General features: G+C 63.5%; 111 protein-coding genes, 2 tRNA genes and 2 riboswitches (2 of these 115 running past the window's edge). Of the genes, 67 read left to right on the top strand and 46 right to left on the bottom strand.

The window, feature by feature from the left end; genetic code table 11:
* The 5 genes from NKI41_RS04925 to NKI41_RS04905 form a co-directional block, all read left to right on the top strand.
* Nucleotides 1–2,963, top strand: the 3' portion of a protein-coding gene (locus NKI41_RS04925) for an efflux RND transporter permease subunit (RefSeq protein WP_352681728.1). 196 nt of this gene lie to the left of the window's left edge; only the last 2,963 of its 3,159 coding nucleotides appear in the window; its start codon lies beyond the left edge, outside the window; it ends in the stop codon at nucleotides 2,961–2,963.
* 56 nt (nucleotides 2,964–3,019) lie between these two features.
* The gene (gene nthA, locus NKI41_RS04920; RefSeq protein WP_352501008.1) at nucleotides 3,020–3,625 is read left to right on the top strand and encodes a nitrile hydratase subunit alpha; all 606 of its coding nucleotides are present in this window, start codon (nucleotides 3,020–3,022) and stop codon (nucleotides 3,623–3,625) included.
* Complete coding sequence (nthB, locus tag NKI41_RS04915) at nucleotides 3,622–4,281, top strand: nitrile hydratase subunit beta (protein WP_352681726.1); 660 nt, start codon at nucleotides 3,622–3,624, stop codon at nucleotides 4,279–4,281. Before nthA ends, nthB begins: the two co-directional genes overlap by 4 nt.
* Before the next feature lie 19 nt (nucleotides 4,282–4,300).
* Nucleotides 4,301–4,633, top strand: coding sequence for a nitrile hydratase accessory protein (locus NKI41_RS04910; RefSeq protein WP_156937343.1), 333 nt, complete (start codon nucleotides 4,301–4,303; stop codon nucleotides 4,631–4,633).
* A 148-nt stretch (nucleotides 4,634–4,781) separates the two neighbouring features.
* Nucleotides 4,782–5,909, top strand: coding sequence for an ATP-dependent DNA helicase (locus tag NKI41_RS04905; protein ID WP_023720791.1), 1,128 nt, complete (start codon nucleotides 4,782–4,784; stop codon nucleotides 5,907–5,909).
* A gap of 19 nt (nucleotides 5,910–5,928) precedes the next feature.
* On the opposite strand, the gene NKI41_RS04900 is transcribed toward NKI41_RS04905, so the two are convergent.
* Nucleotides 5,929–6,333, bottom strand: coding sequence for a SpoIIAA family protein (locus tag NKI41_RS04900; protein ID WP_352450052.1), 405 nt, complete (start codon nucleotides 6,331–6,333; stop codon nucleotides 5,929–5,931).
* Between the two features lie 115 nt (nucleotides 6,334–6,448).
* Here NKI41_RS04900 and NKI41_RS04895 point away from each other — a divergent pair, with 115 nt between their 5' ends.
* The 3 genes from NKI41_RS04895 (at nucleotide 6,449) to NKI41_RS04885 (ending at nucleotide 11,277) form a co-directional block, all read left to right on the top strand.
* Nucleotides 6,449–7,189, top strand: coding sequence for a pyridoxine 5'-phosphate synthase (locus tag NKI41_RS04895; RefSeq protein ID WP_352681724.1), 741 nt, complete (start codon nucleotides 6,449–6,451; stop codon nucleotides 7,187–7,189).
* Nucleotides 7,190–7,285: 96 nt separating this feature from the next.
* Nucleotides 7,286–9,199 (top strand): potassium transporter Kup, encoded by a 1,914-nt coding sequence (locus tag NKI41_RS04890; protein ID WP_352539580.1) that lies wholly within the window; start codon nucleotides 7,286–7,288, stop codon nucleotides 9,197–9,199.
* A gap of 158 nt (nucleotides 9,200–9,357) precedes the next feature.
* The gene (locus NKI41_RS04885) at nucleotides 9,358–11,277 is read left to right on the top strand and encodes a potassium transporter Kup (protein ID WP_352450049.1); all 1,920 of its coding nucleotides are present in this window, start codon (nucleotides 9,358–9,360) and stop codon (nucleotides 11,275–11,277) included.
* A 43-nt stretch (nucleotides 11,278–11,320) separates the two neighbouring features.
* Here NKI41_RS04885 and NKI41_RS04880 read toward each other — a convergent pair whose 3' ends face one another.
* Nucleotides 11,321–12,211, bottom strand: coding sequence for an SDR family oxidoreductase (locus NKI41_RS04880; protein ID WP_352681723.1), 891 nt, complete (start codon nucleotides 12,209–12,211; stop codon nucleotides 11,321–11,323).
* Nucleotides 12,212–12,347: 136 nt separating this feature from the next.
* Here NKI41_RS04880 and NKI41_RS04875 point away from each other — a divergent pair, with 136 nt between their 5' ends.
* Both NKI41_RS04875 and NKI41_RS04870 read left to right on the top strand, forming a co-directional pair.
* Nucleotides 12,348–12,758: a winged helix-turn-helix transcriptional regulator gene (locus NKI41_RS04875; protein ID WP_352466906.1), complete on the top strand. Its 411-nt coding sequence runs from the start codon at nucleotides 12,348–12,350 to the stop codon at nucleotides 12,756–12,758.
* A 74-nt stretch (nucleotides 12,759–12,832) separates the two neighbouring features.
* Nucleotides 12,833–14,071, top strand: coding sequence for an FAD-dependent oxidoreductase (locus NKI41_RS04870; protein WP_352681721.1), 1,239 nt, complete (start codon nucleotides 12,833–12,835; stop codon nucleotides 14,069–14,071).
* Here NKI41_RS04870 and NKI41_RS04865 read toward each other — a convergent pair.
* Nucleotides 14,019–14,744 (bottom strand): glutathione S-transferase family protein, encoded by a 726-nt coding sequence (locus NKI41_RS04865; protein ID WP_352681720.1) that lies wholly within the window; start codon nucleotides 14,742–14,744, stop codon nucleotides 14,019–14,021. The genes NKI41_RS04870 and NKI41_RS04865 overlap by 53 nt on opposite strands.
* Before the next feature lies 1 nt (nucleotide 14,745).
* Nucleotides 14,746–15,051, bottom strand: a complete 306-nt coding sequence (locus NKI41_RS04860; RefSeq protein ID WP_352681719.1) for a Rieske (2Fe-2S) protein — start codon at nucleotides 15,049–15,051, stop codon at nucleotides 14,746–14,748.
* Nucleotides 15,052–15,151: 100 nt separating this feature from the next.
* Between NKI41_RS04860 and NKI41_RS04855 the strand changes: the two genes are divergently transcribed.
* The gene (locus tag NKI41_RS04855; protein ID WP_352539585.1) at nucleotides 15,152–15,604 is read left to right on the top strand and encodes a MarR family winged helix-turn-helix transcriptional regulator; all 453 of its coding nucleotides are present in this window, start codon (nucleotides 15,152–15,154) and stop codon (nucleotides 15,602–15,604) included.
* A gap of 38 nt (nucleotides 15,605–15,642) precedes the next feature.
* Here NKI41_RS04855 and NKI41_RS04850 read toward each other — a convergent pair whose 3' ends face one another.
* Entirely contained in the window at nucleotides 15,643–16,071 is a 429-nt protein-coding gene (locus NKI41_RS04850) for an anthrone oxygenase family protein (protein WP_352681718.1), read from the bottom strand.
* Between the two features lie 155 nt (nucleotides 16,072–16,226).
* Here NKI41_RS04850 and NKI41_RS04845 point away from each other — a divergent pair, with 155 nt between their 5' ends.
* The 5 genes from NKI41_RS04845 to NKI41_RS04825 all read left to right on the top strand — a co-directional run bounded on the left by NKI41_RS04845 (nucleotide 16,227) and on the right by NKI41_RS04825 (nucleotide 20,790).
* Nucleotides 16,227–16,880, top strand: a complete 654-nt coding sequence (locus NKI41_RS04845) for a TetR/AcrR family transcriptional regulator (RefSeq protein WP_352681717.1) — start codon at nucleotides 16,227–16,229, stop codon at nucleotides 16,878–16,880.
* A gap of 23 nt (nucleotides 16,881–16,903) precedes the next feature.
* The gene (gene ilvC / locus NKI41_RS04840) at nucleotides 16,904–17,923 is read left to right on the top strand and encodes a ketol-acid reductoisomerase (RefSeq protein WP_023676662.1); all 1,020 of its coding nucleotides are present in this window, start codon (nucleotides 16,904–16,906) and stop codon (nucleotides 17,921–17,923) included.
* A gap of 257 nt (nucleotides 17,924–18,180) precedes the next feature.
* The gene (locus NKI41_RS04835) at nucleotides 18,181–19,158 is read left to right on the top strand and encodes a DUF3592 domain-containing protein (protein ID WP_352681715.1); all 978 of its coding nucleotides are present in this window, start codon (nucleotides 18,181–18,183) and stop codon (nucleotides 19,156–19,158) included.
* Between the two features lie 494 nt (nucleotides 19,159–19,652).
* Nucleotides 19,653–20,174: a hypothetical protein gene (locus tag NKI41_RS04830; RefSeq protein WP_352470203.1), complete on the top strand. Its 522-nt coding sequence runs from the start codon at nucleotides 19,653–19,655 to the stop codon at nucleotides 20,172–20,174.
* The gene (locus NKI41_RS04825) at nucleotides 20,167–20,790 is read left to right on the top strand and encodes a hypothetical protein (RefSeq protein WP_352681713.1); all 624 of its coding nucleotides are present in this window, start codon (nucleotides 20,167–20,169) and stop codon (nucleotides 20,788–20,790) included. Before NKI41_RS04830 ends, NKI41_RS04825 begins: the two co-directional genes overlap by 8 nt.
* A 10-nt stretch (nucleotides 20,791–20,800) precedes the next feature.
* Here NKI41_RS04825 and NKI41_RS04820 read toward each other — a convergent pair whose 3' ends face one another.
* The 3 genes from NKI41_RS04820 to NKI41_RS04810 all read right to left on the bottom strand — a co-directional run bounded on the left by NKI41_RS04820 (nucleotide 20,801) and on the right by NKI41_RS04810 (nucleotide 22,032).
* Nucleotides 20,801–21,085: a PilZ domain-containing protein gene (locus NKI41_RS04820; RefSeq protein WP_352470452.1), complete on the bottom strand. Its 285-nt coding sequence runs from the start codon at nucleotides 21,083–21,085 to the stop codon at nucleotides 20,801–20,803.
* A gap of 175 nt (nucleotides 21,086–21,260) precedes the next feature.
* Nucleotides 21,261–21,845, bottom strand: coding sequence for a BA14K family protein (locus tag NKI41_RS04815; protein WP_352539591.1), 585 nt, complete (start codon nucleotides 21,843–21,845; stop codon nucleotides 21,261–21,263).
* A gap of 49 nt (nucleotides 21,846–21,894) precedes the next feature.
* The gene (locus tag NKI41_RS04810; RefSeq protein WP_352470206.1) at nucleotides 21,895–22,032 is read right to left on the bottom strand and encodes a hypothetical protein; all 138 of its coding nucleotides are present in this window, start codon (nucleotides 22,030–22,032) and stop codon (nucleotides 21,895–21,897) included.
* On the opposite strand from NKI41_RS04810, the gene NKI41_RS04805 reads away from it, so the two are divergent.
* A complete protein-coding gene (locus tag NKI41_RS04805; RefSeq protein ID WP_352539592.1) occupies nucleotides 22,031–23,143 on the top strand; it encodes an endonuclease/exonuclease/phosphatase family protein in 1,113 nt (370 codons plus the stop codon). The genes NKI41_RS04810 and NKI41_RS04805 overlap by 2 nt on opposite strands.
* Before the next feature lie 7 nt (nucleotides 23,144–23,150).
* The gene (locus NKI41_RS04800) at nucleotides 23,151–23,879 is read left to right on the top strand and encodes a hypothetical protein (RefSeq protein ID WP_352539593.1); all 729 of its coding nucleotides are present in this window, start codon (nucleotides 23,151–23,153) and stop codon (nucleotides 23,877–23,879) included.
* Here the strand turns inward: NKI41_RS04800 and NKI41_RS04795 are convergent.
* The 4 genes from NKI41_RS04795 to NKI41_RS04780 all read right to left on the bottom strand — a co-directional run bounded on the left by NKI41_RS04795 (nucleotide 23,876) and on the right by NKI41_RS04780 (nucleotide 27,458).
* A complete protein-coding gene (locus NKI41_RS04795; protein WP_023720771.1) occupies nucleotides 23,876–24,118 on the bottom strand; it encodes a hypothetical protein in 243 nt (80 codons plus the stop codon). The genes NKI41_RS04800 and NKI41_RS04795 overlap by 4 nt on opposite strands.
* A gap of 114 nt (nucleotides 24,119–24,232) precedes the next feature.
* Nucleotides 24,233–25,450, bottom strand: coding sequence for an ABC transporter permease (locus tag NKI41_RS04790; RefSeq protein WP_352681711.1), 1,218 nt, complete (start codon nucleotides 25,448–25,450; stop codon nucleotides 24,233–24,235).
* Between the two features lie 2 nt (nucleotides 25,451–25,452).
* Entirely contained in the window at nucleotides 25,453–26,163 is a 711-nt protein-coding gene (locus NKI41_RS04785; protein ID WP_352681709.1) for an ABC transporter ATP-binding protein, read from the bottom strand.
* A gap of 2 nt (nucleotides 26,164–26,165) precedes the next feature.
* On the bottom strand, nucleotides 26,166–27,458 hold the full coding sequence (locus NKI41_RS04780; RefSeq protein WP_352681707.1) for an efflux RND transporter periplasmic adaptor subunit: 1,293 nt from the start codon (nucleotides 27,456–27,458) through the stop codon (nucleotides 26,166–26,168).
* Nucleotides 27,459–27,569: 111 nt separating this feature from the next.
* Here NKI41_RS04780 and NKI41_RS04775 point away from each other — a divergent pair, with 111 nt between their 5' ends.
* Both NKI41_RS04775 and NKI41_RS04770 read left to right on the top strand, forming a co-directional pair.
* Nucleotides 27,570–28,475 (top strand): PhzF family phenazine biosynthesis protein, encoded by a 906-nt coding sequence (locus NKI41_RS04775; RefSeq protein ID WP_352681705.1) that lies wholly within the window; start codon nucleotides 27,570–27,572, stop codon nucleotides 28,473–28,475.
* 105 nt (nucleotides 28,476–28,580) lie between these two features.
* Nucleotides 28,581–28,656, top strand: a tRNA-Lys gene (locus NKI41_RS04770).
* 101 nt (nucleotides 28,657–28,757) lie between these two features.
* Here NKI41_RS04770 and NKI41_RS04765 read toward each other — a convergent pair.
* The 9 genes from NKI41_RS04765 to cbiE form a co-directional block, all read right to left on the bottom strand.
* Complete coding sequence (locus tag NKI41_RS04765; protein ID WP_352681703.1) at nucleotides 28,758–29,009, bottom strand: hypothetical protein; 252 nt, start codon at nucleotides 29,007–29,009, stop codon at nucleotides 28,758–28,760.
* A 70-nt stretch (nucleotides 29,010–29,079) separates the two neighbouring features.
* A complete protein-coding gene (locus NKI41_RS04760) occupies nucleotides 29,080–29,499 on the bottom strand; it encodes a hypothetical protein (RefSeq protein ID WP_352681701.1) in 420 nt (139 codons plus the stop codon).
* 26 nt (nucleotides 29,500–29,525) lie between these two features.
* Nucleotides 29,526–30,536 carry a nicotinate-nucleotide--dimethylbenzimidazole phosphoribosyltransferase gene (gene cobT, locus NKI41_RS04755; protein ID WP_352681699.1) on the bottom strand — a complete coding sequence of 337 codons (1,011 nt, stop codon included), beginning with the start codon at nucleotides 30,534–30,536 and terminating at the stop codon, nucleotides 29,526–29,528.
* Nucleotides 30,537–30,560: 24 nt separating this feature from the next.
* Complete coding sequence (cobS, locus tag NKI41_RS04750; protein ID WP_352681697.1) at nucleotides 30,561–31,322, bottom strand: adenosylcobinamide-GDP ribazoletransferase; 762 nt, start codon at nucleotides 31,320–31,322, stop codon at nucleotides 30,561–30,563.
* A complete protein-coding gene (locus NKI41_RS04745) occupies nucleotides 31,319–32,632 on the bottom strand; it encodes a cobyrinic acid a,c-diamide synthase CobB (RefSeq protein ID WP_352681695.1) in 1,314 nt (437 codons plus the stop codon). Before NKI41_RS04745 ends, cobS begins: the two co-directional genes overlap by 4 nt.
* Nucleotides 32,629–33,435 carry a uroporphyrinogen-III C-methyltransferase gene (gene cobA / locus NKI41_RS04740; protein ID WP_352539602.1) on the bottom strand — a complete coding sequence of 269 codons (807 nt, stop codon included), beginning with the start codon at nucleotides 33,433–33,435 and terminating at the stop codon, nucleotides 32,629–32,631. The genes NKI41_RS04745 and cobA overlap by 4 nt, the downstream gene beginning before the upstream one ends.
* Entirely contained in the window at nucleotides 33,432–34,196 is a 765-nt protein-coding gene (cobM, locus tag NKI41_RS04735; protein ID WP_352539603.1) for a precorrin-4 C(11)-methyltransferase, read from the bottom strand. The genes cobA and cobM overlap by 4 nt, the downstream gene beginning before the upstream one ends.
* Entirely contained in the window at nucleotides 34,193–34,573 is a 381-nt protein-coding gene (locus NKI41_RS04730) for a cobalamin biosynthesis protein (RefSeq protein WP_352539604.1), read from the bottom strand. Before NKI41_RS04730 ends, cobM begins: the two co-directional genes overlap by 4 nt.
* Nucleotides 34,570–35,811, bottom strand: a complete 1,242-nt coding sequence (cbiE, locus tag NKI41_RS04725) for a precorrin-6y C5,15-methyltransferase (decarboxylating) subunit CbiE (protein ID WP_352681692.1) — start codon at nucleotides 35,809–35,811, stop codon at nucleotides 34,570–34,572. The genes NKI41_RS04730 and cbiE overlap by 4 nt, the downstream gene beginning before the upstream one ends.
* Here cbiE and NKI41_RS04720 point away from each other — a divergent pair.
* Complete coding sequence (locus NKI41_RS04720; protein ID WP_352681690.1) at nucleotides 35,810–36,595, top strand: cobalt-precorrin-6A reductase; 786 nt, start codon at nucleotides 35,810–35,812, stop codon at nucleotides 36,593–36,595. The genes cbiE and NKI41_RS04720 overlap by 2 nt on opposite strands.
* Here NKI41_RS04720 and NKI41_RS04715 read toward each other — a convergent pair.
* The 8 genes from NKI41_RS04715 to NKI41_RS04680 form a co-directional block, all read right to left on the bottom strand.
* Nucleotides 36,559–37,323 (bottom strand): precorrin-3B C(17)-methyltransferase, encoded by a 765-nt coding sequence (locus NKI41_RS04715; RefSeq protein WP_352681688.1) that lies wholly within the window; start codon nucleotides 37,321–37,323, stop codon nucleotides 36,559–36,561. The two genes, NKI41_RS04720 and NKI41_RS04715, sit on opposite strands and share 37 nt — an antisense overlap.
* Entirely contained in the window at nucleotides 37,320–38,078 is a 759-nt protein-coding gene (locus NKI41_RS04710) for a precorrin-2 C(20)-methyltransferase (protein ID WP_352681686.1), read from the bottom strand. Before NKI41_RS04710 ends, NKI41_RS04715 begins: the two co-directional genes overlap by 4 nt.
* Nucleotides 38,075–38,722 carry a precorrin-8X methylmutase gene (locus NKI41_RS04705; protein WP_502895661.1) on the bottom strand — a complete coding sequence of 216 codons (648 nt, stop codon included), beginning with the start codon at nucleotides 38,720–38,722 and terminating at the stop codon, nucleotides 38,075–38,077. The genes NKI41_RS04710 and NKI41_RS04705 overlap by 4 nt, the downstream gene beginning before the upstream one ends.
* Nucleotides 38,719–40,188, bottom strand: coding sequence for a precorrin-3B synthase (cobG, locus tag NKI41_RS04700; protein WP_352681682.1), 1,470 nt, complete (start codon nucleotides 40,186–40,188; stop codon nucleotides 38,719–38,721). Before cobG ends, NKI41_RS04705 begins: the two co-directional genes overlap by 4 nt.
* Nucleotides 40,185–43,844, bottom strand: a complete 3,660-nt coding sequence (locus tag NKI41_RS04695; RefSeq protein WP_352681680.1) for a cobaltochelatase subunit CobN — start codon at nucleotides 43,842–43,844, stop codon at nucleotides 40,185–40,187. The genes cobG and NKI41_RS04695 overlap by 4 nt, the downstream gene beginning before the upstream one ends.
* Before the next feature lie 18 nt (nucleotides 43,845–43,862).
* A complete protein-coding gene (gene cobW / locus NKI41_RS04690) occupies nucleotides 43,863–44,903 on the bottom strand; it encodes a cobalamin biosynthesis protein CobW (protein ID WP_352539612.1) in 1,041 nt (346 codons plus the stop codon).
* Nucleotides 44,900–45,334 (bottom strand): DUF1636 family protein, encoded by a 435-nt coding sequence (locus NKI41_RS04685; protein WP_352458247.1) that lies wholly within the window; start codon nucleotides 45,332–45,334, stop codon nucleotides 44,900–44,902. Before NKI41_RS04685 ends, cobW begins: the two co-directional genes overlap by 4 nt.
* 38 nt (nucleotides 45,335–45,372) lie before the next feature.
* A riboswitch (cobalamin riboswitch) is annotated at nucleotides 45,373–45,576 on the bottom strand.
* Between the two features lie 29 nt (nucleotides 45,577–45,605).
* The gene (locus tag NKI41_RS04680; RefSeq protein WP_352470229.1) at nucleotides 45,606–46,805 is read right to left on the bottom strand and encodes a winged helix-turn-helix domain-containing protein; all 1,200 of its coding nucleotides are present in this window, start codon (nucleotides 46,803–46,805) and stop codon (nucleotides 45,606–45,608) included.
* Between the two features lie 335 nt (nucleotides 46,806–47,140).
* On the opposite strand from NKI41_RS04680, the gene NKI41_RS04675 reads away from it, so the two are divergent.
* From NKI41_RS04675 to NKI41_RS04560, 24 genes are all read left to right on the top strand, one after another.
* The gene (locus NKI41_RS04675; RefSeq protein ID WP_023798850.1) at nucleotides 47,141–47,506 is read left to right on the top strand and encodes an NADH-quinone oxidoreductase subunit A; all 366 of its coding nucleotides are present in this window, start codon (nucleotides 47,141–47,143) and stop codon (nucleotides 47,504–47,506) included.
* The gene (locus NKI41_RS04670) at nucleotides 47,497–48,078 is read left to right on the top strand and encodes a NuoB/complex I 20 kDa subunit family protein (RefSeq protein WP_023670824.1); all 582 of its coding nucleotides are present in this window, start codon (nucleotides 47,497–47,499) and stop codon (nucleotides 48,076–48,078) included. Before NKI41_RS04675 ends, NKI41_RS04670 begins: the two co-directional genes overlap by 10 nt.
* A gap of 5 nt (nucleotides 48,079–48,083) precedes the next feature.
* The gene (locus NKI41_RS04665) at nucleotides 48,084–48,686 is read left to right on the top strand and encodes an NADH-quinone oxidoreductase subunit C (protein ID WP_352470230.1); all 603 of its coding nucleotides are present in this window, start codon (nucleotides 48,084–48,086) and stop codon (nucleotides 48,684–48,686) included.
* A complete protein-coding gene (locus tag NKI41_RS04660; protein WP_352470231.1) occupies nucleotides 48,683–49,240 on the top strand; it encodes a DUF2059 domain-containing protein in 558 nt (185 codons plus the stop codon). Before NKI41_RS04665 ends, NKI41_RS04660 begins: the two co-directional genes overlap by 4 nt.
* A gap of 50 nt (nucleotides 49,241–49,290) precedes the next feature.
* A complete protein-coding gene (locus NKI41_RS04655; RefSeq protein WP_023720747.1) occupies nucleotides 49,291–50,481 on the top strand; it encodes an NADH-quinone oxidoreductase subunit D in 1,191 nt (396 codons plus the stop codon).
* Between the two features lie 2 nt (nucleotides 50,482–50,483).
* The gene (locus NKI41_RS04650) at nucleotides 50,484–50,852 is read left to right on the top strand and encodes a hypothetical protein (RefSeq protein ID WP_352681678.1); all 369 of its coding nucleotides are present in this window, start codon (nucleotides 50,484–50,486) and stop codon (nucleotides 50,850–50,852) included.
* A 22-nt stretch (nucleotides 50,853–50,874) separates the two neighbouring features.
* Entirely contained in the window at nucleotides 50,875–51,927 is a 1,053-nt protein-coding gene (gene nuoE, locus NKI41_RS04645; RefSeq protein WP_352470233.1) for an NADH-quinone oxidoreductase subunit NuoE, read from the top strand.
* 10 nt (nucleotides 51,928–51,937) lie between these two features.
* Complete coding sequence (gene nuoF, locus NKI41_RS04640; RefSeq protein WP_023676626.1) at nucleotides 51,938–53,242, top strand: NADH-quinone oxidoreductase subunit NuoF; 1,305 nt, start codon at nucleotides 51,938–51,940, stop codon at nucleotides 53,240–53,242.
* Between the two features lie 80 nt (nucleotides 53,243–53,322).
* Nucleotides 53,323–54,018: a helix-hairpin-helix domain-containing protein gene (locus NKI41_RS04635; protein ID WP_352458243.1), complete on the top strand. Its 696-nt coding sequence runs from the start codon at nucleotides 53,323–53,325 to the stop codon at nucleotides 54,016–54,018.
* Between the two features lie 74 nt (nucleotides 54,019–54,092).
* Nucleotides 54,093–56,174, top strand: a complete 2,082-nt coding sequence (gene nuoG / locus NKI41_RS04630) for an NADH-quinone oxidoreductase subunit NuoG (RefSeq protein WP_352681676.1) — start codon at nucleotides 54,093–54,095, stop codon at nucleotides 56,172–56,174.
* 2 nt (nucleotides 56,175–56,176) lie between these two features.
* The gene (gene nuoH, locus NKI41_RS04625) at nucleotides 56,177–57,220 is read left to right on the top strand and encodes an NADH-quinone oxidoreductase subunit NuoH (protein ID WP_352681674.1); all 1,044 of its coding nucleotides are present in this window, start codon (nucleotides 56,177–56,179) and stop codon (nucleotides 57,218–57,220) included.
* Nucleotides 57,221–57,416: 196 nt separating this feature from the next.
* Nucleotides 57,417–57,908, top strand: a complete 492-nt coding sequence (gene nuoI / locus NKI41_RS04620) for an NADH-quinone oxidoreductase subunit NuoI (RefSeq protein ID WP_023676622.1) — start codon at nucleotides 57,417–57,419, stop codon at nucleotides 57,906–57,908.
* Between the two features lie 118 nt (nucleotides 57,909–58,026).
* Nucleotides 58,027–58,647 (top strand): NADH-quinone oxidoreductase subunit J, encoded by a 621-nt coding sequence (locus NKI41_RS04615; RefSeq protein ID WP_023676621.1) that lies wholly within the window; start codon nucleotides 58,027–58,029, stop codon nucleotides 58,645–58,647.
* A gap of 1 nt (nucleotide 58,648) precedes the next feature.
* Nucleotides 58,649–58,957 carry an NADH-quinone oxidoreductase subunit NuoK gene (nuoK, locus tag NKI41_RS04610; RefSeq protein ID WP_023676620.1) on the top strand — a complete coding sequence of 103 codons (309 nt, stop codon included), beginning with the start codon at nucleotides 58,649–58,651 and terminating at the stop codon, nucleotides 58,955–58,957.
* 10 nt (nucleotides 58,958–58,967) lie between these two features.
* Complete coding sequence (nuoL, locus tag NKI41_RS04605; RefSeq protein ID WP_352681672.1) at nucleotides 58,968–60,941, top strand: NADH-quinone oxidoreductase subunit L; 1,974 nt, start codon at nucleotides 58,968–58,970, stop codon at nucleotides 60,939–60,941.
* Complete coding sequence (locus tag NKI41_RS04600) at nucleotides 60,941–62,446, top strand: NADH-quinone oxidoreductase subunit M (protein WP_352681670.1); 1,506 nt, start codon at nucleotides 60,941–60,943, stop codon at nucleotides 62,444–62,446. The genes nuoL and NKI41_RS04600 overlap by 1 nt, the downstream gene beginning before the upstream one ends.
* A gap of 17 nt (nucleotides 62,447–62,463) precedes the next feature.
* Nucleotides 62,464–63,900, top strand: a complete 1,437-nt coding sequence (nuoN, locus tag NKI41_RS04595) for an NADH-quinone oxidoreductase subunit NuoN (protein ID WP_352470239.1) — start codon at nucleotides 62,464–62,466, stop codon at nucleotides 63,898–63,900.
* Nucleotides 63,901–63,904: 4 nt separating this feature from the next.
* Entirely contained in the window at nucleotides 63,905–64,726 is an 822-nt protein-coding gene (locus NKI41_RS04590; protein WP_352681668.1) for a biotin--[acetyl-CoA-carboxylase] ligase, read from the top strand.
* A 118-nt stretch (nucleotides 64,727–64,844) separates the two neighbouring features.
* On the top strand, nucleotides 64,845–66,515 hold the full coding sequence (locus NKI41_RS04585) for a ribonuclease J (RefSeq protein WP_352681666.1): 1,671 nt from the start codon (nucleotides 64,845–64,847) through the stop codon (nucleotides 66,513–66,515).
* Between the two features lie 141 nt (nucleotides 66,516–66,656).
* Nucleotides 66,657–67,061: a methylmalonyl-CoA epimerase gene (gene mce / locus NKI41_RS04580; protein WP_352450005.1), complete on the top strand. Its 405-nt coding sequence runs from the start codon at nucleotides 66,657–66,659 to the stop codon at nucleotides 67,059–67,061.
* Nucleotides 67,058–67,342, top strand: coding sequence for a DUF1467 family protein (locus tag NKI41_RS04575; protein WP_352470241.1), 285 nt, complete (start codon nucleotides 67,058–67,060; stop codon nucleotides 67,340–67,342). Before mce ends, NKI41_RS04575 begins: the two co-directional genes overlap by 4 nt.
* Nucleotides 67,343–67,902: 560 nt before the next feature.
* Nucleotides 67,903–69,231 (top strand): proline--tRNA ligase, encoded by a 1,329-nt coding sequence (gene proS / locus NKI41_RS04570; RefSeq protein ID WP_352470242.1) that lies wholly within the window; start codon nucleotides 67,903–67,905, stop codon nucleotides 69,229–69,231.
* Nucleotides 69,228–70,514 (top strand): lipoprotein-releasing ABC transporter permease subunit, encoded by a 1,287-nt coding sequence (locus tag NKI41_RS04565; RefSeq protein WP_352470243.1) that lies wholly within the window; start codon nucleotides 69,228–69,230, stop codon nucleotides 70,512–70,514. Before proS ends, NKI41_RS04565 begins: the two co-directional genes overlap by 4 nt.
* Nucleotides 70,511–71,194, top strand: a complete 684-nt coding sequence (locus NKI41_RS04560) for an ABC transporter ATP-binding protein (protein ID WP_254818120.1) — start codon at nucleotides 70,511–70,513, stop codon at nucleotides 71,192–71,194. Before NKI41_RS04565 ends, NKI41_RS04560 begins: the two co-directional genes overlap by 4 nt.
* Nucleotides 71,195–71,578: 384 nt before the next feature.
* On the opposite strand, the gene lipB is transcribed toward NKI41_RS04560, so the two are convergent.
* Nucleotides 71,579–72,322, bottom strand: coding sequence for a lipoyl(octanoyl) transferase LipB (lipB, locus tag NKI41_RS04555; RefSeq protein WP_352450002.1), 744 nt, complete (start codon nucleotides 72,320–72,322; stop codon nucleotides 71,579–71,581).
* A gap of 175 nt (nucleotides 72,323–72,497) precedes the next feature.
* Between lipB and NKI41_RS04550 the strand changes: the two genes are divergently transcribed.
* Nucleotides 72,498–72,582: transfer RNA gene (locus NKI41_RS04550), tRNA-Leu, on the top strand.
* A 454-nt stretch (nucleotides 72,583–73,036) separates the two neighbouring features.
* On the top strand, nucleotides 73,037–74,104 hold the full coding sequence (locus NKI41_RS04545; RefSeq protein WP_352470245.1) for a cyclic nucleotide-gated potassium channel: 1,068 nt from the start codon (nucleotides 73,037–73,039) through the stop codon (nucleotides 74,102–74,104).
* Between the two features lie 345 nt (nucleotides 74,105–74,449).
* Here the strand turns inward: NKI41_RS04545 and NKI41_RS04540 are convergent, their stop codons facing one another.
* Nucleotides 74,450–75,361, bottom strand: a complete 912-nt coding sequence (locus NKI41_RS04540) for a phosphatase PAP2 family protein (RefSeq protein WP_352681873.1) — start codon at nucleotides 75,359–75,361, stop codon at nucleotides 74,450–74,452.
* 345 nt (nucleotides 75,362–75,706) lie between these two features.
* Between NKI41_RS04540 and NKI41_RS04535 the strand changes: the two genes are divergently transcribed.
* From NKI41_RS04535 to NKI41_RS04520, 4 genes are all read left to right on the top strand, one after another.
* Complete coding sequence (locus tag NKI41_RS04535; protein ID WP_023676569.1) at nucleotides 75,707–76,024, top strand: ArsR/SmtB family transcription factor; 318 nt, start codon at nucleotides 75,707–75,709, stop codon at nucleotides 76,022–76,024.
* Complete coding sequence (locus NKI41_RS04530) at nucleotides 76,021–76,503, top strand: SRPBCC family protein (protein ID WP_352681663.1); 483 nt, start codon at nucleotides 76,021–76,023, stop codon at nucleotides 76,501–76,503. Before NKI41_RS04535 ends, NKI41_RS04530 begins: the two co-directional genes overlap by 4 nt.
* A gap of 350 nt (nucleotides 76,504–76,853) precedes the next feature.
* Nucleotides 76,854–78,251 carry a magnesium transporter gene (mgtE, locus tag NKI41_RS04525; RefSeq protein ID WP_502894205.1) on the top strand — a complete coding sequence of 466 codons (1,398 nt, stop codon included), beginning with the start codon at nucleotides 76,854–76,856 and terminating at the stop codon, nucleotides 78,249–78,251.
* A gap of 139 nt (nucleotides 78,252–78,390) precedes the next feature.
* Nucleotides 78,391–78,777 carry a MerR family transcriptional regulator gene (locus tag NKI41_RS04520; RefSeq protein ID WP_023676566.1) on the top strand — a complete coding sequence of 129 codons (387 nt, stop codon included), beginning with the start codon at nucleotides 78,391–78,393 and terminating at the stop codon, nucleotides 78,775–78,777.
* 18 nt (nucleotides 78,778–78,795) lie between these two features.
* Here NKI41_RS04520 and NKI41_RS04515 read toward each other — a convergent pair whose 3' ends face one another.
* From NKI41_RS04515 to NKI41_RS04505, 3 genes are all read right to left on the bottom strand, one after another.
* On the bottom strand, nucleotides 78,796–79,302 hold the full coding sequence (locus NKI41_RS04515; protein WP_352470249.1) for a methyltransferase family protein: 507 nt from the start codon (nucleotides 79,300–79,302) through the stop codon (nucleotides 78,796–78,798).
* 16 nt (nucleotides 79,303–79,318) lie between these two features.
* A complete protein-coding gene (locus NKI41_RS04510) occupies nucleotides 79,319–80,317 on the bottom strand; it encodes a heparan-alpha-glucosaminide N-acetyltransferase (RefSeq protein ID WP_352681661.1) in 999 nt (332 codons plus the stop codon).
* Between the two features lie 218 nt (nucleotides 80,318–80,535).
* Nucleotides 80,536–80,928, bottom strand: a complete 393-nt coding sequence (locus tag NKI41_RS04505; RefSeq protein WP_352470251.1) for an SRPBCC family protein — start codon at nucleotides 80,926–80,928, stop codon at nucleotides 80,536–80,538.
* 123 nt (nucleotides 80,929–81,051) lie between these two features.
* A riboswitch (cobalamin riboswitch) is annotated at nucleotides 81,052–81,249 on the top strand.
* Nucleotides 81,250–81,285: 36 nt separating this feature from the next.
* Here NKI41_RS04505 and NKI41_RS04500 point away from each other — a divergent pair.
* The 5 genes from NKI41_RS04500 (at nucleotide 81,286) to NKI41_RS04480 (ending at nucleotide 84,209) form a co-directional block, all read left to right on the top strand.
* Nucleotides 81,286–81,465, top strand: coding sequence for a CbtB domain-containing protein (locus tag NKI41_RS04500; protein ID WP_023676561.1), 180 nt, complete (start codon nucleotides 81,286–81,288; stop codon nucleotides 81,463–81,465).
* 15 nt (nucleotides 81,466–81,480) lie between these two features.
* Nucleotides 81,481–82,263 carry a CbtA family protein gene (locus NKI41_RS04495; RefSeq protein ID WP_352470252.1) on the top strand — a complete coding sequence of 261 codons (783 nt, stop codon included), beginning with the start codon at nucleotides 81,481–81,483 and terminating at the stop codon, nucleotides 82,261–82,263.
* The gene (cobU, locus tag NKI41_RS04490; RefSeq protein WP_352681658.1) at nucleotides 82,256–82,777 is read left to right on the top strand and encodes a bifunctional adenosylcobinamide kinase/adenosylcobinamide-phosphate guanylyltransferase; all 522 of its coding nucleotides are present in this window, start codon (nucleotides 82,256–82,258) and stop codon (nucleotides 82,775–82,777) included. Before NKI41_RS04495 ends, cobU begins: the two co-directional genes overlap by 8 nt.
* Before the next feature lies 1 nt (nucleotide 82,778).
* Complete coding sequence (gene cobO, locus NKI41_RS04485) at nucleotides 82,779–83,396, top strand: cob(I)yrinic acid a,c-diamide adenosyltransferase (RefSeq protein WP_352681657.1); 618 nt, start codon at nucleotides 82,779–82,781, stop codon at nucleotides 83,394–83,396.
* A 498-nt stretch (nucleotides 83,397–83,894) separates the two neighbouring features.
* On the top strand, nucleotides 83,895–84,209 hold the full coding sequence (locus NKI41_RS04480) for a hypothetical protein (protein ID WP_352470255.1): 315 nt from the start codon (nucleotides 83,895–83,897) through the stop codon (nucleotides 84,207–84,209).
* Nucleotides 84,210–84,236: 27 nt separating this feature from the next.
* On the opposite strand, the gene cbiB is transcribed toward NKI41_RS04480, so the two are convergent.
* A complete protein-coding gene (gene cbiB / locus NKI41_RS04475) occupies nucleotides 84,237–85,208 on the bottom strand; it encodes an adenosylcobinamide-phosphate synthase CbiB (RefSeq protein ID WP_352681655.1) in 972 nt (323 codons plus the stop codon).
* On the opposite strand from cbiB, the gene cobD reads away from it, so the two are divergent.
* The 3 genes from cobD to NKI41_RS04460 all read left to right on the top strand — a co-directional run bounded on the left by cobD (nucleotide 85,207) and on the right by NKI41_RS04460 (nucleotide 88,039).
* Nucleotides 85,207–86,265 (top strand): threonine-phosphate decarboxylase CobD, encoded by a 1,059-nt coding sequence (cobD, locus tag NKI41_RS04470; protein ID WP_352681653.1) that lies wholly within the window; start codon nucleotides 85,207–85,209, stop codon nucleotides 86,263–86,265. The two genes, cbiB and cobD, sit on opposite strands and share 2 nt — an antisense overlap.
* Nucleotides 86,262–86,765 (top strand): tyrosine phosphatase family protein, encoded by a 504-nt coding sequence (locus tag NKI41_RS04465; protein ID WP_352681651.1) that lies wholly within the window; start codon nucleotides 86,262–86,264, stop codon nucleotides 86,763–86,765. The genes cobD and NKI41_RS04465 overlap by 4 nt, the downstream gene beginning before the upstream one ends.
* A 62-nt stretch (nucleotides 86,766–86,827) precedes the next feature.
* Nucleotides 86,828–88,039, top strand: coding sequence for a serine hydrolase domain-containing protein (locus tag NKI41_RS04460; protein WP_352681649.1), 1,212 nt, complete (start codon nucleotides 86,828–86,830; stop codon nucleotides 88,037–88,039).
* A 62-nt stretch (nucleotides 88,040–88,101) separates the two neighbouring features.
* On the opposite strand, the gene NKI41_RS04455 is transcribed toward NKI41_RS04460, so the two are convergent.
* Complete coding sequence (locus tag NKI41_RS04455) at nucleotides 88,102–88,905, bottom strand: creatininase family protein (protein WP_352681647.1); 804 nt, start codon at nucleotides 88,903–88,905, stop codon at nucleotides 88,102–88,104.
* A 57-nt stretch (nucleotides 88,906–88,962) separates the two neighbouring features.
* The gene (locus NKI41_RS04450; protein WP_352681645.1) at nucleotides 88,963–89,346 is read right to left on the bottom strand and encodes a RidA family protein; all 384 of its coding nucleotides are present in this window, start codon (nucleotides 89,344–89,346) and stop codon (nucleotides 88,963–88,965) included.
* A 375-nt stretch (nucleotides 89,347–89,721) separates the two neighbouring features.
* Between NKI41_RS04450 and NKI41_RS04445 the strand changes: the two genes are divergently transcribed.
* The 6 genes from NKI41_RS04445 (at nucleotide 89,722) to NKI41_RS04420 (ending at nucleotide 96,157) form a co-directional block, all read left to right on the top strand.
* Entirely contained in the window at nucleotides 89,722–90,726 is a 1,005-nt protein-coding gene (locus NKI41_RS04445; protein WP_352681643.1) for an ABC transporter substrate-binding protein, read from the top strand.
* A 3-nt stretch (nucleotides 90,727–90,729) separates the two neighbouring features.
* Entirely contained in the window at nucleotides 90,730–91,572 is an 843-nt protein-coding gene (locus NKI41_RS04440; protein ID WP_352681641.1) for an ABC transporter ATP-binding protein, read from the top strand.
* Nucleotides 91,559–92,410, top strand: coding sequence for an ABC transporter permease (locus NKI41_RS04435; protein ID WP_352681639.1), 852 nt, complete (start codon nucleotides 91,559–91,561; stop codon nucleotides 92,408–92,410). Before NKI41_RS04440 ends, NKI41_RS04435 begins: the two co-directional genes overlap by 14 nt.
* Before the next feature lie 241 nt (nucleotides 92,411–92,651).
* Nucleotides 92,652–93,953: a cytosine deaminase gene (locus tag NKI41_RS04430; RefSeq protein ID WP_352681871.1), complete on the top strand. Its 1,302-nt coding sequence runs from the start codon at nucleotides 92,652–92,654 to the stop codon at nucleotides 93,951–93,953.
* Complete coding sequence (locus NKI41_RS04425) at nucleotides 93,953–95,350, top strand: FAD-binding oxidoreductase (RefSeq protein WP_352681869.1); 1,398 nt, start codon at nucleotides 93,953–93,955, stop codon at nucleotides 95,348–95,350. Before NKI41_RS04430 ends, NKI41_RS04425 begins: the two co-directional genes overlap by 1 nt.
* A gap of 225 nt (nucleotides 95,351–95,575) precedes the next feature.
* Complete coding sequence (locus tag NKI41_RS04420) at nucleotides 95,576–96,157, top strand: NAD(P)H-dependent oxidoreductase (protein WP_352681637.1); 582 nt, start codon at nucleotides 95,576–95,578, stop codon at nucleotides 96,155–96,157.
* Nucleotides 96,158–96,163: 6 nt separating this feature from the next.
* On the opposite strand, the gene NKI41_RS04415 is transcribed toward NKI41_RS04420, so the two are convergent.
* The 5 genes from NKI41_RS04415 to NKI41_RS04395 all read right to left on the bottom strand — a co-directional run bounded on the left by NKI41_RS04415 (nucleotide 96,164) and on the right by NKI41_RS04395 (nucleotide 103,836).
* Nucleotides 96,164–98,638: a GcvT family protein gene (locus NKI41_RS04415; RefSeq protein WP_352681635.1), complete on the bottom strand. Its 2,475-nt coding sequence runs from the start codon at nucleotides 98,636–98,638 to the stop codon at nucleotides 96,164–96,166.
* Nucleotides 98,635–99,816 (bottom strand): pyridoxal phosphate-dependent aminotransferase, encoded by a 1,182-nt coding sequence (locus tag NKI41_RS04410; RefSeq protein WP_352539644.1) that lies wholly within the window; start codon nucleotides 99,814–99,816, stop codon nucleotides 98,635–98,637. Before NKI41_RS04410 ends, NKI41_RS04415 begins: the two co-directional genes overlap by 4 nt.
* Nucleotides 99,816–100,715 carry a homocysteine S-methyltransferase family protein gene (locus NKI41_RS04405; protein WP_352681633.1) on the bottom strand — a complete coding sequence of 300 codons (900 nt, stop codon included), beginning with the start codon at nucleotides 100,713–100,715 and terminating at the stop codon, nucleotides 99,816–99,818. Before NKI41_RS04405 ends, NKI41_RS04410 begins: the two co-directional genes overlap by 1 nt.
* Complete coding sequence (locus tag NKI41_RS04400; RefSeq protein WP_352681631.1) at nucleotides 100,712–103,165, bottom strand: GcvT family protein; 2,454 nt, start codon at nucleotides 103,163–103,165, stop codon at nucleotides 100,712–100,714. Before NKI41_RS04400 ends, NKI41_RS04405 begins: the two co-directional genes overlap by 4 nt.
* 77 nt (nucleotides 103,166–103,242) lie before the next feature.
* Nucleotides 103,243–103,836, bottom strand: coding sequence for a helix-turn-helix domain-containing protein (locus NKI41_RS04395; RefSeq protein WP_352470272.1), 594 nt, complete (start codon nucleotides 103,834–103,836; stop codon nucleotides 103,243–103,245).
* 266 nt (nucleotides 103,837–104,102) lie between these two features.
* Between NKI41_RS04395 and NKI41_RS04390 the strand changes: the two genes are divergently transcribed.
* Nucleotides 104,103–104,801, top strand: coding sequence for a nitroreductase (locus NKI41_RS04390; RefSeq protein ID WP_352452121.1), 699 nt, complete (start codon nucleotides 104,103–104,105; stop codon nucleotides 104,799–104,801).
* Nucleotides 104,802–104,820: 19 nt separating this feature from the next.
* Here NKI41_RS04390 and NKI41_RS04385 read toward each other — a convergent pair whose 3' ends face one another.
* From NKI41_RS04385 to NKI41_RS04370, 4 genes are all read right to left on the bottom strand, one after another.
* A complete protein-coding gene (locus tag NKI41_RS04385; protein ID WP_352470273.1) occupies nucleotides 104,821–105,408 on the bottom strand; it encodes a sarcosine oxidase subunit gamma in 588 nt (195 codons plus the stop codon).
* Nucleotides 105,401–108,397: a sarcosine oxidase subunit alpha gene (locus tag NKI41_RS04380; protein ID WP_352681629.1), complete on the bottom strand. Its 2,997-nt coding sequence runs from the start codon at nucleotides 108,395–108,397 to the stop codon at nucleotides 105,401–105,403. Before NKI41_RS04380 ends, NKI41_RS04385 begins: the two co-directional genes overlap by 8 nt.
* The gene (locus NKI41_RS04375; protein ID WP_023676536.1) at nucleotides 108,394–108,690 is read right to left on the bottom strand and encodes a sarcosine oxidase subunit delta; all 297 of its coding nucleotides are present in this window, start codon (nucleotides 108,688–108,690) and stop codon (nucleotides 108,394–108,396) included. The genes NKI41_RS04380 and NKI41_RS04375 overlap by 4 nt, the downstream gene beginning before the upstream one ends.
* A gap of 70 nt (nucleotides 108,691–108,760) precedes the next feature.
* Nucleotides 108,761–110,020, bottom strand: coding sequence for a sarcosine oxidase subunit beta (locus NKI41_RS04370; RefSeq protein WP_352470276.1), 1,260 nt, complete (start codon nucleotides 110,018–110,020; stop codon nucleotides 108,761–108,763).
* Nucleotides 110,021–110,273: 253 nt separating this feature from the next.
* Here NKI41_RS04370 and NKI41_RS04365 point away from each other — a divergent pair, with 253 nt between their 5' ends.
* Nucleotides 110,274–110,334 carry the 5' portion of a mechanosensitive ion channel family protein gene (locus NKI41_RS04365; RefSeq protein ID WP_352681627.1) on the top strand. It continues 2,429 nt past the right edge of the window, so only the first 61 of its 2,490 coding nucleotides appear in the window; its start codon is at nucleotides 110,274–110,276; the stop codon falls past the right edge of the window.

Here is a 110,334-nt window from a genome sequence, read left to right as displayed (position 1 = left end):
TGATCAAGCAGTTTGCCACTATCGCTGGCATCGATTCGATCTCGACGACCAACTCGCTCGGCTCGACCTCGATCGCCATTCAGTTCGTACTCAACCGCGACATCGATGCAGCCGCCGCCGACGTGCAGGCAGCGATCGCACGTACGCAACGACAATTGCCGCCGGAGATGACCAGCCCGCCGAGCTACCGCAAGGTCAATCCAGCCGACGCGCCGATCCTGCTGATGTCGCTGGTCAGCGACACAATTCCGCTGACTGATCTCGACGCGTTTGCCGAGAATGTGATTTCGCCGTCGCTGTCGACGATTGACGGCGTTGCGCAGGTGTCGATCTACGGGCAGCAGAAATATGCCGTGCGCGTCCAGATCGATCCGACGGCGCTCGCCGCACGCGGCATCTCGATCGACCAGCTGCAGACGGCCATTGCCTCGGCCAACAGCAACACGCCGCTCGGCGTGCTCAAGAACAACAAACAGCAGCTGACGATCACCGCGAACACGCAGCTGACCGATGCGGCGGGATTCTCCAACATCATCATCGCCACCAAGAACGGCCATCCGGTGCGGCTCGGTGAGGTGACCCGCGTCATCGATTCGGTCGAGACCACGACGACGGCAAGCTGGTATGACGGCACCCGCGCCATCATTATGGCGGTGCAGCGCCAGCCGGATGCCAATACCGTCGACGTCGTCGACCGCGTCAAGGCGATGCTGCCTTCCTTCGACGATCAGATGCCGGCAGCGGCGAGCATCCAGTTGCTAAACGACCGCTCGACATCGGTCCGCGAGGCGGTCGATGACGTGCAGTTCACGCTCCTGCTCACCATCGCGCTGGTGGTGATGGTGATCTTCCTGTTCCTGCGCCGGGTGACGGCGACGATCATCCCGGCGGTGGCGGTACCGATTTCGCTCATCGCCACGCTGGGCGTGATGTACCTGTTCGGCTTTTCCATCGACAACGTCTCATTGATGGGGCTGACGCTGGCGGTCGGTCTTGTCGTCGACGATGCAATCGTCATGCTCGAAAACATTTTCCGCCATATGGAGGAGGACGGGCTCTCTGCCCTCGAGGCGTCGCTCAAGGGCGCCCGCGAAATCGGCTTCACCATCATCTCGATCTCGATCTCGCTGGTCGCCGTGTTCATTCCGGTGCTTTTGATGGGCGGCGTGATCGGGCGCATCTTCAACGAATTCGCGGTGGTGGTGACGGTCGCCATCCTGGCGTCGATGTTCGTCTCGCTGACGCTGACGCCGATGCTGTGCTCGCGGCTGTTGTCATTATCGAAAGCCGAGCAGAAAGCAGCGCACGGTGAAGGCCATAGACAAAACGTCTTCATGCGGGGTTATGACAGGCTGCTGACATTCTGCCTGCGCCACAATTTCCTTGTCTTCCTTGTCTTCCTCGTGACCGCCGGGCTGTCGGTATGGCTGATCCAGATTTCGCCGAAGGGCTTCTTCCCGCAGGAGGATATCGGCCAGGTCTCGGTGACGACCATCGCGCGCCAGGACATTTCGTTTGACGCGATGGTGAAGCTGCAGGGGCAAGTGGCGGATGTCTTCACCCATTCGCCCTACGTCGCGCATGTCGGCTGGTCGGCGGGCAGTGGAAACAATGCGCTCAACCAGGGCCAGCTGTTTGTGCAGCTGAAAGACAAGGACCACCGACCGAACATCGACAAGGTGCTTTCGGATCTACGGCGCCAGCTTGCCAATGTGCCCGGCATCGAAACCTACATGCAACCGGTGCAGAACCTGCGGCTCGGCGCGCGTTCTTCGGCGAGTGCCTACCAGCTTGCCGTGCAGGGCCTCGATACCGGCCTCACGAACGTCTGGGCGCAAAGGCTGACGGACGCGATGGCTGCCGATCATGCCGCCTTCACCGACGTCACCAATGACCTGCAGAACAACGCGCTACAGGCGACGCTGGTGATCGACCGCGACAAGGCGGCGAACCTCGGCGTCGATACCGACACGCTGCGCTCCAGTCTCTATGGCGGTTTCGGCACCCAGCAGGTGTCGACCATCTTCGGCTCGGCCGACAGCTACGACGTGATCATGGAACTCGATCCGAAGATCGAGTGGTCGCCCGAGCGGATGCTGGCCATCAAGGTGAGAACGGCGAGCGGCAGCCTGGTGCCGCTCGGTGCGTTCGCCCGCGTCGATCGGACCGCCGGTGCTTTGACCGTCAACCAGCTCGGCCAGCTTCCGGCTGTGACCATCTCCTACAATCTGCCGCAAGGCGTGGCCCTCGGCGACAGCGTGAGCCACATCAACGCGCTGAAGGACAAGATCGGCATGCCGCCGACGATCTCGACCGCCTTCTCGGGCACGGCCAAGACGTTCCAGGATTCGCTTTCCAACCAGGGGCTGCTGATCGGCGGCGCGATCCTGACCATCTATATCGTTCTCGGCATGCTCTATGAGAGCTTCATCCACCCGCTCACCATCCTGACCGGGCTTCCGTCGGCGGTGCTCGGCGCGCTGGTGGCACTGCGGCTGGCGGGGATGGATCTGTCGGTGATCGCGGTGATCGGCATCCTGATGCTGATCGGCATCGTCAAGAAGAACGGCATCATGATGATCGACGTGGCGCTGGAACTCAGGCGCGAGGGGATGTCGCCCGTCGAATCCATCCACAAGGCCTGCCTGATGCGCTTCCGGCCGATCATGATGACCACGCTTGCCGCGCTGATGGGTACCATCCCGATCGCGCTCGGCACCGGTGCCAGCGCGGAACTGCGCCAGCCTCTCGGCGTGGCCGTGGTCGGCGGTCTTGTCGCCTCGCAGGCACTGACGCTGTTCGTCACGCCCGTCATTTACGTCTACATGGAGCATTTTTCCGGCTGGCTGGTCAGGCTGTGGGCACGGCGCCGGGGCGAGCCGAGCCCGGTCGAAGCGGTCGACCAGCCGTCACTGTTCGACGAGGAGGAAGAACCGGTGCCGCAAAAGGCGGCAGCCGAATAGCGCTGGCCCAAGCCGTGGTGCTTGCGGCCGGAGGTCCGCGATCGTAATTTGACGCCATGCCGCACAATCACGACCACGACAACGAGCTTGATCCCTTTGCGGCGCGGGTGCGCGCGCTGGAGACGATTCTCACCCGCAAAGGCCTGATCGATCCGGCGGCGATCGATGTTATCGTCGACACCTATGAGACTAAGATCGGGCCGCGCAACGGCGCAAAGGTGGTGGCGAAGGCCTGGGTTGATCCCGGGTTTGCCGCATGGCTGAAGCGTGATGCGACGGCGGCAATCGAATCGCTTGGCTACACCGGCCGGCAAGGCGAGCACATGCAGGCGGTGTTCAACACGGCCGACACGCACAACCTCGTCGTCTGCACGCTATGCTCCTGCTATCCGTGGTCGGTGCTCGGCCTGCCGCCGGTCTGGTACAAGGCGCCGCCCTACCGTTCGCGCGCAGTGATCGATCCGCGCGGCGTGCTCGAGGAATTCGGTCTGACCTTGCCGGCGAGGACGACAATCCGGGTGTGGGATTCGACCGCCGAGCTGCGCTATCTGGTGGTGCCGATGCGCCCCCGGGGTACGGAGGGCTGGGATGAGGCAAGGCTCGCCGATCTGGTGACGCGCGATGCCATGATCGGCACGGCGTTGGTGCGGGAACCGGCATGAACGGGCCGCAGGATCTCGGCGGCCAGATGGGTTTCGGGCCGGTCGCGCCCGAACCTGACGAACCCTATTTCCATGCCGATTGGGAAAGGCGGGCGCTGGGCGTGACGTTGTGCGCCGGCGCCATGGGCGCCTGGACCATCGACGAGAGCCGGCACGCGCGGGAATCGCTGCATCCAGCGGATTATTATGCCTCCAGCTACTACCAGATATGGATCAAGGCGCTGGAGGTGCTGCTCAAACGCCATGGTTTGGTCAGCGACCGGGACCTGACTACGGGCGACGCAGTCGACCCGGCAGCGACACCCAAACGGGTGCTGAAGGCTAAGGACGTTCCGGCGGTGCTGGCCAAGGGCGGGCACTGCGATCGGCCTGTCGCCGCGCCTGCGCGGTTCAAGGCGGGCGACCCCGTGCGAACCAAGAACTTTCATCCGACCGGCCACACCAGACTGCCGCGCTATGCACGCGGCAAGCGAGGCGTCGTCGAGGCTGTGCGCGACGGCTTTGTCTTTCCCGACACCAATGCGCACGGCCAGGGCGAAAACCCGCAATGGGTCTATACGGTGGCCTTCACCGGCGGCGAAATCTGGGGCGAGGGCGCCGATCCGACACTTGTCGTGTCGATCGACGCCTGGGAGAGCTACCTTGAGCCGGCGTGAGACGGGCTCAGTTGCCGCCATGCTGCCCGCCGGTGTCGAGGCGCCTGTGTTTGCCGAGCCGTGGCAAGCAGAGGCCTTTGCCATGACGGTAGCACTGCACGACAACGGGCTGTTTTCGTGGAGCGAATGGGCGGATGCTTTGTCGGCAGAGGTGAAGCGGCCGGGCGCCGCGCGCGACGGTCACGATTACTACGAGCACTGGCTGGCAGCGCTGGAAAAGCTGCTTTTGGCCAAGGGCGTTGCCGGAAAGCGCGACGTCGATGCGCTCGCCGCTGCCTGGGAACGCGCCGCGCACGCAACACCGCATGGCAAGCCGATCCAGCTGGAGAACGATCCACAGCGGGCCGGGTAAGCTGCGGTCGCCTGGCCTTGTTCTCTTTACGTTCCTGTTCGTCACTGATAGCCTGACCCTGTCGCAGCGGCGTGATTGCCGGCGATGAAAATTTGCCGGTGACGGCAGTCACCTTGTCTTTCCCTCGCGAATCCGGTCTGTCGCGCTGATGGAATTCTCTCCTCAACAAGACGAGGCGCTGAAGGCGGTGGCCGGCTGGCTGAAAGCCGGCAAGCCGCAGCTGTTCCGGCTGTTCGGCTATGCCGGCACCGGTAAGACGACGCTGGCGCGCTATTTCGCCGAGCATGTCGACGGCCAGGTACAGTTCGCCGCGTTTACCGGTAAGGCGGCGCAGGTGCTGCGTTCCAAGGGCGCGGTCAATGCCCGCACCATCCATTCGCTGATCTACCGGCCGAAGGGCGAGGAATCGGTAGCGGACGAGGTGACCGGCAAGACATCGATGTCGCCGACATTTTCGCTCAACCGGCAGAGCCCGATCTCGCGAGCCAAGCTCGTCGTCATCGACGAATGCTCGATGGTCGACGAGCAACTCGGCCGTGACCTGATGAGCTTCGGCACGCCGATCCTGGTGCTCGGCGATCCCGGCCAGTTGCCGCCAATCTCCGGCGGCGGCTTCTTCACCGACCATGAGCCGGACATTCTGCTCACCGAAATCCATCGCCAGGCGCGAGACAACCCGATCATCCGGTTGGCGCTTGACGTGCGCGAGGGCCGCGAGTTCATGCGCGGCGACTATGGCGCGGCGCAGGTGATCGGCAAGGAAGACGTCACCCAGGAATTGGTGCTGAAAGCGGACCAGGTGCTGGTCGGCACCAACCGCACGCGCCGCCGTTACAACCAGCGGCTGCGCGAGCTGAAGGGGTTCAACGCCGATTATCCGCAAGCCGGCGACAAGCTGGTCTGTCTGCGCAACGATCCGGCCAAGGGACTGCTCAACGGCTCGTTGTGGAAGGTGATGACCTCGTCGCGCGAGACGGTCAAGCCTGGCATCAATCTGCTGGTTTCGCCGGAGGAAGACGACCCGGATCGCGGCGTCGCCAAGATCAAGCTGCTCAAGGCGGCATTCGAAGATCCGGACGCCGACATTCCCTGGCAGCAGAAGAAACGTTTCGACGATTTCGACTATGGCTATGCACTGACCGTGCACAAGGCGCAAGGGTCGCAATGGAACGAGATCGTGCTTTTCGACGAAAGCTGGGCATTCAAGGAAACTCGCCAGCGTTGGCTCTATACCGCTATCACGCGCGCGGCCGAACGGTTGACGATCGTCCGATAGGGCTGTCAGGTCCGTCGTATCAGCGCTGGGCGATCGGTCTGGCGTCAAGCCATTCCCAGGCGGCGGCTTCGTCCTTGGCCTCGAAATGCCGGAGTTCGATAGGCAAAGAGGCAGGCAAAAAGGCTCTTGCCTCCGGTATCCAGTTCGGCTCACCGATCGCCGCGCAGCGGCCGATATGCTCCACGGCATGAGCTATGCCCTGTTCGATCGTCTCGTCCGATACGTCGGCCCAGTCGACACCCTCATGGTCGATCAGGCGCACCAGCACGTCGATCTTCGGATGCAGCGCATAGGCCGCCTCCAGCAATCCGAACAGGTTTTCGGCGTCAGCCGCTGCGACATGGCCGACGACATCGATGGCGAAGAGGTCTTCGCGATCGGTGTCGATGCGGCGAACCGCCGGCACGGCCTCGAGAAAATTCAACAGGGAACTCCTTGCGCTCGATTTCCTTCGCAAACCTTGGAACACCTGAAACCCTCTGTCTGTTCCCATTAAAGGCGGTATAGATGCGCGCCAAGATCAGCCTGGAGCCGTGCAAATGCCTGCAAAGCTTTCCGTCAATCTCAATGCGATCGCCATGCTGCGCAACCGGCGCGACCTGCCGTGGCCAAGCGTGACGGGGCTCGGACGCATCGCCCTTGCCGCCGGCGCGCATGGGCTCACGGTGCACCCGCGACCCGACGAGCGGCACACCAGGCATTCCGATCTGCCTGAGATCAGGGCGCTGATCGACGACGAGTTCCCGAATGCGGAATTCAACATCGAGGGCTATCCGACCGAGGAGTTCCTGGCGCTTGTGGAAAAGCATCAGCCCGAGCAGGTGACGCTGGTGCCCGACGACCCGGCGCAGGCGACTTCCGACCATGGCTGGAACTTCGCCGCCGAGGCTGCGTTCCTGACACCGGTCGTCAAGCGCCTGAAGAAGGGAGGCTTTCGCGTATCGCTGTTTTCCGATCCGGATCCCGCTGCCGTGAAAGCCGCTCGCGACACCGGCGCCGACCGGATCGAACTCTATACGGGTCCATATGGCAGCTATCATTCCGATTCGGCAAAAGCGGCGAAGGAATTGGAGAAATTGGGAAAGACGGCGGATGCCGCATTGGCCGCAGGGCTCCAGGTCAATGCCGGGCACGACCTTGTGGTGAGCAATTTGCCGGCGCTGGCCAGGCGCATCCCGGCATTGGCCGAAGTGTCGATCGGACATGGGTTGACAGCCGATGCGTTGGAGTATGGCATGGCCGCAACGGTCAGGCGGTTTCTGAAGGCTTGTGGCTGGTAGAGAAAGGCGAGCCGATAGGCCATGCGTTCCCGGCACGGCAGCGCGTCCTTTCCATCCCGCAGCATAGAGCGCCGCACGTCTATGGGAGTGTCGTCCATGGCCCTTGCCCACGCTGGTAGCGAGGCAGAACCCATCGAACAATCCAGCCACTCCAAGGCCGAGCAGCACAGCACCAGAGTTTTGATGCTGGGCGCGTTGGGCGTGGTTTACGGCGATATCGGCACGAGCCCAATCTACGCGTTTCGGGAAGCGCTGCACGCATCGTCGGGACCGGTAGCGCGCAACGATGTTCTCGGCGTGCTGTCGCTTATCGTCTGGGCGCTGACGATCATCGTCACGATAAAGTACGTCGCTTTCGTGCTCAGAGCCGACAACAAGGGTGAGGGCGGCACGCTGTCGCTGATGGCGCTTGCGCGCAACGCTTATCCAAAGGGAGCCCGGTTCATTCTGGGGATCGGACTTTGCGGCGCGGCGCTGTTTTTCGGCGACGCCATCATAACGCCGGCCATCTCCGTGCTTTCGGCGGTCGAGGGCCTGGAAGTGGTGACCCCGACGCTGGAAACTTATGTTGTTCCGATCACGCTGATCATCCTGGCAATGCTTTTTGCCGTGCAACGCTTTGGCACCGGCAGGGTGGCGGCCGTGTTCGGACCGGTGACGGCAGCGTGGTTCCTGGCGATCGGCGCCGCCGGGGTCTACCATCTGCTGGACGACCCGTCGGTCCTGCTGGCGATCAATCCCTATTACGCGGTCGCTTATCTGGCCAATACGCCCACCGGTGCGTTCGTCACGGTCGGGGCTGTGTTCCTGGCGGTCACCGGGGCCGAAGCCCTTTATGTCGATCTCGGCCATTTCGGCCGCAGGCCGATCGTGCTGGCGTGGTTCTCCGTGGTGTTCCCTTGTCTGCTCCTCAACTATTTCGGACAAGGCGCGTTCGTTCTGGCCAACGGCGGCAAACCCACCAATCCATTCTTCCAGATGCTGCCGGATTGGGCGCTAATGCCCATGGTTGGGCTGGCCACGGCAGCGACGGTGATCGCCAGCCAGGCGGTGATCTCCGGCGCTTTCTCGCTGACGCGGCAGGCGGTACAGCTCAATCTGCTGCCACGTATCGAGGTGCAGCATACTTCCGAGATGCAATCCGGCCAGATCTACATGCCGCGGGTCAATCTGGTGGTCGCGCTCGGCGTGATGTTGCTGGTGGTCGGCTTTGGCAGCTCGAGTTCGCTGGCTTCCGCCTATGGCATTTCGGTGACTGGCGAAATGCTGATGACAACCATCCTGCTGTTCGTGGTGATGCGGTTCCGGTGGAAATGGCAGCTTGCACTGGCAGCCGCGCTCACACTGCTGTTCGGCACGATCGATACTGGATTTTTCCTCGCAAACGTCGTCAAGATCCTCGAAGGCGGGTGGGTGTCGATCACGGTCGCCTGCGGCATGGGGCTGATCATGTCCACATGGATACGCGGCACCCGCTATTTGTTCGACAAGACGCGCCGGAACGAGATCCCGCTGGATTTCCTCGCCGGCAATCTGCTGAAGAAGAAGCCGCATCTGGTGTCGGGCACCGCGGTGTTCCTGACGAGCGATCCGCTGAGCGCGCCGACCGCGCTGATGCACAGCCTGAAGCACTACAAGGTGCTGCACGAGCAGAACGTCATCCTTTCGGTGGTGACGGCACCGCAGCCGGTTGTGCCCGACAGCGAGCGCGTCAAGATGGAAATGGTCAACGAGCTGTTCATGCGGGTGACGCTGACCTTCGGCTACATGGAGCAGCCCAACATCCCGCGTGCGCTGGCGATCTGCCGCAAACAGGGCTGGAAGTTCGACATCATGACGACGTCCTTCTTCCTGTCGCGGCGCTCTCTCAAGGCCTCGCCCAATTCCGGCATGCCGGTCTGGCAGGACAAGCTGTTCATCGGGCTGGCGCGCTCGGCGGCCGATGCAACGGAATATTTCCAGATCCCGACCGGACGGGTGGTCGAGATCGGGACGCAGGTGGCTATTTAAAAACGTGTCCGTTGCGACATTCCAGGTGGTCTGCCGATCGGACTGAGTCTGCCAAGTCGTGGAGGGCTCGCAATATCGGGACGGAGCCATTACGTGACGGCACTTGATATTGCAGCGCAGCAAGCGTAGAGCACCGCCCGCTTACCGGAGTGTCGTCCATGGCCCTTACCAATGCTGGTAACGAGGCAGAACCTGTCGAACAATCCAGCCATTCTGAGGTCGAACAGCACAGCACCAAGGTGCTGATGCTGGGCGCGCTCGGCGTGGTTTACGGCGATATCGGTACCAGCCCGATCTATGCATTTCGCGAGGCGTTGCACGCATCGGCCGGTGGCAACGTCGCCAACCGTGGCGACATCCTCGGCGTGTTGTCGCTGATCATCTGGTCGCTGACGATCACCGTCACCATCAAATACATCATGTTCGTGCTCCGCGCCGACAATCGAGGCGAGGGCGGGGTGCTGTCGCTGATGGCGCTGGCGCGCAACAGCTTCCCGACGCGCTCGGCGGTGATCCTCGGCATCGGCATCGTCGGCGCGGCGCTTTTTTTCGGCGACGCAGTCATCACGCCGGCGATCTCGGTGCTGTCGGCGGTCGAAGGTATGAACGTCGTCACGCCGACATTCCAGCCCTATGTGGTGCCACTGACACTGGCCATCTTGGCGATCCTGTTTGCGGTACAGCGATTCGGCACCGGCGGCGTAGGTTTGGTGTTCGGGCCAGTCACCGCGCTGTGGTTCCTGGCCATCGGCCTTTCCGGCATTAACCACATCATCGCCGATCCGGAAATCCTGCTGGCGATCAGCCCGCATTACATCGTGTCGTTCCTGGTCAACTCGCCCGATGTCGCCTTCGTCACGGTTGGTGCGGTCTTCCTCGCCGTCACCGGCGCCGAGGCGCTCTATGCCGACCTCGGCCATTTCGGCCGCAAGCCGATCGTACTCGCCTGGCTGGCAATCGTGTTCCCTTGTCTGTTGCTCAATTATGTCGGGCAAGGCGCCTTCGTGCTGGCAAATGGCGGCGTTGTCGGTCATCCATTCTTCGAGATGAACCAGGGCTGGACGCTTATTCCGATGGTCGTGCTGGCGACGGCGGCGACCGTCATCGCCAGCCAGGCGGTGATCTCCGGCGCTTTTTCGCTGACCAGACAGGCGGTGCAGCTCAATATGCTGCCGCGTTTCGTTATCCAGCATACGTCGGAAAAACAGTCGGGCCAGATCTATCTGCCGCGCATCAACCTGATGCTGGCGCTGGTGGTGATGTTGCTGGTGGTCGGCTTCGGCGAATCCAGCCGCCTGGCCTCGGCCTACGGCATTTCGGTGACCGGCAACATGCTGGTGACGAATGTACTGCTTTTTGTTGTGATGACGCGCATCTGGAAATGGCCGCTCGGCGTCGCGATCGCCTTGATGGCCGTGTTCGCCTTCGTCGATACCGGCTTCTTTGCCGCCAACATAGTCAAGGTGTTTGAAGGTGGCTGGGCATCGCTTGCCATCGCCGCAGTTATCGTGATGACTATGTGGACCTGGATCCGCGGCAGCCGCTATTTGTTCGACAAGACGCGCCGGAACGAGATCCCGCTCGATTTCCTCGCCGGCAATCTGCTGAAGAAGAAGCCGCATCTGGTGTCGGGTACCGCGGTGTTCCTGACCAGCGACCCGCTGAGCGCGCCGACGGCGCTGATGCACAGCCTCAAGCACTACAAGGTGCTGCACGAGCAGAACGTCATCCTTTCGGTGGTGACGGCGCCGCAGCCGGTTGTGCCCGACAGCGAGCGCGTCAAGATGGAAATGGTCAACGAGCTGTTCATGCGGGTGACGCTGACCTTCGGCTATATGGAGCAGCCCAACATCCCGCGTGCGCTGGCGATCTGCCGCAAACAGGGCTGGAAGTTCGACATCATGACGACGTCCTTCTTCCTGTCGCGGCGCTCTCTCAAGGCCTCGCCCAATTCCGGCATGCCGGTCTGGCAGGACAAGCTGTTCATCGGGTTGGCGCGCACGGCGGCCGATGCGACGGAATATTTCCAGATCCCGACCGGACGGGTGGTCGAGATCGGAACGCAGGTGGCTATCTAAATAAATGGCCGTGCCCTTCGAAGGGCACGGCCATTTGTCAGGCTCAGCTCACCAGAGCCGCCTTATTTGCCTCAAGAAATTGCTTCAGCGGCCGCGGCTTCCTGCCGGACAGCGTCTCGACCGCGTCGGTCACCATGCTGATGCGGCCGGAGCGTGTGTTGGTGTCGAACGAAACGATGACCGGGGCGAAACCTTCGGGGACGCCGGCTGCCTTCAATCCCCCGGTCAGCGCTTCGTCCGAAAGCTGGACGACCTCGATCGGCTTGCCGGTAACTTCGGTGACGAGGGCTGCAATCTCGGCCATCGTGTGGGCCTTGGGGCCGGTCAGCGTGTATGTCGTGCTTTCGGTTCCGCTCGAAGCAAGGCTGGCGGCGATCGCCGCGGCCATGTCGTCGCGCGCGCCATGGGCAATGCGGCCGTCTCCGGCGGATGTGTACCACTGCCCCGACGCGATGGCGTGCGGCAGCGCCATGAACAGGTTCTCCTGATACCAGCCGTTGCGGAAGATGGTGTAGGGGATACCGCTCGCCTTGATCGCCTGCTCGGTGCCGTGGTGATCGGGCGCAAACAGTACCGGCGATCCTGGCTCCGGACTGGGCATCGACGTGTAGAGCAGATGCGAAACGCCGGCGCTTTTTGCTGCGGCGACCGCAGCCTCATGTTGCTTCAGGCGCTTGCCCGGAACGGCGAGCTCGTTTGTCGAAATGATCAGAACCCTGCCCGCACCGGTAAATGCACTGGCCAACGACGTGGCGTCGTCGAAGTCGACTGCCCGGATGGTGACGCCTCGGGCTGCCAGATCGGCCAGATTTTCCGGGTTGCGGGTGGCGGCGATGATGCGCTGAGGGGAGACCTTGAGCGTGTCAAGCAGATGATTAATGACGCCGCGGCCAAGCTGGCCGGAGGCGCCGGTGACGAGAAGGGTGTCGGTCATGAGATGTCCTGACGTTGCGCCGGAGCGGCGGGTGCATATGTTAGTCTCAAAAAGAGACCAGCACTAAAATAGGAATTGACCCATCCTCGTAAAGAAGGCAGTTTTGCGGGAGGTAGGCACACCCAGGGAACCAACCATGGACGGCAAGATCGTCAATCTGAGATCGAAGCTCGAGATATACAAAGCAGGCAGCGGTGGCGGAAACCTTGCGGATTGCCCGGTTCGCGACGTGATCCAGGGCATAAGCAATAAATGGAGTTCACTGCTGATGGAGGCCTTGGCCGAGAAGCCGTACCGCTTCGGCGAATTGCGGCGGCTGGTGCCCGATATTTCACAGCGCATGCTCACCCAGACGCTGCACGATCTGCAGCGCGACGGCTATGTGCATCGCCAGGTGTTTCCGACCAAACCGCCGAGCGTCGAATACAGCCTCACCGATCTCGGGCGCTCGATGTTTGGACCCTTGCATCAGCTGATCCAATGGGCCGAGCTCAATCACGGCGCTGTACGCGAGGCACGGAAGGTTTTCGATGCTGCCGAAGGCTGAGCCTCCAGGCCGAGACGGCGGCTTGATTTAGCGGCGGTGCTGAAGGATTGTCCGGCCTGGGTTGGGGCGGGCAGATGGGCAATTCTCTGGACATCGCGATTGCCGGCGCCGGGCCGGCTGGACTTGCCGCCGCGCTCTATCTCACGCGCGCCGGACATAGGGTCACCATCTTCGAGCGCTTCGACCAGCCACAACCGGTCGGGTCCGGGCTGATCCTGCAGCCGACCGGGCTGACGGTGCTTGCCGATCTCGGCCTGCTCGATGACATTCTGGCGCTGGGCAGCCGCATAGACCGCCTGCATGGTGCAGATGCCAAGACCGGCCGCACAGTGCTCGACGTCCGCTACGATGCCCGGAGTGGCGGCCGCTTCGGGCTGGCGGTGCACCGCGCGGCTCTGTTCGGCGTGCTTTTCCGCGCCGCCCGGCGCCAGGCGCTCACCATTGAGACAGGTATCGAGCTCGAGACGCTGGAAACCGGCGAGCGGGCAACATTGATCTGCGGCAACGGACAACGGATAGGGTCGTTCGACCTGGTAGTGGATGCCAGCGGTTCGCGCTCCAAACTGCGGCGGTGCGTGAACAATCCGGGCGAACCGCGATCGCTCGCCTATGGCGCGTTCTGGGCATCGCTTGGCTGGCGCGGCGAGGGTTTCGACGAGCACGCGCTGCTGCAGCGCTACGACAGCGCGAGCGTGATGATCGGCGTGCTGCCAATCGGCCGGCCCGAGCCGGATGCCCAGAAGATGGCGGCATTCTTCTGGAGCCTCAAGCCGGCGGATGCCGAGCGCGTCTGGGCGGCAGGTCTCGAGGCATGGAAGGCGAGATTGGTCGGGCTGTGGCCTGAATGCGCGGCCTTCATCGACCAGATCGACAGTTTCGAGCAGCTCTCGCTGGCGCGCTATGGCCATCACACGATGAAGACGCCAGCCGGACGGCGATTGGCCGTTATCGGCGACGCGGCCCATTCAACGAGCCCGCAGCTCGGCCAGGGCGCGAACATGGCGCTGCTCGATGCAGCCGCGCTCAACTACGCACTAATAGGAACGGACCGTATCGATACTGCACTGGAGGCCTATGTCCGGACACGGCGATGGCATGTGCGGGTCTTCCAGGCGCTGTCGCTGGTGCTGACGCCGTTTTATCAATCGGACTCGATTGTGATGCCGTTCGTCCGCGACAGGCTGGTGGCGACGCTGGCAAAAGTCCCGCCGGCGCCGCAGTTTCTTGCTTCCATGGTTACAGGAACGGTGCTCAATCCATTCAAGCCGATAGGGCTTGCGGAAGCGCTGTGGCCGGATCGTTTTGGCGGATGATTTCCGAAAGGTGCGAACCCTTAGCCTGCAAGAATGCATGGAGGCGTTGCGGATGATCGGGAGCGACCGCGCCCTTCACGGATGGGCGTTTGCGCAACGCCTCGCGCCACACCTGGACATGCGGCTTTCCGTCCAGGATGCCGAAATAGCCGATCCGGTCGAAGACGTCGAAATAGCGAAAAATCGGGCCGTAGACCGCGTCGACCAGTGAAAAGCGCTCGCCGTCGAAGCATGGCCCAGCCGCGCCGTTCGCCAGTTCCACTCCCAGGCGATCGAACATTGCTGCCAGAGCCCCGCGTTCGGCGATGAAGGCGGCTTCGGTGAGAGCTGAATAGAAGCGGCCGATGGCATTGAGGATTGCCGAGCCGAACTCGATCCAGGCGCGATGCCGGGCACGGGCGTAGGGGTCGGTGGGATGCAGCGGATTGGGCTGGGTTTCCTCGAGGAATTCGAGGATGACGAGCGATTCGAAGATCACCGTTTCCTGGCCGTCATGCTCAACGCGGAGCAGCGGCACCTTGCCGAGCGGCGATATCGCCTTGAACCAGGCAGGCTTGTTGGCGAGATCGACCGTGATGCGCTCGAATGGAACGTCCTTTTCGCGAAGTGAAATCGCCGCGCGCTGCACATAGGGACAAAGATGGTGGCTGACGAGGATGAGCTTGTCGGTCATCTCACTCTCCCCAGACATAGTTCAATGCGCCGTCCTCGACGCGGGTGGAGAGGAACATCAGGCGGGAGCCCTTCGGCGTCGGGCCTTCGAGGCGATCACCGTTAGCCATGTCGAACGAGGCGCCGTGCCACTGGCAGACGAGCTTCCCGTCCTTGCAGTCGAGCGGGCCACCGAAATGCAGGCAGACGTTGGCGGCGGCGCGGATACGCTCGCCGCTGCGGTAGACATGGACCTCGCGGCCGAAAAACGGAGCGATGAGGCTGCCTGTTTCCGGAATGTCGGCGATCTTGCAGATTTCATGCTTCATCGGAATTGCCTCTCGTGATTGATGCGATTGCATCTATATAGATGCACTTGCATCGATCGTCAAGCTTGATGCAATTGCATCTATCGCCTACGATGCAATCATGACCGGGATTCCTTCACCTCCAGCCATCAAGGCCTGGGCTCGCCTGATGCGGGTTTCGCGCCAGTTGTTGGAAAGAGCCGAGGACGCGCTGAAGGACAGTGGCCTGCCGCCGCTTGCCTGGTACGACATCCTGCACGAGCTTGCCGAGGCGGGCGAGGGCGGATTGCGGCCGTTCCAACTCACCGAGCGCACCCTGTTTGCGCAGTACAACATCTCCCGGCTGCTGGCGCGGCTCGAAGCCGACGGGCAGGTCGAGAAGCTTCCAGTTGCCGATGACGGCCGCGGGCAAACAGTCCGCGTCACAGACAAGGGACGCGAGACGCGCCGCCGCATGTGGGCTGTCTACGGCCGGTCGATCGCGGAGTTGGTCGGCTCCCGGCTTTCCAATGTTGAGCTGGACGCGCTGTCAGCTCTGCTTGGGCGCCTGCGAGATCCGCCCGCCCTGGAGTGACACGCCTTCATGACGAAGATGGCGACCGATTGGCGAGGTCAGGCACTGCCCCAGAGGAATGCCAATGTCGCCAGAACGCCAAGCCCGATGCGGACCAGATGCAGATTGCCCCATTTGGCGATCAATGTCCGAGCCTCAGGATTGACGGAGTTCGCGTCCATCGCCTCCAGCAACCTATTTGCCGGCATCATCACCAGCAGCGTCCATGGCCAAGGCAGGATGATCAGCACGGCGCCGGCCAGATAAGCGAGATTGCCGGTCAGCCACCACGCGACGAGGCCTAGAATACAGGCGATGACGGCAATCGAGGCCTGCATGGCGGCGCCGCGCTTGTAGGAAGGCTGCCATTCCTGCAGCAATGCTTTGTCCTCGAGGCGAAGCCGCGCCGGCTGTTCGGCGACGCTGACGTAGATAGCCGCACCCGCGAACACTGCGGTAACGGTCAACGCAAGCAATCCGGCGAGCATGATCAGTGTCTCCCGTGATGCCCCGCATGGAGCAGGCTACAGAAATAAAGGCTTGCGTCGGGTCGGACAATACGCCATAAAGCCGAACCGTAACGTACGGTACGCCATCGAGCTCATATCAGAACTGCGGTGAGTTTGCCTCCTGAGGAAAAACTGTGTTGCACGCTGTGACCGACATCGACACCAGCGAGGCGCTGACGGAGCGGCAGAAGGACGTGCTCGACGCCGCCCTTCGCCTGCTGGTCGAAGAGGGCGATCAGTTGACCATGACCGCCGTGGCGCGGCGGGCGAGCTGCTCGAAGGAGACGCTCTACAAATGGTTCGGCGATCGCGACGGGCTGTTGACGGCAACGGTACAATGGCAGGCGTCTAAGGTGCGGGTAGTGCCGGTCGACCGCAAGGGGCTCGACCTCCCTTCGCTGACGGCGAGCCTCGAACGCTTCGCTTCGGACTGGCTCAAGGTAATTTCGAGCGACACCTCGATCGCGCTGAACAGGGTGGCGGTCGGCCATGCTAGTTCGGGGAAGGACGATCTCGGCGCCATCGTGCTGGAGAACGGCCGCTTCGCACTGGCCCGGCGCCTTAAACCGGTGCTGGAGGCAGGCAAGGAAGCTGGTTTCCTCGAGTTTTCCGACGCGGAGACGGCGTTCCGCACCTTTTTCGGGCTGGTCGCCCGCGACGTGCAGATCCGCCTGCTGCTTGGCGACCGGCTGGAATTGACTGGTGCGGCGATCGGCGGCGATGCCGTCCGGGCGACGCAGCAGTTTCTCGCTCTTTACGGGGCAAAAACCGAGCCGCAAGGCCTCTGAATTCAAAACGGGAAGGAACAAAAATGCGTGTCTATTACGATCGCGATGCCGATCTCAACCTGATCAAGGGCAAGAAGGTCGCCATCATCGGCTATGGCAGCCAGGGCAGGGCGCATGCGCTCAACCTTAAGGATTCCGGCGTCAAGGACATCGCCATCGGCCTCAAGGCCGGCTCGGCGACCGCCAAGAAGGTCGAGGCCGACGGGCTCAAGGTGATGAGCGTAGCCGATGCCGCCAAGTGGGCCGACCTGATGATGATGGCCACGCCGGACGAGCTGCAGGCCGACATCTACAAATCCGAGATCGCGCCGAACATCCGCGATGGCGCAGCGATCGCCTTTGCCCACGGCCTCAACGTGCATTTTGGCCTGATCGAGCCCAAAGCTTCGGTTGACGTCGTGATGATCGCGCCGAAGGGGCCTGGCCATACGGTGCGCGGCGAATACCAGAAGGGCGGTGGTGTGCCGTGCCTGGTCGCGGTCAACCAGGACGCTTCGGGCAATGCGCTCGACCTGGCGCTCTCCTATGCCTGCGGCGTTGGCGGCGGCCGCTCGGGTATTATCGAGACCAATTTCCGCGAGGAGTGCGAGACCGACCTGTTCGGCGAGCAGGTGGTGCTGTGCGGCGGCCTGGTCGAATTGATCCGCGCCGGCTTCGAGACACTGGTGGAAGCCGGCTACGCGCCGGAAATGGCCTATTTCGAGTGCCTGCACGAGGTCAAATTGATCGTCGACCTGATCTATGAAGGCGGCATTGCCAACATGAACTACTCGATCTCGAACACCGCCGAATGGGGCGAATATGTCTCGGGCCCGCGCATCATCACCGCCGAGACCAAGGCCGAGATGAAGCGCGTGCTGAAGGATATCCAGACCGGCAAGTTCACCTCGGAATGGATGCAGGAATACCGCGCCGGCATGTCGCGCTTCAAGGGCATCCGCCGCAACAACGACAGCCACCAGATCGAGGAAGTCGGCGCCAAGCTGCGCGCGATGATGCCGTGGATTTCGAAGAACAAGCTGGTTGACAAGGCCAAGAACTGAAGGACATCCACGTTCGTTTCGTTACCCGTCCTCGGGCTTCGCCCTGCGGGCGCGTGGGAATTTCCATGAACAAGCTGGTCGACAAGGCCAAGAACTGATCGCAATTTCATTGCCGATCAAGAAAGGCCGGCGGAGCGATCCGCCGGCCTTTTCGCATCAAGATCGTGTGGTTTCCAGGCTTCTGGACAGGCGCACTATCCTCATCACCGTGATATGCCTGTGCGGGGCATGGCACAAAAGTGCCAAGGGGGTGAGAGTTGGAACTCAAATTTCTGTTGATCGGGTTTGCCTGCGCGGTTGCCGGCATGCTCTCCCTCGTCACCTTGCTGAAGTGGTGGGAGGTGAGGGCGGTCAGCCGCTGGTCTCCGACGCCGGGAAAGATCATCTCGTCGCGGGTCGAGGCCCGCGAGGTGACCAGTTCGGGATCCGGTTCGGACAGCAGAGGGTCGACCGAAATCCGCAACTTCCCGGCAATCACCTTCGAATACAAGGTGAACGGCAAGACATTTCGCAGTTCGCACTACAGCGTGCAGGAGAACCTTGGAAACTTTGCCGTGGCGGAAACCCTTGCGAAATTTCCAAACGGGGCCGGCGTAACCGTCTTCTACAATCCGGCCGATCCAGCCAAGGCGGTGATCGAACGCACCATGCCCGACGGCTCCTTCAAGTTCATGGTCCAGCTTTCGGCCGGGCTGGTGGTCGGCGCGCTTGTATTGGTCTTCTCCGTCGGCGGCCTCCTCGAAGCGATCCGGCCGTTTTTGCCCAGGCCGCAGAACCTCGGCGCCGCTGCCCTGCTGCTTTTCATGGGATTATTTGTCCTGCGCATGGGCTTTGCCCAGAAGTCACTTGCGGAACAGGCGGCCAAATGGCCGATCACGGCAGGACGCATCGATGCTTCGGGCCTGCAGAAATTCGAGACCCGCGACAAGTCCGGAGGCGGCTATCGGCCCTGGCGGACAGTCTTCAAATCCCGCGTCGTCTACAGCTATAGCGTCGCCGGCCAGCGCTACGCCGCCGATCGCATCGCGTTCGGCGCAAACGTGACGGCTTCGCTGCCGAGCCTCGTCAGCGGTCGATCGCAGTGCTACCTCCAGGGCGACAAGGTCGAGGTCCACTACGATCCCGACAACCCAGTTGCAGCGGTTCTCGAATGCAGGGTTAGCGGGCTTTGGCTCCTGTGGGTCTGCGCAGTTGGCCTCCTCGGTGGAGCCGCGCTGCTGGTAGGCGTCATCTGAAGCTGCTGTCCTAGGCTGCATATCCAGCGGAAAAAGACGCCTGTCTTCAGCATCTGACAAGAACTCCGCTGTCGAAGCCAGGCCATGTCAATCTCACCGTCGCCCCGTCGACCACAATATGGATGACACGGGAGAACGGCTCTTCGGCCGACGGGTCGGATCCGTAGCATTGGCTGGCCCGAGCCACCCAGCCCGTAGGCGTCTTGAGAAACGATGCGTGTTCGCAGCCGAGAGCAGGGACCGACAGCGCGTCGCGGTACAATGTGTAGACAGTCTGGCGTTGAACATCCGCAACGGCGGTACAGTTCGATCTGTCCCCGGACCATGTGCCCACATAGGGTTCCGTGGCAAAGGCGCTGCCGCACGTAAATGTTAAGATCGAAATGAGCATCAAGAGATTTCGCATCATCGATTCTTTCTTTTCGACGCGGCCTTGGGCCATGCTAAAGCATCGATGCTCAAACTTCACAATGATGCTGCTCCAAGGGACTTAAATGATCATCCGCAAAGCAGCAGCTATTTTTCTGAGCATGCTGAGCCTGTTGCAAGCAGCGAACGCAACAGAATGTTCGCTCAGCCATGCGACCTATCGCGAGCCGCGTTCGGGAGCGACGATACAGTTCCGGCCAACCAACAACGAGCTGGCCGCGCTGACGACCGAGGTCTTTTCGTTGATCGTGCCCAATACCGACATTCGTCTGCCGTCGGACATTACCTGGACCAATGGCAAGTACTCCTTTCCTGTGGGCACGATCCGGCACACCTGCACCGACGACGATCGTGAGGCTGGTCTCGAGGACGGCACCGGGCTGTGCAGAGTGTGGGATGGGCAGGTCTATGCGTTCAATGCAGGCGGTGCCGAGCAGTTGAATTCCCGCGAAGCCTCGCCGGCACCGGCAGGGTTGCTGTTGCCTGACTTCGGCGCGATTTTTACCGAATGGCCCGATTTCGCCAAAGCCAATCCCGACGGTTCAGCCTGGGACGCCTTTAGTTTGACGGGTTGTAGCGATGAATAGCAAGAGACCGCCGGCCTGCATGTTCGCCCTGCCGGTCCTTATGGCCATGGCAACCGGCGCTCGTGCCGACCAAAGCAAGCCGTCGCGTCCGCCTGTCGACAAATGCGCTTGGGAACGGCTGGCGGACAAGGATGTCGGGCTGGCTGCCTGGGTGCAGCGCTGCGATTTCGGTTTTCGCCGGATTCATTTCGAGCTTGGCGGCAATGCTCTTGCCATCGAATACAGCGACGGCGGGCCGGCCGATCCCGTCGTCGAAGTCTTCGATATGCTGCCTGGCGAGGCCGCCGATGCTGCGTTGCAGCGCATTTTTACTCAGAAGACCGAGAAAGCCATCAGCACACGTTGCGTGCTCATGCCTTACACCGAAGGGCCGACGCCCGCGCGCATCCTCCGGTATGTTTTCAGTCCCGATGCCGCCTATCGTGAGGAATTGAAGACCGTCGCCAACCCTGACGAGGTCGGCGAACCGCCTTGTGGCGAATGGGGCGAAGCCCCGGACGGCATTCAGTATTTCGAGGTGCAATCACCCGAACTGCGAAAGCTTCTATTCGTTCGCGTCGGCCAGGATGAGCCGCTGTTTGACGAGCAGACACTGCGAGTCCTGCCACCCGGATAGCGCCGGGATCTCAGCCGTAGTGCCAACTGGGCTTTGGTTCGGTACCGGTGAACATCACGCCGATACGATCTTCGCGGCGCCAGCGGACCACCGCCTTGTAGGCAATGCCGTCGGTCGGAACATAGAGCAGGAACTCATCGGGCACGCGCGCGTCGATCGAGACCTTCAATTCGGCGCCGCCGGCGTGCATGTTGCGCAGCGTGCATGTGACCTCGGAATTGCTCACGCCGGTCAGGATCGTCGCGCCCTTCAAGACGCGCTGCCGGTGTTTGTCCCTCTGTTCGTCCTCGGCCATCGCACGCAATCCAGCCATTTTTCGCGTCTCGGGCGTTCTGATCGGGAGGATTATTAGACCTGCCTGATAAAAATAGCGTTATCAGCAGTCGGGACTGGGCGATGTTCGCGGTTCCTGGCTGGAAGAAAAAGGCGCCGCGAAGCACGGCGCCGAATGATGCTTGTTGTCGGCCTGCTTACCTATAGGGCGAGTAGCATTGCTGGCGCGGCCCGTAATAGGGCTGGAAGGTGTTGTCCCAGGCGCGGTACGACCGGTAGCGATTGTAACACCATTGGACATGTGCACTGGAAAGCCGCCCTGCGCGATAATAGCGGCGCGGTGGCGGCGCGTCGTAGTAGTTGTAGCTGTTGTACAGGCTGCCAAGGCCGAGGCCCAGGCCCAAGCCAAGAATCGCGGCACCCGCACCATCATCATAGTAGCCGCCGCGGTAATGGCGGCGATGGTGGCGCCAGCGCCAGCTGTCGTCCCAGCCGCCATTGTCCCAGTGTCTCGAAAAATGACGGCCGCGGAAATTGTGGGACCGCCATCTCCAATCGTCGCCGCCGTGCCATTGCCGAAAGCCGCGATTGCGCCAACGCCAGATCTGCCTGTCATTGCCGCCTGCCCAATCTTCACGAATTTGCACGATGTCGGCAGCGTTGCCCGCCACCGGCAGCAGGGGTTTGGGCATCGGCCCGGCAAGCGACGGGGCCGAGAGGCTGGCGATCAGACCGAGGGCCATCAGCCCGGATCTGACGGAAGATAAAAAGAGCGGTTTCATCGCACTCTCCGAAATTCAGGCCCCACGCCCAGAAACCTCGGGGAAGGGCCTATTGATGGAACTTTCCATCTGAACGGAAGATGAACAAAAAGGTTCCGTCAACCATGGCGAGCGCGCGATCAATCAGAGCCGCCTGGTTTCTGCGCCCTTGTTTTCGGGCGCGCTTGCGGGCAAAGCTCAAAGCCATGTCGCTGCGCCTTGCCACCTTCAACGTCGAAAACCTAATGAACAGGTTTGATTATTCCGGATACCGCAATCAGCTCAACGAAGATCGCACACTGGCGCTTTTCGACATCCAGAGCGAGGCCGAATACAAGATGCTCGAGCAGGCGCGGGCGATCGCGCAGTCCGACGACACGCGCCAGTTGACGGCGCTGGCGATCGCGGCCACCCGCGCCGACATCATCTGCATGCAGGAAGTCGACAATATCGAGGCGCTGAGGGCCTTCGAATATGGCTATCTGTTCAAGATGGTGGGGCAAGGCTACCGGCAGAAATACACCACCGCCGGCAATGATTCGCGCGGCATCGACGTCGCCGTGATGATGCGCAACGAGACCGCGCAGGGCCAGCCAATCGAATTCGTGCGCATGACTAGCTACGCCTATGTCACGTTCGAGCAATTCGGCCTGCACACGGCGGAATTGGCAGCGCTTGGTCACCAGGCCAATGAACGCATCTTCCGACGCGACTGCCTGGAAATCGATCTGACGGTCGCTGGCGCGCCGTTGACGCTGTATCTCGTGCATTTCAAGTCGATGGGCTCGCCCCGTAACGGCCTCGACGGCCGCGAGGCAACAATGCCGCTGCGCATCGCCGAGGCGCAAGCGGTGCGCCGGATCATCGAGGAGCGCTTCGGTAAGGATAATGCCGCCGACAAGCGCTGGGCAATCTGCGGCGACATGAACGACTACCGGCAGCGCGTGAAGATCACTGGCGATGTTTTCGACGGCCATCGCTTCGAGGTGATCGACGAGACCCGGTCCTGCATCGACGTGCTCACTGCCGGCGGTTTTTGCGAAAACACGGTCGAGCGGCGGCCGGAAATGGACCGCTGGACTTTCTATCACACGCGCGGACCGGAAGAGCGGCATCTCTGCCAGCTCGACTACATCCTTTTGTCGAGGGCGCTAGCCAGGCAGAACGCCACCGCCGTTCCCGATATCATCCGTAGCGGGCAGCCTTGGCGCACCATATTTCCGGCGGGCCAGGAGGTCGAGCGCTTCCCACGCGCCGGGTGGGACCGGCCGAAGGCATCCGACCATTGCCCAGTAGCAATTGCCCTCGACATGGTGTGAGACAGGCGTGAGTTTCGATTTGCCGCGCAACGTCATCCTGCCGGTCGATGCCATCGACGTCAGGCTCGATTCCGGCCCGCATCCGTTCGAGCGCGATCATGCCGACGCGATCGCGGCGAACTGGCGGCGTGAGACCGCGGCCAAGCCGGCGCTTTTCGACGGCACCGTGGTGCTGCTTTCCGCTCTCAGCTATCGCGACAATCGCCTAGTCGGCCGTTGCCATGCGGTGCGTTATTCGACCTTCATGCTTTGGCGCAGCAATCGACAGGTGCCTGGCGCCGAACATGCCTACGCGCACGCCATGCTAGTCGCCGGCGACAACGCGTTGGTGGCGATCCGTATGGCACCGCATACGGTCAATGCCGGGCGCGTCTACTTCGCCGCCGGTTCGTTCGAGCCAACCGATTTCCGCGACGGCATTGTTGACGTCGACTTCAACATGATCCGCGAGGTACTGGAGGAAACCGGGCTCGATCTATCAGGTGCGACACGCGGCAGGCGCCATTACGCCCTGTCGACGGCAACCGGCACGGTGATCTTTCGCCGCTACCGCGAGACGGCCTCCGCCGACGACCTCGCACAGCGGATCAGTGCATTCGTCGCCGCCGAATCAGAGCCTGAAATCGAAGGCCCTGTAATCATCCGCAATGCCGCCGATCTGCCGGACGGGCTGATGCCGCATATGAGACCGCTGATCGAATGGCACTTTGCGAGCGAGCAAGGTTTCCAACTCTAACGCCGTAGCCTACCTTCAATAGCCTTGCGGTCGTTGCGGGCGGCAACAAAATACAACAGCACGCCGAGACCCAGGAGCGCCCCCATCGCTGTTCCCATCGTCTGCCCAATTACCTGCTGGAAGTCAGCGGTGACGCGATCGGGATTCTCCATCCCATAAAGGATCAAATTCCACCAAAGCCCTGCCAAGGCGGCTTCGACGATCACAATCGCCAGAGCCAGTCGCGCTTTCTTGCTCATCCATTGTTCCCCCCTTAGTCCCCAACAGCATTGTTATCATTGCAGAATGTGCTGCGACAAGGGCAGGTTGCATAAAAAATTGGCAGCGTCTGGAGGCGACACTTGCTGCAATGCCTATTCATGCCTCAGCGCGTCGATCGGGTTAAGCCGCGCGCCGCGCAGCGCCGGGAAGAAGCCGAACACCATGCCGATCAGCGCGGAAAAGCCGACAGCAAGCAGGATGACCGCCGGGCTTGGCGCAAACGGGATCGTCAGCGTCAGCGAGGCGAGGCCGGCAAGGGCCAGGCCGATCAGGATGCCGATGATGCCGCCAAGCAGCGACAGCACGGTTGCCTCGACCAGGAACTGGATGAGGATGTGCTTTTCGTGGGCGCCGATGGCGAGCCTGATGCCGATCTCGCGCGTGCGCTCGGTTACCGACACCAGCATGATGTTCATAATGCCGATGCCGCCGACGAGCAGGCTGACGCCGGCGACGGCACCGAGCATGCCAGTCATGGTGGTGGTCGCGCTGGCCATGGCATCGGCGATCTGGGTCATGTCGCGGATCGAGAAATCATCGTCGCGGTCGGGCGTGATGCGGCGTGTGTCGCGCAAGATGTCCTCGACTCGCTGCTGCAGCACCGTGGTTGGCGTACGGTCGTCGGCGGCGACATAGATCGAATCGATGTCGCGATTGCCGGCAATGCGACGCTGATAGGCGGCGAGCGGCATCAGCACGACATTGTCCTGGTCCTGGCCGAAACCGGTATAGCCCTTCGGTTCGAGCAAGCCGATGATCTTGCAGGAAGTGCGGTTGACGCGGATGATCTCGCCTTCAGGGTCGCCGGCGCCGAAGAACTGCTGGCGCACCGTCTCGCCGATGAGGCAGACGCCGGTCCCCGAGCGGGTTTCCGAATCGCTGAACGGACGGCCCGAAACCAGATTCCAGTCGCGGGCATCGAGATAGACGCTGTCGGTTCCGGTGACGCCCGAGGTCAGGCTTTCGGTGCCGAAAATGACGCGCACCTGCTTTTGCGACGCCGGCGAGATGGCACGCGCGCCGTCCAGATGCGCGACAAGCGCTGCGAGATCTTTGTCGCCCAGCGGTCGGATGACCTGATCGAGCCCTCCAGGTCCGCCAGGCCCGGCCGGACGGCCGGAACGGATGACGAGCAGATTGCTGCCGAGCTTGGAAATGTCGGATTTGACCTTCTCGGTGGTGCCCGAGCCGATGGTCAGCATGGCGATGACGGCGGCGACGCCGATGACGATGCCGAGCAGCGTCAGGAACGAGCGCAGCACGTTGCGGCGGATGGAGCGGAGCGAGAGGCGAACGGTTTCCCAGATCATGGCTAGGCCATCTCGAGATTGGCTGTGTCCAAGGCGACATGGCCATCGAGGAAACGGATCGTGCGCTGCGCATAGCCGGCAACATCGGCTTCGTGCGTGACCATGGCGATAGTCAGCCCGAGCTCGCTGTTCAGCTGCGTCAGGAGTTCCATGATCTCGTGCGTGCGTGCGGTGTCGAGATTGCCGGTCGGCTCGTCGGCAACGAGCAGCGTCGGCCTGGTGACGATGGCGCGGGCGATCGCCACGCGCTGCTGCTGGCCGCCGGACAGCTCGGCTGGCGTATGATGCTCGCGGCCGACAAGGCCGACCTCGGCAAGCGCCTGCATGGCAAGGCCGCGACGCTCGCGGGCACCAACGCCGCGGTAGATCAGCGGCAGTTCGACATTCTCCGCCGCCGTGGTGCGCGGCAAGAGGTTGTAGCCCTGGAAGACGAAGCCGACATAGAGGTTGCGCAGTACGGCGCGGCGATTGCGATCGAGACGGCCGGCGTCGATGCCTTCGAAGCTGTAGGTCCCAGCGGTCGGCGTGTCGAGGCAGCCAATGATGTTCATGGCCGTCGATTTGCCCGAACCGGACGGGCCCATAATGGCGATGAATTCGCCGCGCCTGATGGCGAGGTCGACGCCGGCCAGCGCATGCACCCGGGCTTCGCCCTGGCCATAGCTTTTCCAGACCTTGTCGAAGCCTATGAGGGTGGTCGCGCCCGATGCCACGATCAGCTCCGCTGCTGCGAGGCGGTAATGACTTGCGCGCCTTCCTCCAGGCCGGAGACGATCTCGGTCAGTTCTCCGTCTGTCGAGCCGACCCTGACGTTGACCGGATGCGGCCGCCCATTCTCCAGCACGTAGAGCGTGCGCGAGCCGTCGGTGGGCTTCGCCGCCGCCTGGTGCTGGCGGTTGCCGCCGGGGCGTCCCATGCGGCCGGTGAACAGGTCGGTGAGGCTCCAGCCGCGCTCCGCCGTCTGCGCCGGCCGGTAGCGGAAGGCGATCGATGGCACGGTGAGCACGTTCTTGGCCTGCTTGGTGACGACCGAGGCGGTGGCTGTCATGCCGGGCCGCAACAGAACCTCGCTATTGTCGACGTCGAGCCTTGCATCGTAGGTAACGACACCGTCGGTGGTGACCGAGGCATAGGAAATGTCGCGGATTTCGGCGTCGAATGGCCGTTCGGGGAACGCGTCGACGGTGAAGCGCGCATGCTGGCCGGGTTTGACGGCGCCGATATCGGCCTCGTCGACCGCAGCCTTCAATTCCATGTTCTTCAAATCCGCGGCGATGACGAACAGCACCGGCGCCTGCAGCGAGGAGGCGACCGTCTGGCCGGGGTCGACCGAGCGCGTCAGTATGATGCCGTCGATCGGAGCGTAGATGGTACTCTTGGCAAGATCCGTCTGTTGCGCCTTGAGATCGGCATTGGCCATGGCGAGGTTGGCTTTGGCGATATCAAGCGCCGCCTTCGAGCGGTCGCGGGTGGCGGTTGCCGCTTCGAGCGACTGGTCCGTCGCCATGCCGCGCTTGGTCAGTTGCGCCGCGCGCACCAGCGCCTTTTCGTTTTCGGCCAGGGTCACGGTGGCGTCCTCGACGCTCGCCGCCGCTGCCTTGGCGGAGGCCTGGGCGCGCTCGATCTGCACCTCCAGCTTTGCGGTGTCGAGCGCGGCCAGCACATCGCCCTTCTTCACCAGCTGGTTCTCGTTGACCGAAACCGAGCGGACGACGCCGGAGAGTTCGCTGGAAATATCGACCTGGGTGAGAGGCTGCAGCGCGCCGGTAGCCGAAACGGCGACGGTAAGGTCGGCCATGGCGGCCAGTGTCGTGGTATACTCGATCTTGGCGGGCGAGCCCGCATACCACTGGTAGCCGACGACACTCGCGGCGACGGCAAGCAGTGCGAACACTGCGTAACCCCAACCGCGACGGCGTTTTGTCTTCAGGCCCTGGTGGTCGAGCCCGAGCGCCGTCTCGATAGCGGAAGCGGATTCCGTCTTTGGCAGATTGACAATCTGGTCCACGCCGGACCCCTATGTTCAGTGATATCCCATCGGTGCACAAATCAGGCCTTATGGTTCAAAATTCAAATTAAATTTCGCTCATGTTTGGAATGAGGCAGAGGACTTACTGAGATGCAGCCGCGGAATTACTTGCTTTACGACGTATTCACCACCAACCGGCTGGCCGGCAATCCGCTGGCCGTGGTGCTCGACTGTGATGGGCTGGACGTTGCGACGATGCAGGCGGTGGCGCGCGAGTTCAACCTGTCCGAAACCGTCTTCGTGCTGCCGCCGGACAACCCGAAGCACCGGGCCCGCATCCGTATCTTCACGCCCGATTATGAAATGCCGTTCGCCGGCCACCCAACCGTCGGCTCGGCGATAGCGCTCGCCGAAATTGCGGGAGAGGCCGCCGGCATCTTCGTGCTCGAGGAGAATATTGGCCCGGTGCGCTGCGCTGTCAGCAAGCACGACGGTTCGACCTTTGCCGAGTTCGACCTGGCGAAACTGCCGGCGCAGCTGGCATTGTCGGCCGATCCCGAGGCGATCGGCGCGGCCCTTGGCCTTGGGCCGCACGAGATCGGCTTCGAGAACCACCGCGTTTCGTTCTGGTCGGCGGGCGTGCCCTACGTGACCATCCCCGTCGCCAATCTGGAGGCGGCCGCCCGGATCAGGCTGGACAACCAGGCCTGGTCGGAGCTCGCACCACGCAAGAGCGAATGGGCCTTCGCCAGCCCCTATGTCTATTGCCGCGAGACGGTGCATCACGACAGCGCCTTCCATGTCCGCATGATGGTGCCCGGCAATCCGTCCTACGAAGACCCGGCGACCGGCTCAGCGGCGGCCGCCTTCGCCGGCGCGATCATGCATTTCGACGGCCCGACGGACGGCGTTTCACAACTGTGGATCGAGCAGGGGCTGGAGATGGGCCGGCCTTCGCGCATTCGCCTCGAACTGAATGTCGAAGGCGGCAAACTGGCGGCCGCCCGCATCGGCGGCCATGCGGTGAAGGTGGCTGAAGGCAGGCTTTTTGTTTGACGGGCGCGGCACTTCGGCGATTTGTCGGGAAATGAATCCCGCGGGGCTGGACATGGCGGATATCGGCGGCTATATGCCCGCCAACGCCGGTTTTGCCGGCCGAGTGGGTGCGTAGCTCAGTTGGTAGAGCAGCTGACTCTTAATCAGCGGGTCCACAGTTCAATCCTGTGCGCACCCACCAAAAATCTCCAGGATTTGGTGGAAGGACCTTAACGAGCTGGGAACGCGAGACGGCGTTTTGCAGGTTTGCACGTATCAGCCAGCTGCGGTCGGCTCGCCCGACTATTGGATGGTGGGCCTCAGATAGGTCAGGATTGCTCGCGTTATGGCTATCACGCCGTCGACGGCATCGAAGTTTGTTTTGCTCTTGCCTGCGATCCATTCGAGTTCAGGATGCCTGGGCAGTCGAAGTGCATTGAATAGCGCCTCGCCCGAGAGACCGCCCAGTCCAAAGGATGTAGGTTCATCGTCTGCGTAGTAAGGAAAGTGAAAATCCAGCCGGATAGGCCCACCATATCCAAGCTTAAAGGTCATTATGACTGTAACATCGTGACCAAATCTGTTCTCAAAAATTCCGCAGAACCTAAGGTCCTTGGCATCATAGCTATGCCACTGCGTCGATAATCCCAAAGAATCCCCAAGCCCTGAGGGTATGCGCTTTCAGTTCTTTGCGATTGGGGAATTTTGCCTCTTCAGGATCGAAGGGAAGGGGTGGATCGATGTAGTCTGTCTCGGTTCGCCAATCTTCCGCGGCGCTGCGAAGATCTTCAAAAATCTGAACGATGCTCGGGTCTGTCTGCTCGCCAGAAAAGATTGAGATTCGCCATTGAGAAATCATCTCGCATAGCTCTTCGACCGTATGGCCCGATCGCTCTGCCCAATCCTCGGTGGCGAGTATCCACGGCGAATTGTATTTCAGCCCGGCAAAAGCGCCGCTCTTGCTGTCGAAATCTCTGATGATCCGAGCAAGAATATCGCGAAGCCCCTGTTTGGGGTCTCCGAAGATCTGTGAGCGTTTGTTCATCAAAGCGATCCGCGCTTGGCTCCACCTTACTTCTCCGAGACCCCAGCCTCTTCAAAGCTTGCCATGCGCGTATGGCATTCTAGGGCTGAACGAACAATGTTGACTGCGAGGCAGGCGCCGGAGCCTTCGCCGAGCCGCATGCCGAGGTCGAGCAAGGGCGGCAGGCCGAGTGCCTCCAGCAGCCGGCGATGGCCGGATTCAGCAGAGACGTGAGCGGCCAGTGTGTGAGCGAGGCCGGCAGAGTGCAATCTCGCCAAGGGTGCGGCGGCGGCGGTGCAGACGAAGCCGTCGAGCAGCACCGGGACGCCTAGGTGGCGCGCAGCCAGCGTCGCACCAAGGATCGCCGCGAGCTCGCGGCCGCCGAGGGCTGCCGCTACTTTCAGGGGGTCGGCTAGCGCCGGGGCGTGGCGCTTCAGGCCGGCCTCAATGGCGACGATCTTGCGCACGAGGCCGGCGTCGTCGACGCCGGTGCCACGCCCTGTCCATCGCTCCGCGCCGCCGCCGAACAGCGCGGTCGAGATGGCCGCCGCCGGCGTGGTGTTGCCGATGCCCATTTCGCCGAAGCAGACGAGGTCGAGTTCCTTGCTGATCGCGTCGTAGCCCGCGGAGACGGCGGCGAGGAAGGCCTCGTCGTCCATCGCCGGCTCTTGCGTGAAGTCGCCGGTCGGGCGGTCGAGGTCGAGCGGGATGACGTCGAGTTCGGCGCCGGCAATGCGGGCAAGCTGGTTGATGGCAGCACCCCCACCGGCGAAATTCGCCACCATCTGCACGGTGACCTCCGACGGGAAGGCCGACACGCCTTGCGCGGTGACGCCGTGGTTGCCGGCAAAGACGAAAACCTTGACGCGGTCGAGCTTTGGCATGTCGTGGCCCTGCCAGCGCGCCAGCCAGGCGGCTACTGTCTCCAGCCGGCCGAGGCTGCCTTGCGGCTTGGTCAGCGTGTCCTGGCGCCGGGCGACGGCATTTGCGGCGGCATCGCTGCCAGTGGGCAGGTCGAGGCAGGCGGCGCGCAGTTCATCGAGCGATTTGAAAGGCATGGGGGCAAAATCTCCGAAACAGAGTCAGGAAAGGGAAACGGAAGCGACGAGCAGGATTGCGATCTCGCCCAGCTGCTGAAGGGCGCCGACGGTGTCGCCGGTCTGGCCGCCGACCTGGTTCAGGCAAAGCGCGCGGAAGGCGGCGAATAACAGACCGAGCAGGATGATCGCGAAAACGGCAGCGCCGAACCCAAGCGCCAGCAGCGCGATCGCACCGAGTACGGTACCGATACCGGCGGTTTCGGCCGTGACTGCGCCTGCATCAATCGAGAGGCCGTCGCTGCGGGCCGGTGGCAGCAGGTGCATGAAGGCGGAGGGCAGGCCGCGCGACGCGGCATGCGCGGCAATGAGGGCCCAGAAGACATGAGCCGGGCCGGCGAATCCAGAGAGCACGCTCCAGCGGATCAGCAGCGAGACAGCAAGTGCACAAGCGCCGTAGGCACCGATGCGGCTGTCGCGCATGATCTCCAGCTTTTTGTCGCGTGTCTTGCCGCCGCCAAATCCGTCGGCGACATCCGAAAGCCCGTCCTCATGCAGGCAGCCGGTAGCGAGCAAGATCGCGGCAAGGGCCAACGCTGCAGCAGGGCCAGCGGCGAGGCCGAGCCTCGTGCCGCCGGCGTAGACCAGCGCACCGACCAGAGCGACGGCGAGACCGGCAACGGGTGCAGCCCAGATCGCAGCGGCAAGGCTGCGGCCACGGAAGTCGGCTCTCGGCAGCGGCAGCCGGGTAAAGAAGACGAGGCAAAGCGCGATATCATCGAGAATTTGCTGTTGCGAGGCCTTCATCCGCCCCTCGCAATGGCATGGAAGAACGTGCCGCTGACATTGCCGCGCCGGTAGCCCGAGGCGCCGAGCGGATTTCCTTGACCGTCGGCGAGGTCGGCCAGCGGCTCGTCATTGCCGGTCGCAATCATCTGCGCGTAGTGGAATTCATGGCCGCGGATCAGCGTGCCTTGGCCGCCGAGCGGACAGCCGGAGCGCAGCCGCGCCTCGCGGTAGCCGAGATTCATCTTGCGCTTGGCGAAGCTGGTCGAATGACCGAGGAGGCCAAGCATCCGATGCGTCTCGCCCGACGCGTCCTCGAGCGCTTCGCCCAACACCATGAAGCCGCCGCACTCGCCGTGCACCGGCCGCGTGGCGGCGAACCTCGCCATGCCCGCCCTGAAATTCGCGGCGGCGGCGAGGCGGCCGGCGTGAAGCTCGGGATAGCCGCCGGGCAGCCAGCAGACATCGCAATCGTCGCCAGGCGCCTCATCGGTGAGCGGCGAGAACGGAACGATCTCGGCGCCGGCCTTGCGCCAATGCATGGCGACATGCGGATAGAGGAAGGTGAAGGCGGCGTCCTCGGCGAGTGCAATGCGCTGGCCGGGGGGAGGCAGCGCATCGCCGAAATTGCCCGGCGCGGGCGTGAATGGCGCCGCCAGCGCCATGATGGCCTCGAGGTCGAGCGAGCGCTCGACCATGTCGGCCAGCCGGTCGAGATGCGCCATCAGATTCTCATATTCGCCGGCCTGGACGAGGCCGAGATGGCGCTCGGGCAGGTTGAGCGAGGGATCGCGCAGGATAGCGCCGACGACAGGCAGGCCGAGTGCCTCGATGGCATCGCCGCATAGCCGGCGGTGGCGCTCGCTGCCCAGCCGGTTGAGCACGACCCCGGCCATGCGCACATCGGGGTCATAAATAGCAAAGCCCTTGGCGACGGCCGCCGCCGTGGTCGACTGTCCGGAGACGTCGAGCACCAGCAGCACCGGCAGGCCATAGAGCCGGGCGAGATCGGCGGCCGAGCCGGAACGGCCCGGAGCAGCAGGGATCCCGTCGAACAGGCCCATGGCGCTTTCGAGGAAGATGAAGTCGGCGTCCTCGGTCGCTTCGCCGGCCAGTGCGTTGAGCAGGGCGGGCGGCATTGCCCAACTGTCGAGATTGATGCCGGACAACCCGGTGGCGGCGGTGTGGAAGCCGGGATCGATATAGTCCGGGCCGGATTTGGCGCCGCGCACTTTCAGGCCGCGCCGGGCAAGTGCGCGCAAAATGCCGATGGTGACGCTGGTCTTGCCCGAGCCCGAGCGCGGCGCGCCGATGATGATGGCGCGGGTCATGGCTCACCCGCCAGTGCCGCGCGCATCCCGACGATCCCGCCGACGACGATCAGCGCCGGCGAGGTCAAGCCGGCTGCGGCCGTTTCCTCGGCAATCGTCGCGAGCGTGGCGACGACGATACGCTCCTGCGGCGTCGTCGCGGCAACGATGGCCGCGGCGGGCGTCGAAGATGGCAGGCCGCCCTCGAGCAGCGAAGCGGCGATCAGCGGCAGGTTGGCCATACCCATATAGATGACCACCGGCTGGCCGGTGCGAGCGATTGCCGCCCAGTCGAGATCATCATCGGTGCCGGCGGCATGGCCGGTCGCCAGGATCAGCGCCTTGTTGATGCCGCGCATGGTGCCGGGAATGCCGGTCGCGGCCAGCGCGCTGAGGCCGGACGTCAGGCCAGGCAGGATGCGGAACGGGATAGTTTCCCCGGCCAGCGCCAGCGCCTCTTCGCCGCCACGCCCGAAAATATAGGGGTCGCCGCCCTTCAGCCTGACGACGCGCCGGCCCGCGCGCGCCAGCCGGACCAGCAGAGCGGTTATGTCGTCCTGCTTCATCGACGGCTTGCCGCCGCGTTTGCCGGCATAGAACAGTTCCGCGCCCTCGGCGACGGCGACGACCGCGGGCGAGACCAGCGCGTCATAAACCAGCGCGTCGCACTGTCCGAGGGCGGCCAGCACTTCCAGCGTCAGGCAGCCGGGATCGCCAGGGCCGGCACCGGCTAGCCAGACGTGACCGGGCTCCAGCTGGCGCGGCTTGAAGTTCAGCCGGGTGAGCGCCTGCTCGACCGTAGTGTTTCTATTGCTGCCGCTCACAATCCGTCCCGTCCGCGAAAGCGCCGCTGGTAATGCGCGTCATACAGTGAACTTTCGCCAAAGCCTTCGGCCGCCAGCGAGCGGCCGACGAAGATGATTGCCGTGCGTTCCATCGGATCGGCGGCCAATTGCGCCTCGATGGTGGCCAGCGTGCCGGTCAGCACGCGCTCGTCCGGCCAGGAGGCACGGAAGACGACCGCGACCGGGCAGTCGGCGCCGCAATGCGGCGTCAGCTCGGCGACGACGCGGTCGATGGCGTGGATGGCAAGGTGGATGGCCAGCGTGGCGCCGGTGCGGCCGAAGCCGGCCAGCGTTTCGCCGGGCGGCATTTTCGAGGCGCGGCCGGAGATTCGGGTCAACACCAGGCTTTGCGCGACTTCTGGAATGGTCAGCTCGCGGCGCAGCGCTGCCGCCGCAGCGGCGAATGACGGCACGCCCGGCGTCAGCGTGTAGGGAATGCCGTGCTTTTCCAACCGGCGGATCTGCTCGGCAACGGCGCTCCACACCGAAAGATCGCCGGAATGCAGGCGGGCGACATCATTGCCGGCCGCGTGGGCGGCCAGATATTCGGCCTCGATCTCGTCGAGCGACATCGGCGCGGTGTCGATCAACCTCGTTCCGGGCGCGCAGTGCTGCAACAGCTCGGGCGCGACGATCGATCCGGCATAGAGGCAGACGGGACAACTGCCGAGCAGGCGGCTGCCGCGCAAGGTGATGAGGTCGGCAGCACCCGGGCCGGCACCGATGAAGTGAACGGTCATGCCGCCTCTCCGCTGATGGCGATGGCGCAAGTGACAGCACCGAGCACGGTGCGCGGCCCGAGCAGTTTTGCGCCTTTGCCGGCGGCGGCAAGCGCCGAGGCTTCGGAAACTGACGGCGTGCCGGCATGCTCCTGCGATAGGTCGGAACGGCTGGTCGTAGATGCGGCTTTGAGTTCGTCCTGCCCGACAACGATCACCGGAAGGCGGAGTTCGCGTCCGGCGTCGAAGATTGCCGCCTCATCCTGCTTGAGAGACGCGGTCGCGAGGGCCGAAAGCGCGGGCAGGGCAAGCCCGTGCGCCTCCAGCGCGGTTTCTACCGCGGCAAGCACGTCCGTTGCGCTGACGCCTTTGCGGCTGCCGATGCCCGCGACCATCATGGCTTGACCCAACTCCATTGAGTGACCGGCATAGCCGGCCGCCAGGCCTGCATCGAACCAACCGGCGAAGTACGGGATACAGCGATGCGGGCGAGCTGGCCGCCGTGCGCGGCGTGACGGGAAAGCAGCAGCGCCTCCATCTCCAGGGTCACCGCATTGGCGACGAGGCGGCCGCCGGCAGGCAAGGCATCGATGGCTCCTTCCAGCACGCCGGCATCGCTGCCGCCGCCGCCGATGAAGATCGCCGCGGGCGTCTCCAGCCCGGCAAGAGCTTGCGGTGCCGAACCTTCGACGACGGTGAGACTGGGAACGCCGCAAGCCGCGGCGTTGCGTCGGATGCGCGCGGCGCGGGTCGGATCAGCCTCAACGGCAATGGCGCGCATGGAGGGATGCCCCAGCATCCATTCGATGCCAATGGAGCCCGATCCAGCGCCGATGTCCCACAGCAGTTCGCCGCGTCTTGGCGCGAGAGCGGACAGGGTGATGGCGCGCACTTCGCGTTTGGTGATCTGGCCGTCATGCTCGAACAAATGATCGGCAAGTCCCGGTGTCAGCGGCAGGATGCGTGCTTGCGAAGTCGATTCAACTTCGATCGCGAGCACGTTGAGCGGGTTGATCTTTTCGAGGTCGAAAGTGCCGGCGCTCGCCGAGCGCAGGCTTTCGTTCGGCCCACCCAGCGCCTCCAGCACCATCAACCGCGAAGCGCCGAAGCCAAGTTCGGTCATGAGACGGGCAATCGCTCCCGGTGCATCGCTGTCCGAGGTCAGCGCGAGAATGCGGGTGCAAGGATGCAGCAACGGCCGGATCAGGTCGAGCGAGCGGCCATGCAGCGAAATGGTCTCGACGTCCTGCAGCGCCCAGCCCAGGCGTGAGGCGGCCAGCGAAAAGGCCGAGGGCGCGGGGATCACCCGCATACCCTCTGCCGCGACCTTGCGGGCGAGGGTGACGCCGACACCGTGGTAGAGGGGATCGCCGGAGGCCAGCACGCAGACGCGTCTGCCGGAGAGCGCCAGCACGTCGCGCATCTCGGCATCGAAAGGTGTCGGCCAGGCGCGCGCTTCACCTTTGGCGAGCGACGCGACGAGGGCAAGGTGGCGCTTGCCGCCGAAGACGAATTCGGCCTCCGCGATCAACCGCTTGGCCTCGTCGCCGAGACCCGCTACACCGTCCTCGCCGATGCCGATGATCGTGAGCCACTTTGAGGTGAGCTTGGCGCCGCGCGGAGCTTCAGCAGGCATGACGACCCACCGCATTCTGATCCTCGGCGGAACCACGGAAGCCCGGCAAATGGCCGGAAAGCTGGCCGCGCGCGCGGATATTTCGGTCATGCTGTCGCTGGCCGGCCGCACCGAAAACCCGGCCGCGCAGGGGGTGCCGGTGCGGGTCGGCGGCTTCGGCGGTGCCGGCGGGCTGGCGGCGTATCTCCGCCAGAACAAGATCGACCTGCTGATCGACGCCACGCATCCCTATGCGGCGCGAATCTCTGCCAATGCGGCGGAAGCAGCGCGCATGACCGGCGTGCCTATCGTTGCGCTCAGGCGTCCCGGATGGGAGGCGGTCGAAGGTGATCGCTGGATGTTGGTCGACACCGTTGCCAGCGCGGTGACGGCTCTGGGATCGGTGCCGCGCCGCGTGTTCCTGGCGCTCGGGCGACAGGAGGTCGCTGCCTTCAAGGCCGCTCCCCAGCATCATTATCTCATCCGCAGTGTCGACCCGGTCGAGCCCAGGCTCGCTGTGCCCGATGCGACCTATCTCTTGGCGCGCGGGCCGTTTCGGGAAGTCGACGAACATGCACTGCTTCTGCAACACCACATCGAAGTCGTTGTTTCCAAAAACAGCGGCGGCGAGGCGACCTACGGCAAGATCGCGGCGGCGCGAGCGCTGGGAATCGAGGTGGTGATGATCCGCAGGCCGGCGCTGCCGGACGTCACGTCGGCTGAGACCGTCGAATCTCTTGGCGAGATGGTCGATCATGTTCTGGTCGGTCATGTTCTTGGGCCCGTTGCCGAACGCGGCGTGTAGACCAGCGCGGCCTTGTCACCCCGCTTGATGATCCTGGTTTCCGGCGAGCCGATGATGATGCAGGTCGACATGTCGGCCTTCGCGGCATCGGCGTCGGCCAGCAGAAAAACCTCGATGCGCTCGTCGGGGCGGCCGGCGGCACGGCCGAAGATCACCGGCGTGGTGCCGGGCAGGATCGCAGCAAGGCATTCGAAGGCGCGGCCTAGCTGCCATGGGCGCGCCTTGCTGATCGGGTTGTAGAGCGCGATTACGAAGCCAGCGCCGGCTGCCGCCAGCAGGCGTAGCTCGATCAGATCCCACGGCTTCAGATTGTCGGACAGGGAGATGGCGCAGAAATCATGGCCGAGCGGCGCGCCGATGCGGGCGGCGACGGCGAGCATGGCGGTGATGCCGGGCACGATGGCGATGTCGACCGCGCGCCATTCGGGTGGGCCCGCCTCCATCGCCTCGCAGACGGCCGCGGCCATGGCGAAGACGCCGGGATCGCCGCCCGACACGACGGCGACATCGTGGCCTTCCACAGCCTTCAGCAGCGCGTCCCTGGAGCGCGCGAGTTCCTCGCGATTGTCGGAAGCGACGCGAATCTGGTCGGGACGCAGATCGAGCCGGTCGAGATAGGGTTTATAGCCATAGAAGAATTTTGCCTCGGCAACGGCACGGCTTGCCTCCGGCGTCACCTGGTCGGCGTTGCCGGGCCCGAGGCCGATGACAGTGAGGCGGCCGCTCATGCTTCGGCTTTCAATGCGCTTGGCCGGCCCGACCAGCCGGCCACCAGCACGATGGCGAAATAAGGCGCCTGGTCGTCCTTTTTATCGACCAGCCGCATCGAGACGCCGCCCGGCATGGTGCCGCGCTCGACATAGATGGCCCGCGCCAGCTTGTCGGTTGCCTCCAGCGCGCGCCTGATCTTGGGCAGGTTGCGGCCGACCTTCATGATCACCGCAGCGTCGGTGTCGGCGAGGCGACGCGTCAGCTCGAATTCGCTCATGGTGCCCGGCAGCACCGTCAGCACGTCGTCGCCCTGGACGATAGGCAGGCCGGTCGCCGACCAGCAGCCGGACATGGCGGTGACGCCGGGAATGACTTCGCTCGGAAAGCGGTGCGCCAGCCGGACATGAAGATGCATGTAGGAGCCGTAGAAAAGCGGATCGCCTTCCGAAAGCACCGCGACCATCCTGCCGGCGCTGAGGTGCTCGGCGACCTTTTCGGCCGACTGCTCGTAGAAATCCGTTATCTGCGACCGGTAATCGCTGTGGTCCTTGTCGATCTCGGTCGTCACCGGATAGAGCAGCGGCAGTTCGATCAGATCAGGGCGAAAATGCGCGCCGACAATGGCGCGCGCGTTGCTGTTGTTGCCGCGCTTAGCGAAATGCGCGACGACATCGGCCTCGGCCAGCGCGCGCACTGCCTTCAGCGTCAAGAGTTCCGGGTCGCCGGGTCCGGTGCCGACGCCGACAAGCCTGCCTTTTGCAATCGTATTCATAGGCCCGGCCTCGCCAATGCATTGAGTGCGGCGGCGGTCATGGCGCTGCCGCCCAGCCGGCCGCGCACGATGGCGTAAGGCACGCCATAGGAATTTTCGGCCAGCGCATCCTTCGATTCGGCGGCACCGACAAACCCGACCGGCATGCCGATGATCGCCGCCGGCTTCGGCGCGCCGTCGCGCAGCTTTTCCAGCAGATAGAAAAGGGCTGTCGGCGCATTGCCGATGGCGACGACCGAACCGGCCATGCGCTCGCCCCACAGGTCGATCGCCGCGGCCGAGCGGGTGTTGCCGATCTTTCTCGCGATGTCGGCTGTCCGTGGATCGCGCAGCGTACAGATCACCTCGTTGCCGGCCGGAAGCCGGGCGCGCGTGACGCCATGCGAGACCATCTGCGCGTCGCAGAAGATCGGCGCGCCGGCCCCCAACGCCGTGCGCGCGGCGGCGACGAAATCGCTCGAGAAAACGAAGTGTCGCGCAGCGTCGACCTGGCCGCAGGCGTGGATCATGCGGATAGCGATTTCGGCCTCGGCTTCGGAAAAGCGCGACAGGTCGGCCTCGGCGCGGATAATGGCGAAGGAGCGCTCGTAGATCGCCGTGCCGTCATGGATGTAGTCGTAGGCGTTCTGGGCGGGCATGCTCATTCCTGTCGATAGATTTCGGTGATGCCGGCCGCGCCGAGCCTCGCCAGGCAGGCGGCAGCGGTTTCGCCGGGATGTCGTGCGCTGCGGATCGCCGCTGCAACGCGGCCGATGCCGTGCGCGGCGTCGTAGCCCGGCCTGTATCCGGCGGGCAATGCCTTTGCCGTCCCGTCCACGACAAGTCCGGCTCCGTTTTCGCCGCCGACCAGGGTCAGCGGCGCCGGACCGGGATGGGCGCAACCCTTAGCGCAGCCTGAGATGTGCAGCGTTAAGGAGGAATCGAGGATGTCGCGGTTTTCTGTAGCGATGATCTCGGCGATGTCGCGGGTGGCGATGCGGCCGGAGGCGCAGGCGGGTGCGCCGGGGCAGGCGGCGATCCTGGTGCGCGCGTCGGCTGCGTCGGTGACAAAGCCGAGGGCTGCGGCGGTCTTCTGGAGGGAAAGACATGCGGCTGGGGAGAGGCCAAGCAAAAGCAGCGCGCGACCCGGCGCCAGGCGGATTTCGGTGGTACCGAGGGTGAGGGCGTGTTGGGTGAGATCGATAAGTTTTTGCGCTGGTATGCTGCCGAACGGCAGGCCGATGCCGAGGGAGGTACTGCCGGCTGCCAGATCGAAAACTCCGATGGGCCGGCGATCCTTCGCGCCCCCCTCTGTCCTGCCGGACATCTCCCCCTCCAGGGGGGAGATTGCGCCTTCGTCTCCGATTTCGCCAATCGCCGAAGGTGCTGGGGGGAAGCCGCCGGCGAAGCTGCCGATCTCCCCCCTTGTGGGGGAGATGTCCGGCAGGACAGAGGGGGGCGCGACGGATCGCCAACTTGCGAGAGATCTCAGCTGCCTCGCCGTCAAATCCCGCGCATGGGCATCGCGGCCCTTTTCGGCAACCATCCTGAGAATGGCGACGGCGATGTCACAAGCCGCATCTTCCTCGGACATCGCCAGCGGCGTGGCACCCTGCGCATCTCCGGCGAGCGATACCCGCCACTTAATTCCGTCGGCGGCCCGCACCCCGACCAGCCTGACATCGGCCGTAACCGCATCCATCGTCAGTTGCCCGCGGCCGTCAACAATCACCGACACCTTCGGGCCAAGGCGTTGCGTAACACCGGCGTCCTCAATTGCCGCCCGAATCCGCTGCGCCATTGGGCGCGGGTCGGCTATCTCCTCCTGGTCGAGCCCGGCCAGCGGGCCGGTCTCGACCGGCACGCCGGTGCGCACCGCGATGCCGAGCACATCGACCTCCATCGCCAGCAGCCGCGCGCTTGCCGGCGTCAGGCCGCGGATCTGCAGGCTGCCGCGGGCGGTCACTTCCATGATACCGTTGCCATGGCGCAAGGCGGATTCGCAGAGTCCGATCAACGATTTCGGCAACAGTCCTCCAGCGACCGGATTGAGCCGCACCAGCAGCCCGTCGCCGGTCTGCATCGGCGCGGACAAGGCAGGGCAGGCGCCACGGCGCGAGAAAGCGTTCATGCCGCCACTCCCAGAGCTTGCGCTTCGGCAATCAGTGCGGTGAGATCGTCATCGATCGAATTGCGCAGCGGATGCCAGAGCCCGCGCCGCCGTGCCGACAGCAAACGCTCGGCAATCACCTTTGCCGCCGCCGGGTTCTCGCGCAGGATGAAGGCGCGCACCACGGGGTCGCCAAGATAGGCGTCGTGCATCGCCTCGATCAGCGTGCCCGATATGGCATGGGTAGTCTCGGCAAAGCCGACCAGCCGGTCGACCGTCTCGGCGAATTCCGAGGCGCCGCGCGGGCCATGACGCATCTGGCCGGCGATGAAGCGCGGGTTGACCGCGCGTGCCCGCACGACGCGCGACACGGCCTCCCTGATCGAGCGCGGCTTCGGTCTTTGCGGGTCCGTGGTGTCGAGCACGATCACGTCGGCGTTCTTGCCGAGCGCGGCAAGCGCTGCCGAAAAGCCGCCGATGAAGGCGACGTCGGCCGAGCCTTCGAGGATGTCGCGGCCGGGGTCGTCGCCGGTATGAACCAGAAGGTCGGCCTCGGCGAGGCGGCCCTCAAAAGCGCCGGGCGCCGAAATGCCTTCGCCCTCGGAGCCGCCATAGGCGTGCGAGGTGGCGGCGAGATACGTGCGGCCGATCTCTTCGCGCGCGGCCCAGTCGCCGCTCGACAACAAGTCCTCGATGCCCGCGCCGTAAGTGCCCGGCGAGGTGCCGAAAATGCGCGGGCTGATCTTGCCGTCGATGCGGGTCCTAGCGGCGAGCGGGTTTTCCGAATCGTCCTCGTCGCGGGTCGCCACCGCGTTGGCCGCGGCGTCGATCAGCGCGATCTGGGTCGGGAACATGTCGCGGAACAGGCCCGATATGCGCCAGGTGACATCGATGCGCGGACGGCCGAGTGTTGCCGGCGGCAGCACGTCTATGCCGGTAATGCGGCCGGTGGCGGAATCCCATTGCGGCCGGCAGCCCATCAGCGCCAGTCCTTGCGCGATCTCCTCACCGCCGGTGCGCAGCGAGGCCGAGCCCCACAGGTCGATGACCAGCGAGCGCGGCCAGTCGCCATGCGATTGCATGTAGCTGCGGACCACTTCTTCCGCTGCCATCTTGCCCAGATCATAGGCGGTCGGCGTCGGCATGGTACGCGGGTCGGCGGTAAACAAATTACGGCCGGTCGGCAGCACATCGCTCCGGCCACGCGCCGGCGCACCGGCCGGACCGGCAGCGACGTGGCGGCCGTCGAGGGCGGCAAGCAGCGCGGTTTTTTCAGCTGCCGCGCTTTGCCGCCACAACGGATCAGCCTCGCCTTCCGGCGAGCGGCCGTAAATGTGCAGGCCGTCCTTGATGGCGAAATCCTTGAGATCGCAGAGCCAGGCGTCGATGCGGCGCAAAGCCTCGTCGGCCGCATCGGTCCTCGCGACGCCTGCCTCTGAGGCGAGGCCGGTCTTTTCCGCCGTCTCGACGATCAGCTTCGCCAGGCGGTCGCGGCGGCGGCGGTCGAGCCCGTCGGCCTGGGCATATTCGTCAACCAGTCGTTCAAGCCTGTGCTGGTTTTCGTCCAGCCCGGCGCCGGTCAGCGGCGGCGGCAGATGGCCGAGCGTGACGGCGGCAATGCGCCGCTTGGCCTGCGCTGCCTCTCCCGGGTTGGAGACGATGAAGGGATAGATGACGGGCAGGGGACCGGTGACTATCTCGGGAAAGCAGTTTTCGCTGAGCGCCACGGTCTTGCCGGGCAGCCACTCCAGCGTGCCATGGGCGCCGACATGGACAATTGCATGGATGCCGAGCGACTTGCGCAGCCAGAGCCCAAAGGCGACCAGCGCATGGCGCGGCGGCAGCGTCGGGTCGTGATAGTCGGCGCGGCGGTCGGCTGAGCGCCCGCGGTCAGGGGCGAGTGCCACGGTGACGTTGCCGAAGATGGCTGTGCGGAAGGCGAATTGTTTTTCGCTGACCAGCAGCGAAGGTTGGCGTTCTGTCGCGCCCCCCTCTGTCCTGCCGGACATCTCCCCCTCAAGGGGGGAGATTGCGCTGTTGTCTCTACTTTCGCCAATTACCGAGGGCCTTAAGGGAGAGCCGGTGGCGGAACTGCCAATCTCCCCCCTTGAGGGGGAGATGTCCGGCAGGACAGAGGGGGGTGCCTCGCACAAACCTGTCTCATCTTCTGGATTTCCCCATGCGGCTTCCACCGCAGCGATGGCCGACGGCGGCAATTCCGTCGAGAAGGTCAAATACTCCTTCAATGCCAGCCCATGGCCGCCCTTTTCCAGCGTCTCCAGCAACTCGCGCGGCGTTTGCGGAATGCTTTCAACGGCGTAGCCCTGTTCGCTGAGGTCGTGCAGCATTGCCAGGACGCTGGACGGCACGTCGAGACCAACCGCGTAGCCGGTGCGACCGGGGGCGCTCGGATAGTCGGGGATCAGGATGGCGAGCTTGCGCTCCGCACGCGGCGTCCGCTGCAGGCGCACGAAGGCCTCGACACGGTTCGCCACTTGCGCCACGCGGTCGGGCTCAGGCCGGTTGGCGAAGGCGCGGAAGGCCAGCGCCGGGTCGGTTTCGCTTTCGCCCTTGAATGAAATGGCGCCGGCCAGGATGCGGCCGTCGAGCTCGGGCAGGACGACATGCATGGCAAGGTCGGCGGGCGCCAGGCCGCGCTGATTGGTTTGCCAGATGTCGCGGCGGGTGGTTGCGACGATGACCTGGAACACGGGCACGCCGGCGCGGTCGAACAGGGTTTCAACGCCGGGCTCGGCACCCGAGGCGAAAGCTGTGGCGGTGATGATGGCGGCAGGCTTCAGGGTTGCGAGCGCGGTTGCGACAAAGGCGAGCGACGCCGGGTCCTTGAGGCTGGAGACGAACATAGGCACGGGAGCCATGCCGCGGTGGCGCAGGGCTTCGAAAAGCGCGTCGATGGGCGCGACATCGGCCGCGAGCAGCATCGAACGGTAGAAGAGAATTGGCACGACGTCCCCCTCCCCCTCGAGGGGACCCGCAGGGCCGGGTGGGGTCGTCACGGCAGTGCTCGACGTTTTGTGCAGGCGCGCTTCGGAGAGGACCCCACCCCCGGCCTGCGGCCGGGCCCTCCCCTCGAGGGGGAGGGGGACACCGCGTTCTACGACCCCCAGTCCCGGCTCGTAAAATCCCGCCTTTGGCACGCTAACAGGTTCGGCTACCGCCGCACCCGATCCAGCGAGACTTGCCAGCCTCTGCACCAGCGCCGTCATATTTGCCGGCCCGCCCTCGCGGAAGTAGCCAAGCAGGGCGTCCAACTCCTCGCGCGGCAGCGTCGAGCCTTCGATCAGCCGCAAATCCTCGTCGTGGCTCTCGCCCGGCAGCAGCGCCAGCTTGATACCGCGATTTCGCGCGATAGCGGCGAGCTGGTCGCAGCCATAGCGCCACCAGTCATAGCCGCCGAGGATGCGGACCAGAATGACCTTGGCGTGGCGGGCGACGCTGTCGATCCACAGGTCGACGGACATCGGATGGCGCAGGTCGCGCAAGGCGGCGAGCCGCATCGACGGCAGGCGGTGCGCATCTGCCTTCCACGCCGCCGCCAGCCCGGCCAGGTCGCTGTCGGTGAAGGACAGCGCCACGACATCCGCAGGCGTTTGCCTGAGATCGACAGGCTCGGCGAGATCGTCGAGCGAGGCGGATGTGGTGGTGAGGATGTGCATCGCGGCTCGTACCTGGGGTCAGCCGGCGAGGATACGCTCGATGGCCGGGCGGTTCAGCCCTTTCAGGCCGATGACGACGAGGCGCGAGCGGCGGTCGTCTTCAGCGGTCCAGGCGCGGTCGTAATAGTGGTTGACGCGCGGACCGACGGCCTGCAGCAGGAGCCGCATCGGCTTGCCGCCGACTTCGACGAAACCCTTGACGCGCAACACGTTTTCTTCCTCCGCCGCCGTGGCGACGCGTTGTGCGAGCTCGTTCGGGTTGGACACAGATGCGATGTCGATGACGAACGAGTCAAAATCGTCATGTTCGTGGTCGAGCTCGTCGTCGTGGTGGGTCTTGCGGTTCTCGATGTCGTCCTCGACGGCGAGGCCGAGGCCGAGCAGCACCGAAGGGTCGACCTTGCCTTGCGAAGTCGGTACGATCTTCACCGCCCGCGCAACGTGCTTGCCGATGACGGCATTGGCACGGGCCGAGCCGGCTGCGTCCATCAGGTCGCTCTTCGACAGGATGATCAGGTCGGCGCAGGCGAGCTGGTCTTCGAACACTTCCTCGACCGGATCGTCATGGTCGAGCGTCTCGTCCTGCGCCCGCTGCGCCTGCAGGGCGTCCATGTCGTTGGCTACGCGGCCATCAGCCAGCGCCGGTCCGTCGACCACGGCAATGACGCCGTCCACCGTCACGCGGCTTTTCACCGACGGCCACTGGAAGGCCTGGACCAGCGGCTTGGGCAAAGCGAGGCCGGATGTCTCGATCAGGATGTGGTCGACCCTCGGCGTCAGCGACAGGATCTGGTCCAGCGCCGGGACGAAATCATCGGCGACGGTGCAGCAGATGCAACCATTGGCCAGCTCGACGATGTTTTCCTCGGGGCAGGTGTCGATGCCGCAGCCCTTCAGGATCTCGCCGTCGATGCCGATGTCGCCGAACTCGTTGACGATGATGGCCAGGCGCTTGCCTTTGGCGTTTTCGAGCAAATGGCGGATCAACGTCGTCTTGCCGGCGCCGAGAAAGCCGGTGACCACGGTGCAGGGAACGCGCGAAAGGGAGGCAGCGGTCATGTCAGGTCCTTCAAAAGGTCAAGGGGAGGGATGCGGGCAACCAGGCCGCGCTTCAGGCAATCGGGACGGCCGCGCCATGGAATGAGCCCATCCGTCGAGGTGGCGAACAGCTTTGCCCCGGTGACGAGATCGGCGCCGCTGGTCGTGGTCAGATCACCGAAGACGTAACTCCAGCAGCCGTCGCGCAGCATGGCCGCGCTGAGCCGGCGCTTGCAATTGCCGAGGCATTCGACGGTGCGGATTTTGATGTTTTCGCTGGAAGCAGCGCGGCGCGTGTCCTCTGCGAGCAGTTCGCCAGCGCGCGGATGAGCGTCCGAACCGGTCTCGTCACGGCAGGACGAGCAGACGATGACGGTAACGCCGGCCGGGGAATCACCATGGCCGGACAATAAATCCGCTGTCTCAGCCGGAAAACTGCTGTCGCGTTCCAAATCAGGCTCCTTGCCCGGAAAACCCGCCAGGCGATCGGATTCTTAGGTCCTAGACGGCAGGTCTCCTGGCTCGCGGGTCATCGCCTGGGTGCCGCCTTCCCGGGAATATCCCAGTGGTTTTCGGCCTTGGCTCGTCGCTTACAGTTGCGGGGACAGCCGCGGATTTGAAATCGAGATTTCGCACCGCATTCCCTCTTGGCCCCTGCCGTTGCGGGCAGGGGACCGTCTGGAACGGATTTAGGCTTGTGGAGGCAGTTGTGTCAACGCACGTCTATGGCGCGGCGATATCCGCGAGCGGCCGGCCCAAATCGCCGGCAGCGGTCACCTCGATGCGTTCCAGGCCGAGCCAGCCCTGCATCTGCTTCAATTCCTTGAAGAGTTCGGCAGCGGTTTGTGGCGGGGCGCCGGGCTCCGCATAGGCGGCATGGACGCGCAATACGCCGGCCGGACGGTCGGCCCTGAGGTCAACGCGCCCGACGATGCTGTCGCCGAGCAGGAATGGCAGCACATAATAGCCATACCGCCGCTTTTCGGCCGGCGTGTAGATCTCGATGCGGTAGTGGAAGTCGAACAACCGCTCGGTGCGCGATCGTTCGAAGACGACAGGATCGAACGGCGCGAGCAAGGCGCGCGCCTCGATCCTGCGCGGCAAACGGGCGTCCTTGTGGAGATAGGCTGTTTTGTTCCAGCCGTCGACGCTCACCGGCAACAGCTCGCCGGCCTCGACCAGCTCCTCGATGCGGCCCTTGATGTCGGCGGGCGAGAGGCGGAAATAGTCGCGCAGGTCGCCTGCCGTGGCGATGCCGTGGGCACGGGCCGAGATGCGCAGCAATTCGCGGTGAGCGTCTTCGGGGGAGGGCGTTGGCAGACTCAGTATTGTTGGCGGCAGCACGCGCTCCGGCAGATCGTAGAACCGTTCGAAGCCGCGGCGATGCGCCGTGGTGATGCGGCCGGCCCAGAACAGCCATTCGAAGGCGTGCTTGGCATGGCTCCAGCCCCACCAGCCACCCGAACCCTTCTGCCCTTCGAAAGCCGACGCCGCGATCGGGCCTCGTTCGGCGACCTCGCGATAGATGTCTTCGATATAGGCGGCGTGCTCGCGGCCCCATTTGGCCAGTCCGCTGTACATTTCGTCGCCGCACTCGGCCCGCTGCATGCGCCAGCGCATCAGCGGATAGGTCTCGACCGGCAAGAAGGAGGCTTCGTGCGCCCAATATTCGAAGACCATGCGCTTGCGCGTTACGGCGGCGTCGTCGAGCAGCGCCAGCTTGTAGGGGCCAAGCCGCGAATAGAGCGGCATATAGTGGGCGCGCACCACGGCGCTGACGGAATCGATCTGCAGCAGGCCGGTACGGGCAAGCACGCGGGCCAGATGCCGGCGGTCAGGCGTGCCGGTGGGGCGCGGGTCATTGAATCCCTGTGCCGCGAGCGCAATGCGGCGGGCCATGGCAAGCGAGATTTTTTCCTTCATGAAGGCGGCATCCGGACGATTTTGAACAGAGAAAATGACTTGCGATTCCGTGCCATGCTAGCAGGGTTTTGGCGGCATCCATGTCAGGAGAGAAAAGTGGAGTAAAAAGTGAAGGAAATCAAACAGGAGCGGATCGGACCAGTTTTCCCGGATATGCCGTCCAGCACCGCGATTTGAACAAGGTTTGACTTGCTTCGCCGAAAGCGCTGCGCTAACCCTCGCCGCGTTGCAGCATAGAGCCCCCTTAAAACGGTTCAGTGGTTAAACTGTCACGCTTCCGCAAGTGGGTCCGGTGCTGTAATCAGAGTGGATTGGCCGCAACGGAAAGCTGCAGAATGAACGCATTGTTGAGTTCGTACCTGCCCATCGTCCTGTTCATCGGCGTGGCGCTGGTCGTCGGACTGGCGCTGCTCGCCGCACCCTTCCTGGTGGCCTATCGCAACCCCGATCCGGAAAAGCTTTCCGCCTACGAGTGCGGCTTCAACTCGTTCGACGACGCCCGCATGAAGTTCGATATCCGCTTCTACCTGGTGTCGATCCTGTTCATCATCTTCGATCTGGAGGTGGCCTTCCTGTTTCCGTGGGCGGTGTCGTTCAGCCAGATCGGCATGCTCGGTTTCTGGTCGATGATGGTGTTTTTGGCGGTGTTGACCATCGGCTTTGCCTATGAATGGAAAAAAGGAGCGCTGGAATGGGATTGAACGACAGTTCCGGTACGCTCGTCGCGCCGAAGCCCAAGGGCCTCATCGACCCCAACACCGGCAGGCCGGTCGGGTCCGACGATCCATTCTTCCTGGAGATCAACAACGAGCTCGCCGACAAGGGCTTTCTCGTCACCTCGACCGAGGCGCTGATCACCTGGGCGCGCAGCGGCTCGCTGATGTTCATGACGTTTGGCCTCGCCTGCTGCGCCGTCGAGATGATCCATACGTCGATGCCGCGCTATGACTCGGAGAGGTTCGGTGTCGCGCCGCGCGCGTCCCCGCGCCAGTCCGACATCATGATCGTCGCCGGCACGCTGACCAACAAGATGGCGCCGGCGCTGCGCAAGGTCTACGATCAGATGCCGGAGCCGCGCTACGTCATCTCGATGGGCTCTTGCGCCAATGGCGGCGGCTATTATCATTATTCCTATTCGGTGGTGCGCGGCTGCGACCGCATCGTGCCGGTCGACATCTACGTGCCCGGCTGTCCGCCGAGCGCCGAAGCGCTGCTCTACGGCATCCTTCTGCTGCAGAAGAAGATCCGCCGCACCGGCACGATCGAGCGGTGAGCGGCATGACCCAGGCGTTGAATGACCTCTCGACCTATCTCGGCGAGAAGCTGATCGGCCGGATCGGCGCGGCGGTGCTCGCCTATGGCGAACTCACTATCTCGGTCGAGCCGCGCGACCTGATCGAGGTGGTGACCTTCCTGCGCGACGACCCGAAATGCCAGTTCATTTCGATCATCGACGTTTGCGGCGCCGATTATCCGTCACGGGCAAAGCGCTTCGACGTCGTCTATCACCTGCTGTCGCCGAAGCAGAATATCCGCATCCGGCTCAAGGTCCAGGCCGACGAAGAGACGCTCGTGCCGTCGATCACCGGGATATATCCCGGCGCCGACTGGTTCGAGCGCGAGACCTACGATCTCTACGGCGTGCTGTTTTCGGGCCATCCCGATCTGCGGCGGATCCTGACCGACTACGGCTTTGAAGGCCATCCGCTGCGCAAGGACTTTCCGCTGACCGGCTTCGTCGAGGTGCGTTACGACGACGAAGCCAAGCGCGTCATCTACGAGCCGGTGGAGCTCAAGCAGGAATTCCGCAATTTCGATTTTCTGTCTCCGTGGGAAGGTACGGATTACGTGCTTCCAGGCGACGAAAAGGCGAAACAATGATAAAAATATCACGGCATTGGCTTCCGATCGTGATCGTATCGTTTTTCGCGCTGTTGGCCGGTGACTTGACGGGTCGAGCGGATAGCATTCCTGACGGCAATTTTGAGTCTAAGCTGCAAAAATATGATCCCAAAGCGGTCAGCGCTGCCTTGCGCTATGTTCGAAATTTCAACATGAACGCAAATTTCAAAGCGATGGCGCCCGCCTTGCGGCAGCAAACGATAGCTGAATTGAAAGGAGCCAATCCCTCGATTTCAGACAGCGATGCGGGTGAGTTTGCTGATGACTTCATCAAGCGAGCATTGCTGGATAACTCGGAGACTCTAGAGCATCTGACGGCGTTGATGCTGCTGGAAGCCTTCGATCCCGATGAAGTGGAGGCGATGGATGACTTTTACGCGTCGCCGATGGGGTCGCGTATTTTGGCAAAGACGCCGGCCTATATGGCCAAACTGCCGTATCTGGCCGAGTACTTCCAAAAAACCATCGTCCCTGAGGCACTCCGGCAGACACAAGCTGCCCTGAAGGCACAGGGTAAGGACATCAAAATCTGATTTGTTGAGAATCGAAGCTCCGGTACTGGGGCAATGAGTATATAGAAAAAATGGCTGAAACCTCCGTCCGCAATTTCAACATTAATTTTGGCCCTCAACACCCTGCGGCGCATGGCGTTTTGCGCCTTGTGCTGGAGCTCGACGGCGAAGTCGTCGATCGCGTCGATCCGCATATCGGTCTGTTGCATCGCGGCACGGAAAAGCTGATCGAGCACAAGACCTATCTGCAGGCCGTGCCCTATCTCGACCGGCTCGACTATTGCGCGCCGATGAACCAGGAGCATGCCTTTGCGCTTGCCGCGGAGCGGCTGCTCGGTATCGAGGTGCCGAAGCGCGGGCAGTTGATCCGAGTGCTCTATTCGGAAATCGGCCGCATCATGTCGCATATCCTCAACGTGACGACGCAGGCGATGGATGTCGGCGCGCTGACGCCGCCGCTGTGGGGCTTCGTCGAGCGCGAAAAGCTGATGGTGTTCTATGAGCGCGCCTCGGGCTCGCGCATGCATGCTGCCTATTTCCGCCCCGGGGGCGTCCATCAGGATCTGCCGCAGAAGCTGATCGAGGACATCGGCAAGTGGATCGACCCATTCCTGAAATCGGTCGACGATCTCGACGCGCTTTTGACCGGCAACCGTATCTTCAAGCAGCGCAATGTCGACATCGCGACGGTGTCTCTGGCCGACGCATGGGCCTGGGGTTTTTCCGGCGTCATGGTGCGCGGCTCGGGCGCGCCGTGGGACCTGCGCAAATCGCAGCCCTACGAATGCTATGCCGAGCTGGATTTCGACATTCCGATCGGCAAGAACGGCGACTGTTTCGACCGTTATCTGGTACGCATGGAAGAGATGCGGCAGTCGGCGAAAATCATGCGCCAGTGCGTCGACCTGTTGCTCGGCAAGGAAGGCAGCGGGCCGGTGTCTAACCTCGACGGCAAGGTGGTGCCGCCGAAGCGCGCGGCGATGAAGCGCTCGATGGAAGCGCTGATCCATCACTTCAAGCTCTACACCGAAGGCTACCGTGTGCCGGCCGGCGAGGTCTATGCGGCGGTCGAGGCGCCGAAAGGTGAGTTCGGCGTCTATCTGGTCTCCGACGGCACCAACAAACCCTATCGCTGCAAGCTGCGCGCGCCCGGCTTCGCGCACCTCCAGGCCATGGACTTTTTGTGTCGCGGCCACATGTTGGCCGACGTCACCGCCGTTCTCGGCTCCCTCGACATCGTGTTTGGTGAGGTGGATCGGTAGCAATGAACGCGCTTGTCACCGCAGCGGTTCTGACCATGGCGGCCCAAGTTCCTGCTTGGGCCCCGGATGGTCGATTGCCTTCGCGAGACCTGCTCAAGATCGGGTTTGAGCTGGTCTCGGAGGGCGACTTGCTGATGGGGCGTACATACGAGAGGCATGCGCCGATGGATGAGGGGATGGGTTTTCATTCTCTTCCGTGTCCGATCGAGTCGTTTGTTGCCCAAGTGCCCAGCCGGCCGAGGCCTTACTGTGTCTCTTGGGTTGACGATCGTTATGATGAATACATCCGTCTGAAGCGCGGTAAGGAAGAGTTTGTATGCGTGTTAGGGCAATCTGAGAACTGCTATCGCGTCTCCAGTTCGGTTCAATAAGAAAACATAAAAGCGAAACTCCATGTCAGTCCGCCGTCTCGCAGAAGCCAGCCTCCAGCCAGCCTCCTTCGCCTTCAACCGGGCGAATGCGGCGGCGGCGAAGCAGTGGATCAAGAAATATCCGAAGGGACGCGAGCAATCCGCGATCATCCCCTTGCTGATGCTGGCGCAGGAGCAGGAAGGCTGGGTGACCAAGGCGGCGATCGAAACGATCTCCGACATGCTCGACATGCCCTATATCCGTGGGCTGGAAGTCGCCACCTTCTATACCCAGTACCAGCTCAATCCGGTCGGCACCCGCGCGCATATCCAGGTCTGCGGCACCACGCCCTGCATGCTGCGCGGCTCGGAAGCGCTGATGGATGTCTGCCGCTCGAAGATCCATCACGACCAGTTCCACACCAACGACAAGGGCACGCTGTCGTGGGAGGAGGTCGAATGCCTCGGCGCCTGCGTCAACGCACCGATGGTGATGATATTCAAGGACACCTATGAGGATTTGACGCCGGAGCGGCTTGCCGAGATCATCGACCTCTATGACGCCGGCAAAGGTGCTTCGGTGACGCCAGGACCGCAAAACGGCCGCATCACTTCCGAGCCGGCCAGTGGCCTGACGACCCTCAAGAGCGAAAAGGCGATCCTCAAGGCGACCCGCGACCGGGAAACCAGGGCGGCGACCAAGGCCGCCAAGGATGCAGAGCCGGCGGCGGCCGCCGCAGCATCAGTTCCGCCAGCTGCTCCTGCCGCGCCGGCGCCGGTTGCGCCCTCGAATGCCAGCAAGCCGAAGACCGACGCGGTCGAGACCAACCCGGCGCTGAAATCGCCGTCGGCGACGAAAGTCGCGCCCGCGGCGGAAAGGGCGGCGAGCGTCGCAGCGCCTCTGCATTCGGCCGCCAATGCCAACAAGGCCGAACCGCAGGTCGAGGACGTCTCGAAACAGCGCAAGGGCCCCAAGAACAAGGCCGAGCCGGCGTCTGCTTTCAAAGCGCCGGAGGCCAAGGTCAAACCGGCGAAGGCTGCGGCCAAGCCGTCGCCCGGAAACAGGAGCCGGCCGACCGGCAAGAAGCCGGTCTGAGGAACGAGCAATGCTTCAGGACAGAGACCGCATCTTCAACAACATCTACGGCCGCTTCGACAAGTCGCTGGCCGGCGCCATGGCGCGCGGCGCCTGGGACAACACGCCCGGCATCGTTGCCAAGGGGCGCGAGTGGATCGTCAACGAGATGAAGGCATCGGGCCTGCGCGGCCGCGGCGGCGCCGGTTTCCCGACCGGGCTCAAATGGTCGTTCATGCCCAAGCAAAGCGACGGCCGGCCGAGCTATCTCGTCGTCAATGCCGACGAATCCGAGCCCGGCACCTGCAAGGACCGCGACATACTGCGCCATGACCCGCACACGCTGGTCGAAGGCTGCCTGCTTGCCGGCTTCGCCATGGGCGCGGTCGCCGCCTACATCTATGTGCGCGGCGAGTTCATCCGCGAGCGTGAGGCGCTGCAACGCGCCATAGACGAGGCCTATGCGGCCAAGCTGATCGGCAAGAACAACACCTCCGGCTACGATTTCGACATCTACATGCACCATGGCGCCGGTGCCTATATCTGCGGCGAGGAAACGGCGCTGCTCGAAAGCCTCGAGGGCAAGAAGGGCCAGCCGCGGCTGAAGCCGCCGTTTCCGGCCAATGTCGGCCTCTATGGCTGCCCGACGACGGTCAACAATGTCGAGTCCATCGCTGTCGCGCCGACCATCCTGCGCCGCGGTGCCGCCTGGTTCTCGTCCTTCGGCCGGCCCAACAATGTCGGCACCAAGCTGTTCTGCATCTCCGGCCACGTCAACAATCCATGCACCGTCGAAGAGGCGATGTCGATCCCGTTCCGCGAACTGATCGAGACGCATTGCGGCGGCATTCGCGGCGGCTGGGACAATCTGCTGGCGGTCATTCCGGGCGGCGCCTCGGTGCCGCTGGTGCCGGCCGAGCAGATCATCGACGCGCCGATGGATTTCGATGCGCTGCGCGACCTGAAATCGGGCCTCGGCACGGCGGCTGTCATCGTCATGGACAAATCGACCGATATCGTGAAAGCGATCGCGCGGCTGTCCTATTTCTACAAGCACGAGAGCTGCGGCCAGTGCACGCCCTGCCGTGAGGGCACCGGCTGGATGTGGCGGGTGATGGAACGGCTGGTGCGCGGCGAGGCGCAGAAGCGTGAGATCGACATGCTGCTCGACGTGACGAAGCAGGTCGAGGGCCATACGATCTGCGCGCTGGGCGATGCGGCGGCGTGGCCGATCCAGGGCCTGATGCGGCATTTCCGCGGCGAGGTGGAGCGGCGCATCGACGAGTTTTCGCGCAACGCACACCGCGCCGAACCGGTGCTGGCGGCGGCGGAATAGAAGAATTCAAAAAATTGCGGGCGAATGCCCGAAACGAGGAAACGAGCGCGGGGCAGACGGAAACGACCAGGAGATCACCTATGTCGCTGTTTTCGACACCCGACGATTTTACGCCCGATATGGACCCGTTGTTGAAGATGAACCAGGATCTGACCAGGATGATGCCGAAGGAGATGGCCAATGCCGTCAATCTCCTGGCGCATCCTGTCGCGGGCGCGGCGGCGATGACGGCACTCGGCATCGGCCTTGCCAACCACGCCTTTGGTATCTGGATGGGCGTGCTTTCAGGCGCGGCCGAGACCTCGCAGCGGCTTTGGCAGCCGGTCGCCGAGGATTTCGAGGCGCGAACGGAACGCTTTTCCGCAACCGGCAAAAGCTCCTCGACAAAGGCGCGCGCGGCGACCAAAACCCTGATTGCCGAGGCGCAGTCCTTCGCCAATGATGTGACCGACATTGCGACGAGCACCGCGGCGCGGAGCTTGGCGAATGCGAGCACCGTTGCAGCGGATGCGTCGGCCGGGCTGATGCCGGAGGATTTCAAGCAGCCCAAGCCGATGGATCGGCCAGCCGAGCCGGCCGACCTCAAGGCGATATCGGGCATCGGGCCGAAACTGGAAAAGGTGCTGAACGGCCTTGGCATCTGGACATACGCCCAGATCGCCGCGTGGACGCCGCAAGAGATCGCCTGGGTCGAAGATTACCTGTCGTTGAAGGGCCGCATCGGCCGTGACGGCTGGATCGGTCAGGCGGCCGCGTTGGCCGGGGCCAAAAAGTGAATTCAATATCGTGCGCGGTCTCGGCTGCGCCCGGAAGGAAAGATTGCGGAACGTCCGCAGGGGTTTGAGGCGAAATGGCAAAGCTCAAGGTCGACGGGAAAGAGATCACTGTACCCGACCATTACACGCTGCTGCAGGCGGCCGAGGACGCCGGCGCGGAAGTGCCGCGCTTCTGCTTCCACGAGCGGCTGTCGATCGCCGGCAATTGCCGCATGTGCCTGATTGAGGTGAAAGGCGGCCCGCCCAAGCCGCAGGCGTCCTGCGCCATGGGCGTGCGCGACCTGCGCCCAGGCCCGAACGGCGAGCCGCCGGAAATCTTCACCAACACGCCGATGGTCAAGAAGGCGCGCGAAGGCGTGATGGAATTCCTGCTGATCAACCATCCGCTGGACTGCCCGATCTGCGACCAGGGCGGCGAGTGCGACCTGCAGGACCAGGCGATGGCGTTCGGCGTCGATTCATCGCGCTACCACGAGAACAAGCGGGCGGTCGAAGACAAGTATATCGGGCCGCTGGTCAAGACGATCATGAACCGGTGCATCCATTGCACGCGCTGCGTCCGTTTCACCACCGAGATTGCCGGCATATCGGAGCTCGGCCTGATCGGCCGCGGCGAGGATGCCGAGATCACCACCTATCTCGAAAGCGCGATGACTTCGGAACTGCAGGGCAATGTCATCGACCTTTGCCCGGTTGGTGCGCTGACCTCCAAACCGTACGCCTTCCAGGCACGGCCGTGGGAACTGACCAAGACCGAATCCATCGACGTGATGGACGCCGTCGGCTCCGCGATCCGCGTCGATAGCCGAGGCCGCGAAGTGATGCGCATCCTGCCGCGTACCAACGAGGCGGTGAACGAGGAGTGGATTTCCGACAAGACCCGCTTCATCTGGGATGGTCTGCGCACGCAGCGCCTCGACCGGCCCTATGTGCGAAAGGAGGGCAGACTGGCCCCGGCAAGCTGGGCCGAGGCTTTTGCCGCGATCAAGGAAGCGGTGTCGAATGCGGCACCCGAAAAGATCGGTGCCATTGCCGGCGATCTCGCAGCCGTCGAGGAGATCTACGCGCTGAAGCTTCTGATGGCTTCGCTCGGCTCGAAGAACACCGACTGCCGCCAGGACGGCGCCGCACTCGATCCGTCGCTCGGCCGGGCGAGCTATGTGTTCAACCCGACCATCGAAGGCATCGAACAGGCCGATGCGGTGCTGATCATCGGCGCCAATCCGCGCTTCGAGGCATCCTTGCTCAACGCCCGCATCCGCAAGCGCTGGCGGGCCGGCAATCTGCCGGTCGGCGTCATCGGCGATGTCGGCGATACACGCTATGATTACGAGCAGCTCGGCGCCGGGCCGGAATCGCTGAAGGATCTGGCCGACGGTAACGGCAAGTTTTTCCAGCTGCTGAAGAAGGCGACGCATCCGCTGATCATCGTCGGACAGGGTGCGCTGGCGCGTCCGGACGGGGCGGCCGTGCTCGGCCAGGCGGCGAAGCTCGCCGTCGCCGTCAACGCCGCCAGGGCCGACTGGAACGGCTTTGCCGTGCTGCACACCGCCGCGGCACGTGTCGGCGGCCTCGATGTCGGGTTTGTGCCGGGCGAGGGCGGCAGGAACGTCGCCGGCATGCTGGGCGAGACCGATGTGCTGTTCCTGCTCGGCGCCGACGAAATCGATATGGCCAAGACCGGCGGCGCTTTCGTCGTCTATATCGGCACGCATGGCGACAAGGGCGCGCATCGCGCCAACGTCATCCTGCCGGGTGCCGCCTATACCGAGAAGTCGGGCACCTTCGTCAACACCGAGGGGCGCGTGCAGCAGACCAACCGGGCCGGCTTCGCGCCCGGCGAGGCGCGCGAGGACTGGGCGATCCTTCGGGCACTGTCGGATGTGCTCGGCAAGAAGCTGCCGTTCGATTCGCTGCCGCAGCTACGCGCAAAGCTCTATGCGGAATACCCGCATCTTGCCCGCATCGACCATGTCGTGGCCGGCGACCCGGCCGACATCGCCAGGGTTGCCAAGCTCGGCGGGCGGCTGAACAAGGGCACCTTCACCTCGCCGGTCAAGGATTTCTACCTGACCAACCCGATCGCGCGGGCTTCCGCGGTGATGGCGGAGTGCTCGGCTTTGGCGAAGAACGGCTTCAGGCAGGCGGCGGAGTAGATATGGACACCTTCTTCTCCTTCTACGTGCTGCCGGCGCTGCTGATCCTTTTGAAGTCGGTCGTGCTGATCGTCGTTCTGTTGATCTTCGTCGCCTATGTGCTTTACGCCGACCGCAAGATCTGGGCGGCGGTGCAATTGCGCCGCGGACCGAACGTCGTCGGCCCGTGGGGCACGCTGCAGGCGTTCGCCGATCTGCTGAAATTCGTCTTCAAGGAACCGGTCATCCCGTCCGGCGCCAACAAGGGCGTTTTCCTGCTGGCGCCCTTGGTGTCGGCGGTGCTGGCGATCTCTGCCTGGGCGGTCATACCGGTCAACGAAGGCTGGGCGATCGCCAACGTCAATGTCGGCATCCTCTATGTCTTCGCCATCTCCTCGCTCGAGGTCTATGGCGTCATCATGGGCGGCTGGGCGTCCAATTCGAAATACCCGTTCCTCGGCGCGCTGCGCTCGGCGGCGCAGATGGTGTCCTACGAAGTCTCCATCGGTTTCGTCATCGTGACCGTGCTGCTTTGCGTCGGCTCGCTCAACCTGTCCGACATCGTCTTGTCGCAGCAGGACGGGCTGGGCACGCGGCTCGGCCTGCCCAACACCTTCCTCGACTGGCATTGGCTGTCGCTGTTCCCGATGTTCATCGTCTTCTTCATCTCGGCGTTGGCCGAGACCAACCGGCCGCCCTTCGACCTTGTGGAAGCCGAATCGGAACTCGTCGCCGGCCATATGGTCGAATATTCCTCGACGCCGTTCCTGCTGTTCTTCCTCGGCGAATATGTCGCCGTCGTCCTGATGTGCGCGCTGGCCACCATCCTGTTCCTTGGCGGCTGGCTGCCACCCTTCAACTTCGCGCCGTTCACCTGGGTGCCGGGGCTGATCTGGTTCGTGCTCAAGGTCTGCCTGGTATTCTTCATGTTCTCGATGGTGAAAGCGTTCGTGCCGCGCTATCGCTACGATCAGCTGATGCGGCTCGGCTGGAAGGTCTTCCTGCCGATCTCGCTGTTCATGGTGGTCGCCACCGCGACATTCCTCAAAATCACGGGGTTTGCGTGATGACATATGAAATTGGGGGAGCGATCGGTGGCGTTGCTTTTGCGGCTGTCGAGTTCTTTCTACTTCGCGCTTACTGGTTGAAGCCCGAACTTCCACTGAAAAACCGACGTGTCCTAAGAGGCGTTGCCTTTTTCGGTTTTGCCTTTCTGCCAATAGTTGGATGGATTCAAGGTATGAAACTTTCGGGAGCCCTTTGATGTCCGCTCTTTCCCAGGCCGCCAAGTCACTGCTTTTGCAGGATTTCGTCAGCGCTTTCTTCCTGTCGATGCGCCAGTTCTTCGCGCCGAAGGAGACGATCAACTATCCGCATGAAAAGGGGCCGGTCAGCCCGCGCTTCCGTGGCGAACATGCGCTGCGCCGTTATCCCAACGGCGAGGAACGCTGCATCGCCTGCAAATTGTGCGAGGCGATCTGCCCGGCGCAGGCCATCACCATCGAAGCCGGCCCGCGCCGCAACGACGGCACGCGGCGCACCGTGCGCTACGACATCGATATGGTGAAATGCATTTACTGCGGCTTCTGCCAGGAAGCCTGCCCGGTCGACGCCATCGTCGAGGGCCCGAATTTCGAGTTCGCGACCGAGACGCGCGAGGAACTTTATTACGACAAGGACAGGCTCCTGGCCAATGGCGACCGCTGGGAGCGTGAACTGGCGCGCAACATCTCGCTGGATGCGCCTTACCGCTGATATTTGAAGCATGGACGGGGCGAGGGCCCTCGTTTAAGGAACACGCAACTTGCCGACCGGAGGCGGTGGCAAAAAACAGGACGAACGTCCTGTTCTGACAGGAAACCCGGGGGAACCCATGCTGAGTGGACTAGAGGCGGCCTTTTTCTACCTCTTCGCCTTTGTCGCGGTGGCATCGGCGTTCATGGTCATATCGGCGCGCAATCCCGTGCATTCGGTGCTGTTCCTGATCCTGACCTTCTTCAACGCCGCCGGCCTGTTCATGCTGACCGGCGCCGAGTTCCTGGCGATGATCCTGCTCGTCGTCTATGTCGGCGCGGTGCTGGTGCTGTTCCTGTTCGTCGTCATGATGCTCGACGTCGACTTCGCCGAAATGAAGGAAGGCGCCCTGCAATATGCACCGATCGGCGCGCTGGTCGGGCTGATCCTGGCGGCGGAGCTGATCGTGGTGCTCGGCGGCTATACATTCGCGCCGAAACTGGCGGCGACGGTCGCCAAGCCCATTCCGGACCTGGCCGCGCGCTCGAACACGGCAGCGCTCGGCGACATCCTCTATACGGATTACCTCTATTACTTCCAGGTGGCGGGGCTGGTGCTGCTGGTCGCCATGATCGGCGCCATCGTGCTGACGCTGCGCCATAAGCCGGGCGTCAAGCGGCAGTCGATCGCCGCCCAGGTCGGCCGCACGGCGGCAACCGGAGTGGAAATCCGCAAGGTCAAGACGGGCGAAGGAGTCTGAGATGGTCGTCGGCATCGCGCACTACCTGACCGTATCGGCGATCCTGTTCACGCTCGGCGTGTTCGGCATCTTCCTGAACCGCAGGAACGTCATCGTCATCCTGATGTCGATCGAGCTGATCCTGCTTGCCGTCAACATCAATTTCGTCGCCTTCTCGGCGGCGCTCGGCGACCTGGTCGGCCAGGTGTTCGCACTGTTCGTGCTGACGGTCGCGGCGGCCGAAGCGGCGATCGGCCTTGCCATTCTCGTCGTCTTCTTCCGCAACCGCGGCTCGATCGCGGTCGAAGACGTGAACATGATGAAGGGTTGACGGAACCACCATGTATCAGGCCATCGTCTTCCTTCCGCTGCTCGGCTTCTTGATCGTCGGCCTGTTCGGCACTTCGCTCGGCGCCAAGGCTTCAGAATACATCACCTCCGGCTTCCTGGTGATCGCGGCTGTGCTGTCGTGGGTCGCCTTCTTCTCGGTCGGCTTCGGCGGCGGCGAGGTGTTCACCGTGCCGGTGCTGCGCTGGATCCAGTCGGGCGGGCTGGAGGCGTCCTGGGCGCTCAGGATCGACACGCTGACGGTGGTCATGCTGGTCGTCGTCAACACCGTGTCGTCGCTGGTCCATATCTACTCGATCGGCTACATGCATCACGATCCGGACCGGCCGCGCTTCTTCGCCTATCTGTCGCTGTTTACCTTCGCCATGCTGATGCTGGTGACGGCCGACAACCTCGTGCAGATGTTCTTCGGCTGGGAAGGCGTCGGCCTTGCCTCCTATCTGCTGATCGGCTTCTGGTACAAGAAGCCTTCGGCCAATGCGGCTGCAATCAAGGCCTTCGTCGTCAACCGCGTCGGCGATTTCGGCTTTGCGCTCGGCATCTTCGGCGTGTTCGTGCTGTTCGGCTCGGTCAATCTCGGCACCATCTTCGCCAATGCGGCGACGTTCATTCCGGCGGAAGGCGCGCCGCAAGGTGCGGCCGTGCTGACCTTCCTCGGCTATGCACTCGACAGGCAGGCTGCGATGACGGTCGTCTGCCTGCTCCTGTTCATGGGCGCCATGGGCAAGTCGGCGCAGGTGCCGCTGCACACCTGGCTGCCGGATGCCATGGAGGGCCCGACGCCGGTCTCGGCACTGATCCATGCCGCCACCATGGTGACGGCCGGCGTGTTCATGCTGGCGCGGTTGTCGCCGCTGTTCGAGCTGTCGCATTCGGCACTGACGGTGGTCACCTTCATCGGCGCTTTCACCGCCTTCTTCGCGGCGACCGTCGGTCTCGTCCAGAACGACATCAAGCGCGTCATCGCCTATTCGACCTGTTCGCAGCTCGGCTACATGTTCGTGGCGCTCGGCGTCGGTGCCTATGGCGCAGCGATTTTCCATCTGTTCACCCACGCCTTCTTCAAGGCGCTGCTGTTCCTCGGCTCGGGCTCGGTCATCCACGCCGTCTCCGACGAGCAGGACATGCGCAAAATGGGCGGCCTGAGGACGCTGATCCCGAAGACCTACTGGATGATGGTGATCGGCACGCTGGCGCTGACCGGTGTCGGCATCCCGGTAACGATCATCGGCACGGCCGGCTTCTTTTCCAAGGACGCCATCATCGAAGCGGCCTTCGCCGGCCACAATGCGGTCGCCGCGTTTGCCTTCATATTGCTGGTCATTGCCGCCTGCTTCACCTCCTTCTACTCCTGGCGGCTGATCTTCATGACCTTCCACGGCGAGCCGCGGGCCAGCCACGAGGTCATGCACCATGTCCATGAATCGCCACCGGTCATGCTGGTACCGCTGTTCATCCTGGCGGCGGGCGCGCTGTTCGCCGGCGTGATCTTCCACGGCGCCTTCATCGGCGAGGGCTATGCCGAATTCTGGAAGGCGTCGCTGTTCACGCTGCCGGACAACCACATCCTGCACGAAATCCACGAAGTGCCGTTGTGGGTCGAGCTGTCACCGTTCATCGCCATGCTGATCGGCTTTGCGATTGCCTGGCGGTTCTATATTCGCGCGCCGGAAATGCCTCGGAGCGTCGCCGCCAACCATCGCCTGCTCTACGCCTTCCTGCTCAACAAATGGTATTTCGACGAGCTCTACGACTTCCTGTTCGTGCGGCCGGCAAAGCGCCTCGGCAGCTTCCTGTGGAAGACCGGCGACGGCACCGTCATCGATGGGCTCGGGCCGGACGGCATTTCGGCGCGCGTCGTCGACGTCACCAACCGGGTCGTCAAGCTGCAGACCGGCTATCTCTACCACTATGCCTTCGCCATGCTGATCGGCGTTGCCGCACTCGTCACCTGGATGATGCTCTGATGACCGCCTGGCCGATCCTATCGCTGGTCACCTTCCTGCCGCTGGTTGGTGTGCTGCTCATCCTTTTCGTGCGTGACGACAGCGAGAACGCGCGCCGCAACATCCGCGCCATCGCGCTGTTCACGACTGCGTTCACCTTCGTGGTTTCGCTGTTCATCTGGACCGGCTTCGACAATTCGCAGCCCGGCTTCCAGTTCGTCGAGAAATTTGCCTGGCTGGATTCCGGCATCTCCTACCATATGGGCGTAGACGGCATCTCCATGCTGTTCGTCATCCTGACCACCTTCCTGATGCCGCTCTGCATCCTCGCCTCGTGGGAATCGATCGAGAAGCGCGTCAAGGCCTATATGATCGCCTTCCTGCTGCTCGAGACGCTGATGATCGGCGTGTTCTGCGCGCTCGACATCGTCTTGTTCTACGTCTTCTTCGAAGCCGGCCTGATCCCGATGTTCATCATCATCGGCGTGTGGGGCGGCAAGCGGCGCGTCTATGCCTCGTTCAAGTTCTTCCTCTATACGCTGGCCGGCTCGGTGCTGATGCTGCTCGCCATCATGGCGATGTTCTTCCAGTCCGGCACCACCGATATCCCGACGCTTCTGACCCATAACTTCCCGGCCAATATGCAGACCTGGCTGTGGCTTGCCTTCTTCGCATCCTTCGCGGTGAAGATGCCGATGTGGCCGGTGCATACCTGGCTGCCGGACGCGCATGTCGAGGCGCCGACAGCCGGCTCGGTGATCCTGGCCGCCATCCTGCTCAAGATGGGCGGGTACGGCTTCCTGCGTTTTTCGCTGCCGATGTTTCCGATCGCATCCGAAATGTTCGCGCCGCTGATCTTCACGCTTTCCGTCGTCGCCATCATCTACACCTCGCTGGTGGCGCTGATGCAGGAGGACATGAAGAAGCTGATCGCCTATTCGTCGGTCGCTCACATGGGCTTCGTCACCATGGGAATCTTCGCGATGAACCAGGAAGGCGTCCAGGGTTCGATCTTCCAGATGCTGTCGCACGGCCTGGTCTCCGGCGCGCTGTTCCTCTGCGTCGGCGTCGTCTACGACCGCATGCACACGCGTGACATCGACGCCTATGGCGGGTTGGTCAACAACATGCCGAAATATGCAACCGTGTTCATGATCTTCACCATGGCCAATGTCGGCCTGCCCGGCACCAGCGGCTTCGTCGGCGAGTTCCTGACCATGCTCGGCGTGTTCCGGGTCAACACCTGGGTGGCGTTCTTCGCCGCCACCGGCGTCGTCCTTTCGGCGGCCTATGCGCTCTGGCTCTACCGCAAGGTGATCTTCGGCGCGCTGACCAAGGAAAGCCTGAAAGGCCTGCTCGACCTGTCGACGCGCGAGAAGGTGATCATCTATCCGCTGGTCGCGCTGGTCATCTTCTTCGGCGTCTATCCGGCGCCGATCTTCGACGCGACCGCCGAATCGGTCAAGGCGCTCGTTACCAATGTCACCGCATCCATCGGCGCCGCGCAGACCGCGGCGGCGAACTGACTGGGGGTTTGCGAACCATGACGCCGGACCTTCTCTCAAGCCTGTCGCTCTCGACGCCAGAGCTGATCCTCGCCATCGGCGCCTTGGCGCTGTTGATGCTCGGCGCCTATTCGCGCGCCAACACCACCGTCACGGTGAGCGGCCTTGCCGTCGCCGTGCTGGTGATCGCCGGCGCCTGGCTGGTCTTTTCGCCGGGACAGGGCAACGCCTATGGCGAAGCCTTCATCCAGGATCCGTTCGCCCGCTTCATGAAGGTGCTGGCGCTGGTCGGCTCGGCGGTGACGCTGGTCATGTCGGTCCGCTTTGCCCAGGCGGAGCGTTTCGACAAGTTCGAATATCCGGTGCTGATCCTGCTCTGCACGCTCGGCATGATGCTGATGATCTCGGCCAACGGCATGATCGGGCTCTATCTCGGCCTCGAGCTACAATCGCTGGCGATCTACGTGCTGGCGGCGATCAACCGCGACAATCTGCGCTCGACCGAGGCCGGGCTGAAGTACTTCGTCCTTGGCGCGCTGTCATCGGGCATGCTGCTTTACGGCATCTCGCTGGTCTACGGCTACACCGGCAACACCGGCTTCCAGGAGATCGCCGCGGCGCTGAGCGGCGGCGAGCGCCAGCTCGGCCTCGTCTTCGGCCTGGTTTTTGTGCTGGCCGGCCTTGCCTTCAAGATCTCGGCGGTGCCGTTCCATATGTGGACGCCCGACGTCTATGAAGGCGCGCCGACGCCGGTGACGGCTTTTCTGGCGGCGGCACCGAAGATGGCGGCGATGGCGCTGATGGTGCGCGTCACCATGGGCGCCTTCAAGCCGATCGCCGCCGACTGGCAGCAGATCATCGTCTTCATCTCGATCGCCTCGATGGCGCTTGGTGCCTTCGCGGCCATCGGCCAGACCAACATCAAACGGCTGATGGCCTATTCCTCCATCGGCCATATGGGTTATGCTCTGGTCGGCCTTGCCGCCAACAGCCAGGACGGCGTGCGCGGCGTCGCCATCTACATGCTGATCTATCTGGTGATGACGCTCGGCACCTTCGCCTTCATCCTCGCCATGCGGCGAAAGGAGGGCAATGTCGAGCAGATCAGCGATCTCGCTGGCCTGTCGGCGACCAATCCGATCATGGCGACGATCCTCACCATCCTGATGTTCTCGCTGGCCGGTATCCCGCCACTCGCCGGCTTCTGGGGGAAATGGTACGTGTTCCTCGCCGCCATCAATGCCAACCTCTACGCGCTGGCGATCATCGGCGTGCTGGCCTCTGTGGTGGGCGCCTATTATTATCTGCGCATCATCAAGATCATGTGGTTCGACGAACCGGTCGGCGGCTTCGTGCCGATGGCGACCGAACTGCGCGTCGTGCTCGGCGTCTGCGGCGCCTTCGTGCTGTTCTACGTGCTGATCGGCGGCCCGATCGGAACCTACGCCGCTGCCGCGGCCAAGACCTTCTTCTGACGGAATGACGTTCAGGCTGGCTCCAACCGCGGCTTCGGACGGGTTCCGGCTCGAGGCGCACGACACGGTCGGCTCCACCAATGCGCTGGCGCTGGAGCACGCGCGGGCCGGCGATCCGGGCAAACTCTGGGTCGTCTCAAAAAAGCAGGAAGCCGGGCGTGGCCGCCGTGGCCGCGCCTGGGCGACGCCCGAGGGCAATCTGGCAGCGACGCTGCTGGTGATCACCAACACCGAGCTTCGGCTTGCCGCGACGCTCGGCTTCGTTGCCGGACTGGCGCTGGCCGACGCGCTCGACGCTGTCGTGCCGAAGGGCAGGATCGCGATCGGCCTCGATGGTGCGAGCCAAGGCAAGAACCGTTTCGAACTGAAATGGCCGAACGATGTGCTTGCCTCGGGCGCCAAGCTCGCCGGCATCCTGCTGGAATCGGCGATGCTGGATGGCGACCGTTCGGCGGTGGCTGTCGGCATCGGCGTCAACGTGGTGGCTTATCCCAAGGATTTGCCTTATCCAGCGACGTCGCTCAGCGCGTTGGGGTCTGCTTGCGATGCCGAGACGCTGTTTCTGGCGCTGTCGGATGCCTGGAGCGAGAATGCGCGGCTGTGGAACGAAGGGCGTGGGCTTGCCGCCGTCAGGCGGCGGTGGCTGGCGCGTGCGGCGGGGCTTGGCGGGCAGGTTGCTGTCAGAATTGACGGTAATGCGGTGCGCGGCACCTTCGAGACCATTGACGAGGACTGCCGTTTCGTGATCCGCGACGATGAAGGTTCGGTTCTGACGATCGCCGCCGGCGACGTGCATTTCGGCGCGGTTGCCTCGGCCGGCGTTTGACCGGCCAATACGTTTGACTGGCCAGCATTTGACCAGCTTGAATTTGACCGGCCGACAATTTTGACCGGCCGACAATTTTGACCGGCCCGCAATTTTGACCGGCAAGGAAGGAAAGACCATGGCGACAGCGGAAAACGCCGAACTTGTCTTCGTGCCGCTCGGCGGTGTCGGCGAGATCGGCATGAACTTCGCCCTCTACGGCTATGGGCCGGCCAATGCGCGCGAATGGATCGTCGTCGACGTCGGCGTCACTTTTCCCGATGCAACCCTGCCCGGCGTCGACCTGGTTCTGCCCGACACACGTTTCATCGAGGAGAGTGTCGCCAATCTGCGCGGCATCGTCATCACCCATGCGCATGAGGACCATTACGGCGCGCTCCACGACATCTGGCCGAAGCTCAAGGCGCCGGTGTGGATGACGCCGTTCAGCGCCGGCCTGCTGGAAGCCAAGCGGCAGGGTGAGCAAGGGGCGCCGAAGATCCCGGTGACGATCTACCGGGCCGGCGAGAAATTCACCGTCGGCCCGTTCGAGATCGAGGCCATCCCTGTTGCGCACTCCATTCCCGAGCCGATGTCGCTGGCGATCACGACGCCGGCCGGCGTCGTCATCCATACCGGCGACTGGAAGATCGATCCGGCGCCGACGGTCGGGCCGATGACCGACGAGGCGCGCTTCCGAGCCTATGGCGACAAGGGCGTGCTGGCGCTGGTCTGCGATTCCACCAATGCGATGCGGGAAGGGGAATCGCCGTCCGAAGTGGCGGTGGGCGAGGGCCTCAAGAGCGTCATCCAGAACGCCAAGGGCCGGGTCGCCGTCACCAGCTTCTCCTCCAATGTCGGGCGTATCGTCTCCATCGCCAAGGCGGCGCGGGATGCCGGCCGCCAGTGCCTGGTGATTGGCCGCTCGATGAAGCGCGTCATCGATGTGGCTGATGAACTCGGCTATATGGACGGCTTGCCGGAATTCATCGCCGAGGAGGATTACGGCTTCATCCCGCGCGAAAACCTCGTCATCATCTGCACCGGCAGCCAGGGCGAGCCGCTTGCCGCACTTGCCAAGCTGTCGCGCGACGAGATGAAGTCGGTGGCGCTGACGGCCGGCGACACGGTGGTGTTTTCCTCGCGCACCATTCCCGGCAACGAGAAGGCGATCCTCGAAATCAAGAACCGCCTGATCGATCTCGGCATCAAGATCATCGAGGACGGCGATGCGCTGGTGCATGTCTCCGGCCATCCACGCCGCAGCGAATTGCGCAAGATGTATGAATGGGTGCGGCCGCAGATCGGCGTTCCCGTGCATGGCGAAGCGGCGCATCTGGTGGCGCAGGGCTCGCTGATGTCGACGTCCGGCATCGGCCAGGTCGCGCAGGTGCGCGACGGCGACATGCTCAGGCTGTATCCGGGTGCCGCCGCCATCATCGACCAGGTGCCGTTCGGCCGCATCTACAAGGACGGAAGGCTGATCGGCACCGACCAGGCGATGGGCATTCGCGACCGCCGCAAGCTGTCCTTTGCCGGCCATGTCGCCGTCAATGTCGTGCTCGACGACAAATACGAGCTTGCCGGCGATCCCGATCTGGTCGCCATCGGCGTCGCCGAGGCCGACGGCAGCGGTGAGAGCCTGGAAGACCTGATGATCGATGCGGCAATCGGCGCCGTGGACTCCATCCCCCGCCAGCGCCGAAAAGACCTCGACCTGGTCCAGGAGGCGGTGCGCCGCGCGGTGCGCGGCGCGGCCAACGAAGCCTGGGGCAAGAAGCCGCTGGTGACGGTGTTCGTCACGAGGTGACGAACAAGGGAGTAGGGGAGTAGGGCAGTAAGGGAGTAGGGAAGTAGGAAGTAGGAGCGCAAACAGATGCACTTCTAGATCCAGTTTTTCCCTACTCCCCTACTGCCTTACTCCCCTACTCCCCTAACCCGGGAGTACTCTATGCTCGGACGTCTCAACCATGTCGCGCTTGCGGTGCCGGATCTGGCCGCGGCCGCGGCGGTCTATCGCGATACGCTTGGCGCGCGCGTGACCGCGCCGCAGGCGCTGCCGGAGCATGGCGTTACGGTGGTGTTCGTCGATGTCGGCAACACCAGGATCGAGTTGCTCGAGCCGCTCGGCGAAGCCTCGCCGATCGCCGCATTCCTCGCGAAGAATCCGTCCGGCGGCATGCACCATGTCTGCTATGAGGTGGATGACATTGTTGCGGCGCGCGACCGTCTCAAGGCCAGCGGCGCGCGCGTGCTCGGCGACGGCAATCCGAAGATCGGCGCACATGGCAAGCCGGTATTGTTTCTGCACCCCAAGGATTTCTTCGGCACGCTGGTCGAACTGGAGCAAGCATGAGTTGGGTTTCGTTTATCGCCCTGTTCTTCGCCACGTGGTGGGTGGTGTTGTTCGCCGTCCTGCCGTTCAGCATGCGGACGCAGGACGAGGATCGGGACGTGACGCTTGGCACGGTTCCGAGCGCACCGCGCGGACCGCACATGCTGCGCGCCGCGCTGCGCACGACGATAGCCACGCTGGTCCTCATGGGTATCTTCTACGGCATCACGAGAGGGCTTGGCCTCGGCATCGACGACATCCCGCACATCGTGCCGGATTTCAACCAGAGCCCAGCGCATTAGCCGGCTACCTACCGTGTCCGACTATCCCAGCCTAGCCGAGGCTCTGAAATCAAGCTGAGCCAGCAAGGTCAACCCAAAGTAAAGGCCGGGGCGGGTCTGGGCTGACGCAACGTCATGTAGGTTGGTAATCTGTCGTGCTAACCAGATGATTGCACAAAAAAAATGCAAGGCGCGAGGCCTTGCAATTTAAACGCGTCCGATCTGTTTCCGGTGTCCGGCGGCAGCGAGTTACCGCGCCTAGATCGCATCCTCCCAAGACTTTGACCGCGTAGGAGGGCAGATTTTTCTCTACCCTCTCGGTTATGGGGGCACACTAGCCTAAGGCGGGTGAAAATGTCACGAAGAATTTTGCCCAGAAACAGGCAATCTCGTGCTGCAGTGCACAATAGTACGGCAGGCGTTGCTTGCGAAACGCCCAGCAAGCCGTGTGCGGCAATTGCGGCGCCTGTGCAGCGCCTGGGCCGGGTTTCCATTCCGCCATGAAATGGCTATGAAGCCGGGGCAAGCAAGCCTGCGCTGCGCCGATTCCGGCGCCGCCATCCTCTCTCACGGACCAGTTCATGCGTTTGTCGCGCTATTTCCTGCCCATCCTCAAAGAAAATCCACGCGAGGCCGAGATCGTCTCGCATCGGCTGATGCTGCGCGCCGGCATGATCCGCCAGCAGGGGCAGGGCAGCTTTTCCTGGCTGCCGCTCGGCAAGCGGGTGCTGGACAAGGTCTGCCGGATTATTCGCGAGGAGCAGAATCGCGCCGGTGCACTCGAAATCCTGATGCCGACCATCCAATCGGCCGAGCTGTGGCGCGAAAGCGGCCGCTATGAAGACTACGGCAAGGAGATGCTGCGCATCAAGGACCGGCAAGACCGCGATATGCTCTACGGGCCGACCAACGAGGAGATGGTCACCGAGATCTTCCGCTCCTATGTCAAGTCCTACAAGGACCTGCCGCTCAATCTCTATCACATCCAGTGGAAGTTTCGCGACGAGGTGCGCCCACGCTTCGGCGTCATGCGTTCGCGCGAGTTCCTGATGAAGGACGCCTATTCCTTCGACCTCGATTATGAAGGCGCCAAGGCCGCCTATAACCGCATGTTCGTGTCCTATCTCAGGACGTTTACGCGCATGGGGCTGCAGGCCATTCCGATGCGCGCCGACACCGGGCCGATCGGCGGCGACCTCAGCCATGAGTTCATCATCCTGGCCGACACCGGCGAGAGCCAGGTGTTCTGCCATCGCGACTATCTCTCGCTTGAGGTGCCGGGGGCAGACACTGATTTTTCGAACGACGCCGAGATCGGCGGCATCGTCAAGACGTGGACGACGCCCTATGCCGCCACCGACGAGATGCATGACGAGGCGGCGTGGGAGAAGGTGCCCGCGCGCGACCGGGTCTCGGCGCGCGGCATCGAGGTTGGGCATATCTTCCATTTCGGCGACAAATATTCCAAGCCGATGGGCGCCAAGGTGACCGGGCCGGACGGCAAGGATCATTTCGTTTCTGGCGGTTCCTACGGCATCGGCCCGTCCAGGCTGGTCGCGGCGATCATCGAGGCCAGCCATGACGATAACGGCATCATCTGGCCGGAGGCGGTGGCACCGTTCGATGTCGGCCTGATCAACATGAAGGCTGGCGATGCCGAATGCGACCGCGTCTGCGGCGAGCTGAATGCCGCCTTTGCCGCCGCCGGCAAGGAGGTGCTCTACGACGACACCGACCAGCGGCCGGGCGGCAAGTTCGCCACCGCCGACCTGATCGGGCTCCCGTGGCAGGTGATCGTCGGGCCGCGTGGTGTCGCCGCCGGCGAGGTCGAGATCAAGAACCGCAGGACCGGCGAGCGCGAGACGCTGCCGATCGGCGACGTGAAAAAGCGTTTCGGTGCCGCCGCATGAACGAAGCGGCGGCAGCAAGACCATCGGGCGCCGGGCCTTTTTCCGGCTTCGAACGCTTGGTGGCGTGGCGCTATCTGCGCTCGCGTCGCAAGGAGACGGTGATCTCGGTGATCGCCTCGATCTCCTTCCTCGGCATCATGCTGGGCGTCGCCACGCTGATCGTCGTCATGGCAGTCATGAACGGCTTTCGCGCCGAACTGCTGACGCGCATCCTAGGCGTCAACGGGCACCTGATCGTGCAGCCGCTCGACATGCCGCTGGAGGACTATGCCCAGGTCGCCGGCCGCATCAACGGCGTGCCCGGCGTCAAATACGCCATCCCGCTGATCGACGGGCAGGTGCTGGCGCAAGGCAATGTCGGCGGCGGCACCGGCGCGCTGGTGCGCGGCATACGCGGCGAGGATCTCGGCAAGATCACCATCGTCGCCAACAACATCAAGGAGGGCTCGATCGTCGGCTTCGACACCGGCGAAGGCGTCGCCATCGGCAGCCGCATGGCCGAAAATCTCGGCCTTGTGCTCGGCGATACCATCACGCTGATCTCGCCCGAGGGCGACATCACGCCGCTCGGCACGACGCCGCGCATGAAAGGCTATCCGATAACCGCGATCTTCGAGGTCGGCATGTCGGAATATGACAGTTCCATCGTCTACATGCCGTTTTCCGAAGCGCAGCTTTACTTCAACATGGACGGAAGGGCGCAGACGATCGAGATCTACGCCGACAATCCCGACAATATCGACGCGCTGAAGCCGAAGGTCGAAGAGGCGGCGCAGCGGCCGATCAGCCTTGTCGATTGGCGGGAGCGTAACAAGACGTTCTTCGACGCGCTGCAGGTCGAGCGCAACGTCATGTTCATGATCCTGACGCTGATCGTGCTGGTGGCGGCGCTCAACATCATTTCGGGCCTGATCATGCTGGTGAAGGACAAGGGCCACGACATCGCCATCCTGCGCACCATGGGCGCCACGCGCGGCGCGATCCTGCGCATCTTCCTGATGACCGGGGCTGCGATCGGCGTTGTCGGCACCATCGCCGGCGTGCTGCTCGGCATCGTAATCTGCCTCAACGTCGAGCGCATCCGCCAGTTCTTCTCCTGGCTGGCCGACGAGAGGCTGTTCAATCCCGAGCTTTATTTCCTCAGCCAGTTGCCTGCCCGCATGGATGCCAGCGAGACGATCTCGGTCGTTCTCATGGCATTGGCGCTGTCGTTCCTGGCGACGCTGTTTCCGGCGTGGCGCGCAGCCAGGCTCGATCCGGTCGAAGCGCTGAGGTACGAATGATGGCCGAGGCCATTATCGAGCTGAAGAGCGTCGAGCGGCACTATGTGCAGGGGCCGCGCAAGCTGACCATCCTGAACGGCGCCGATTTTTCGCTGAAGCGTGGCGAGATGGTGGCGCTTGTGGCGCCGTCGGGCACCGGCAAGTCGACGCTGCTCCACACCGCCGGGCTGCTGGAGCGACCGGACGCCGGCGACGTGATCCTGGCGGGGCGCGCCTGCGGCCGGCTTTCCGACGACGAACGCACGGCGATCCGCCGCAACGATGTCGGCTTCGTCTACCAGTTCCATCATTTGTTGCCTGAGTTTTCTGCGCTGGAAAACATCATGATGCCGCAGCTGATAAAAGGGCTGCCGCGCAAGGAGGCGGCCGAGCGGGCGGCGCAATTGCTCGACTATATGCAGATCGGCAAGCGGGCACAGCATCGCCCCTCCGAGCTCTCCGGCGGCGAGCAGCAGCGGGTCGCTATTGCGCGTGCCGTCGCCAATGCGCCGCTGGTGCTTTTGGCCGACGAGCCGACCGGCAATCTCGACCCGGTGACCGCTTCCTATGTGTTCGAGGCGCTGGCAGCACTGGTCCGGCAATCGGGCCTGGCGGCGCTCATCGCCACCCACAATCACGAGCTCGCCTCGCGCATGGACCGCCGCGTGACGCTGGCCGACGGCAAGGTCGTGCCGCTTTAGAGTGCGCTGCAATCGAGGCGATGACGGCCTGCGAGCCGTGCGCCGTCCCGCCGCTTTCGCGCGCCTGTCGGCCGCGAAACGCTCGGCATTTCCCTCTCAACCCTTTCTTAACCCTGTCGAAATGACCGAGCGCAATTCCGGTGACGGCCGGACTGCGGTCGTTGACATTCGAACAAAATTAGAACAAAATACGAACATACTAACAACAGGAGAGAGTTATGACCGATCTTGTTCAGGATGTCGTCTCGCTGGTGTGCATGAGCACGTTCCTCATTTCCATGGCAATCTGGATCGGCGCGATGTGAGGATTGAGCTCAAGGGCGGACTCGATGCTGATGAGCGAGGGCCGCCTTCGCATATTGGCGCAGGCATTGGGCGAGTGTTTCAGCCGGCCTTGCGGGATACTTCGACAGGCGACACCGCGGCGGGCCCGAACACGTCCTCGAAAGCGGATTTCAGCGCCAGGTCGAGGTCGGCCATGGTTACGGGAAGGCCGAGGTCGACAAGGCTGGTGACGCCGTGATCCTGGACGCCGCACGGCACGATGCCGCTGAAATGGCTAAGGTCCGGCTCGACATTGATGGCGATGCCGTGAAAGCTCACCCAGCGCCTCAGCCTGATGCCGATGGCGGCGATCTTGTCCTCGGCCGCCGAGCCGTCGGGCAAAGCGGGGCGGTCCGGCCGAACCACCCAGACGCCGACGCGGTCCTCGCGGCGTTCGCCGCGTACGTTGAAGGCGGCCAGCGAGCCGATGATCCATTGTTCGAGTGCGGCGACGAAGGCGCGGACATCCTCGCGCCGCCGCTTCAGGTCGAGCATGACGTAGGCGACGCGCTGGCCCGGCCCATGATAGGTGTATTCGCCGCCACGCCCGGCGGCAAAGACCGGGAAACGGTCCGGCTCGATCAGGTCCTCGATGCGGGCGCTGGTGCCGGCGGTGTAGAGCGGCGGGTGCTCGACCAGCCAGACCATCTCACCGGCGGCGCCGCTGCGGATTGCCTCGGCGCGCGCCTCCATCACGGCGAGCGCATCGGGATAGGCGGTGAGCCCGGGCTCGATGCGCCATTCGACCGGCGCCGAGCCGGGCAAGGGCAGGAACGACGTGGCGATCTGGCTGCGTTCTGTCATGATATCTCGTCTCGCCACTCATATGGCGGCAATCGGTACAAACGTCCAGTTCCGGCACGTTCGGCCCTTGAACAGTTATGCCGATGTCCGGCCGATTATTGCTGGCCGCGCACTTGTTTCACCGGAAACGATTTGCTACACGCCGCGGGCCGGTTGGTTCCGGCTCCTACCACGTGCGGTCGTGGCGGAATTGGTAGACGCGCAGCGTTGAGGTCGCTGTGGGGCAACCCGTGGAAGTTCGAGTCTTCTCGACCGCACCATTAAATTCGAAAGCGGAACCTCTAACCCGTTGAATTCGAGCACGGCGGGGAGCGTCCTTGTCAGGGCGCGAGGCTTTTTGCCTGGTTGCGATCACGAATGTGGCCCAGTGAAGAAGCAATCGGCGCGCGGAGCCATCTATGCGGTTGGCGTGCAAACTATTCGCGCACCAAGCGTCCGGTTGCCCACCAGATCACAAATACAACAACGATCGATGCGTAGCCGTTCACGGCATGGTGGCAGCCAGTGTACACCGATCCGTACAGGATCAGGGCTGCAAAGGTCCAACCGAGAACGAGCCGGCGCTGGGTGTGGTTCGAGGGGCAGCTCGATCTCGACGCTGATCGGATGGTTCATGGCCTATGGTCCAGCGACGATCGCAGCGAAAATAAGCACCTTTGCGCTTGCCTTGAAGGCATCCTATTCTGGCGGGTAGTATCCGCTCGTGGGCATAGAATGTCGGTACTGCCTTTCTTAAGAATTTACGCGCCGCTCAACGCGGTGCTGGCTGCGACTGGGCTTGTGGCGGTGGCTACGCTCACGACACCGGACCTGTCCGGACGAAGCAGACTGGCTTTGGCTGCCGTGCTGGCGGTCATTTGGGGCGTCTATCTCCTGGAATTGGCCGAGAAACTGCTCAAGCGCCGGGCGGGAGACGTTCGGGACAGGACGCCGGCAATCGCCATTGATGTGCTCGCGGTTTTGGTTCCACTCGCCGCATTTCTGCTCGTCGGCACGCCCGACCGGAGCCTCTACTGTGCTGTCTGGCTGCTGAAACCGCTGCGCGACTCAACTTTCTTCCCGCTGCTGGGCAGAATCCTGACCAACGAAGCGCGCAACCTGATCGGCGTCGCCACGGTCTTCGGCATCGTTCTTTTCGGTTTTGCGCTCGCAGCCTATGTCATCGAGCGCGACGTCCAACCGCAACAGTTCGGCAGCATCCCCCAGGCAATGTGGTGGGCGGTGGTCACGCTGTCCACCACCGGCTATGGCGACGCTATTCCGGAAAGCTTCGCCGGCCGCGTCCTTGCCGGGGCGGTCATGATGAGTGGCATCGGCATCTTCGCGCTCTGGGCTGGCATTCTTGCCACCGGCTTTTATCAAGAAGTCCGTCGCGAGGATTTCGTCCGCAATTGGCAATTGGTCGCCGCCGTGCCGTTGTTTCAGAAGCTCGGACCGGCCACACTAGTCGAGATCGTGCGCGCATTACGACCTCGCATCGTGCCGGCGGGCGCTGTGATCTGCCGCAATGGCGAGACCGGTGACCAGATGTTCTTCGTCGTGGAGGGGCGCGTCAGCGTCGCGACGCCGAACCCGGTGGATCTGGGCCCTGGCGCCTTCTTCGGCGAGATGGCGCTGATCACCGGCGAACCGCGCTCGGCGACCGTCAGCGCCACAACGGTGGTCTCACTCCTGTCGCTACACTCGGCGGATTTCCAGATGCTGTGCAGCAGCAGCCCGGAGATCGCAGAAACCATCCGCAAGACCGCGCTCGAGCGGCGCGGCGCGGCAGCTAAGGGTTGACCGTACTAGGTGTTCGTCAGAGGAGGATGTGATGGCAAGGCTGCCAGCTGCCTGCCGATGGTGGCTGGCTGGAACTACATGCTTTGCCGCTGCCGACCCATCCTCAATACAAATCGCCACGGAATCGTAGAAAAATGCTTTAAAAATCAACGCGGGAGGCGTTGCGGCGCTGCATCTCGACCGCACCATTAAATTCGAAAGCGGAATCTCTTGCCCGTTGAAATTCGAGCACGGCAGGGAGCGTCCATGTCGGGGCACGTGCTTTTTGCCTGATTGCGGTCGCGAGTTTGGCTTATGCGAAGTGGCCATCGGTAGGCATGGCCATCTATCGACAAGCGCACATAACTATTCGCGCACCAGGCGTCCGGTCGCCCACCAGATCACCGATACAACAACGATCGATGCGTAGCCGTCCACGGCATAGTGCCAGCCGGTGAACACCGATCCGTACAGGATCAGGGCTGCAAAGGTCCAACCCAGAACGCCAAGCCAGCGATTGATCGATGACAGCAAATAGGCGTTCAATGCGGCAAAGGCGACATGCATGCTTGGCATGGCCGAGATGCCGCCGCCAAGACTTGGCCGGCCGCTTTGGTAAGCCATCAGGAGATATGCCGCGGGTTCCCGCACCATGTAACTATGGTCCAGCCTGTCCAAGGCCACATTCAATCCGTGGAAGCGATCCACGCCGACAAAATGGTGGTAGTAAACCGGTCCGACCGATGCCAGCGCCACGGCCAAGACCGTTCCGAGGACGGACAACGTCAGCGCTGCTGCGCAGAGATAGCGGATGCGGGCAATCTCGTCCGACCAGAGCGACACGAAAAGGATGGCGCCGAACCACTGGTAAAACCAAATGACTTCATAGCTGTTGAAGACGACGAACGACCAATTGTTGCTGTCGAGCTTATGGACGATCTCCCATGGCGGCATCCCGTGCAGCCATTCATCAGCGTCGGCCAACCAGTTGTCGGCATAGTATGGGACGACGGACGGGATGGCGATCTTGTAGGTAGAGAACGCGGTCAAGCTGGCAAAGAAGAACAGCAGCACCAGCAGACAACCGCGCCAGCGCCCTTGAACCAAATCCAGTGCGTAGCGAACCGGTTGCCGCCGGCCATGGATTAGCGCGGCACAGCAGACGCCGCCGATAAACAACACCGGAATGCCAACAAGAAACTTGTGAGAATAGATTAAGGCGGACGTATAGAATATTTCTGGATATAATACAGATGCGCCTAAAACGTATGTCGCCATGAACAAGGAGAGGCGCAATTGCCATATGGCGGAGGGCCTGTAGCGAGAGGCTTCCGTGGTTAGGGCCAAACCAATTTACCTGTTCTTAACGTTTCGCCGGAGAGACACATACACCGGTAAGGTAAAAACCTTGCTGCCAGGTTTACTTTTCGCCGGTGGTCGACATTTGCCGGCCGGCCCGCATGCGGTGGATCGATTCCCTGAGCAGTCTTGCATCCGCATCGCTGTCCATGCCCCCGCGTGAAGGAATTGCCCCGGAGCCTCGGGGCCGAGCCGGCCGGTTGCTTGAACACGGGCCGCCACGCCCTCGGTTGACGTATCATAAGTTTTAGCTTATCATAAGTCATGATTTATGATTATGCAGGAATGGTGGCCTTGGCCGATCCGACGCGCCGCAAGGTGTTCGAGCTCATCGCCGATCGGCCACGCTCGGTCATAGATCTGACGCGAGTGCTTCCGGTCTCGCAGCCGGCGGTATCGCAGCACCTCAAGGTCTTGAAGGAAGCCCGGCTGGTCCGCGCAGAGCCGAAAGGTGCCAGCAACATCTATCATCTCGACCCGCATGGGCTCGGCGAGATGCGTGCCTGGCTCGACCGCATGTGGGGCGATGCGCTCGACGCCTTCAAACGGGAAGTCGACAACAGCAAGGAGAAGAGGAAATGACGACCATGATCAAGCCCGCGCCGGTCAGGAAGTCGGCGACGGTGGAGGTGCCGCTCGACAAGGCATTCGATGTGTTCACCACAGGATTCGGGCGCTGGTGGCCGGCTTCGCACTCGATCGGCAAATCCGCCCTGACGACCGCGGTGATCGAACCGAAAGCCGGCGGCCGCTGGTACGAGATCGACGAGGATGGGTCACAATGCGATTGGGGCGAGGTTCTCGCCTGGGATCCGCCGTCCAGGCTGACGCTCGCCTGGCGCATTGGAGCCGGCTGGCGCTACGATCCGGCATTGCTGACCGAAGTCGAGATCCGCTTTGTCGCGCTCGGCGAGAACGCGACGCGTGTGGAACTCGAGCACAGGCTTCTGGAGAACATGGGCGAAACCGCAGAGGCGATGCGCGAGGCCTTCGAATCCGAGGGTGGCTGGAGCGGTCTCCTGGACCGCTATGCGGCTGAGGCCAAGGGCCACGCCGCCTGATCGGGAAGCCGTTAAGTCCAATATCCAGCGAGGCCGTCGCACCGTCGGCCTCGCCGTTTTTGAATCAGTGTCGATCTGCCCATCTGGTTGACCGGGGCAGGGAGATACGCTGCCCTTTACCTGCCGCCGGGAAGGTTTGCAGCGCCGCAGGTTTGTAGAACGCCTCTCCTCCTACCATCCGGTATGCGCCGCGTCGTTTGGACGCGCGAACGGCGCTGTAGCAATTTGTCGTTGTGCATGGTCCTTTCGCAAAATCGATTCCGATTGTCAGGATCATGGTCTAGACCTGACAGGCACCTTATCCGGAAATCCGATGGCGGGAGGCGCTGGTGGAAGGCCAGGACGAACAGATGACCGGCGCCCGGGCGGCCGAGGAGCGCCGCGCCGACATCTATGACGAGGACGGCGTCATCCTGTCGTCGTTCCTCGCCCAGATCGGTGCCGCGATCGCCGATCGCGATACGCTGACGCTGAAGCGTGAAGTCGACGATCTGCACCAGTCGGAACTCGGCCACCTGCTCGAGGCCCTGCACCCGGAACAGCGACGCGCGCTGGTCGAATTGCTGGGCAAGGATTTCGATTTTTCCGCGCTGACCGAGGTTGACGAGGCGATCCGCCGCGACATCGTCGACAGTCTGCCCAATGCGCAGATCGCCCAGGCGGTGCAGGATCTCGATTCCGATGACGCGGTCTACATTCTCGAAGACCTCGACCAGGAGGACCAGGACGAGATCCTGTCGCAGCTGCCGTTCACCGAGCGGATCAGGCTGCGGCGTTCGCTTGACTATCCCGAAGAGACCGCCGGCCGCCGCATGCAGACCGAGTTCGTCGCGGTGCCGCCGTTCTGGACGATCGGCCAGACCATCGACTACATGCGCGAGGACAACAATCTTCCCGACCGTTTCAGCCAGATCTTCGTCATCGATCCGAGCTTCAAGCTGCTCGGCGCCATCGACCTCGACCAGATCCTGCGTACCAAGCGCTCGGTCAAGGTCGAAGAGGTCATGCATGAGACCAGGCATGCCATCCCGGCCACCATGGACCAGGAGGAGGCGGCACGCGAATTCGAACAATACGATCTTCTGTCCGCCGCCGTCGTCGACGAGAACGAGCGGCTGGTCGGCGTGCTGACCATCGACGACGTCGTCGACGTCATCCAGCAGGAGGCCGAGGAAGATCTGCTGCGCATGGGCGGCGTCGGCGACGAAGAACTCTCGGACAGCATCTTTTCGACCTCGCGCTCGCGCGTGCCGTGGCTGCTGGTCAATCTTTTGACGGCTTTCCTGGCGGCCTCGGTGATCGGCCTGTTCGACCGCACCATCGAGCATATCGTGGCGCTGGCGGTGCTGATGCCGATCGTCGCCGGCATGGGCGGCAATGCCGGCTCGCAGACCATGACGGTCACGGTGCGGGCGCTGGCGACCAGGGACCTCGACATCTACAATGCCGGCCGCATCATCCGCCGCGAAATCGGGGTGGGCTTCATCAACGGCATCATCTTTGCCATCCTGATCGGCCTCGTGGCTGCTGCCTGGTTCCACGATCGCAATCTCGGCGGCATCATTGCGGCTGCGATGATCATCAATATGTTCGTGGCGGCTCTGGCGGGCATCCTTATCCCGCTGCTGCTCGACCGCTTCAAGATCGATCCGGCTGTGGCTTCGGCGGTTTTCGTCACCACGGTCACCGATGTCGTCGGTTTCTTTGCCTTTCTCGGGCTCGCCACATGGTGGTTCGGCGTGCGCTGAACGTCACCTCAATTGACTTTTACGTAAATGCCATGCGAGGCTTTGAAAGGTGCCTTGTCCGCCGATTCTGGTACGCGCCTGGGCGCCGGCGGCGCCGGCCAGTTGGAACTCGCGGCGTGGCCGGGGCATTGGAGTGACGATGCGGGAATATTATTCGATCACGGAGCTGACCCGCGAATTCGACGTGTCGACGCGGACGTTGCGCTTCTATGAGGACGAAGGGCTGGTGCAGCCGGTAAGACGCGGCCGCACGCGGCTGTTCCGTCCGTCGGACCGGCATCTCATCCGCCAGATCATGCGGGGAAAAAGACTCGGCTTCTCGATCAACGAGATCCGCGAGATCATCCAGATGTACAGGGAGCCGCCCGGCGAGGTAGGCCAGCTCAAACTGATGATCAAGCGCATCGAGGAAAAGCGCGAGGATCTTCGCCAGAAACGCCGCGACCTCGAAGAGACCCTGGCAGAGCTCGACCAGGCCGAGGAATCCTGCGTCGAGCGGCTGGTGGAGCTCGGCGTCACCACCTAAGCCGGTGTCAGCCTCGGCTCAAATCCAGCGCCGCACCCTTTTGGCGTAGTCCCGGTATTTCTTGCCGAATTTGGCCGTCAGCACCTTCTCCTCGCTCTCGATCGTCAGCTTCTGCGTCAGGAACGCCGCGATGACTGCCAGCGGCAGGAACCAGGCGATCCCAGTGACAAAGGCGAGGCTGACCAGCAGCAGCGTGTTGGCGAGGTAGATCGGGTTGCGGCTGACGGCGAAGGGTCCGGTGGTCACCAGATGGTCAGGCACGCCGTTCGGGTTGAGCGTCGTCTTGGCGCGGATCATGGTGCGGATTGCCGTGAACCAGAGCGCGGCAACCGCCACCAACCCCACAAGGCCGGCGGCGAACAGGATGTCGCCGAGAAGATCGCCGATCCACGGCAGCGGATAGAACAGCCCTAGCGCGACGCTGACGATGATGGCAGCGATATAGATCAGCGGCGGCCATGGGATGTGCCCCAGCTTCGGCTGCCCAGGATTTTGCTGCATGGGTTTCGGGTGACTGTCGCTCATTATTGTCCTCCCTCGATTAGCGCGTTCCCGGTTCCGCCGCCTCGGTTTGGGCGGTGCAGGTGCCGGCGAGCTCGCCAATATGCGCCTTCCACTCCGGGGACTGGTCGTCGCTGTAGAGCCGGTCAAGCGAGGCTTCGCCCTGGAGAGTGTCCAGCATGCAGGCACAATAGCTGGAGCAGAACTCGGTGTCGCGTGCCTGCTCGCAGGATATCTGGCAGGATTTCAGAAAACGCACCTCCCTGGTTTCGGCCTGCGCCGGCATGAATTGCGAAAACAGCCAGACCGAGCCGATCAGCACCGGCTGATGGATCAGATAGAAAGCAAGGCTGTGCCGGCCGATGAAGACCAGCGGATTTGCCCAGCGGCCGGGCGCCAATGCCGACAGCCGCGTCAGCGCGCCGGAGGTGGCAGCGAGCTTGGTAACCGCGATGCCGGCAAGTACGGCGCCGAACCAGGGCAGCAGCGGAACGTAGTCGTTGGAGCGCGGGTTGGTCGCCGACAGGCCGACCCACCACAAAGACGGATGATCGAAAAGCTCGGATCGCAGGTAGAAAGGCGCGGCAATAGCGAGGGCCGCCACGGCAAGCGTCAGCAGCGCCGGCAGGCGCAGGAACGCCAGGCCGAGCAGGCTGGCGAGCGCGATCTCATGCAATATGCCGAAGAAGATGAAGCCGTCGGGCGTGGCGATGCGGGTGACCAGCGATATTGCGAGCGCTGCCCCGGCAACCATGGCGAAGCGCTTCCAGAAGCCGGTCCAGCGGATTTTTTTGCCATGGGCGAGATAGAGGCTGATGCCGACCAGGAACAGGAAGCTCGAGGCGATGCAGCGCGCGTAGATTTTCCACCAGCCGAAGGCGGTGAGGCCGGGATCGGTGTAGCCGAAGAATTCGAGGTCCCAGGTGAAATGATAGCTCGCCATGGCAAGCAAAGCGATGCCGCGTGCAATGTCGATAACGGCGATGCGCTTCGACTTCGGTTGATCCTGAACGGCTGCGGTCGGCGTGTCGATGCTCATGGTTTCGCTGTCTTGGTTCAGCCCCGGCAAGACGACTATCACGGTTGCCACCGTCAAAAGAAGCAGGGCCTTGCGTCGCGTTGGCGCCGGTCGGCATCAGGGCTGCTTTAGGCCAGAGCCGGAAAGCCTTTGGCCGGCGTGCTGGCGTTCTTCGGCCTGGGCGCGGTTTTCGCGACGCTCGGGCTGCTGGCGGTGGCCTGCGGCTTCGTCACCTGGCGTTATCTGCCCAAATCGCTTTGATGTGCGAGCGCCGCATGGCGCTCGCGCACCCAGTTGTGGAAGCGGTGCAAGTCGTATTCCTCGGGCATCAGCACGCCGGTCTTATGGCGCATCGAGCGCAGGCCCATCTGGTTGACCTCGCAGATATCAGCATCCTCCTCCAGCACCTGGGTACCGAACGCGACGATGTTGTCGATATCGGCGGCCGGATCGGCGAGCGCTTCGCGTCGCGGCAGACGAGCAGCCAGTTGCGATACCAGATCGCCTCGAGATCGCGCTGATAGGCTGCGATGTCCCAATAGGCTGTTTGACGGCAGCGTCGGCTCGGGCCGCGTCAGGCCGTTGTAGGGATCGCTTGTTCGGGCTGGGTTGCATGCCGGCTTCCTCCCCATCCGCCAGCCGACACCCGGCTGCGAAAATTGTCAATCGCGGCGCCGGTCTGCGAACTTGGCGAGGCGGCGCATTCGCCACACGATCCGGCGGAATTTGGTTTGCCGGGCGCGGCGATTCTGCCTATAGTCGCTGATGTCGTCGGTTCCGTTTGGAACCAAGAGGGAATGCGGTGCGGGCGAAATTGTTTGCCCAATGCCGTGGCTGCCCCCGCAACTGTGTGCGGTAGTCCTCTCCATATGCCACTGAAGGTTCGCCTTCGGGAAGGTGGGGAAGGGCGCTGATCCGCGAGCCAGGAGACCTGCCGGCGACAGGAAACTGACTTCTATGCCCTCGGGTGGAGGGCGAAAGGACAAGACATGAATACCGCTTCCGTTTCGCTCGGCGCTTCCGCCTCCTCGCAGTCGCGTCTCATGCAACTGGCGCTTGCTGCATTCCTCGGCATTTTCGTCATGGGCTTTGTCGGCTTCTCGCATATCGATGCGGTCCACAATGCCGCGCACGACTATCGCCATTCGATGGGCTTTCCCTGCCACTGACAAGGGGCTGACATCATGACACTGTTTCGCAACGTCGTGTTCATCGCGGCGATCGCAGGGCTTGTGGCCGGCGTGGCTCTCGCCTGCATGCAAGCCTATGCCACGGTGCCGCTCATCCTGAAGGCGGAAATCTACGAACAGGCCGGCGGCGGCCATGACCATGCCGCGGCACCTGCGGCACCGGCCGAAAACGCCGCGGGCACGACGGCTATGAGCAGCGCCGCGCCGGCACCGGCTGAAGCAATGGCTCCGGCGGAAGGCGAAGGCTGGGCGCCGGCCGACGGTTTCGAACGCTTCGCCTTCAGCGTCGTTGCCAATATCGTCACCGGCATCGGCTTCGCGCTGGTCCTGGTTGCGGTTTCGGAATTCGCCGGCGGCATCGGCAACTGGCGCCAGGGCGTGTTCTGGGGGCTTGCCGGCTTTGCCGTGTTCACGCTGGCGCCGGGCCTCGGCCTGCCGCCGGAACTGCCGGCGATGCCGGCGGCCGACCTTGTCCAACGCCAGATCTGGTGGTGGGCAACAGTGGTGGCGACCGCCGCCGGGCTCGGCCTTATCGCCTTCCGCAGATCGTTGCCGCTGGCGATCCTTGCCGTAGCGTTGATCATGGCGCCGCATATTGTCGGCGCGCCGCAGCCCGATAGCTTCGAGACCGCGATCCCGGAAGGCCTGCACCACCAGTTCGTGGTGGCGGTGACGCTGACCAATCTGGTGTTCTGGCTGGTGCTCGGCGCGGTCGTCGGCGTGGTGCGCGGACGCTTCACGGGCACGGCGACCAGCCTGCGCGACAGCTTTGCCTGACCGCGCTGCCGGGGCACTGACCCTGGTCATCGGCGGTGCGCGCTCCGCCAATAGCGCGCATGCCGAGAGCCTGGTGACGGTCGGCCCGCCGCCTTGGAGCTATATCGCCACGGCGCAAGCCTATGACGAGGAGATGCGCCAGCGCATCGCGCTGCACCGCTCGCGCCGCGGCGCCGGCTGGACGACCATCGATGCGCCGCTCGACCTTGCCGGCGCGATCGGAGCGCTGCCTGACGGCCAGCCGGTGCTGATCGATTGCCTGACGCTGTGGCTGACCAACCATATGCTGGCCGACCATGATGTCGAGGCCGAATGCCGGAGGCTGGCCGATGTGCTGTCGCGGCCGCGTGGGCCGTGGTTCGTGGTGTCCAACGAGGTCGGCCAGGGCATCGTGCCGGACAATGCGCTGGCAAGACGGTTTCGCGATGCCGCCGGCCGGCTGAACCAGGACGTCGCCGCCGTTGCCGGCACCGTGCTTTTGATGGTGGCGGGGCTGCCGCTCAAGGTGAAATGACATGGCTGATACTATCGATGCCAAGGACGAGGAACGCCACCGCGCCAAGATGGCCAAGCGCAAGGCGGTGCAGGACGCAGAGGTCGCGGCCAAGACGGTCGAGAAGGGGCTGCTGATCGTCAACACCGGACCGGGCAAGGGCAAAACCACGGCCGCCTTTGGGCTGGCACTCAGGATGCTCGGCTATGGCAAGCGCGTCGGCGTCGTTCAGTTCATCAAGGGCAAATGGCATACCGGCGAGAAGGACGCGTTTGCTAGTTTTGGCGATCGTGTCGTCTGGCACGCCATGGGCGAGGGCTTTACCTGGGAGACACAGGACCTGAAGCGCGACATCGCGGCGGCCGAGGCTGCCTGGGCGAAAGCGCTGGAGCTGATGGCCGAGCCGTCGATCAGCCTCGTGGTGCTCGACGAGCTGAACATCGCGCTGCGCTACGACTACCTCGATCTCGAAAAGGTGGTCGCGGCGCTGAAGGCGCGTCGCGAAGGCCTGCATGTCGTCGTCACCGGCCGCAACGCCAAACCGGTATTGGTCGAGGCGGCCGATCTGGTCACCGAGATGGGCGTGACCAAGCACCACTTCTCCGCCGGCGTGAAGGCGCAGCAGGGGATCGAGTTCTGAGGGGTGTTGCTGGCGCCTCTTCTTCCTTCTCCCCTTGTGGGAGAAGGTGGATTGGCGCGCAGCGCCAAGACGGTTGAGAGGTGCTGGCCGGGGCGCTGTTGGTGCCAAGCTGGAACACCCCTCATCCGGCCGTTTCGCGGCCACCTTCTCCCACAAGGGGAGAAGGGAAAGCCGCACGAAGCGGCTCGCCCCTGGAATGGTAAGGGTGAGGGGCAGCGCCGACCTGAAGCGATCATTTGAGGCGTAGCCCTATTTTGTTCTTGCTTTGTGCCGGCAGCTATGCTACTAATTTTGGTATGGTGCTAATTGGCTCCAACGACCCGCCGCATGGCGGGTTTTTGTTTCGCCTGAGATCGGGCGAAGATCACAACAGAATTACGACCGTCGAGATTACCCCAAACAGTGCGATCAGCAGAAAGTCGGCGATCCGGTAGAGTTTCAGTGCCGCCGGATGTCAGGGGATAGAGTTCTGGTCGCTTGCGAAGCTGGAGATTGTTCGTGGACCAGGCGGTAATCGTCTATCTTATTCTCAATGATGGTCAGTTTGGTGCCGCTGACGAACGCGAATCCATTTATGCGCTCGAGGATCGGCTAGAGAAAGCTATCGAGGATGCATCGGTCGGCGAGTTTGACGGTGACTTGTTTGGTGAAGGCGAATGCATCCTCTACATGTATGGGCCAAACGCTGAACGACTTTTTGTCGTAGTCGAACCCTTATTGAAATCTTCTCCCGTAGCTGCCGGTGGGTACGCGATCAAAAGGTTTGGCGTGGAAGCCGATCCGAGCGCAAAGGAAGTCCGTGTTACCTGGTAGGTCGGGTTTGCCGACCCATTCGGACGTTCACGCGGCGATGACGATCACCGCGATGATTCCGAACAGCGCGATCAGCAGTAAGTCGGCGACGCGGTAGAGTTTCAGGGCCCGTCGGATGTCGGTGCTCTCGACATCATCGCGCCGGCCGCCGTCGCCCATCAATGCGTCTTCGACCATCACGCCGTCATAGGAACGGGGGCCGGCGAGCGCCAGGCCGAGCCCGCCGGCCATCGCTGCTTCCGGCCAGCCGGCGTTGGGCGAGCGGTGTTTTTTCGCATCGCGCCGCACGGCGTGCCAGGCGCCCTTGGCGTCGGCGCCCTTGACCAGAAAAGCGGCGAGTACGATCAGCAGCGCCGTCAGCCGCGACGCCGGCAGATTGATCCAATCGTCGAAGCGCGCCGCCGCCCAGCCGAAGGCTTCGTGGCGCGGGGTGCGATGGCCGATCATCGAATCGGCGGTGTTGGCGGCCTTGTAGGCGACGCCGCCGGCGAGCCCGCCGATACCGAGCCAGAAGGCCGGAGCGACGACGCCGTCGGAGAAATTCTCGGCCAGGCTTTCGATCGCGGCGCGGCAGACAGCGGCCCTGTCGAGCTTTTCCGGGTCGCGACCGACGATCCGCGAGACGGCAATGCGGCCCATATCCAGTCCGCCGCTGTCGAGTGCGTCGGCGACCGCTTCGACATGCTCGGCCAGGCTCTTCTGCGACAGCAGCGACGTCGCCAGGATTGCGGTGACCAACAAGCCGAGGGGAATGCTCCAAAGCAAGGTTTCGAGCCAGAGGGCGAGGGCGGCCGGCACCAGCACGATCACCAGCAGCGCGACGACGCCCCAGCCGCGACGGTGGGCGTCGGAATCAGTGGCGCGGTTGAGCCTGCGGTCGAGAAAGGATATCAGCCTGCCGAACCAGGTGACGGGATGGCCAATGGCATCGAAGAGCCGGGCCGGGTAGCCGAGTACAAGTTCGATGGCCAGCGACAGGAAAGTGATCAGGATCGGCATGAAGTCTCTTGATGGAGTGACGGCGGCAGTGGACCACGGCGGAAGCCTTGGCCGGGCGAGGGCGCTTTTCCCTCACGCGCCGCTGCCTTTCGTCGACCTCTCGACCGGGATCAATCCGCACTCCTACCCGCTTTTCGATTTGCCCGCCACCGCCCTGTCGCGATTGCCGGAAACAGCGCGCAGCCGCGACTTGGCTGAACTCGCGGCAAGCGCCTATGGCGCCCCGTCGGCGGCGAATGTCGCAGCGGCGCCCGGCACGCAGATCCTGTTGCCGCGCGTCGCTTCCCTGGTCAGCCCGGGCACGGCGCTGGTGCTCGGGCCGACTTATGCCGAGCATCGGCGGGCAGCGGCGATCGCCGGCCATGCGGCGGCTGAAGTCGATGATTTCGAAGCCCTGGCGGCGGCCGACCTTGCCGTCGTCGTCAATCCCAACAACCCGGACGGGCGCGTCGTCGAGCGCGAAAGATTGCTTCGACTTGCCGGGACATTACGCGCCAGAGGCGGGCTGCTGGTGGTCGACGAGGCCTTCATGGATGTCGGCCCGCGCAGCGAAAGCCTGGCCGGCGACGTCGACCAGGGCGGCATCGTCGTGCTGCGTTCGTTCGGTAAGTTCTTCGGCCTGGCCGGCCTGCGGCTTGGCTTTGCACTGGCCGATGCGCTGACGGTCGAGCGGCTGGAGGCGCAGTTCGGGCCATGGGCAGTTGCCGGGCCGGCGCTCGAATATGGCATAAGGGCGCTTGCCGATACCGGCTGGCAGGCCGGGATGCGGCGCCGTCTGGCCGAGGATGCCGCACGGCTCGATACGCTGTTCGGCCGCTTCGGCGTGCCTGTCGCCGGTGGCACCGCGTTGTTCCGCTATGTCAGGCTGGCGAACGCCGCCGGCCTATTTTCGGTGCTCGGCCAGCGCGGCATCCTGCTTCGGCATTTCGCCGATCGTCCGGATGTGCTGCGCGCCGGCCTGCCGGGAGCCGACGAAGAATGGCGGCGGCTCGAATCCGCACTTGCCGGCTGGGCCCCGCGGCGCGACGATGATGCCAAGGGAGAAACGATCCAATGATCCATGTCTGCTCGCTGTCCAAAGTCGAGGAAACGGTAACGAAGACCGGGGCCGGGCGGCTGCTTTCGCTGCTTGCCGCCGGAACGGAGGTGATGCGACCGGCCTCGATCACCAGGGAAAACCATCTGCATCTGGTCATGCACGACATTGCGGTAGCGCAGGAGGGCATGACGATGCCGGGCGAGGAGCATGTCGTGAACCTGCTCGATTTCGCACGCCAATGGGATCGCTCGCGGCCGCTGGTGGTGCATTGCTATGCCGGCATCAGCCGCTCGACCGCTTCGGCCTATATCATCGCGGCAGCGCTGGCGCCGAAGCGCGACGAGGCCGAACTGGCCGAGACGCTGCGCGCGCTGTCGCCCACGGCGACACCCAATCCGCGGCTGATCGCAATTGCCGACGCACTGCTCGATCGCAGGGGCCGGATGATCGAAGCGATCCAGGCGATCGGGCGCGGCGCGGATGCTTTCGAAGGCACGCCGTTCGAATTGAAAATCTGAGCCTAAAAACAAATTCCAGGAAAAGTGCGCAGGAGTTCTAGCACACGGCCAAGGGGCGAATGATGATCGGGAGAATTTTGGCCATCGTTGTTGGCGTGGTCTGCGCGACAGGCAGCGCCATGGCCGCGTCCATGCCGGCTCTCAAGTCGATCGACCTGGCAGCGCTCCAAGCCACTGTCGAGGGTTTGGCCAAAGAACTTATGCTGCCCGGTGCCATGGTTTTGCTCAAGACTCCGCGGGGCAACCTCGTCTTCGGCTACGGTACGACTGAACTGGGTGCCACGAACCCGCCGCGCGCCGATACCCACTTCCGTGCGGCCTCGAACACCAAGACGATGACGGCCGCTGTAATCGTGCAACTGGTGCAGGAGGGGAAACTGAGCTTCGCCGATCTGATCTCGAAATACGTCCAGCGCGTTCCCAACGGCGACGAGATAACCATTCGGCAGCTCATAACAATGCGGAGCGGCCTCCCTAACTTCACCAATGCGCCGGAACTTGCCGGAAGCCTGGACAAGTATCCTTATAGGGTCTGGACCGCTGATGAAGTACTCGGCATGGCGTTCAAACGGCCGCCGGACTTCGCGCCGGGTGCCGAATTCGAGTACAACAACACCAACTACTATCTGCTCGGCCTTGTTGCCGAGAAGATCGACGGCAAGCCGCTCTCGACCATCTTCCGGGACCGCCTGTTCGGGCCGCTCGGCATGAAGAACACGGCGTTGCCGCCGAGCACGTCGAACGCCATCCCCGAGCCATACTCAAACGGCTATCTCTACGGCAGTACGTCGTACGCCCTGGCTGATGCGCCCTATCCGGACGACCTCCAGGCTGCGGCCAGGGCGGGAACGCTCAAGCCCAACGACGACACATGGCAGAACCCGTCCGCCTACTTTGCGGCTGGCGGAGTCATCTCCACCGCGGATGACCTCGCGACCTGGATGCGCGCGCTGGTCGGGGGCAAGCTCTTCAATGCCGACTTCCAGCGGCAGTGGCTTGCAAGCCCTGAGGCGCCGGAGCCGGGCGAACCCGCCATGCAAAAATACGGCTATGGCATCCTAACGCTGACCTTCGGGCGTAACGAAATCTACTATCACGAAGGCGAGATGCCCGGTTACCAGTCCTTCATGGGCTACGATCCGGCCAATGACGTGACCCTGGTCATATGGACCAACCTGACTCTCGCGCTCGACGGCCAGGCGACCGCCAACACCTTGATGGTGAAGATACTGGACGAAATCTACACGGTGTCGCCGCTTCAAGAGGTGAAGTGAGGATCCTCGCGCGAATGGAATCGCTCCTCGTGAGCGAGGCCTGAGCTGGTGGGATCAAACACCTAAGCCAACCAATCCGCCAGCTTTGCATTGCGCACGTCCCTCAGCAGGCCAATGAAGCCGTCGGCCTGATGCTCGGCGGTGAGCTGGCCTTTTTCGGCGGTTGCAACGCTGGCGTCACCGACCACGCCATTCGGGTTGAGATCGCTGGCGATCCAGGCGAAGGCGTGCGTTCCGGTGTGGCGCAGCAGCGCAAATTCCTTTTCGGCGCGGGCGACCTTGGACACGAAATTGTCGGCCTTGGCCATGTCGACGAGATCGGGCCGGAAATGCAGCATCAACGAGGTCTCGACGTCGCCGCCATGAATGCCGTGGCGGTCCTCGAGCTCGGTGTACATGCCGGCCGGCCGGCCAAAACGCTGCCAGCTGGTCTTTACCGCCAGCATCTTTGTCCGCACGCGCAATTCGCGGGTGACGATGCCCATGATCTCCTCATTGCCGCCATGCGAGTTGACGACAATCAGTTTTCGGACGCCGGCGCGCGCGACCGACAGGCCAAGTTCGGTCCACGCCTCGACCAAGGTCGTCGCCGGCAAAGTGAGGGTGCCCGGTGCGTGCAAATGTTCGTTCGACTTGCCTACCGCCTGGACCGGCAGGATGCGGATGTCGAGATCGCCGGGCAGGCGCGCGATCACCGTTTCCAGCATGCCGTTCATGATCGAGGTGTCGGTCGAGACCGGCAGATGCGGGCCGTGCTGCTCAATTGCGGCCAGCGGCAGAACGGCAATGGTCGCCTCAGGATCGACGGTCGCGTATTCGGTGGTCCGGTAGTCACCCCACCATACGCGTTTTTTTGCAGCGGTCATGTCATGCCCTCTTGAACCGACAAGCCCAGACCTAACGCGGGAACGATCGGCTGTCGATCATCCCGCCGCAATGACCTCGATCTCGACCTTGAATTCCGGCCGGGCAAAACCGGATACGATCATCAGCGTCGAGGCGGGCGCAGGGCTGGCGAACAGCCGGTCGCGAACCTCCATATAGGGGCGCAGGAAGGCGCGGTCGGTGACGTAGGCATTGATGCGGACGATGTCGGACAGGCCGAGCCCCGCCTCGCCGAGAATCGCCGATATGTTCTGGAAACAGAGTTCGGTTTGGGCGCTGGCCCCTTCCGGGATCTGGTCATCCGCTGTGATCGCGACCTGGCCCGAACACAGAACCAGCCGCTTTCCGGGCGGCAGTTCGACGCCATGGCTGTAGCGGGCGAAGGGCGGCTTGATCGACTTCGGCGTGAGAAATTTGAACATGGCAATCTCCGTTCGCGGCAGCCTATCGCATCGGCCCGAAAATCGGGATCGATTTTCGGAAAGCACGATGCGAAGATTCAAAGTTTTAGAGTGTACTTTGTGCGTCCAAGTGGACGCGCGTCGCTCTAAGGCCGGATCGATGCGGGCATCAAGATGGCGGTGCATGTCACGAGGGCGATTGTGGACAGGCGATCAAAAAATAGGCACGATGCCTTTCGTACAGCATGACCCGTCCGGCTCGCGCCGCCATTGCACAGGCGGGCTGCACAAGCGGGCGGTCCCGGCGCAACGCGCCGGTGGCATGTGTCTTGCTTCTTGAAACAATGGTGTCGAGCCCGGCGCGTGACGCGCCGGAGCGAACAAAGGGTGGTGTGGATGTACGGAAAACTCAAGATTTCGGCGGGCGTGATCGTGCTGCTTGGCGCAGGCACGCTTGCCGCGGCAGCGAACGAAAAAGTCACCTTCGGCACCAACTGGCTGGCCGAGCCGGAGCATGGCGGTTACTACCAGGCCGTGGTGGACGGCACCTATGCCGCCTGCGGCATCGACGTGACGATCATGCAGGGCGGCCCACAGGTCAGCGGCCGGCCGCTGCTGCTGGCCGGCAAGATCGATTTCTACATGGGCGGCAACCTGCTGTCGGCCTTCGATGCCGTGCAGCAAGGCATACCGATGCGCGTCGTGGCGGCCGACTTCCAGAAGGACCCGCAGGTCATCATGTCCCATCCCGGGCAGGGGCTGGATAAATGGGAAGACCTGAAGAATGCCGACCAGTACATCCTCGGCGACGAAGGTGCGCAGACCTTCTTCCAGTGGATGGTCACCGACCTCGGCTTCGATGCCGCCAAGCGCGTGCCCTACACCTTCAACCCGGCGCCGTTCATCGCCAACAAGAAGTCGATCCAGCAGGGTTACGTCACCTCGGAGCCATTCGCCGTCCAGAAGCAGGGCGGTTTCACGCCGAACCAGTTCCTGCTGGCCGACTATGGCTGGGACACATATGCGACGACGGTCGAGACCATGCAGGAGACGGTCGACAAGCGGCCCGAGGTGGTCCAGTGCTTCGTCGATGGCTCGGCCAAGGGCTGGTACAATTATCTCTACGGCGACAACAAGGCCGCCAACGAGATGATCAAGAAGGAAAATCCGGACATGACGGATGAGCAGATCGCCTTCTCGATCGAGCAGCTGAAGAAGTTCGGCGTGGTCGATTCCGGCGACAGCGAAAAGCTCGGCATCGGCGCCATGACCGATGCGCGCATCCAGAGTTTCTACGACAAGATGGTCAAGGCCAAGGTCACACCGGCGGGCATCGACATCAAGAAGGCCTACACGCTGGCCTTCGTCAACAAGAGCGTCGGGCTCGACCTGAAGAAGTAGGCCGTGAAGCTGGAGAAAGTGGCGCAACAGCCAGGAAGCGTATCGGGGCCGACGCTGTTGGCGCTGCGCGGTGTCGGCAAGGTGTTTTCCAACGGCGTCACCGCGCTCAGCAATGTCGAGCTGACGATCCGGGAAGGCGATTTCCTCAGCCTGCTCGGACCGTCCGGCTGCGGCAAGTCGACGGCGCTGCGGCTGATTGCCGGCCTGTCGACGCCGACCTCGGGCGTGCTCGACTGGCGCGGCAGCGGTGCCCTCGAGCGTTCGAATATCGGCGACCGTTCAAATATCGGCTTCGTCTTCCAGGAACCGACGCTGCTGCCCTGGGCCGACGTCTTCGACAATGTCTGGCTGCCGCTGCGGCTGAAGGGCGTGTCGCGTGCCAAGGCGGCGCCGGCGGTGATGGAGATGCTGGCGCGGGTTCACCTGACCGGCTTCGAGAAGGCCGTGCCGCGCGAACTGTCGGGCGGCATGAAGATGCGCGTCTCGATCGCCCGCGCCATGGTGACCAAGCCGCGCATTCTGTTGATGGACGAGCCGTTCGCCGCACTCGACGAGATCACCCGCTTCAAGCTCAACAACGACCTTCTCGAGCTATGGCAGGATGAGCGTTTTACCGTCGTTTTCGTCACCCACAGCGTCTTCGAAAGCGTATTCCTCTCCAACCGCATCGTCGTCATGGCGGCGCGGCCGGGCCGGGTGTTTGCCGAGCTTGCCGTCGATGCATCCTATCCGCGCGACGAGGCGTTTCGCACCTCGCCCGACTATGCCGCGCTCTGCCGCCAGGCATCCGACGTGCTGATCGGCGCCATCAACTCAACTGCCGGACCGCATCATGACGGCCTTTGAAGAACCAGTCCTGGCGCTCGACCCGGAGGAGGCGCGCCGCGTCCGCCAGGAGCGCTTCGAGCGCATCGGCAGATGGCTGCTGCCGCTGGCGATCATGATCCTGGCCATCTGGCTGTGGGACCGCATCTGTGTCTGGAACGACATCCCGAAATACATACTGCCGCGTCCCGGCGTGGTGCTGCAAACGCTGCACGACGATGCCGGGCTGCTGTTCTCCTCGCTGCTGGTGACACTCAGGATAACCTTCTTGAGCCTGCTTCTCGCCGTGGTCGGCGGTGTCGGGCTGGCAGTGCTGTTCGCTCAGTCGAAATGGGTGGAGATGTCGTTCTTTCCGTTCGCCATCGTGCTGCAGGTGACGCCGATCGTCGCGATCTTTCCGCTGATCAACATCTATGTCGACAACCAGACGACGAAGCTTTTGCTTTGCGCCTGGATCGTCGCCTTCTTCCCGATCCTCTCCAACACCACGCTCGGCCTCAATTCCGTCGACCGCAATCTGCGCGACATGTTCAAGCTCAACGGTGCGACCCGCTGGCAGCAATTGCGCTATCTGCGGCTGCCGGCGGCGATGCCTTATTTCCTCGGCGGGCTGAAGATCGCCGGCGGCCTGTCGCTGATCGGCGCGGTGGTGGCAGAGTTCGTCGCCGGCGCCACCGGCCAGTCGTCCGGCCTAGCCTCGCGCATCATCGAGGCCGGCTACCGGCTCAACGCACCAAGACTGTTCGCGGCGCTGATCCTGATCTCGCTCACCGGCATCCTGATCTTCCTGGTGCTGTCGCTGATTTCGCATCTCATTTTGCGACGCTGGCACGAGAGCGCGCTGAGGCAGGAGCGGTGATGGTGCCGTGTTTTGTAGGCAAAAGCTGCCTGTCGCCCATCCCGGCGTCAGCGCTGCCCCTCATCGCCCTGCCGGGCACTTCTCCCCGTATAGTGACGGGGAGAAGGACGCCTTCCTCGACGATCTCGCCCATCACCAGCGTTGCTGAAAGTGCGCCGCGGTCGCGGTCAGCCCCTTCTCCCCGTCTCTATACGGGGAGAAGGTGGCGGCAGCCGGATGAGGGGCAGCGATGACCTCTGCGATGATCCCCAAATCCGGCCAATTCGTCCTCTCCAAGGTCCGGCTTCACGCCTCCCTGACGATCGGCCTTGCCGCTCCTTCCGACGCCGACGGTTTTGCACTCGCAGATATCGCGGTCGCCGACGGCAGGATTTCCAGCATTGCGGCGCATCGGCGATCGGCAGCACCGGCAGCCGCCATCGACCTCGGCGGCCGTATCGTGCTGCCCTGCTTTGTCGACTGCCACACCCATATCGACAAGGGCCACATCTGGCCTCGAAAGCCCAACCCGGACGGCACCTTCATGGGCGCGCTGAACGCAACGGGCGCCGACCGGGCGGCGCGCTGGAGCGCCGACGACGTTGCCCGTCGCATGGATTTTTCGCTGCGCTGCGCCTACGCGCACGGCACCAGGGCGCTGCGCACGCATCTCGACAGCGTCGCGCCGCAGGAAGAGATCTCCTGGCCGGTGTTCGAGACGATGCGGGAGAAATGGCGCGGCCGCATCGAGCTGCAGGCGGCCTGCCTGCTCGGCATCGAAGGCGTGCGCGACAGGAAATGGTTCGAGAGGCTGGCCAAGCGGGTGGCTGCCGCCAAGGGTGTCCTCGGGGTCGTCACCTACATGGTGCCGGATCTCGAAGAATTGCTCGACCAGGTGTTCGCGCAGGCGATCAAGCACGGCCTCGACCTCGATTTCCACGCCGACGAGACCGACGATATCGCGGCGATCTCGCTGAAGAAAATCGCCGAAGCCGCCCTTTGGAACGGTTTTGACGGGAACATCCTGGTCGGCCATTGCTGCTCGCTGGCGCGCCAGCCCGACCTCGACGTGCTCGACACCCTGGACAAGGTCGCCAAGGCCGGCCTGGCGGTGGTGTCGCTGCCGATGTGCAATCTCTATCTGCAGGACCGGCGCGGCGACAGGACAACGCCGCGCTGGCGCGGGGTGACGCTGCTGCACGAGATGAAGGCGCGCGGCATTGCCGTCGCCGTCGCCTCCGACAATACGCGCGACCCGTTCTACGCCTATGGCGATCTCGACATGCTGGAGGTCTACCGCATGGCGACGCGCATCCTGCATCTCGACCATCCCGTCGCGGACTGGCCGCAAGCTGTCACCGCAACGCCGGCCAAGGTGATGCGGCTCGATGGTTTCGGCACGCTTGCCGCCGGAGCGCCGGCCGATTTCGTCGTCTTCAGGGGGCGAAGCTGGACGGAATTGCTGTCGCGGCCCGAATCGAATCGCATCGTCGTGCGCGACGGGCATGCGATCGAGCGCCAGCTGCCCGATTATGCCGAACTCGATGATCTGATGGTGGAATGATGGATATTGCGGCGCTCAAGCGCGACCTGGACGGCCTCAAGGTCGATGACCATCCGGCGATCGTCCAGCAGAAGAGCCGCGACTTCTACTGGTACAGCCCGGTGCTGAAGCAGCAGCTCGAGCACGTCACCGGTGACCTGATCGTGACGCCGAAAACCGAAGACGAGGTCGTCCGCATTCTCGCCGCCTGCCACCGGCACGGCATCCCGGTGACGCCGCGCGGCAGTGGCACCGGCAATTACGGGCAGGCGATGCCGCTGTCCGGCGGCGTGGTGCTCAATCTCGCCGAAATGAACGCGGTCAAGACGATCGCCCCCGGCCGTGTCGTCACCGGCCCCGGCGCCGTGCTCGCCGACATCGACAGAGCGACGCGGGCGCATTCCGGCCAGGAGCTCCGCATGTCGCCGTCGACCTACAACACCGCATCGATCGGCGGCTTCGTCGCCGGCGGCTCCGGCGGTATCGGCTCGATCCGCTGGGGCGGACTGCGCGACCTCGGCAACGTCATCCGGCTGAGGACCGTGACGATGGAGGCACAGCCGCGGGTCATGGAGCTCACCGGCGAGGACGTGCTGAAGGTGATGCACGCCTACGGCACCAACGGCATCATCACCGAAGTCGAGATGCCGCTGACCGCCAGCTATGACTGGATCGACGTCATCGTCGGCTTCGACGATTTCATGGATGCGGCCGGCTTCGGCAACGATCTCGCCATCCAGGACGGCATCCTGGCGAAACTGATCACACCGATCGCAGCACCCATCCCCTACGATTACTTCAAGCGCCACCAGCGGTTTTTCCGGCGCGGCCAAAGCATCGTCGTCCTGATGATCGCGCCGCATGCGATGGATGCCTTCCTCGCCTTCACGGCGCGCAGCAAGGGCGAGATCGTCTTCCGCGCCGACAAGGAGGCCGATCTCAAGGGATTGCCGCCGGCCTATGAGCTGACCTGGAACCACACGACGCTGCGTGCCATCCGGGTCGATCCGACGATCACCTACCTGCAGACCCGCTACCCGTCGCCGGACCACCTCGGCCACGTCAAGGCGATGGTCGACCGCTTCGGCGACGAGGTGCCGGGGCATCTCGAGTTCATCCGCTTCGACGGCGCCATCGGCATCGCAGGGCTGCCGCTGGTCCGCTTCACCACGGCGGAGCGGCTCGACGAGATCATCCGCATCCACGAGGATAATGGCTGCTGGATCTTCAACCCGCACCGCTACACGCTGGAAGAAGGCGGCATGAAGCGCACCGACGAGGTGCAGCTCGCCTTCAAACGCGAGACCGACCCGCAAGGCCTGCTCAATCCCGGCAAGATGATCGCCTGGGAGAACCCGGACTATGATTATCGCTCGGGCAAGTCGTTCCTGTTCAAGGGACTGGAGAAGGCGGTTTGAGACGATGACGGGCGTGTGGCGCTGTACCCCCCTCTGGCCTGCCCTCTTTGCCACCACTTGGCATCTCCCCCTCAAGGGGGGAGATTGGCAGTTCCATCGTCTCGACCATCTTCCAACGTCGTCGAGTGGCGAACGCGATACTGACAGCCGATCTCCCCACTTGAGGGGGAGATGCCCGGCAGGGCAGAGGGGGGTGCTTGGTGCCGACTTGCGAGATGTTCTCCTGTGAACATTCTCGTCCTCTATGCTCATCCTGTGGAGACCAGCTTCAATGCCGGCCTGCACCGGACCATCGTCGAGCGGCTGAAAGCGGCCGGCCATGTGGTCGACGATTGCGATCTCTATGCCGAGGGTTTCGATCCCAGGCTGACGCACGCCGAGCGGCTGTCCTATCACGACGCGCGCAGTGCCGGCGATCCGGCGGCGCCTTACGTCGAGCGCCTGTTGCGGGCCGAGGCGCTGGTGCTGTCGTTTCCGGTGTGGAACTTCGGCTATCCGGCCATTCTGAAAGGCTTTTTCGATCGCGTCTTCCTGCCCGGCGTGTCGTTCAAGCTGGTCGACGGCAAGGTGCAGCCGTCACTGCACAACATCCGCAAGGTGGTCGCGGTCACGACCTATGGCGGCAGCCGGTTCCGAGCCATGCTGATGGGTGACCCGCCGCGCAAGCTGGTCAAGCGGGTGCTGCGTGCGACGATCAAGCCCGGCGGGTCGGTTTCCTACCTTGCGCATTACTCGATGAACCTGTCGACCGAGGGCAGTCGGACGAGGTTCGTGGCGAAAGTCGCGGCCAGGATCGACGCGTTCTGAGGTGCGCTACATCCGCACCCGTTCCGCCTTCGGATCGTACATCGGCTTGAGCGAGGCCTCGGCGGCAAAGCGCTCGCCGGCGATCTCGATCTCGTAGGACGACGACAGGACATCCGCCTCGCTCTCGCCCTTGCAAGGCACGTAGCCAAGCCCGATTGCGCCGCCGAGATGATGACCGTAATTGCCCGAGGTGATCGGACCCACGATCTTGCCGTCGCGCAGGATCGCCTCATTGTGGAAGAGCAGCGGCTCGGTGTCGTTCAGGCGGAACTGCACCAGCCGGCGTGACAGGCCGGTTTCTTTCTTCTTCAGCACCGCATCGCGGCCGAGGAAGTCTCTCTTGGCAGTCTTCACCGCGAAACCCAGCCCGGCCTCCAGCACATTGTCCTCGTCGGTGATGTCGTGGCCGAAATGCCTGAACGCCTTTTCGATTCGGCAGGAATCCAGTGTGTGCAGGCCGCATAGCTTCAGGCCGACGTCGGCGCCGGCTTCTTCTATCGCCTCGAAGACGTGGGCGGCCTGGTCGGTCGAGACATAAAGCTCCCAGCCGAGCTCGCCGACATAGGTGACGCGGTGGGCGCGGGCCAGGCCCATGCCGATTTCGATCTCCTGAAACGTGCCGAACGGATTGTTCCCGTTGGAGAAATCGTTGGGGCTGACCTTTTGGATCAGCTTCCTCGAATCCGGGCCCATCAGGCAAAGCACGGCTTCGGCAGCGGTCACATCGGTGATGACGACGAACTCGTCGGCAAGGTGTTTTCGCAGCCAGGCCAGGTCGCGCTGCAGCGTGGCGCCGGGCACGACGAGCAAGAAGGCTGTTTCGGATAGCCGCGAGACGGTGAGGTCGCTCTCTATGCCGCCGCGCTGGTTGAGCATCTGGGTGTAGACGATCTTGCCCGGCGCCACGTCGATGTCGTTGGCGCAGAGCCTTTGCAGGAAAGCGCAGGCGTCGCGGCCCTCGACGCGGATCTTGCCGAACGAGGTCATGTCGAACAGGCCGACGCCGTTTCGGACCGCCAGATGCTCCTCGCGCTGGTTGTCGAACCAGTTCTGCCGTTTCCAGGAATAGCGGTATTCGCGCTCCTGGCCCTCCCGCGCAAACCAGTTGGCGCGCTCCCAGCCGGCGACCTCGCCGAACACCGCGCCGCGCGCCTTCAGATGTTCGTGCAGCGGCGAACGGCGGACGTTTCGCGAGGTTGCCATCTGCCGGTACGGAAAATGATCGGCATAGAGCAGGCCGAGCGTTTCGGAGACGCGCTCCTTGAGATAGCGGCGGTTCTTCTGGAACGGCTGGGCGCGGCGGATGTCGACCTCCCAGAGGTCGAAGGGCGCCTCGCCGTCATTGATCCATTGCGCCAGCGCCATGCCGGCGCCACCGGAGGAGACGATGCCGATCGAATTGTAGCCGGTCGCCATCCAGTAGCCGGAAAGCTCCGGCGCCTCGCCGAGATAATAGCGATCGTCGGGGGTAAAACTCTCGGGGCCGTTGAAGAAGGTGTGGATGCCGGCGGTGGCCAGCATCGGCATGCGGTTGACGCCCATTTCCAGGATCGGCTCGAAATGGTCCATGTCCTGCGGCAACTGGTCGAAGCAGAAATCCTCGCTTATGCCATTCATGCCCCAAGGCTTGGCCACCGGCTCGAAAGCGCCGAGCATCATCTTGCCGGCATCTTCCTTGTAGTAGGCGCACTCGTCCGGCACGCGCAGCACCGGCAAGCGGGAAAGCCCGGGGATCGGTTCCGTGACGAGATAGAAATGTTCGCAGGCGTGCAACGGGATGGTGACGCCGTTCCGGGCGCCAAGTTCGCGTGCCCACATGCCGGCGCAGTTGACGACGATATCGGCCTCGATCAGGCCTTGCTCGTCGCCCTGCACCCAGGAAACGCCGGTGACGCGGCCGGCCCTGGTATGCACCTTGGTCACCTTGACGTTCTCGACGATCGTCGCACCGCGCTGGCGCGCGCCCTTGGCCAACGCCATGGCGATATTGGCCGGATCGCACTGGCCGTCGAGCGGCAGGTGCACGGCGCCGACCACATCTGACACATTGAGATGCGGGTACATCTGCTTGACTTCACTAGGCGAAATCTCGCGCACATCGACATCGAAGGCGCGGGCGAGAGACGCCTGCCGATAGATCTCGTGCTTGCGCTCCTCGGTAAGCGCCACCGTGATCGAGCCGACCTGGCGCATGCCGGTGCCGACATCGGTCTCGGCCTCCAGCTTGACGTAGAGGTCGGCCGAGTATTTCGCCAGCCGCGTCATGTTCTGCGAGCCGCGCAGCTGGCCGATCAGGCCGGCGGCGTGCCATGTCGTGCCCGACGTCAGCTGCTTGCGCTCGAGCAGCACGATATCGGTCCAGCCGAGCTTGGCCAGATGATAGGCGACCGAGCAGCCGGAGACGCCGCCGCCGATGATGACCGCCCGCGCTTTGGGAGGAATGGCCTTGGTCGGAATGGTTTTGGTGGGCGGGGAGTTCATGCGGCCTCGCGACCATAGCTGGAGGCGAAGCGGCGCAGGCGCGTGGCAGCCTCCATCAGCACCGGCTCAGGCTGGCAGAGGCTGAAGCGGATGTGGCCGGCTGCAGCCTCGCCGAAGCTCGAGCCGGGCATGACGCCGACCTTTTCCTGGTCGAGGAAGGCCCAGGCGAATTTTTCGTCGTCCGGCTCGATCGCCGATATGTCGAGCATGACGTACATGCCGCCTTCGGAGCCGCGCACGGTGATGTTGTTCATACCGCGCATGGCATCGAGGACGACGGTGCGCCTCGCGGCGTAGCGCTCGGCGATCTCCTTGACGCCGTAGCCATTTTCGAGCGCCTCGGCGCAGGCGAGGCTGATGAAGGCCGGCAGGCCGTAGGTCATCACCAGATTGAGGTCGGTCAGCAGCGAGACCATCGGTTCCGGCCCGGTCAGCCAGCCCATGCGCCAGCCGGTCATGCCGTGGCTCTTGGACATCGAATTGATGACCAGCGTGCGTTCGGCCATGCCGGGCAGCGAGCGTGGTGAGACGTGCTCGCCGCCGCCCAGCGTCCAGTAGACCTCGTCCGACAGCAGCCAGAGGTCATGTTCGCGGCAGATCTGCGCCAGCTCTTCCAGGCGCTCGCGCGAATAGACGGCGCCCGTGGGATTGTTCGGCGTGTTGATCAGGATGGCGCGGGTGTTCGGCCGGAGGGCGGCGCGGATGTCGGCGGCGCGCGGCTGAAAGCCATCCTCGGCGGGGGTCTCGACGACGCTGAACTCGGCGCCCGCCGCACTGAAGGTGTTGGGATAGGTGGCGTAATAGGGCGCGACGACGATGGCATGGTCGCCTTGGTCGAGAACCGCTTGAATGGCCGCGTAAAGCGCGGCCTGCCCGCCCGGCGTGGCGATGACCTGGTCGGGATTTGTCGCAACCCCGGTGCAACGCGTCGAGGCCGCCGCCATCGCCTTGCGCAGGCGCGGAACGCCGGCAAGCGGGGTGTAGTGGTGATTGCTGGCGCGAACCGCCGTCACGCAGGCTTCGATCGTCTCGCTCGGCGTGTCGAAATCATGGTCGCCGACCGACAGCATGATGATGTCCTCGCCGGCCTGCTTGCGCGCCCAGGCAGCGGAATGAACCTCCCAGCCATCCTTGCCCGAAGGCACGATGCCGGAAATGCGCGATGATGGCCTGGGCATTATGCTGCTCCCGAAATTTCATAACCGGCCTGTTCGAGCCGGTCGCGCAGCGCGGCGATGTGGGCCGGTCCGACTTCGCAGCAGCCGCCGACAATGCCGGCGCCGGCCTCGACCCAATCGACCGCCTGGCCGGCATAGGCATCCGGATCGAGGTCGTGGCGGGCGTGCAGCACTTCCACCGTACCGCCATGCTTGAGCGCCTCAATCGAGGTGAAGCCGTTGGCATAAGCGCCGACCGGACTGCCGAGAGCGATCAGTTCGGGCAGCGCTGCAGCGATCGCTTCGGGCCGGCAGCAATTGATCAGCCGGGCCGCGACGGGCAGGCCGGCAAGAGCGCCCGACGCCGCCGCAATGGCTTCGCCGCTGCGCAGGCGCGGCGTGCCGTGGTCGGCAAGCGTCCACGACACCCATACGGGCTTGCCGCTTTCCGACGCCGCGGTGACGGCGGCGCGCGCCTCTTCGGCCGACGCCATGGTTTCGCACAGAAACAGATCGACGCCGTCCGCCTGCTCGGCAACGATACGGCGATAGATGTCGAGCGTATCCTGGAAGGATATCGTCAGCGCCGGCGCATAGCTGCCGAACAGCGGCGACAGGCAGCCGGCAATCGCCGCGTCGCCGGCCTGGTCGCGGGCTTGCCTTGCCAGTTCGATGCCGCGCTTCTGCAGCGGCTTGAACAGCTCTTCCGCGCCTTCGCGTGCCAGCCGCTCCGGCGTGGCTGAATAGGTGTTGATGGTGATGACGCGGGCGCCGGCGCGGATGAATTCCGCATGCAGGTCGCGCACCAGATCCGGTTCGTCGATCAGCACCCTGGCCGACCACAGCGGCGTCGGCTCGGAACTGCTGCGGCGGACCAGCTCCTGGCCCATGCCGCCATCGGTAAGGATAACAGTCTTCATGCTCTGAGCCTCTCGTTCTTTGGATCCCATAACGGCTCATCCTTCTGCACGACCGCCCGAAAACGTTCGCCGAAGATCTCGACCTCGACAGCGGTTCCCGGCTCGGTGAGGTCGCCGCGCAGCACGCCGAGCGCGATCGACTTGTCGATGCGATGACCCCAGCCGCCGGACGTCGTCTCGCCGACGATCCCGCCGTCATGCCAAAGCGTCGACATGGTGGGCGCGTCGCAATCGCCGGGGTTTTCGACGACCAGCGTGACGAAGCGCTTCTTGATGCCCTGCTGCTTCTCGTTCTGCAGCGCCGCCTTGCCGCGGAAGTCGGGCTTATCCCATCTGACGAATCGCTCCAGCCCGCCCTGCAGGATCGAGTAGTCGGTCGACAGGTCGCCCTTCCAGGTACGGTAGCCTTTTTCGAGCCGTAGCGAATCCAGCGCGTACATGCCGAACGGTTTCAAGCCGTGCTTCTGGCCGGCCGCCCAGACGGCGTCGAAGATGGCTGCGGTATCGTCGACCTTGCTGTGGATTTCCCAGCCGAGCTCGCCGGCGAAGGACACGCGCACCAGCTTTGCCCAACGTCCGGCGATACTGGTTTCCTGATGCGTCAGCCAGGGCAGGGTGAGGTCGGCTGCGCAGAGTTCGGCGAGGATTTTTCGCGAGTTGGGGCCGGCGAGGATCTGGGTGGAGTATTCCTCTGTCCGGTCGACCAGCTTGAATGTGGCGTCCTTCGGGATGCGCGATTTCAGCCATTCGAAATCATGCCACTGAGCCACAGCGGCGGTGATCAGTGTCATCAGGTTCTCGTCGTGGCGGACCACCGACATTTCGGTGACGATGCGGCCCTTGTCGTCGGCAAAATAGACGAGGCCGATGCGGCCGGGTTTCGGCACCAGGCCTGTCACCTGGAGGCTCAGCCATTCGGCGGCACCCGGACCGTCGAGATTGAAACGGGAAAACCCCGGCAGGTCCAGAATGCCGGCGGCATCGCGGACGGCGAGGCATTCCTCGCGCACACGATGCTGCCACGGCCCGTCGCGGCGGAAAGTCAGCGTGGATTCTTCGGAGATGTCGTCGCCTGGCTTCGCATACCAGGTGGCGCGTTCCCAGCCATTATAGGCGTCGAACCGGGCGCCGAGTGCCTTGATGCGGTCGTGGAGCGGCGACAGCTTGCGGTCGCGCCCGGCCGGCCAGGCATGGCGCGGGAACTGGATGGCATATTCGTTGCCGTAGATCTCCATGCCCTTGGCCACGCAATAATCCGGGGCCGAGGCAAAGGCGGTGAAACGGCGCGGATCGCACGACCACATGTCCCATTCGGTCTGGCCCTCGGTCACCCATTCGGCCAGCACCTTGCCGGCGCCGCCGCCCTGGGCGATGCCGAAGGTAAAGACGCAGGCCTCGAAGGCGTTGGGCACGCCGGGCATCGGGCCGATCAGCGGGTTGCCGTCCGGCGCATAGGGGATCGGCCCGTTGATGACCTTGGAAAGGCCGGCGGTGCCGAGGATCGGCACGCGGGCGACAGCATCGGCCAGGTAATGTTCCAGCCGGTCGAGATCGTCGGGAAACAGCTGGAACGAAAAGTCGTCGGGCATCGGGTCGTTGTGGCCGACCCAGTGGGCGCGGCAATTGCGCTCATAGGGGCCGAGGTTCATGCCGTTCTTTTCCTGGCGCAGATAATAGGACGTATCGACGTCGCGCAGCAGCGGCAGCTTCTTGCCCTGTTCCTTCGACCACGCCGCCAGTTCGGGGATTTCCTCGAACAGGATATATTGATGGCTCATCACCATCATTGGCACCTCGCGGCCGAACATCCTGCCGACCTCGGCGGCGCGGTAGCCGGCGGCGTTGACGACGATCTCGCAGCGGATCTCGCCTTGCGTTGTCTCGACCACCCACTCGTCGTTGTCGCGGCGCACGCCGGTGACCGGACAGAAGCGGATGATCTTCGCGCCCATGTCACGCGCGCCCTTGGCCAGTGCCTGGGTCAATTGCGCTGGATCGATATCGCCATCATTCGGATCGTAGAGCGCGCCTTTCAGCTCATGCGTCTCGATGAAGGGGTAACGGCGCTTGATCTCGTCGAGCCCGACCACGTCGATATCCATGCCCTGGTAACGGCCCATGCCCTTGGCGCGCTGGAATTCCTGCATGCGCTCCGCGCTATGGGCTAGCCTGAGCGAGCCGGTGACGTGGTAGTTCATGGGATAGCCGACCTCGTCGGCCAGCCGGCGATAGAGCTCGGTCGAATAACGCTGCATGTTCATCAGCGACCATGACGAGGAGAAAGTCGGCACGTTGCCGGCGGCATGCCAGGTCGAGCCGGAGGTCAGCTCGTTCTTCTCCAGAAGCACGCAGTCGGTCCAGCCCGCCTTGGCGAGATGGTAGAGCGAGGAGGCGCCGACAGCACCACCTCCGATGATCACAACGCGTGCCGTGGTCGGCAAACCGGCCATGTTCTTCTCCGACTATTTGTTTTGATGCATGTCGTTGTCCCAAAACCGCCACGCACTTTTGGGCGACATGCATTCGTTCAATAGACAGGCGGCGAAACCACCCAGATGACGACAGCCGGCTCGGCTCCAGGATTGCGCCAGCGGAACGGCTTGCCGTCGAAGCGGAAGGAATCGCCTTCGCCAAGCCGGTGCCAGACGCCGGCAATTTCGATATCGAAACTGCCGGAAGCGACGTAGCCGGCTTCCTCGGTCGGCCGGCGCGCCTCGGTGCTCAGCTCGGCACCCGGGGCGAAGACCGAACGCAGCATCTCGAAGCTACCGCCGAGATCGGGCGACAGAAGCTCCTCCACCAGGCCAGAATCGCTTGTGCCAAGCGTGCGCCGGTTGCCGGCGCGCACGACCACGCCGCGCTCGGTCTCGACAGGTACGTCATGGCTGAAGAACAGGCTGACCGGCACGCCGAACAATTCGGCGAAGGCCCTGAGATCGCCGAGCGACGGGACCGACAGACCGCGCTCGACCTGGCTGACCCAGCCGACGGAACGGCCGAGCTTCAGTGCGATTTCAGCAAGCGTTAGGCCGCGCGCCTTGCGCAACGCGCGGATGTCGCCGGCCAGCAGCCGTTCGCCGCTGTCCTGTTCCGATCTGGCGGCGGTTGAGGGCAAAGCCATCCCTGTCTCGGTGAAAAATTCCCAGCAAATTTCATTTGATGGCGGGTTCATGAAAAAATCAAGAGGATTTTCACGCACTCACAAGATTTACTTGCGCCATTTTGACGGTTCGGGCAAAGGCTCGGCGCACGAGCGGCGAGTGGGGCGTCCGGTCGAGGCGGGTAGGCTATCGGGCGTTCAAAAGCGCAAGGATGCTCCATCACTTCTAGTCGGCGCATGATCCTTCCGGAAAATCGGGTTCGGGATCATACGCAAAAGGACGGCCCATGCTGGAAAACAACTCCCGGATTGCGGCGGCGATCGTCGATGACGCGATCACCTCGCGGCGGTCGGTACGCGCCTTCTTGCCCGATATGGTCGACGACGAGACCATCCGCGATATTCTCGCCGTTGCCGCGCGCGCGCCCTCAGGCACCAACATGCAGCCCTGGAAAGTCTATGTGACCAAGGGCGAGGTCAAGCAGCGCATCACCGATGCCATCCTCAGCTCGGGCATCCGCGCCGAAAAGGCCGAGTGGGACGAGTACCGCTACTATCCCGACCAGTTCTTCGAACCCTATCTGACGCGACGGCGCGCCAACGGCTTCGGCCTCTACGGCGTGCTCGGCATCGGCCGGCGCGAGGTCGACAGGATGCGTGCGCAGCACGACCGCAACTTCGTCTTCTTCGACGCGCCGGTCGGCATGATCTTCACCGTCGACCGGCGGCTGAACAAGGGGTCGTGGATCGACTACGGCATGTTCCTGCAAAACATCATGGTCGCCGCGCGGGGCAGGGGCCTGCACACTTGTCCGCAAGCCGCCTTCGCGCCCTATCACCGGCAGATCAGGCCGGTGCTCAACATTCCCGACGAGGAGATCGTCGTCTGCGGCATGGCGCTCGGCCATGAGGATACGTCCAAGCCCGAAAATGCCTTCCGCACCGACCGCGCGCCGCTGGAAGAGTGGGTGACGTTCGCGGAGTGACGTGAAGCGCCGTCCGGCTCTACTGCACTTCGTAGCCGACTTCCTCGCTCGCATGGCAGAGCGCTTGCCAGAACGAGCGGGCAAACGAGCGGAACACATAGATGTCGAACTGATCGGCGCCGGTGCGCTGGATCTGCGCGAAGATGTCGTGATGCATGGTCGAGCGGCCGGCGCCGATCGGGAAGGCCGGCAGCGCGAAGTCGATGGCGAAGAATTTCGCCAGCACCCACTCGGCCTTCGGCCCGGCGATACGGATCGCGGTGCGGCCGTGCGAAAGGTCGGTCACCGTACCGATGGCCGAAGTGACGACACTGGCAAAGGCCGGCCCCAATCCCTCGGCTTCATCGACCACAGTGAACTTTCCCGGCGCAAAGCCGAACACCGACCTGGCGCCGTTCGTCACACCGCCACCGGCGCCGTCGGGCAAAGCCAGGCCGGTGACCGCATGGATGCCGGCCATCAACGTCTTCTCCTCGCCGGGCCAGGCGGCGAGCTGCAGGATCGAACCCGGCCTGGTTTCGGAGAGGATGATTTCGACACCATGCTCGAAATTGCCATGCGAGCCCGGATGCAGCACCGGCTCAAGCGGTGATTGGCGTTCAACCATGCATGCGGCTCCCGTCCGGATCGAAGAAATGGTTGGAGACGATCTCGACCGGCCCGAACCGGTTGCGCAGCGGGTCGGAGACATAAGCGCGCGTGCCGCGCCGCGCCTTGCCGCCCTTGACCAGGGCAAGCGCGATATATTTACCGAGCGCCGGCGAATAGCAGCAAGCGGTGATGTGGCCAAGCGAGCCGTGCGGATTGGCTTCGTCAAGCTCCTCGACGATGTGTGCGCCGCCATTGAGCGGCTGGTTGTCGAGCGAAACAATACCGACGAGTTCCAGGCGGTCGGGTGCGATCAGCCCCTCGCGATCCATCATCGCCGAGCCGATGAACGACTTCTTCTTCGACAGCATCCAGTCGAGATGCAGGTCGCGTGCCGTGGTACGGCCGTCGATCTCGGCACCGGTGACGTGGCCTTTCTCGATGCGCATGGTGCCCAGCGCCTCCAGCCCGTAGGTCACCAGCCCGAACGGCTTGCCGGCTTCGATCAGCGCCTCCCAGACATGGGTGCCGTAGCCGGCGCCGGAATAGACCTCGAAGGCCATTTCGCCGGAGAAGGACAGCCGGCAGATCATCACCAGCACGCCGGCGATTTCGCCGTGAACGATGCCCATGAAGGGCAGGGCGGCATTGTCGACGGCGGTGCCGCTGACGCAAGCAGCCAGTAGCTGCCTTGCCTTCGGCCCACCGATGGCGGCACCGGCCCATTGGTCGGTGACCGAGGCGACGTGGACTTTCAGCTCCGGCCAGATCACGTCGAGGAAATATTCCAGATGCTGCATCACCTTGCCGGCATTGGCGGTGGTGGTGGTCATCAGGAAATCCTGCTCGCCGAGCCGCCATGTGGTGCCGTCGTCAAAGGCGAGACCGTCCTCGCGCAGCATCAGCCCATAACGCGCCTTGCCGACGGCCAGCGTCGAAAACACGTTGGTGTAGACGCGGTCGAGGAATTCCGCCGCGTCGGGGCCTTGCACCGCGATCTTGCCCAGTGTCGAGACATCGACGATGCCGGCGCTCTCGCGCGTGGCTCTCGCTTCGCGCACATAGGCCTGCTCGATCGTCTCGCCGGGATGGCCGTAGATCATCGGCCGATACCACAGGCCGGCCGAATACATGGTGGCGCCGTTGGCGACGTGCCAGTCATGCATCGGCGTCAGCCGCTCGGGCTTCAGATCGCCGAAGCGTTCGGCGGCTAGCGAGCCGATCGACACCGCCGAAAAGGGCGGGCGAAAGCGCGTCGTGCCGACCTCTGGGATCGGCTTGCCGAGCGCCTCGGCCATGATGGCGAGGCCGGGTATGTTGGAGCTCTTGCCCTGGTCGGTTGCCATGCCGAGCGTGGTGTAGCGCTTCAGATGCTCGACCGAGACGAAGCCTTCGCGATGCGCCAGCCGCACGTCATCCGCCGTCACGTCATGCTGGAAGTCGACGAAACTCTTTCCCTTGGCCTTGATCTCGAGCACCGGCGCCGGATCGGGATCGCCAGGTGCTGCCTCGACGGCAGGCAAGGCCGCCGGCGTGGCGGTTGCGCCCGCTGCGGAAAGGCCGGCGGCGCGGCCTTCGGCGATCGCCTCGGCGGTGGAGAAACTGCCGGTGAAGGCGCCGGCGCCGATCCATTGCCGCGTCGTCGGCTTGGGCGGCAGGAACGCTTGCAATGCTTCGTTCCATTCCGCTCTCGCGCCGGCCTGGCTGGCCAGATGAATGGTCGGCGACCATCCGCCCGACATCAGCAGGCAATCGGCGTGGATGCTGCGCGCTTCGCCGGAAAGCGCGCCGTTGACCATGTCGAAGCGCTGCACCTTGAAGCCGGAAAGCGCCTTGCCGCCCTCGGTGGCGATTACCGCGTGGCCAGAAAGGATCTCGGCCTCCGCTTCGCCGGCCAGCTTGCGCATTTCGCTCGAAAGTTCTGGGCGCACGTCGACGATGGCGACGACGACGGCGCCGGCCTTCTTCAGCGCAAGCGCGGAGCGATAGGCGCTGTCATTGTTGGTGAACAGCGCGACCCTGTCGCCCGGCAGCACGCCATATTCATTGGCAAAACGCTCGGCAGCATGCGCCAGCATCACGCCTGGCCGATCGTTGCCCGGAAAGACCAGCGGACGCTCCAGGGAGCCGGTGGCCAGCACCACCGACTTGGCGCGGATCGTCCAATAGCGATGGCGCGGCTCGCCCTTGCCGGCCTTTTCTTTGTGGTCGGTGACACGTTCGAGCGCGGCAAGCGTGTTGCCGTCATAATAGCCCCAGACAGTAGTGCGCGGCAAAAGGCGGATATTATCACGGCCTTCAAGCTGACCGGCGGCGCGCGCTGCCCAGTCGGCGGCCGGCATGCCATCGATCGTCTCGCGCGACCAATTGGCCGAGCCGCCGAAATGCGGCTCGAGCTCGGCCAGGATGACGCGTGCACCCTGATCGGCAGCCGCCCTGGCGGCCATCAGCCCCGCCGGGCCGGAGCCGACCACCAGCACATCGCAAAACGCGTTCATGCGTTCGTAGCGCGCCGTATCGGGAGCCGTGCCTGCCTTGCCCAGGCCGGCGGCACGGCGGATGAAATGCTCACAGAACATCCAGAAGCGAGTGCCCTTCAGCGGACCGATCACCGGTCCCATGAAGGTTTTGTAGTAGAAGCCGGCCGACAAAAGCTTGCCGCCGAGCTGGTTCACGGCACTGACGTCCCAGGCAAGCGAAGGGAAGCGGTTCTGGCTGACTGCGGCCAGCCCGTCATAAATCTCGACCATTGTGGCGGGGATGTTCGGCTCGCGAACCTCGCCCCTCAACACTGTGACCAGCGCGTTCGGTTCCTCGACGCTGGCGGTCAGCACGCCGCGCGGGCGGTGATATTTGAACGAACGCCCAAACAGGGTGACGCCGTTGGCCAGCAGCGCCGAAGCCAGCGTGTCGCCGGCATGGCCGGTATAAGGCGCGCCGTCGAAGGTGAAACGGATGGTCCGCAGCCGGTCGATGCGGCCCCCGGCCTCTGTACGGCGCGGGCTCATGGCTTGTCCTCGGCCCGGTGCCGCGCAACCGAGTTGTGGTCGCCGCGCGCGAACGCGGTGCTGGAGATCTCGTGCGTCAGCGTGTTGCGCACGACCCTGAGATGGGCGCGGCAGCCGCCGGAATGCTGCCAGATCTCATTGTGGTCGCCGGCCGGGTTAAGCCGGTCGTAGACATAGGCGTTCCAGGCGTCGAGGTTCTGCGAGGCGGGCTGTGGGCGCTGGCGGTTGCCGTCGCCCTGATAGGTGAATTCGATCACGTCGCGGGGGCCGCAATAGGGGCAGGTGATGAGCATGGATCTCTTAAACTTCTCGTTTGACCATGATCTTGTCCGAAAACCGGTTTCCACTTTTCGGGATGATGGCCTAATGCAGCCGGGGCGTGGCGCCCTGGCCCTTGTCGTCGATCACCATGCCACGGTAAAAGCGGTCGAGCGTGAAGGCCGCGTTGAGACCGTGCGGCTCGTCCTTGGCGATGGTCCAGGCAAAGCACCAGCCGGAAGCCGGCGTCGCCTTGAAGCCGCCATAGCACCAGCCGCAGTTGAGATACATGCCCGGCAGCGGACCGGTGGTGATGATTGGCGAGCCGTCCATCGACATGTCGCAGACGCCGCCCCATGAGCGCAGCATGCGGACACGGGCCAGCCCAGGGAACAGCGCCAGCATCTCGCTCATCACCTCATCGACGATCGGCAGGCTGCCGCGTTGGGCGTAGCTGTTGTAGCCGTCGAGATCGCCGCCATAGACAAGCCCGCCCTTGTCAGATTGCGACATATAAAAATGGCCCATGCCGAAGGTCAGGACCGTATCGATGAACGGCTTTAGCGATTCCGTGACGAAGGCCTGCAGCACGTGACTCTCGATCGGCATCGTCTCGATGCCGGCAAGCCGCATGACCCGCCCGGTGCTGCCGGCAACCGCGACCGCTACCTTTTTTGCGCGGATTTCGCCGCGCGTTGTCGTGACGCCGGTGATGCGGTCGCCGTCGCGCAGGAAGCCGGTGACCTCGCAATTTTCGATGATGTCGACGCCGCGGCGATCTGCGCCGCGCGCATAGCCCCAGGCGACGGCGTCGTGGCGGGCGGTGCCGGCGCGCCGCTGCATCAGGCCACCGACGATCGGGAAACGCGCGGTGGCCGAGACGTCGAGCGCCGGCACCAGGCGCGCGATTTCGGCCGTGGTCATCAGTTCGGCGTCAACGCCGAGATGGCGCATGGCGTTTCCGCGCCGGGCATAGTCGTCGAGCTGGGCAGGTGTGTGGGCGAGGTTCAGGCAGCCGCGCTGCGAGAACATGACGTTGTAGTTGAGGTCATGGGCCAGGTTCTCCCACAGCTTCATCGAATGTTCGTAGAAACGCGTGTTGGCCGGCAGGAGATAGTTGGAACGGACCGCCGTGGTGTTGCGGCCGACATTGCCGGAGCCGAGCCAGCCCTTCTCCAGCACCGCGACATTTGTGATGCCGTGCTCCTTGGCGAGATAGTAGGCGGTCGACAGGCCATGGCCGCCGCCGCCGATGACGATCACGTCGTAGGACGCTTTCGGGTCGGGCTTGCGCCAGGCCGGCCTCCAGTCCTTGTTTCCGGTCAGAGCGTTCTTGAGAAGCGAAAAGGCCGAATATTCCGCCATTCTTATTGTCATCCATTTCAGGCTTTACGGCAGAGTATAGAGCAGGCTGCAAACGCAAAGCCAAGATTGCGCCATCGCTTTTCGACTCCCCGACTTCGATTGGATTTGGCCGACTTCGATTGGATTGGCCGACTTCGATTGGCGGGACTTCGAAAAACGAGACGCCTGGGATGACTTGCCCCGTGATATGAGCCTCTTTATCAAGGACGTGCTTCAAAACTGCCGATGCCGCCCGTGAGTCGCCAGAAAAATCATGTTCTTTCGTTTATTCCGCCTGGTCTTGATTCTTGCGCTTGTTGTCTCGGCGCCGCCGT

The organism is Mesorhizobium sp. M0601, from assembly GCF_040320845.1.
GTDB lineage: Bacteria > Pseudomonadota > Alphaproteobacteria > Rhizobiales > Rhizobiaceae > Mesorhizobium.
The sequence above is the reverse complement of the archived record's forward strand: the minus strand, read 5'-3'. Positions and strand labels throughout refer to the sequence as shown.

Excerpts from the sequence above, each read along its gene's own strand:
- nthA (WP_352501008.1), top strand. The coding sequence starts at position 3,020 with ATGCCGCACAATCACGACCACGACAACGAGCTTGATCCCTTTGCGGCG.
- nthB (WP_352681726.1), top strand. The coding sequence starts at position 3,622 with ATGAACGGGCCGCAGGATCTCGGCGGCCAGATGGGTTTCGGGCCGGTC.
- NKI41_RS04910 (WP_156937343.1), top strand. The coding sequence starts at position 4,301 with ATGCTGCCCGCCGGTGTCGAGGCGCCTGTGTTTGCCGAGCCGTGGCAA.
- NKI41_RS04905 (WP_023720791.1), top strand. The coding sequence starts at position 4,782 with ATGGAATTCTCTCCTCAACAAGACGAGGCGCTGAAGGCGGTGGCCGGC.
- NKI41_RS04895 (WP_352681724.1), top strand. The coding sequence starts at position 6,449 with ATGCCTGCAAAGCTTTCCGTCAATCTCAATGCGATCGCCATGCTGCGC.
- NKI41_RS04890 (WP_352539580.1), top strand. The coding sequence starts at position 7,286 with ATGGCCCTTGCCCACGCTGGTAGCGAGGCAGAACCCATCGAACAATCC.
- NKI41_RS04885 (WP_352450049.1), top strand. The coding sequence starts at position 9,358 with ATGGCCCTTACCAATGCTGGTAACGAGGCAGAACCTGTCGAACAATCC.
- NKI41_RS04880 (WP_352681723.1), bottom strand. The coding sequence starts at position 12,211 with ATGACCGACACCCTTCTCGTCACCGGCGCCTCCGGCCAGCTTGGCCGC.
- NKI41_RS04875 (WP_352466906.1), top strand. The coding sequence starts at position 12,348 with ATGGACGGCAAGATCGTCAATCTGAGATCGAAGCTCGAGATATACAAA.
- NKI41_RS04870 (WP_352681721.1), top strand. The coding sequence starts at position 12,833 with ATGGGCAATTCTCTGGACATCGCGATTGCCGGCGCCGGGCCGGCTGGA.
- NKI41_RS04865 (WP_352681720.1), bottom strand. The coding sequence starts at position 14,744 with ATGACCGACAAGCTCATCCTCGTCAGCCACCATCTTTGTCCCTATGTG.
- NKI41_RS04860 (WP_352681719.1), bottom strand. The coding sequence starts at position 15,051 with ATGAAGCATGAAATCTGCAAGATCGCCGACATTCCGGAAACAGGCAGC.
- NKI41_RS04855 (WP_352539585.1), top strand. The coding sequence starts at position 15,152 with ATGACCGGGATTCCTTCACCTCCAGCCATCAAGGCCTGGGCTCGCCTG.
- NKI41_RS04850 (WP_352681718.1), bottom strand. The coding sequence starts at position 16,071 with ATGCTCGCCGGATTGCTTGCGTTGACCGTTACCGCAGTGTTCGCGGGT.
- ilvC (WP_023676662.1), top strand. The coding sequence starts at position 16,904 with ATGCGTGTCTATTACGATCGCGATGCCGATCTCAACCTGATCAAGGGC.
- NKI41_RS04830 (WP_352470203.1), top strand. The coding sequence starts at position 19,653 with ATGATCATCCGCAAAGCAGCAGCTATTTTTCTGAGCATGCTGAGCCTG.
- NKI41_RS04825 (WP_352681713.1), top strand. The coding sequence starts at position 20,167 with ATGAATAGCAAGAGACCGCCGGCCTGCATGTTCGCCCTGCCGGTCCTT.
- NKI41_RS04820 (WP_352470452.1), bottom strand. The coding sequence starts at position 21,085 with ATGGCCGAGGACGAACAGAGGGACAAACACCGGCAGCGCGTCTTGAAG.
- NKI41_RS04815 (WP_352539591.1), bottom strand. The coding sequence starts at position 21,845 with ATGAAACCGCTCTTTTTATCTTCCGTCAGATCCGGGCTGATGGCCCTC.
- NKI41_RS04805 (WP_352539592.1), top strand. The coding sequence starts at position 22,031 with ATGTCGCTGCGCCTTGCCACCTTCAACGTCGAAAACCTAATGAACAGG.
- NKI41_RS04810 (WP_352470206.1), bottom strand. The coding sequence starts at position 22,032 with ATGGCTTTGAGCTTTGCCCGCAAGCGCGCCCGAAAACAAGGGCGCAGA.
- NKI41_RS04795 (WP_023720771.1), bottom strand. The coding sequence starts at position 24,118 with ATGAGCAAGAAAGCGCGACTGGCTCTGGCGATTGTGATCGTCGAAGCC.
- NKI41_RS04790 (WP_352681711.1), bottom strand. The coding sequence starts at position 25,450 with ATGATCTGGGAAACCGTTCGCCTCTCGCTCCGCTCCATCCGCCGCAAC.
- NKI41_RS04775 (WP_352681705.1), top strand. The coding sequence starts at position 27,570 with ATGCAGCCGCGGAATTACTTGCTTTACGACGTATTCACCACCAACCGG.
- NKI41_RS04765 (WP_352681703.1), bottom strand. The coding sequence starts at position 29,009 with ATGACCTTTAAGCTTGGATATGGTGGGCCTATCCGGCTGGATTTTCAC.
- NKI41_RS04760 (WP_352681701.1), bottom strand. The coding sequence starts at position 29,499 with ATGAACAAACGCTCACAGATCTTCGGAGACCCCAAACAGGGGCTTCGC.
- cobT (WP_352681699.1), bottom strand. The coding sequence starts at position 30,536 with ATGCCTTTCAAATCGCTCGATGAACTGCGCGCCGCCTGCCTCGACCTG.
- cobS (WP_352681697.1), bottom strand. The coding sequence starts at position 31,322 with ATGAAGGCCTCGCAACAGCAAATTCTCGATGATATCGCGCTTTGCCTC.
- NKI41_RS04745 (WP_352681695.1), bottom strand. The coding sequence starts at position 32,632 with ATGACCCGCGCCATCATCATCGGCGCGCCGCGCTCGGGCTCGGGCAAG.
- cobM (WP_352539603.1), bottom strand. The coding sequence starts at position 34,196 with ATGACCGTTCACTTCATCGGTGCCGGCCCGGGTGCTGCCGACCTCATC.
- NKI41_RS04730 (WP_352539604.1), bottom strand. The coding sequence starts at position 34,573 with ATGATGGTCGCGGGCATCGGCAGCCGCAAAGGCGTCAGCGCAACGGAC.
- NKI41_RS04720 (WP_352681690.1), top strand. The coding sequence starts at position 35,810 with ATGACGACCCACCGCATTCTGATCCTCGGCGGAACCACGGAAGCCCGG.
- cbiE (WP_352681692.1), bottom strand. The coding sequence starts at position 35,811 with ATGCCTGCTGAAGCTCCGCGCGGCGCCAAGCTCACCTCAAAGTGGCTC.
- NKI41_RS04715 (WP_352681688.1), bottom strand. The coding sequence starts at position 37,323 with ATGAGCGGCCGCCTCACTGTCATCGGCCTCGGGCCCGGCAACGCCGAC.
- NKI41_RS04710 (WP_352681686.1), bottom strand. The coding sequence starts at position 38,078 with ATGAATACGATTGCAAAAGGCAGGCTTGTCGGCGTCGGCACCGGACCC.
- NKI41_RS04705 (WP_502895661.1), bottom strand. The coding sequence starts at position 38,722 with ATGAGCATGCCCGCCCAGAACGCCTACGACTACATCCATGACGGCACG.
- cobG (WP_352681682.1), bottom strand. The coding sequence starts at position 40,188 with ATGAACGCTTTCTCGCGCCGTGGCGCCTGCCCTGCCTTGTCCGCGCCG.
- NKI41_RS04695 (WP_352681680.1), bottom strand. The coding sequence starts at position 43,844 with ATGCACATCCTCACCACCACATCCGCCTCGCTCGACGATCTCGCCGAG.
- cobW (WP_352539612.1), bottom strand. The coding sequence starts at position 44,903 with ATGACCGCTGCCTCCCTTTCGCGCGTTCCCTGCACCGTGGTCACCGGC.
- NKI41_RS04680 (WP_352470229.1), bottom strand. The coding sequence starts at position 46,805 with ATGAAGGAAAAAATCTCGCTTGCCATGGCCCGCCGCATTGCGCTCGCG.
- NKI41_RS04675 (WP_023798850.1), top strand. The coding sequence starts at position 47,141 with ATGAACGCATTGTTGAGTTCGTACCTGCCCATCGTCCTGTTCATCGGC.
- NKI41_RS04670 (WP_023670824.1), top strand. The coding sequence starts at position 47,497 with ATGGGATTGAACGACAGTTCCGGTACGCTCGTCGCGCCGAAGCCCAAG.
- NKI41_RS04665 (WP_352470230.1), top strand. The coding sequence starts at position 48,084 with ATGACCCAGGCGTTGAATGACCTCTCGACCTATCTCGGCGAGAAGCTG.
- NKI41_RS04660 (WP_352470231.1), top strand. The coding sequence starts at position 48,683 with ATGATAAAAATATCACGGCATTGGCTTCCGATCGTGATCGTATCGTTT.
- NKI41_RS04655 (WP_023720747.1), top strand. The coding sequence starts at position 49,291 with ATGGCTGAAACCTCCGTCCGCAATTTCAACATTAATTTTGGCCCTCAA.
- NKI41_RS04650 (WP_352681678.1), top strand. The coding sequence starts at position 50,484 with ATGAACGCGCTTGTCACCGCAGCGGTTCTGACCATGGCGGCCCAAGTT.
- nuoE (WP_352470233.1), top strand. The coding sequence starts at position 50,875 with ATGTCAGTCCGCCGTCTCGCAGAAGCCAGCCTCCAGCCAGCCTCCTTC.
- nuoF (WP_023676626.1), top strand. The coding sequence starts at position 51,938 with ATGCTTCAGGACAGAGACCGCATCTTCAACAACATCTACGGCCGCTTC.
- NKI41_RS04635 (WP_352458243.1), top strand. The coding sequence starts at position 53,323 with ATGTCGCTGTTTTCGACACCCGACGATTTTACGCCCGATATGGACCCG.
- nuoG (WP_352681676.1), top strand. The coding sequence starts at position 54,093 with ATGGCAAAGCTCAAGGTCGACGGGAAAGAGATCACTGTACCCGACCAT.
- nuoH (WP_352681674.1), top strand. The coding sequence starts at position 56,177 with ATGGACACCTTCTTCTCCTTCTACGTGCTGCCGGCGCTGCTGATCCTT.
- nuoI (WP_023676622.1), top strand. The coding sequence starts at position 57,417 with ATGTCCGCTCTTTCCCAGGCCGCCAAGTCACTGCTTTTGCAGGATTTC.
- NKI41_RS04615 (WP_023676621.1), top strand. The coding sequence starts at position 58,027 with ATGCTGAGTGGACTAGAGGCGGCCTTTTTCTACCTCTTCGCCTTTGTC.
- nuoK (WP_023676620.1), top strand. The coding sequence starts at position 58,649 with ATGGTCGTCGGCATCGCGCACTACCTGACCGTATCGGCGATCCTGTTC.
- nuoL (WP_352681672.1), top strand. The coding sequence starts at position 58,968 with ATGTATCAGGCCATCGTCTTCCTTCCGCTGCTCGGCTTCTTGATCGTC.
- NKI41_RS04600 (WP_352681670.1), top strand. The coding sequence starts at position 60,941 with ATGACCGCCTGGCCGATCCTATCGCTGGTCACCTTCCTGCCGCTGGTT.
- nuoN (WP_352470239.1), top strand. The coding sequence starts at position 62,464 with ATGACGCCGGACCTTCTCTCAAGCCTGTCGCTCTCGACGCCAGAGCTG.
- NKI41_RS04590 (WP_352681668.1), top strand. The coding sequence starts at position 63,905 with ATGACGTTCAGGCTGGCTCCAACCGCGGCTTCGGACGGGTTCCGGCTC.
- NKI41_RS04585 (WP_352681666.1), top strand. The coding sequence starts at position 64,845 with ATGGCGACAGCGGAAAACGCCGAACTTGTCTTCGTGCCGCTCGGCGGT.
- mce (WP_352450005.1), top strand. The coding sequence starts at position 66,657 with ATGCTCGGACGTCTCAACCATGTCGCGCTTGCGGTGCCGGATCTGGCC.
- NKI41_RS04575 (WP_352470241.1), top strand. The coding sequence starts at position 67,058 with ATGAGTTGGGTTTCGTTTATCGCCCTGTTCTTCGCCACGTGGTGGGTG.
- proS (WP_352470242.1), top strand. The coding sequence starts at position 67,903 with ATGCGTTTGTCGCGCTATTTCCTGCCCATCCTCAAAGAAAATCCACGC.
- NKI41_RS04565 (WP_352470243.1), top strand. The coding sequence starts at position 69,228 with ATGAACGAAGCGGCGGCAGCAAGACCATCGGGCGCCGGGCCTTTTTCC.
- NKI41_RS04560 (WP_254818120.1), top strand. The coding sequence starts at position 70,511 with ATGATGGCCGAGGCCATTATCGAGCTGAAGAGCGTCGAGCGGCACTAT.
- lipB (WP_352450002.1), bottom strand. The coding sequence starts at position 72,322 with ATGACAGAACGCAGCCAGATCGCCACGTCGTTCCTGCCCTTGCCCGGC.
- NKI41_RS04545 (WP_352470245.1), top strand. The coding sequence starts at position 73,037 with ATGTCGGTACTGCCTTTCTTAAGAATTTACGCGCCGCTCAACGCGGTG.
- NKI41_RS04540 (WP_352681873.1), bottom strand. The coding sequence starts at position 75,361 with ATGGCGACATACGTTTTAGGCGCATCTGTATTATATCCAGAAATATTC.
- NKI41_RS04535 (WP_023676569.1), top strand. The coding sequence starts at position 75,707 with ATGATTTATGATTATGCAGGAATGGTGGCCTTGGCCGATCCGACGCGC.
- NKI41_RS04530 (WP_352681663.1), top strand. The coding sequence starts at position 76,021 with ATGACGACCATGATCAAGCCCGCGCCGGTCAGGAAGTCGGCGACGGTG.
- mgtE (WP_502894205.1), top strand. The coding sequence starts at position 76,854 with ATGACCGGCGCCCGGGCGGCCGAGGAGCGCCGCGCCGACATCTATGAC.
- NKI41_RS04520 (WP_023676566.1), top strand. The coding sequence starts at position 78,391 with ATGCGGGAATATTATTCGATCACGGAGCTGACCCGCGAATTCGACGTG.
- NKI41_RS04515 (WP_352470249.1), bottom strand. The coding sequence starts at position 79,302 with ATGAGCGACAGTCACCCGAAACCCATGCAGCAAAATCCTGGGCAGCCG.
- NKI41_RS04510 (WP_352681661.1), bottom strand. The coding sequence starts at position 80,317 with ATGAGCATCGACACGCCGACCGCAGCCGTTCAGGATCAACCGAAGTCG.
- NKI41_RS04505 (WP_352470251.1), bottom strand. The coding sequence starts at position 80,928 with ATGGGGAGGAAGCCGGCATGCAACCCAGCCCGAACAAGCGATCCCTAC.
- NKI41_RS04500 (WP_023676561.1), top strand. The coding sequence starts at position 81,286 with ATGAATACCGCTTCCGTTTCGCTCGGCGCTTCCGCCTCCTCGCAGTCG.
- NKI41_RS04495 (WP_352470252.1), top strand. The coding sequence starts at position 81,481 with ATGACACTGTTTCGCAACGTCGTGTTCATCGCGGCGATCGCAGGGCTT.
- cobO (WP_352681657.1), top strand. The coding sequence starts at position 82,779 with ATGGCTGATACTATCGATGCCAAGGACGAGGAACGCCACCGCGCCAAG.
- cobD (WP_352681653.1), top strand. The coding sequence starts at position 85,207 with ATGAAGTCTCTTGATGGAGTGACGGCGGCAGTGGACCACGGCGGAAGC.
- cbiB (WP_352681655.1), bottom strand. The coding sequence starts at position 85,208 with ATGCCGATCCTGATCACTTTCCTGTCGCTGGCCATCGAACTTGTACTC.
- NKI41_RS04465 (WP_352681651.1), top strand. The coding sequence starts at position 86,262 with ATGATCCATGTCTGCTCGCTGTCCAAAGTCGAGGAAACGGTAACGAAG.
- NKI41_RS04460 (WP_352681649.1), top strand. The coding sequence starts at position 86,828 with ATGATCGGGAGAATTTTGGCCATCGTTGTTGGCGTGGTCTGCGCGACA.
- NKI41_RS04455 (WP_352681647.1), bottom strand. The coding sequence starts at position 88,905 with ATGACCGCTGCAAAAAAACGCGTATGGTGGGGTGACTACCGGACCACC.
- NKI41_RS04450 (WP_352681645.1), bottom strand. The coding sequence starts at position 89,346 with ATGTTCAAATTTCTCACGCCGAAGTCGATCAAGCCGCCCTTCGCCCGC.
- NKI41_RS04445 (WP_352681643.1), top strand. The coding sequence starts at position 89,722 with ATGTACGGAAAACTCAAGATTTCGGCGGGCGTGATCGTGCTGCTTGGC.
- NKI41_RS04435 (WP_352681639.1), top strand. The coding sequence starts at position 91,559 with ATGACGGCCTTTGAAGAACCAGTCCTGGCGCTCGACCCGGAGGAGGCG.
- NKI41_RS04430 (WP_352681871.1), top strand. The coding sequence starts at position 92,652 with ATGATCCCCAAATCCGGCCAATTCGTCCTCTCCAAGGTCCGGCTTCAC.
- NKI41_RS04425 (WP_352681869.1), top strand. The coding sequence starts at position 93,953 with ATGGATATTGCGGCGCTCAAGCGCGACCTGGACGGCCTCAAGGTCGAT.
- NKI41_RS04415 (WP_352681635.1), bottom strand. The coding sequence starts at position 98,638 with ATGAACTCCCCGCCCACCAAAACCATTCCGACCAAGGCCATTCCTCCC.
- NKI41_RS04410 (WP_352539644.1), bottom strand. The coding sequence starts at position 99,816 with ATGCCCAGGCCATCATCGCGCATTTCCGGCATCGTGCCTTCGGGCAAG.
- NKI41_RS04405 (WP_352681633.1), bottom strand. The coding sequence starts at position 100,715 with ATGAAGACTGTTATCCTTACCGATGGCGGCATGGGCCAGGAGCTGGTC.
- NKI41_RS04400 (WP_352681631.1), bottom strand. The coding sequence starts at position 103,165 with ATGGCCGGTTTGCCGACCACGGCACGCGTTGTGATCATCGGAGGTGGT.
- NKI41_RS04395 (WP_352470272.1), bottom strand. The coding sequence starts at position 103,836 with ATGGCTTTGCCCTCAACCGCCGCCAGATCGGAACAGGACAGCGGCGAA.
- NKI41_RS04390 (WP_352452121.1), top strand. The coding sequence starts at position 104,103 with ATGCTGGAAAACAACTCCCGGATTGCGGCGGCGATCGTCGATGACGCG.
- NKI41_RS04385 (WP_352470273.1), bottom strand. The coding sequence starts at position 105,408 with ATGGTTGAACGCCAATCACCGCTTGAGCCGGTGCTGCATCCGGGCTCG.
- NKI41_RS04380 (WP_352681629.1), bottom strand. The coding sequence starts at position 108,397 with ATGAGCCCGCGCCGTACAGAGGCCGGGGGCCGCATCGACCGGCTGCGG.
- NKI41_RS04375 (WP_023676536.1), bottom strand. The coding sequence starts at position 108,690 with ATGCTCATCACCTGCCCCTATTGCGGCCCCCGCGACGTGATCGAATTC.
- NKI41_RS04370 (WP_352470276.1), bottom strand. The coding sequence starts at position 110,020 with ATGGCGGAATATTCGGCCTTTTCGCTTCTCAAGAACGCTCTGACCGGA.